At 71.7% G+C, this 113,563-nt stretch carries 103 protein-coding genes (2 of these 103 only partly in view); 60 read left to right on the top strand and 43 right to left on the bottom strand.

The annotated features are described in order from the left end of the window. The 6 genes in view from AA0Z99_RS11270 to AA0Z99_RS11245 are tightly spaced (at most 41 nt apart) and all read left to right on the top strand, a layout consistent with a single transcriptional unit that may run on beyond the window. A protein-coding gene (locus tag AA0Z99_RS11270) for a hypothetical protein (protein ID WP_413317399.1) crosses the window boundary here: on the top strand, positions 1 to 332 show its 3' portion. The gene continues 268 nt to the left of window position 1, outside the view; the window shows 332 of its 600 coding nt (coding positions 269-600); the start codon falls outside the window, past its left edge; the stop codon is at positions 330 to 332. Between the two features lies 1 nt (position 333). Then, positions 334 to 1,689: an RICIN domain-containing protein gene (locus tag AA0Z99_RS11265; protein WP_413317397.1), complete on the top strand. Its 1,356-nt coding sequence runs from the start codon at positions 334 to 336 to the stop codon at positions 1,687 to 1,689. Further along, on the top strand, positions 1,686 to 2,432 hold the full coding sequence (locus tag AA0Z99_RS11260) for an LPXTG cell wall anchor domain-containing protein (protein ID WP_413317395.1): 747 nt from the start codon (positions 1,686 to 1,688) through the stop codon (positions 2,430 to 2,432). The genes AA0Z99_RS11265 and AA0Z99_RS11260 overlap by 4 nt, the downstream gene beginning before the upstream one ends. Further along, a complete protein-coding gene (locus tag AA0Z99_RS11255; protein WP_413317393.1) occupies positions 2,429 to 3,064 on the top strand; it encodes a signal peptidase I in 636 nt (211 codons plus the stop codon). The genes AA0Z99_RS11260 and AA0Z99_RS11255 overlap by 4 nt, the downstream gene beginning before the upstream one ends. Next, positions 3,061 to 3,624 (top strand): hypothetical protein, encoded by a 564-nt coding sequence (locus tag AA0Z99_RS11250; protein ID WP_413317391.1) that lies wholly within the window; start codon positions 3,061 to 3,063, stop codon positions 3,622 to 3,624. The genes AA0Z99_RS11255 and AA0Z99_RS11250 overlap by 4 nt, the downstream gene beginning before the upstream one ends. 41 nt (positions 3,625 to 3,665) lie before the next feature. After that, a complete protein-coding gene (locus AA0Z99_RS11245) occupies positions 3,666 to 4,505 on the top strand; it encodes a hypothetical protein (protein WP_413317389.1) in 840 nt (279 codons plus the stop codon). Here AA0Z99_RS11245 and AA0Z99_RS11240 read toward each other — a convergent pair. Further along, on the bottom strand, positions 4,502 to 5,464 hold the full coding sequence (locus AA0Z99_RS11240; protein ID WP_413317387.1) for a phosphodiesterase: 963 nt from the start codon (positions 5,462 to 5,464) through the stop codon (positions 4,502 to 4,504). The two genes, AA0Z99_RS11245 and AA0Z99_RS11240, sit on opposite strands and share 4 nt — an antisense overlap. A 282-nt stretch (positions 5,465 to 5,746) precedes the next feature. Here AA0Z99_RS11240 and AA0Z99_RS11235 point away from each other — a divergent pair, with 282 nt between their 5' ends. After that, complete coding sequence (locus AA0Z99_RS11235) at positions 5,747 to 7,321, top strand: stealth family protein (protein WP_413320848.1); 1,575 nt, start codon at positions 5,747 to 5,749, stop codon at positions 7,319 to 7,321. Between the two features lie 6 nt (positions 7,322 to 7,327). Here the strand turns inward: AA0Z99_RS11235 and rbsK are convergent, their stop codons facing one another. From rbsK to rhaI, 11 genes are all read right to left on the bottom strand, one after another. Beyond that, a complete protein-coding gene (gene rbsK, locus AA0Z99_RS11230; protein ID WP_413317385.1) occupies positions 7,328 to 8,254 on the bottom strand; it encodes a ribokinase in 927 nt (308 codons plus the stop codon). Positions 8,255 to 8,288: 34 nt separating this feature from the next. Beyond that, positions 8,289 to 9,044 (bottom strand): SDR family NAD(P)-dependent oxidoreductase, encoded by a 756-nt coding sequence (locus tag AA0Z99_RS11225; protein ID WP_413317383.1) that lies wholly within the window; start codon positions 9,042 to 9,044, stop codon positions 8,289 to 8,291. A gap of 67 nt (positions 9,045 to 9,111) precedes the next feature. After that, the gene (locus tag AA0Z99_RS11220; RefSeq protein WP_413317381.1) at positions 9,112 to 10,341 is read right to left on the bottom strand and encodes an alpha-hydroxy-acid oxidizing protein; all 1,230 of its coding nucleotides are present in this window, start codon (positions 10,339 to 10,341) and stop codon (positions 9,112 to 9,114) included. Between the two features lie 42 nt (positions 10,342 to 10,383). Next, a complete protein-coding gene (locus tag AA0Z99_RS11215; RefSeq protein ID WP_413317379.1) occupies positions 10,384 to 11,238 on the bottom strand; it encodes a fumarylacetoacetate hydrolase family protein in 855 nt (284 codons plus the stop codon). 45 nt (positions 11,239 to 11,283) lie between these two features. Further along, positions 11,284 to 12,459 (bottom strand): L-rhamnonate dehydratase, encoded by a 1,176-nt coding sequence (rhmD, locus tag AA0Z99_RS11210; RefSeq protein ID WP_413317377.1) that lies wholly within the window; start codon positions 12,457 to 12,459, stop codon positions 11,284 to 11,286. Next, positions 12,456 to 13,511 carry a zinc-dependent alcohol dehydrogenase gene (locus AA0Z99_RS11205; RefSeq protein ID WP_413317375.1) on the bottom strand — a complete coding sequence of 352 codons (1,056 nt, stop codon included), beginning with the start codon at positions 13,509 to 13,511 and terminating at the stop codon, positions 12,456 to 12,458. The genes rhmD and AA0Z99_RS11205 overlap by 4 nt, the downstream gene beginning before the upstream one ends. Continuing rightward, positions 13,508 to 14,854 carry an MFS transporter gene (locus AA0Z99_RS11200; protein ID WP_413317373.1) on the bottom strand — a complete coding sequence of 449 codons (1,347 nt, stop codon included), beginning with the start codon at positions 14,852 to 14,854 and terminating at the stop codon, positions 13,508 to 13,510. The genes AA0Z99_RS11205 and AA0Z99_RS11200 overlap by 4 nt, the downstream gene beginning before the upstream one ends. 133 nt (positions 14,855 to 14,987) lie before the next feature. Beyond that, positions 14,988 to 15,764: an IclR family transcriptional regulator gene (locus AA0Z99_RS11195; RefSeq protein WP_413317371.1), complete on the bottom strand. Its 777-nt coding sequence runs from the start codon at positions 15,762 to 15,764 to the stop codon at positions 14,988 to 14,990. 45 nt (positions 15,765 to 15,809) lie between these two features. After that, positions 15,810 to 17,231: a rhamnulokinase gene (locus tag AA0Z99_RS11190; protein WP_413317369.1), complete on the bottom strand. Its 1,422-nt coding sequence runs from the start codon at positions 17,229 to 17,231 to the stop codon at positions 15,810 to 15,812. Beyond that, positions 17,228 to 19,261 (bottom strand): bifunctional aldolase/short-chain dehydrogenase, encoded by a 2,034-nt coding sequence (locus AA0Z99_RS11185; RefSeq protein ID WP_413317367.1) that lies wholly within the window; start codon positions 19,259 to 19,261, stop codon positions 17,228 to 17,230. The genes AA0Z99_RS11190 and AA0Z99_RS11185 overlap by 4 nt, the downstream gene beginning before the upstream one ends. 5 nt (positions 19,262 to 19,266) lie before the next feature. Then, positions 19,267 to 20,427, bottom strand: a complete 1,161-nt coding sequence (gene rhaI / locus AA0Z99_RS11180; RefSeq protein ID WP_413317365.1) for an L-rhamnose isomerase — start codon at positions 20,425 to 20,427, stop codon at positions 19,267 to 19,269. Between the two features lie 181 nt (positions 20,428 to 20,608). Between rhaI and AA0Z99_RS11175 the strand changes: the two genes are divergently transcribed. The 9 genes from AA0Z99_RS11175 to AA0Z99_RS11135 all read left to right on the top strand — a co-directional run bounded on the left by AA0Z99_RS11175 (position 20,609) and on the right by AA0Z99_RS11135 (position 30,284). Beyond that, positions 20,609 to 21,451 carry a DeoR/GlpR family DNA-binding transcription regulator gene (locus AA0Z99_RS11175; protein WP_413317363.1) on the top strand — a complete coding sequence of 281 codons (843 nt, stop codon included), beginning with the start codon at positions 20,609 to 20,611 and terminating at the stop codon, positions 21,449 to 21,451. After that, positions 21,448 to 22,497: an autoinducer 2 ABC transporter substrate-binding protein gene (locus tag AA0Z99_RS11170; RefSeq protein ID WP_413317361.1), complete on the top strand. Its 1,050-nt coding sequence runs from the start codon at positions 21,448 to 21,450 to the stop codon at positions 22,495 to 22,497. The genes AA0Z99_RS11175 and AA0Z99_RS11170 overlap by 4 nt, the downstream gene beginning before the upstream one ends. A gap of 105 nt (positions 22,498 to 22,602) precedes the next feature. Next, positions 22,603 to 24,132: a sugar ABC transporter ATP-binding protein gene (locus AA0Z99_RS11165; RefSeq protein WP_413317359.1), complete on the top strand. Its 1,530-nt coding sequence runs from the start codon at positions 22,603 to 22,605 to the stop codon at positions 24,130 to 24,132. Beyond that, positions 24,129 to 25,154 (top strand): ABC transporter permease, encoded by a 1,026-nt coding sequence (locus AA0Z99_RS11160; RefSeq protein WP_413317357.1) that lies wholly within the window; start codon positions 24,129 to 24,131, stop codon positions 25,152 to 25,154. Before AA0Z99_RS11165 ends, AA0Z99_RS11160 begins: the two co-directional genes overlap by 4 nt. Next, on the top strand, positions 25,151 to 26,320 hold the full coding sequence (locus AA0Z99_RS11155; RefSeq protein WP_413317355.1) for an ABC transporter permease: 1,170 nt from the start codon (positions 25,151 to 25,153) through the stop codon (positions 26,318 to 26,320). Before AA0Z99_RS11160 ends, AA0Z99_RS11155 begins: the two co-directional genes overlap by 4 nt. Continuing rightward, positions 26,317 to 27,957, top strand: coding sequence for a ribulokinase (gene araB / locus AA0Z99_RS11150; protein ID WP_413317353.1), 1,641 nt, complete (start codon positions 26,317 to 26,319; stop codon positions 27,955 to 27,957). The genes AA0Z99_RS11155 and araB overlap by 4 nt, the downstream gene beginning before the upstream one ends. Then, positions 27,954 to 28,646 carry an L-ribulose-5-phosphate 4-epimerase gene (locus tag AA0Z99_RS11145; RefSeq protein WP_413317351.1) on the top strand — a complete coding sequence of 231 codons (693 nt, stop codon included), beginning with the start codon at positions 27,954 to 27,956 and terminating at the stop codon, positions 28,644 to 28,646. The genes araB and AA0Z99_RS11145 overlap by 4 nt, the downstream gene beginning before the upstream one ends. After that, positions 28,643 to 29,410 (top strand): class II aldolase/adducin family protein, encoded by a 768-nt coding sequence (locus AA0Z99_RS11140; RefSeq protein WP_413317349.1) that lies wholly within the window; start codon positions 28,643 to 28,645, stop codon positions 29,408 to 29,410. Before AA0Z99_RS11145 ends, AA0Z99_RS11140 begins: the two co-directional genes overlap by 4 nt. 4 nt (positions 29,411 to 29,414) lie before the next feature. After that, complete coding sequence (locus AA0Z99_RS11135) at positions 29,415 to 30,284, top strand: sugar phosphate isomerase/epimerase family protein (RefSeq protein ID WP_413317347.1); 870 nt, start codon at positions 29,415 to 29,417, stop codon at positions 30,282 to 30,284. 21 nt (positions 30,285 to 30,305) lie between these two features. Here AA0Z99_RS11135 and AA0Z99_RS11130 read toward each other — a convergent pair whose 3' ends face one another. Genes AA0Z99_RS11130 through AA0Z99_RS11115 form a run of 4 tightly spaced genes read right to left on the bottom strand, consistent with a single transcriptional unit; the run spans position 30,306 to position 34,105 of the window. Beyond that, complete coding sequence (locus AA0Z99_RS11130; RefSeq protein WP_413317345.1) at positions 30,306 to 30,830, bottom strand: adenine phosphoribosyltransferase; 525 nt, start codon at positions 30,828 to 30,830, stop codon at positions 30,306 to 30,308. Positions 30,831 to 30,864: 34 nt separating this feature from the next. Continuing rightward, complete coding sequence (locus tag AA0Z99_RS11125; protein WP_413317343.1) at positions 30,865 to 32,328, bottom strand: SLC13 family permease; 1,464 nt, start codon at positions 32,326 to 32,328, stop codon at positions 30,865 to 30,867. 2 nt (positions 32,329 to 32,330) lie between these two features. Continuing rightward, entirely contained in the window at positions 32,331 to 33,227 is an 897-nt protein-coding gene (locus tag AA0Z99_RS11120) for a phosphogluconate dehydrogenase C-terminal domain-containing protein (protein WP_413317341.1), read from the bottom strand. Beyond that, a complete protein-coding gene (locus AA0Z99_RS11115) occupies positions 33,224 to 34,105 on the bottom strand; it encodes a sugar phosphate isomerase/epimerase family protein (RefSeq protein WP_413317339.1) in 882 nt (293 codons plus the stop codon). Before AA0Z99_RS11115 ends, AA0Z99_RS11120 begins: the two co-directional genes overlap by 4 nt. A gap of 137 nt (positions 34,106 to 34,242) precedes the next feature. Here AA0Z99_RS11115 and AA0Z99_RS11110 point away from each other — a divergent pair, with 137 nt between their 5' ends. The 4 genes from AA0Z99_RS11110 (at position 34,243) to AA0Z99_RS11095 (ending at position 38,496) form a co-directional block, all read left to right on the top strand. Then, positions 34,243 to 34,965, top strand: a complete 723-nt coding sequence (locus AA0Z99_RS11110) for a FadR/GntR family transcriptional regulator (protein ID WP_413317337.1) — start codon at positions 34,243 to 34,245, stop codon at positions 34,963 to 34,965. Positions 34,966 to 35,069: 104 nt separating this feature from the next. Next, the gene (locus tag AA0Z99_RS11105; protein WP_413317335.1) at positions 35,070 to 36,725 is read left to right on the top strand and encodes a circularly permuted type 2 ATP-grasp protein; all 1,656 of its coding nucleotides are present in this window, start codon (positions 35,070 to 35,072) and stop codon (positions 36,723 to 36,725) included. Then, positions 36,725 to 37,654, top strand: a complete 930-nt coding sequence (locus tag AA0Z99_RS11100) for an alpha-E domain-containing protein (protein WP_413320846.1) — start codon at positions 36,725 to 36,727, stop codon at positions 37,652 to 37,654. Before AA0Z99_RS11105 ends, AA0Z99_RS11100 begins: the two co-directional genes overlap by 1 nt. Beyond that, positions 37,651 to 38,496 carry a transglutaminase family protein gene (locus AA0Z99_RS11095; RefSeq protein ID WP_413317333.1) on the top strand — a complete coding sequence of 282 codons (846 nt, stop codon included), beginning with the start codon at positions 37,651 to 37,653 and terminating at the stop codon, positions 38,494 to 38,496. Before AA0Z99_RS11100 ends, AA0Z99_RS11095 begins: the two co-directional genes overlap by 4 nt. Here the strand turns inward: AA0Z99_RS11095 and AA0Z99_RS11090 are convergent. Next, entirely contained in the window at positions 38,406 to 40,145 is a 1,740-nt protein-coding gene (locus tag AA0Z99_RS11090) for a DUF222 domain-containing protein (protein ID WP_413317331.1), read from the bottom strand. The genes AA0Z99_RS11095 and AA0Z99_RS11090 overlap by 91 nt on opposite strands. A 225-nt stretch (positions 40,146 to 40,370) precedes the next feature. Between AA0Z99_RS11090 and AA0Z99_RS11085 the strand changes: the two genes are divergently transcribed. Further along, positions 40,371 to 40,652 carry a DUF2277 domain-containing protein gene (locus tag AA0Z99_RS11085; RefSeq protein WP_413317329.1) on the top strand — a complete coding sequence of 94 codons (282 nt, stop codon included), beginning with the start codon at positions 40,371 to 40,373 and terminating at the stop codon, positions 40,650 to 40,652. Between the two features lie 64 nt (positions 40,653 to 40,716). Here the strand turns inward: AA0Z99_RS11085 and AA0Z99_RS11080 are convergent, their stop codons facing one another. From AA0Z99_RS11080 to AA0Z99_RS11070, 3 genes are all read right to left on the bottom strand, one after another. Next, complete coding sequence (locus AA0Z99_RS11080) at positions 40,717 to 41,697, bottom strand: Gfo/Idh/MocA family protein (RefSeq protein ID WP_413317327.1); 981 nt, start codon at positions 41,695 to 41,697, stop codon at positions 40,717 to 40,719. Positions 41,698 to 41,791: 94 nt separating this feature from the next. Then, entirely contained in the window at positions 41,792 to 42,277 is a 486-nt protein-coding gene (locus tag AA0Z99_RS11075; protein WP_413317325.1) for a hypothetical protein, read from the bottom strand. A 362-nt stretch (positions 42,278 to 42,639) separates the two neighbouring features. Beyond that, positions 42,640 to 43,134, bottom strand: coding sequence for a hypothetical protein (locus tag AA0Z99_RS11070; RefSeq protein WP_413317323.1), 495 nt, complete (start codon positions 43,132 to 43,134; stop codon positions 42,640 to 42,642). 530 nt (positions 43,135 to 43,664) lie between these two features. On the opposite strand from AA0Z99_RS11070, the gene AA0Z99_RS11065 reads away from it, so the two are divergent. The 8 genes from AA0Z99_RS11065 (at position 43,665) to AA0Z99_RS11030 (ending at position 52,071) form a co-directional block, all read left to right on the top strand. Next, a complete protein-coding gene (locus tag AA0Z99_RS11065; protein WP_413317321.1) occupies positions 43,665 to 43,856 on the top strand; it encodes a hypothetical protein in 192 nt (63 codons plus the stop codon). Between the two features lie 127 nt (positions 43,857 to 43,983). After that, a complete protein-coding gene (locus AA0Z99_RS11060) occupies positions 43,984 to 45,105 on the top strand; it encodes an FUSC family protein (RefSeq protein WP_413317319.1) in 1,122 nt (373 codons plus the stop codon). A 212-nt stretch (positions 45,106 to 45,317) separates the two neighbouring features. Further along, the gene (locus AA0Z99_RS11055) at positions 45,318 to 46,667 is read left to right on the top strand and encodes an NAD(P)H-dependent oxidoreductase (protein WP_413317317.1); all 1,350 of its coding nucleotides are present in this window, start codon (positions 45,318 to 45,320) and stop codon (positions 46,665 to 46,667) included. Positions 46,668 to 46,764: 97 nt separating this feature from the next. Beyond that, the gene (locus AA0Z99_RS11050; protein WP_413317316.1) at positions 46,765 to 47,319 is read left to right on the top strand and encodes a TRAP transporter small permease; all 555 of its coding nucleotides are present in this window, start codon (positions 46,765 to 46,767) and stop codon (positions 47,317 to 47,319) included. Then, positions 47,319 to 48,647, top strand: a complete 1,329-nt coding sequence (locus AA0Z99_RS11045; protein ID WP_413317314.1) for a TRAP transporter large permease — start codon at positions 47,319 to 47,321, stop codon at positions 48,645 to 48,647. Before AA0Z99_RS11050 ends, AA0Z99_RS11045 begins: the two co-directional genes overlap by 1 nt. 32 nt (positions 48,648 to 48,679) lie before the next feature. Beyond that, entirely contained in the window at positions 48,680 to 49,696 is a 1,017-nt protein-coding gene (locus AA0Z99_RS11040) for a DctP family TRAP transporter solute-binding subunit (RefSeq protein WP_413317312.1), read from the top strand. A gap of 156 nt (positions 49,697 to 49,852) precedes the next feature. Continuing rightward, a complete protein-coding gene (locus AA0Z99_RS11035) occupies positions 49,853 to 51,196 on the top strand; it encodes an NAD(P)H-dependent oxidoreductase (protein ID WP_413317310.1) in 1,344 nt (447 codons plus the stop codon). After that, positions 51,193 to 52,071, top strand: coding sequence for an NAD(P)-dependent oxidoreductase (locus tag AA0Z99_RS11030; protein ID WP_413317308.1), 879 nt, complete (start codon positions 51,193 to 51,195; stop codon positions 52,069 to 52,071). Before AA0Z99_RS11035 ends, AA0Z99_RS11030 begins: the two co-directional genes overlap by 4 nt. A gap of 23 nt (positions 52,072 to 52,094) precedes the next feature. Here the strand turns inward: AA0Z99_RS11030 and AA0Z99_RS11025 are convergent, their stop codons facing one another. From AA0Z99_RS11025 to AA0Z99_RS10965, 13 genes are all read right to left on the bottom strand, one after another. Continuing rightward, the gene (locus tag AA0Z99_RS11025) at positions 52,095 to 52,778 is read right to left on the bottom strand and encodes a GntR family transcriptional regulator (RefSeq protein WP_413317306.1); all 684 of its coding nucleotides are present in this window, start codon (positions 52,776 to 52,778) and stop codon (positions 52,095 to 52,097) included. 50 nt (positions 52,779 to 52,828) lie between these two features. Then, the gene (locus AA0Z99_RS11020; protein ID WP_413317304.1) at positions 52,829 to 53,620 is read right to left on the bottom strand and encodes an SDR family NAD(P)-dependent oxidoreductase; all 792 of its coding nucleotides are present in this window, start codon (positions 53,618 to 53,620) and stop codon (positions 52,829 to 52,831) included. A gap of 58 nt (positions 53,621 to 53,678) precedes the next feature. Continuing rightward, the gene (locus AA0Z99_RS11015; protein WP_413317302.1) at positions 53,679 to 54,557 is read right to left on the bottom strand and encodes a sugar phosphate isomerase/epimerase family protein; all 879 of its coding nucleotides are present in this window, start codon (positions 54,555 to 54,557) and stop codon (positions 53,679 to 53,681) included. A gap of 102 nt (positions 54,558 to 54,659) precedes the next feature. Further along, positions 54,660 to 55,013 (bottom strand): putative quinol monooxygenase, encoded by a 354-nt coding sequence (locus AA0Z99_RS11010; RefSeq protein ID WP_413317300.1) that lies wholly within the window; start codon positions 55,011 to 55,013, stop codon positions 54,660 to 54,662. 65 nt (positions 55,014 to 55,078) lie between these two features. Then, positions 55,079 to 56,008: an NAD(P)-dependent oxidoreductase gene (locus AA0Z99_RS11005; protein WP_413320844.1), complete on the bottom strand. Its 930-nt coding sequence runs from the start codon at positions 56,006 to 56,008 to the stop codon at positions 55,079 to 55,081. 147 nt (positions 56,009 to 56,155) lie between these two features. Beyond that, positions 56,156 to 57,361: a YncE family protein gene (locus tag AA0Z99_RS11000; protein ID WP_413317298.1), complete on the bottom strand. Its 1,206-nt coding sequence runs from the start codon at positions 57,359 to 57,361 to the stop codon at positions 56,156 to 56,158. Between the two features lie 144 nt (positions 57,362 to 57,505). Continuing rightward, positions 57,506 to 58,984 (bottom strand): lipase maturation factor family protein, encoded by a 1,479-nt coding sequence (locus AA0Z99_RS10995; RefSeq protein WP_413317296.1) that lies wholly within the window; start codon positions 58,982 to 58,984, stop codon positions 57,506 to 57,508. Between the two features lie 32 nt (positions 58,985 to 59,016). After that, positions 59,017 to 59,226, bottom strand: coding sequence for an antitoxin (locus tag AA0Z99_RS10990; RefSeq protein ID WP_413317294.1), 210 nt, complete (start codon positions 59,224 to 59,226; stop codon positions 59,017 to 59,019). A gap of 113 nt (positions 59,227 to 59,339) precedes the next feature. Next, the gene (locus AA0Z99_RS10985; protein ID WP_413317292.1) at positions 59,340 to 60,758 is read right to left on the bottom strand and encodes a phytoene desaturase family protein; all 1,419 of its coding nucleotides are present in this window, start codon (positions 60,756 to 60,758) and stop codon (positions 59,340 to 59,342) included. 115 nt (positions 60,759 to 60,873) lie between these two features. Continuing rightward, positions 60,874 to 61,683, bottom strand: coding sequence for an SDR family NAD(P)-dependent oxidoreductase (locus AA0Z99_RS10980; protein ID WP_413317290.1), 810 nt, complete (start codon positions 61,681 to 61,683; stop codon positions 60,874 to 60,876). Continuing rightward, on the bottom strand, positions 61,680 to 62,432 hold the full coding sequence (locus AA0Z99_RS10975) for an SDR family NAD(P)-dependent oxidoreductase (RefSeq protein WP_413317288.1): 753 nt from the start codon (positions 62,430 to 62,432) through the stop codon (positions 61,680 to 61,682). Before AA0Z99_RS10975 ends, AA0Z99_RS10980 begins: the two co-directional genes overlap by 4 nt. Then, positions 62,429 to 63,748, bottom strand: a complete 1,320-nt coding sequence (locus AA0Z99_RS10970; protein ID WP_413317286.1) for an MFS transporter — start codon at positions 63,746 to 63,748, stop codon at positions 62,429 to 62,431. Before AA0Z99_RS10970 ends, AA0Z99_RS10975 begins: the two co-directional genes overlap by 4 nt. Before the next feature lie 39 nt (positions 63,749 to 63,787). Continuing rightward, a complete protein-coding gene (locus AA0Z99_RS10965; protein ID WP_413317284.1) occupies positions 63,788 to 64,711 on the bottom strand; it encodes an alpha/beta hydrolase in 924 nt (307 codons plus the stop codon). A 114-nt stretch (positions 64,712 to 64,825) separates the two neighbouring features. On the opposite strand from AA0Z99_RS10965, the gene AA0Z99_RS10960 reads away from it, so the two are divergent. Next, positions 64,826 to 65,755, top strand: coding sequence for a LysR family transcriptional regulator (locus AA0Z99_RS10960; protein WP_413317282.1), 930 nt, complete (start codon positions 64,826 to 64,828; stop codon positions 65,753 to 65,755). Between the two features lie 59 nt (positions 65,756 to 65,814). Beyond that, complete coding sequence (locus AA0Z99_RS10955) at positions 65,815 to 66,339, top strand: hypothetical protein (protein ID WP_413317280.1); 525 nt, start codon at positions 65,815 to 65,817, stop codon at positions 66,337 to 66,339. 7 nt (positions 66,340 to 66,346) lie between these two features. On the opposite strand, the gene AA0Z99_RS10950 is transcribed toward AA0Z99_RS10955, so the two are convergent. Next, positions 66,347 to 66,889: a hypothetical protein gene (locus tag AA0Z99_RS10950; RefSeq protein ID WP_413317279.1), complete on the bottom strand. Its 543-nt coding sequence runs from the start codon at positions 66,887 to 66,889 to the stop codon at positions 66,347 to 66,349. 220 nt (positions 66,890 to 67,109) lie between these two features. On the opposite strand from AA0Z99_RS10950, the gene hisD reads away from it, so the two are divergent. From hisD to AA0Z99_RS10880, 14 genes are all read left to right on the top strand, one after another. Beyond that, entirely contained in the window at positions 67,110 to 68,435 is a 1,326-nt protein-coding gene (gene hisD / locus AA0Z99_RS10945) for a histidinol dehydrogenase (protein ID WP_413317277.1), read from the top strand. 2 nt (positions 68,436 to 68,437) lie between these two features. After that, positions 68,438 to 69,280, top strand: coding sequence for a nitrilase-related carbon-nitrogen hydrolase (locus AA0Z99_RS10940; protein ID WP_413317275.1), 843 nt, complete (start codon positions 68,438 to 68,440; stop codon positions 69,278 to 69,280). Next, the gene (locus tag AA0Z99_RS10935) at positions 69,277 to 70,797 is read left to right on the top strand and encodes a purine-cytosine permease family protein (RefSeq protein ID WP_413317273.1); all 1,521 of its coding nucleotides are present in this window, start codon (positions 69,277 to 69,279) and stop codon (positions 70,795 to 70,797) included. The genes AA0Z99_RS10940 and AA0Z99_RS10935 overlap by 4 nt, the downstream gene beginning before the upstream one ends. A gap of 241 nt (positions 70,798 to 71,038) precedes the next feature. Beyond that, positions 71,039 to 72,082: a galactitol-1-phosphate 5-dehydrogenase gene (locus AA0Z99_RS10930; RefSeq protein ID WP_413317271.1), complete on the top strand. Its 1,044-nt coding sequence runs from the start codon at positions 71,039 to 71,041 to the stop codon at positions 72,080 to 72,082. Between the two features lie 39 nt (positions 72,083 to 72,121). Continuing rightward, the gene (locus tag AA0Z99_RS10925) at positions 72,122 to 73,072 is read left to right on the top strand and encodes a sugar-binding transcriptional regulator (protein WP_413317269.1); all 951 of its coding nucleotides are present in this window, start codon (positions 72,122 to 72,124) and stop codon (positions 73,070 to 73,072) included. Positions 73,073 to 73,204: 132 nt separating this feature from the next. Further along, positions 73,205 to 74,212 carry a deoxyribose-phosphate aldolase gene (gene deoC, locus AA0Z99_RS10920; RefSeq protein WP_413317267.1) on the top strand — a complete coding sequence of 336 codons (1,008 nt, stop codon included), beginning with the start codon at positions 73,205 to 73,207 and terminating at the stop codon, positions 74,210 to 74,212. 11 nt (positions 74,213 to 74,223) lie between these two features. Next, complete coding sequence (locus AA0Z99_RS10915) at positions 74,224 to 75,732, top strand: aldehyde dehydrogenase family protein (protein WP_413317265.1); 1,509 nt, start codon at positions 74,224 to 74,226, stop codon at positions 75,730 to 75,732. Continuing rightward, complete coding sequence (locus tag AA0Z99_RS10910; RefSeq protein WP_413317263.1) at positions 75,729 to 76,589, top strand: aldehyde dehydrogenase family protein; 861 nt, start codon at positions 75,729 to 75,731, stop codon at positions 76,587 to 76,589. The genes AA0Z99_RS10915 and AA0Z99_RS10910 overlap by 4 nt, the downstream gene beginning before the upstream one ends. A 194-nt stretch (positions 76,590 to 76,783) precedes the next feature. Further along, on the top strand, positions 76,784 to 77,827 hold the full coding sequence (locus AA0Z99_RS10905; RefSeq protein ID WP_413317261.1) for a zinc-binding dehydrogenase: 1,044 nt from the start codon (positions 76,784 to 76,786) through the stop codon (positions 77,825 to 77,827). After that, positions 77,824 to 79,362, top strand: coding sequence for a xylulokinase (locus AA0Z99_RS10900; protein ID WP_413317259.1), 1,539 nt, complete (start codon positions 77,824 to 77,826; stop codon positions 79,360 to 79,362). The genes AA0Z99_RS10905 and AA0Z99_RS10900 overlap by 4 nt, the downstream gene beginning before the upstream one ends. Positions 79,363 to 79,398: 36 nt before the next feature. Continuing rightward, positions 79,399 to 80,367, top strand: coding sequence for a substrate-binding domain-containing protein (locus tag AA0Z99_RS10895; RefSeq protein WP_413317257.1), 969 nt, complete (start codon positions 79,399 to 79,401; stop codon positions 80,365 to 80,367). 4 nt (positions 80,368 to 80,371) lie between these two features. Continuing rightward, positions 80,372 to 81,976, top strand: a complete 1,605-nt coding sequence (locus AA0Z99_RS10890; protein WP_413317255.1) for a sugar ABC transporter ATP-binding protein — start codon at positions 80,372 to 80,374, stop codon at positions 81,974 to 81,976. Continuing rightward, on the top strand, positions 81,973 to 82,971 hold the full coding sequence (locus AA0Z99_RS10885) for an ABC transporter permease subunit (RefSeq protein ID WP_413317253.1): 999 nt from the start codon (positions 81,973 to 81,975) through the stop codon (positions 82,969 to 82,971). Before AA0Z99_RS10890 ends, AA0Z99_RS10885 begins: the two co-directional genes overlap by 4 nt. Positions 82,972 to 83,022: 51 nt before the next feature. Next, complete coding sequence (locus tag AA0Z99_RS10880) at positions 83,023 to 83,964, top strand: sugar-binding transcriptional regulator (protein ID WP_413317251.1); 942 nt, start codon at positions 83,023 to 83,025, stop codon at positions 83,962 to 83,964. Between the two features lie 15 nt (positions 83,965 to 83,979). Here the strand turns inward: AA0Z99_RS10880 and AA0Z99_RS10875 are convergent, their stop codons facing one another. From AA0Z99_RS10875 to AA0Z99_RS10850, 6 genes are all read right to left on the bottom strand, one after another. Next, on the bottom strand, positions 83,980 to 84,378 hold the full coding sequence (locus AA0Z99_RS10875) for a GlcG/HbpS family heme-binding protein (protein ID WP_072314886.1): 399 nt from the start codon (positions 84,376 to 84,378) through the stop codon (positions 83,980 to 83,982). Positions 84,379 to 84,828: 450 nt separating this feature from the next. Further along, on the bottom strand, positions 84,829 to 85,881 hold the full coding sequence (locus AA0Z99_RS10870) for an ABC transporter substrate-binding protein (RefSeq protein WP_413317249.1): 1,053 nt from the start codon (positions 85,879 to 85,881) through the stop codon (positions 84,829 to 84,831). Positions 85,882 to 85,931: 50 nt separating this feature from the next. Next, positions 85,932 to 87,026 carry an ABC transporter permease gene (locus AA0Z99_RS10865; RefSeq protein ID WP_413317247.1) on the bottom strand — a complete coding sequence of 365 codons (1,095 nt, stop codon included), beginning with the start codon at positions 87,024 to 87,026 and terminating at the stop codon, positions 85,932 to 85,934. Then, positions 87,023 to 87,805, bottom strand: a complete 783-nt coding sequence (locus AA0Z99_RS10860) for an ATP-binding cassette domain-containing protein (RefSeq protein WP_413317245.1) — start codon at positions 87,803 to 87,805, stop codon at positions 87,023 to 87,025. Before AA0Z99_RS10860 ends, AA0Z99_RS10865 begins: the two co-directional genes overlap by 4 nt. Next, positions 87,802 to 89,304 carry a xylulokinase gene (locus AA0Z99_RS10855; RefSeq protein WP_413317243.1) on the bottom strand — a complete coding sequence of 501 codons (1,503 nt, stop codon included), beginning with the start codon at positions 89,302 to 89,304 and terminating at the stop codon, positions 87,802 to 87,804. Before AA0Z99_RS10855 ends, AA0Z99_RS10860 begins: the two co-directional genes overlap by 4 nt. A gap of 88 nt (positions 89,305 to 89,392) precedes the next feature. Beyond that, positions 89,393 to 90,349 carry a sugar-binding transcriptional regulator gene (locus AA0Z99_RS10850; RefSeq protein ID WP_413317241.1) on the bottom strand — a complete coding sequence of 319 codons (957 nt, stop codon included), beginning with the start codon at positions 90,347 to 90,349 and terminating at the stop codon, positions 89,393 to 89,395. Positions 90,350 to 90,463: 114 nt separating this feature from the next. On the opposite strand from AA0Z99_RS10850, the gene AA0Z99_RS10845 reads away from it, so the two are divergent. Genes AA0Z99_RS10845 through lpdA form a run of 3 tightly spaced genes read left to right on the top strand, consistent with a single transcriptional unit; the run spans position 90,464 to position 95,676 of the window. Further along, complete coding sequence (locus tag AA0Z99_RS10845) at positions 90,464 to 91,792, top strand: dihydrolipoamide acetyltransferase family protein (RefSeq protein ID WP_413317239.1); 1,329 nt, start codon at positions 90,464 to 90,466, stop codon at positions 91,790 to 91,792. A gap of 18 nt (positions 91,793 to 91,810) precedes the next feature. Continuing rightward, complete coding sequence (locus AA0Z99_RS10840; RefSeq protein WP_413317237.1) at positions 91,811 to 94,279, top strand: thiamine pyrophosphate-dependent enzyme; 2,469 nt, start codon at positions 91,811 to 91,813, stop codon at positions 94,277 to 94,279. A 2-nt stretch (positions 94,280 to 94,281) separates the two neighbouring features. Further along, positions 94,282 to 95,676 (top strand): dihydrolipoyl dehydrogenase, encoded by a 1,395-nt coding sequence (lpdA, locus tag AA0Z99_RS10835; RefSeq protein ID WP_413317235.1) that lies wholly within the window; start codon positions 94,282 to 94,284, stop codon positions 95,674 to 95,676. A gap of 98 nt (positions 95,677 to 95,774) precedes the next feature. On the opposite strand, the gene AA0Z99_RS10830 is transcribed toward lpdA, so the two are convergent. Together AA0Z99_RS10830 and AA0Z99_RS10825 are read right to left on the bottom strand one after the other, a co-directional pair. Continuing rightward, complete coding sequence (locus AA0Z99_RS10830) at positions 95,775 to 96,395, bottom strand: hypothetical protein (RefSeq protein ID WP_413317233.1); 621 nt, start codon at positions 96,393 to 96,395, stop codon at positions 95,775 to 95,777. Further along, positions 96,392 to 97,351 carry a sugar-binding transcriptional regulator gene (locus tag AA0Z99_RS10825; protein ID WP_413317231.1) on the bottom strand — a complete coding sequence of 320 codons (960 nt, stop codon included), beginning with the start codon at positions 97,349 to 97,351 and terminating at the stop codon, positions 96,392 to 96,394. Before AA0Z99_RS10825 ends, AA0Z99_RS10830 begins: the two co-directional genes overlap by 4 nt. A gap of 119 nt (positions 97,352 to 97,470) precedes the next feature. Between AA0Z99_RS10825 and AA0Z99_RS10820 the strand changes: the two genes are divergently transcribed. The 5 genes from AA0Z99_RS10820 (at position 97,471) to xylB (ending at position 103,199) form a co-directional block, all read left to right on the top strand. Next, positions 97,471 to 98,481, top strand: a complete 1,011-nt coding sequence (locus AA0Z99_RS10820; RefSeq protein ID WP_413317229.1) for an ABC transporter permease — start codon at positions 97,471 to 97,473, stop codon at positions 98,479 to 98,481. Between the two features lie 35 nt (positions 98,482 to 98,516). Then, the gene (locus AA0Z99_RS10815) at positions 98,517 to 99,509 is read left to right on the top strand and encodes a substrate-binding domain-containing protein (protein ID WP_413317227.1); all 993 of its coding nucleotides are present in this window, start codon (positions 98,517 to 98,519) and stop codon (positions 99,507 to 99,509) included. A 1-nt stretch (position 99,510) separates the two neighbouring features. Continuing rightward, on the top strand, positions 99,511 to 101,031 hold the full coding sequence (locus AA0Z99_RS10810) for a sugar ABC transporter ATP-binding protein (protein ID WP_413317225.1): 1,521 nt from the start codon (positions 99,511 to 99,513) through the stop codon (positions 101,029 to 101,031). A gap of 66 nt (positions 101,032 to 101,097) precedes the next feature. After that, on the top strand, positions 101,098 to 101,721 hold the full coding sequence (locus tag AA0Z99_RS10805; protein ID WP_413317223.1) for an SIS domain-containing protein: 624 nt from the start codon (positions 101,098 to 101,100) through the stop codon (positions 101,719 to 101,721). A gap of 8 nt (positions 101,722 to 101,729) precedes the next feature. Continuing rightward, positions 101,730 to 103,199, top strand: coding sequence for a xylulokinase (gene xylB, locus AA0Z99_RS10800; protein WP_413317221.1), 1,470 nt, complete (start codon positions 101,730 to 101,732; stop codon positions 103,197 to 103,199). 15 nt (positions 103,200 to 103,214) lie between these two features. Here the strand turns inward: xylB and AA0Z99_RS10795 are convergent, their stop codons facing one another. Next, positions 103,215 to 104,474: a PucR family transcriptional regulator gene (locus AA0Z99_RS10795; protein ID WP_413317219.1), complete on the bottom strand. Its 1,260-nt coding sequence runs from the start codon at positions 104,472 to 104,474 to the stop codon at positions 103,215 to 103,217. A gap of 223 nt (positions 104,475 to 104,697) precedes the next feature. Between AA0Z99_RS10795 and AA0Z99_RS10790 the strand changes: the two genes are divergently transcribed. The 7 genes from AA0Z99_RS10790 to AA0Z99_RS10760 form a co-directional block, all read left to right on the top strand. Next, positions 104,698 to 105,906 carry a four-carbon acid sugar kinase family protein gene (locus AA0Z99_RS10790; RefSeq protein ID WP_413317217.1) on the top strand — a complete coding sequence of 403 codons (1,209 nt, stop codon included), beginning with the start codon at positions 104,698 to 104,700 and terminating at the stop codon, positions 105,904 to 105,906. A 73-nt stretch (positions 105,907 to 105,979) separates the two neighbouring features. Then, on the top strand, positions 105,980 to 106,576 hold the full coding sequence (locus tag AA0Z99_RS10785; protein WP_413317215.1) for an isochorismatase family protein: 597 nt from the start codon (positions 105,980 to 105,982) through the stop codon (positions 106,574 to 106,576). Positions 106,577 to 106,603: 27 nt separating this feature from the next. Further along, positions 106,604 to 107,716, top strand: a complete 1,113-nt coding sequence (locus AA0Z99_RS10780; RefSeq protein WP_413317213.1) for an alpha-hydroxy acid oxidase — start codon at positions 106,604 to 106,606, stop codon at positions 107,714 to 107,716. A gap of 28 nt (positions 107,717 to 107,744) precedes the next feature. Continuing rightward, complete coding sequence (locus AA0Z99_RS10775; protein ID WP_413317211.1) at positions 107,745 to 109,478, top strand: ABC transporter family substrate-binding protein; 1,734 nt, start codon at positions 107,745 to 107,747, stop codon at positions 109,476 to 109,478. A 128-nt stretch (positions 109,479 to 109,606) separates the two neighbouring features. After that, complete coding sequence (locus tag AA0Z99_RS10770) at positions 109,607 to 110,569, top strand: ABC transporter permease (protein WP_413317209.1); 963 nt, start codon at positions 109,607 to 109,609, stop codon at positions 110,567 to 110,569. Positions 110,570 to 110,580: 11 nt separating this feature from the next. Next, on the top strand, positions 110,581 to 111,492 hold the full coding sequence (locus AA0Z99_RS10765) for an ABC transporter permease (RefSeq protein WP_413317207.1): 912 nt from the start codon (positions 110,581 to 110,583) through the stop codon (positions 111,490 to 111,492). Further along, a protein-coding gene (locus tag AA0Z99_RS10760) for a dipeptide ABC transporter ATP-binding protein (RefSeq protein WP_413317205.1) crosses the window boundary here: on the top strand, positions 111,489 to 113,563 show its 5' portion. 25 nt of this gene lie beyond the right edge of the window; only the first 2,075 of its 2,100 coding nucleotides appear in the window; the start codon lies at positions 111,489 to 111,491; its stop codon lies beyond the right edge, outside the window. The genes AA0Z99_RS10765 and AA0Z99_RS10760 overlap by 4 nt, the downstream gene beginning before the upstream one ends.

Here is a 113,563-nt window from a genome sequence, read left to right as displayed (position 1 = left end):
CCCCGGTCGCGCGCGCCTTCACGGTGACGAGCATCGGCGACGTCCCGTCGAGGCTCTCGGCGAGCGTCTCGGCGACGACGGCGCAGGAGATCACCGCCAACGCGCAGGTGCGGATCACCCCGGTGACCTCGGCCGCCGCGTGCGCGCCCGGGCTCAGCGGCCCGCTGGCGGCGCTGAACGGCTACGCGGCGCCGAGCCTGGGCCGCATCGAGGCGGGAGCGCAGCGCACGTTCTGCCTGGAGGTGCGGCTGAACCCGGGCACGCCGGTGGCGCAGAGCGGGCAGGGCATCGGGTTCACCATGAACATCACGGCGACGCAGGAGGCGAGCTGACATGCGGCGGACGCGGAAGGGCCTGACGGCGTTCGCCGTCGGCGCGCTCGCGTTCGCCGTGCTCGCCGGCGGCGGAGCCGCGTCGGCCTCCTGGACGGCGGGTGCCCTGGGTTCCGGGCAGGTCACGACACCGGCCGTCCGCGTCGCGCAGGCGAGCTTCCCCTCGCTCGGCGCGACCTTCACGAACACGCACACGAGCCTCACGACCACGGGCTCCTTCACGATCACGAACCCGGGCACGGTCGCGGGCGTCGCCTCCTCGACGATCACCTCCGCCGACGCCCGTGCACCGCAGCTGGCGCTGCGCATCTGGCCCGTCGCGTCGACGGCGGCCTGCACGCCGGCGACCGCCGTGCCGACCACGGCGGCCACCGGCACCTGGGCCGCCACCACCGTCGCGGGCACTGCGCTCGCCGCCGGCGCCTCCCAGGTCCTCTGCGTGCGCACCACCCTCCCCCTCGCGCAGCGCAACGCCCTCGCGTCGACGACCGGGGCGATCTCGGTGCCCGCGATCCTCAGCGTCTCGCTCGTCGGCACGGGGACGGGCTGGACCGCCGCAGCCGCCGGGGTCACCGCGACCCACAGGACGCAGGCGATCTACCCCCTCGACGCGGGGCTCGCGCCGACCGTCGGATCCCGCTGGCACACCATCCGCAGCGCCGCGAGCACCGGCGTGTGCCTCGACGTCAGCGGCGGCGGCGGCGCGGGCTCGCTCGCGATCGGCTGGACCTGCACCCAGGCCAACGGCGCGCCCCAGGGCAACCAGCTCTGGCAGGTCATCCCCGTCAGCGAAGCCGACCGCACCCTCGTCACCCTGCGCCCCCGCCACCAGACCGGCACGCGCCTCGCGGTCGACGGCACCGGCCGCCAGAGCATCGCGGCCGCGGCCGCCGGTGCCGCCCAGCAGTGGCACGTGCAGCGCGTCTCGGCGTCGACAGTGCAGCTCGTCTCCGCCGTCGACGGGCGGTGCCTCTCGCTGCCGACGACGAGCAGCGGCACGGCGCGCACCACGGTCGACTGCACGGACGCCGCGGCGGCGGTGCTCTCGCCCCAGCTGCAGCCCCTCGGCTTCACCTGGAACCCGGGGCTCATCGGGATCGGCTCGAACGCCGCGCTCACGGTGGGAGCGAACCGCGCAGACCTCATCCTCGAGCGCGAATCGGCTCCCGGCACCTGGCAGGGCGTCGCGTTCGCGCAGCCGGCCGCCTACCCGACGATGATCACGATCGCGCCGGCCAACCTCCCCACCGGCACCAGCAGCCTGCGCCTGCGGTACGCCGACGGCACCGTCGCCTACGCGTTCGTCCTCAACCGCTCGAGCAGCAACGTGGTCTCCGCAGTGTCGGGCACGGGATGAGCGCCCGCGGTGTCAGGCGCGTCGCCGTCGCGGCCGCGCTCGGCGCGGGCCTCGCCGTGGTCGGCGTCACACCCGCGAGCGCTGCCCCGGCAGCCCCGGGCGACGCGCCGGCGCTGCTGCTCGTCTCGCACGACGGCGAGCGCTTCGCCCATGGCGGCGACCTCGCGCTCTTCGGCGACGCCGGCCGCGTCGTGCCCGGCGATGCCGTGACCGACCGGGTGTGGCTGCGCAACGACACCGCCGAGCCCGGCGTGCTGCGCATCGACCTCGTCGACGTCAGCGCCGACGACCGCGACCTCGCCATCGCGACCGAGCTCGTCTTCTCGAGCGCCGACGACGGCGAGCTCGGGCGCCTCAGCGTCGGCGATGCGCTCGGCGCCGACCGCTGCTCGACCGTGCGAGGCGACCTCGCGCTCGGCCCCGGCGAGGAGCTGCAGCTCGACGTCGCGATGCTCGTCGACCCGGCGCTCGGCTCGGATCCCAGCGACGACGGCCGCGAGGGCGCCCTCGGCAGCGTCGCCTTCGGGCTGCAGGCGGCGCTCGCCGATGCGCGCGCGGGCCACGACCTGAGCGGCTGCTCCCAGGCCGGCGGTGCGCCGGGCGACGTCGAGCTGCCGCAGACGGGCGGCGCGCCGACGATCGGCGCCGTGCTCCTCGGCGCCGCGCTCGCGGCCGGCGGACTGCTCGGCCTGCTGCTCGCGCGGCGCCGCCCCGAGCCGGCGTCGCGAGCGAGCCAGCGGTGACCGAGCCCGGCGCCCCGCCGGCCCGCCGGGGGCGGCACCGTCGGCGCGGGGGCACGCATCCGCTCCTCGGCGCCATCAGGGCGCTCGGCACCGGCGTCATGGCCGGTGTGCTGGCGGTCGTGATCCTGATCGGCATCGCTGCGATCGCGGTGCCGGCCGTCACCGGGTCGACGGCGCTCACCGTGCAGACGTCGTCGATGGAGCCCGAGCTCCCACCCGGGACGCTCATCGTCGTGCGCCCCACGCCCGTCGAGGAGATCGCACCGGGCAGCATCATGACCTACCAGCTGCGCAGCGGCGAGGCTACGGTCGTCACCCACCGGGTGCTCGAGCAGCATCGCACGGCCGACGGCGGCTACCGCTTCCTCACGAAGGGCGACGCCAACCCGGGCCCGGACCCGGGGTTCGTGCGCGAGGTGCAGGTGCGCGGCACCCTCTGGTACGCCATCCCCTGGGTCGGCTGGGTCACCCAGGTCGTCACGGGCGAGGTGCGCGCGATCGTCATCCCGATCGCGGTCGTCGCGCTCGGCGCCTACGCCGCGTGGATGATCGCGACCGGCATCCTCGAGCGCTCGCGCGAGCGGCGGCAGGCAGGGGCTGCGCGCGACGATGTGCGAGAGTCGTCCCCGTGAGCACCGCTGCCGACCGCTTCCGCGAGGGTCGGCATCGCGCGGATCCGCGTCGCCTCGGCTCATCGATCGCCATCGTCGGCGGGCTGGTGTTCGCGCTCTCGAACGGCGACGGGGCGATCGCGCAGCCCTGGTTGCTGCTCCTGCGCATCCTCGCCGCCGCCCTCGCGGCGCTCTGCGCCTGGCGGCTGTTCGTCAGGCCGCGCCCGCTCGGCGCGCCCCGCGCGCCGCACCGCCTCGCCTGGCCGATCTACCTCGGCTCCGTGGTCGCGATGCTCGCTGCGATCGCGGGCGGCAGAGCGCTGCTCGCCGCGCTCGGCGCCGAGCACGCGGCGCCCGCCTGGATCGCGGTCTGCGTCGGTGCGCACTTCGTGCCCTTCGCGATCGCGTTCCGCGAGCGGATGCTGACGCGGCTCGGCCTGTCGGTGGCCGTCGTCGGCGCGGTCGGGGTGGCGCTCGCGATCGCGCTCGGCTCGCCATGGGGCGACCTCGGCGCGATCGTCGCGGGCATCGTGCAGCTCGCCGTCGTCGCCGCGTGGGCGCTGCGGTCCGGGCGCGCCTGAGCAGGACTGGACACCGAGCGGAATGCGCGTAGGGTCGTGGGGTGGCTGAAAGCATCCTCCTCGGGCACGCGCCCAGGCCGACCTCCGGATCCCAGCTCGAGAAGCGCATCCGCACCCTCGTGATCGCGGCGGAGCCGGCGGGCATCGCCTGCACCTCGCTCATCGACGCAGAGCTCGACGGTCCCGACATCGCGCACCTGCACCTCGACCTCACCGACTTCGAGCTCGCGGGCGAGCACGACCGCGACCGCGCGCGGCTCGAGCCGCAGGGCGCTCCCGTCTCGATCGAGGAGGCCGTGCTGCGCGAGCTGCGCGTCAAGGCCGACCCGATGGTGATCTCCGGCGCCCGCGTGCGGCTCGACGCCCAGCTCACCGACGTGCCCTTCCGCTGGCTCGAGACCGACAACCGCGAGGTCGCCGTCGAGCTCTCGCCGCCCGACGCGCAGCATCCGCTGCACGGCTGGGCGCGCGTCGCGGTGCCGAAGGAACAGCTCGGCAAGGCCGTGCTCGGGCTCGCGGAGTCGGCGCTGCTCGACCGTGGCATCACCGTCTCGCGCTTCGACCTCGACGTCGCGCAGGCGGGGCCGCGCGCGGTGAGCCTCACCTTCGACGCCAAGGTGCGCAAGGGCCTGCTCGGCGCGCACGTGACGGGATCGGCCGACGCCGACATCGACGAGCAGATGGGCGTCACCCTCTCGGGCATCCAGGTGGACAGCGGCAACCCGCTGATCGCGGCGATGCTCGGCGCAGTGCGCGGCAAGATCGCCGCCTACGACGGGCGCCGCATCGACCTCGCCTCCGAGCTGCCCCCCGGCATCCGCATCGCCGATGTGCAGGTGCAGGTCGGGGAGGACGTGACGCTCGAGGCGCGGCTGGCCTAGCCGCGACCCGGGTGCGCGCCCACGAGCTGCTGCTCGTGGGCCCTCGCCTCGGCGGCCTCCTCGGCCAGTCCCGGCGGCACGATGCCCGGCAGCCGCACGCCGGCGGCCGACAGGCGCCGCGCCGACTCGTCGGCGTCGATCCAGTCGAGCGGCGGGGTCTCGCCCAGCGGCACCACCGAGTGCAGCACGGTCGCGGGGTAGACGTGCACGAGGTTGAAGGCGCGCGCGCCGTCGCGGCCGCGCGTGCCGCCGACCGGCACGTTCAGATCCTGCGTGTAGCAGGTGGCGGAGGCGACCGAGACGGGGATGCCGGCGAACGTGGCGGTCGAGGAGTAGTGCAGGTGCCCGGCGAGGATCGAGCGCACGTCGGTGCCCGCCAGCACGTCGGCGAGCGGTGCCTGGTCGCGCAGCTCGACGCTGACCGCGAGGTCGAGCACGCTCGGCACCGGCGGGTGGTGCATCGCGAGGATCGTGCCGTGCGGCGCGGGGGTGGCGAGCACGGCGCGCAGCCAGTCCCGCTGCTCGGCGCTGACGTGGCCGTGGTGCAGCCCCGGCACGGTCGAGTCGAGGGTGATGATGCGCAGGCCGTCGAGCTCCGTCACGGCGTCGATCGGCTCGTCCGAGGCGGGCGCGTCGAGCAGGTGGGTGCGGAACGCGCGCCGCTCGTCGTGGTTGCCCATCACCCAGATGACGCGGGAGCCGAGCTCTGCCGCGACCGGGTCGACGATCGCGCGCAGCCGCCGGTAGGCGTCGGGCTCGCCGCGGTCGGCGAGGTCGCCCGTGAACACGATCGCGTCGGGCCGGGCGCCGGATGCCTCGAACTCGGTGAAGAGGCGGCGCAGGTGCGCCTCGCTCGGCACGCGGTCGTAGAGGCTGCCGCCGCCGGCGAGCAGGTGCGTGTCGGAGATGTGCAGGAGGAAGTGATCCGGCCGGGGATGCTCGGCGTCGAACGTGGTCACGGTGGTGTTCTCCCGATCTCTCGGTGATGCACAGCGGCGGGCACTGCTCGAACCGTAGTCCAGCAGGCGCGCGCGAACGCGGCGTGAACCCGGCGTGTACGCAGGTCGAACGGCGCCGGGGTACGAGCCCAGTAGCATGAGGCAGAGTCAGACACCCAGCGGGCAGGAGCCGATCCAGACGTGAGCGACCTTCGGGAGCACGGCATCGACAGCCGACGCAGCGCCTTCGCGCCGTCGCGCCTGGAGCCTCCGGCGCAGCTGGTCTCGAACGCTCACGAGCCCGTGCTCGTGTCGACGGGAGGCGGCTTCAGCCGCTTCGACCGGCCCGACATCGTCGTGCGCAAGGGGCGCTACGCGCTCGCGAACGGGCACATGACGCCCCACGAGTCGATGGTCGAGGATCTGCTGGCGATCGGCGCCGCCCTCGACGAGGCGGGAATCCCGTGCCTGCTGGTGCGCGACGACCGCGGCAGGCCGATCATCGCCGTCGACCGCGCGCGCCGCGCCGAGCTCGCGGCTGCGCTCGCGAGCGCGTTCGCGGCCGAGCCCTTCTACGCCGAGGCGATCGCGCCGCAGAAGGCCGCTGGCCGAGGTCCGGTGCTGCTCGCCGACGGCGAGCTCGCCGGGCACAGGAAGGCGTCGGCGATGCGCGTCTACCGGCCGCGCGTCGAGCCTGCCGGCCGATTGCGCTACGGGCCCGAGACCGCGCTGCAGCTCGAGCTGTGGCGCTTCGGCGAGGAGACGCTCGTCGCACCGCTGCCGAACGCGGTGATGCGCGCCGCCATGCCGAGGCACGAGGCCGTCGGTGACACGGTCGTGCGCTTCGGCCGCGAGTGGCAGACGATCCAGCACATGTGGGAGCCGCTCGCGAGCGACGTCACGTTCGACATCGACATCGTCTTCTCGTGGGTGGATGGCTCGAGCAGCGAGTTCCAGCGGCAGTACGCAGCGCGGATGCGCGAGCACGTCGTCGGCGAGGGCGACGACTCCGAGGCGCGCTTCCGGCAGATCGACGAGCTGAAGTACGCCCTCCGGTCCATCCACATGTACGCGCCCTGGATCCGCCGCATCTTCATCGCGACCGACTCGCCGGCGCCGGCCTGGCTCGCGGACCACCCGAAGGTGACCCTCGTGCGGGCCGAGGAGATGTTCGCCGACCCCTCGGTGCTCCCGACGCACAACTCGCACGCGGTCGAGGCGCAGCTGCATCACATCGAGGGGCTGAGCGAGCACTTCCTCTACTCCAACGACGACATGTTCTTCGCCCGACCGCTCGAGCCCGACCTCTTCTTCTCGCCCGGCGGGGTGACGAAGTTCGTCGAGGCGACCACGCGCATCGGGCTCGGCGACACCGATCCCGCCCGCTCCGGGCACGACAACGCCGCGCGGTTCAACCGCAGCCTGCTGCGCGAGCGCTTCGGAGCCGTCACGACGCGGCACCTCGAGCACTGCGCCGCGCCGCTGCGCCGCAGCGTGCTGCGCGAGCTCGAGGCCACCTTCCCCGACGACTTCCGCCGCACCGCGGCCGCGCGGTTCCGCTCCGCCACCGACATCTCGGTCACGAACTCGCTCTACCACTACTACGCCCTCATGACGGGGAGGGCGGTGCAGCAGACGGTCGCGAAGGTGCAGTACATCGAGACGACCCTGCGCAAGGCGCTGCCCGCGATGGATCGGCTGCTGCGCAAGCGCGACCAGGACATGTTCTGCCTCAACGACGGCAGCCGACCGGAGATCACGGCCGAGGAGCGCAACCGCGCCGTCACCGAGTTCCTCGAGGCGTACTTCCCGATCCCGGCGCCCTGGGAGCGCGTGCAGCCCTCCGGCGCGGGCGCGGGGTCGCGCTCCGCCGCCTGAGCGCCGTCAGCCGCCGAGCAGCTCGTCGACCTCTGCGGCGCTCGCGATGCTCGCGGAGGCACCGCGGCGCGTGACGGTCACCGCGCCCGCCGCGGTCGCGCGCTGCACGGCCTCCACGAGGCTGCCTCCGGCGGCGATGGATGCGGCGAGGTGCCCGGCGAAGGCGTCGCCCGCGGCGGTCGAGTCGACCGCGTCCACCCGCAGCGGCGGGTGCTCGCTCGCGCCCTCCGCGGTGACGAGCACGCTGCCGGCGCCCGCCATCGTGACGACCGCGGCCCGGGCGCCGCGCTCGAGGAACCAGCGGCCGGCGCGCGCCGCCGACTCGGGGGAGTCGACCGCGATGCCGGTGAGCAGCGCAGCCTCGGTCTCGTTGGGCTTGATGACGTCGACGAAGGGCCACAGGTCGTCCGGCAGCGCGCGCGCCGGCGCCGGGTCGAGGATCACGGCGATGCCGGCCTCGTGCGCGCGCCGGACGGCGCCGACGGTGGTCTCGAGCGGAGTCTCGAGCTGCGTGAGCAGCACGGCCACCCGGTCGCCGAGGGCGGCGAACGCCGCGTCGAGCCGAGCCTCTTCGAGCGCCGCGTTCGCGCCGGCGACGATCACGATGTCGTTCTCGCCGCCGGCGACGCGGATGTGGGCGATGCCGGTGTGCGCGCCCTCGAGCCGCTGCACGTGCCGGAGCCCCACGCCGTGCGCCTCGAGCGCTGACAGCACGAGGGTGCCGAAGGCGTCGTCGCCGACGCATCCGACCATGTGGGCGGGGGCGCCGGCCTTCGCCACCGCGACCGCCTGGTTCGCGCCCTTGCCGCCGAGGCCCAGCTCGAAGGCGTCCCCGGCGAAGGTCTCGCCGGGCTGCGGGAGGCGTCGGGAGTAGGCGGTGACGTCGGCGTTGATCGAGCCGACGACCAGCACGCCATCGCGGTCTGCGGGCATGGCGCGAGCCTACCGACCGAGCGCCCTCCGGCGCTCAGACCGCCGTGTAGCCGCCGTCCACGACCATGTAGCTGCCGGTGACGAACGAGGCGTCGTCCGACAGCAGGAAGGCGACGACGGCCGCGATCTCCTCGGGCGTCCCGAGGCGGCCGAGCGCCTGCTTCGCAGCCATCGCGTCGCGCGCCTCCTGGTCGAGGTTCTGCTCGAGCAGCGGGGTGAGGATGTAGCCGGGGCCGATGGCGTTGATGCGCAGGCCCTCCGGGCCGTACTCGACGGCCGCGTTCTTCGTGAGGCCGACGACGCCGTGCTTGGTGGCCGTGTAGGCGCTGCTGCGCGGGGCCGCGACCATGCCGTGGATGGAGGCGATGTTCACGATCGCCGACTCCCGCGGAGCGTCGAGCATGGCGCTGATCTGCTCGCGCATGCCGTACATGACGCCGTTGAGGTTCACGGCGACCACCGCATCCCACTCGTCGACCGGCACGTCGGCCGTGCGGTGCGGGGCGCCGCCGATGCCGGCGTTGTTCACGGCGTAGTGGAGGGCGCCGTAGGTCTCGCGCGCGAAGGCGACGACCTTCTGGGCGTCGGCGGGCTTCGACGAGTCGGCCTCGACGGGCGCTGCGGTGCCGCCTGCCGCCGCGATCTCATCCACCACGCGCTGCGCGGCCTCGAGCCTGATGTCGGTGACGACCACGCTGGCGCCCTCGGAGGCGAGCCGCTTGGCGATCGCCTCGCCGATGCCGGAACCGCCGCCCGTGACCAGTGCGACCTTGCTGTCGAAACGTGCCATCTCTCACTCCTCCGAAGTCGTCGTGCGTCTAATAGGGGCAACGCGCGGGAACGCGCGGCATTCCTGCTCAGCCCGCGCGCGGCACGAGCCGGTCGAGCTGCGTCACGTGCTGCGGGCCGAGCTCCTCGAGCGAGGAGACGCCGAGCAGGCGCATGGTGCGCTGCACCTCGCCGGTCAGGATGGCGAGCGCGCGGTTGACGCCGGGGCGGCCGCCGGCCATCAGCCCGTAGAGGTAGGCGCGGCCGACCATGGTGGTGCGGGCGCCGAGCGCCACCGCCGCCACGATGTCGGTGCCCGACATGATGCCGGTGTCCAGGTGGATCTCGAGGTCGTCGCCGACCTCGCGCGCCACCTCCGGCAGCAGGCGGAACGGCACGGGAGCGCGGTCGAGCTGGCGACCGCCGTGGTTCGACAGGGTGATCGCGTCGACGCCCAGGTCGGCGAGCGCGCGGGCGTCGGCGACCGACTGCACGCCCTTGACGACGAGCTTCCCCGGCCAGGCGGCGCGCACCTCGGCGAGCGCCTCGTAGTCGACGGAGGGGTCGAACATCGCGTCGAGCAGCTCGCCCACCGTGCCGTCCCACTTGGAGATGGCCGCGAACGTGACCGGCTCGGTGGTGAGGAAGTTCCACCACCACTCGACCTTGGGCGCCGCGTCGACGAGCGTCGAGAGCGTCAGCTGCGGCGGGAACTGCATGCCGTTGCGCGCATCGCGGTGCCGGGCGCCCGCGACGGGCGTGTCGACCGTGATCATGAGCGTGTCGTAGCCGGCCGCCGCGGCGCGCTCGACGAGCTCCAGCGAGCGGTCGCGCTCCTTCATCATGTAGAGCTGCATCCACAGCCGGCCGTCCGGAGAGACCTCTCGCACCCGCTCGATCGACGTCGTGCCGAGCGTCGAGAGCGTGAAGGGGATCCCGTAGGCGGCGGCCGCGCGGGCGCCGGCCGGCTCGCCCTCCGCGTGCATCAGGCGGGTGAAGCCGGTGGGCGCGATCGCGAGCGGGAAGGCGCTCGGCGCCCCCAGCACGTCCCACGACGTCGAGACATCCGTCACGTCCTTGAGCACCGCCGGGTGCAGCTCGACGTCCTCGAAGGCCTGGCGGGCGCGCGCGATGCCGATCTCGCCCTCGGCGGCGCCGTCGGTGTAGTCGAAGGGGCCCTTGGGCGTGCGCGCCTTGGCGATCGCCCGCAGGTCCCAGATCGTCTGCGCGAGCCCGAGCCGGGCGGCCGCCGGGTTGCCGGGCCTGCGGAAGTTCAGGTTCGCTCGCAGGTCGGCGAGGGTGGGGATGCGTCGTTCCACGGTGTCGTGCTCCTCGGTGCTCGGGCAGGTGCGGTTCGCTGGTCAGATCGTGGCGGGGACGAGCCGCTGCTGCTGCTCGCCGAGGCCCTCGATGCCGATCCCCATCACATCACCCGCGACGAGGTAGGGGAAGCGGCCCGACAGCGCCACGCCCTGCGGGGTGCCGGTGTTGATCAGGTCGCCCGGCTCCAGCACCAGGTAGTGCGAGAGGTGCCGCACGATCTCGGCGACGGGGAAGATCATGTCGGCCGTGCTCGAGTCCTGGCGCGGCTCGCCGTTGACCGTCGACCACAGCCGCAGCGACTGCACGTCGACCTCGTCGGGGGTGACGAGCTCGGGGCCGAGCGGGTTGAAGGTCTCGGCGCACTTGCCCTTCGACCACTGCCCGCCGGAGTGCTTCGTCTGGTAGTCGCGCTCCGAGACGTCGTTCGAGACCACGAAGCCGGCGATCGCCGCCAGCGCCTCCTCGTCGGAGCCCAGGTAGCGGGCGCGCGAGCCGATCACGACACCCAGCTCGACCTCCCAGTCGACGGTCTCCGCGCCCGGGGGGATCGCCACGTCGTCCTCGGGGCCGACCACGGTGTTCGGGTGCTTGAAGAACAGGATCGGCACGGCGGGCGGGGCGTCGCCCGACTCGGCGGCGTGGGCCGCGTAGTTCTGGCCGATGCACAGCACCGCCGTGGGCCGCGCGATGGGCGCGCCCACGCGCATCCGCTCGGCGCCGTCGAGCGCGGGCAGCTCACCGGCCTCGAGCGCTGCGCGCGCCCGCTCGATGCCGCCGCCCTCGAGGAACGCGCCGTCGATGTCTGCCGTGATGCCGCGCAGGTCGAGGCGGCGCTCGCCGTCGACGAGCACGGGGATCTCTGCGCCGGGCTCGCCGAGTCGCTGGAATCGCATGGGGTCTCCTCTGTCGGGTCCTGGTGAGTTCGGTGTCGTGGCTGATCAGTGCGTGAAGGGCCGGTCGCGCGGCACCTCGGGGTTGAGCTCGACGCCGAAGCCGGGCGTCTCGGGAACGACGAGGCGGCCGCCGACGGGCACCGGCTCGTTCAGGAGCAGCGGCGAGAACATCGGCACGACCTCCTCGGCGGTCTCGTGCATCATCAGGAACTCGGCGAACGGGCTGTTCGTGCGCGTCACGACGAAGTGGTACGAGTACACCGAGGAGCCGTGCGGCACGACCATGGTGCCGTGGCTGTCGGCGAGCGCCGAGATCTTGATGAGCTCGGTGATGCCGCCGCACCAGCCCACGTCGGGCTGGATGATGTCGACGCCGGTCTCGAGCAGCTGGCGGAAGCCCCAGCGGGTCGCCTCGTGCTCGCCGGTGGTGATGAGCATGCCGGCGGGCGCCTGCTGCTTGAGCTGCCGGTACCCCCAGTAGTCGTCGGGGATCAGCGCCTCCTCGAGCCACTTGAGCCCGTGCTCGCTGGCCGCGTGCGCGAGCCGCGTCGCGTACTCGACGTCGAGCGACATCCAGCAGTCCCACATGAGCCAGAAGTCGTCGCCGACCTTCTCGCGCATGTCGGCGAGCTCGGCGATGTTCTTCCTGAAGCCCTCCTCGCCCTCCGAGGGGCTGAAGTGGAGCGGCATCTTGCCGCCGATGAAGCCGAGCTCCTTGGCGCGGTCGGGCCGGGCGCCCGTGGCGTAGAACTGCAGCTCGTCGCGCACGGGGCCGCCCAGCAGCGCGTACACCGGCTCGCCGCGCAGGCGCCCGAGCAGGTCGTAGAGCGCGAGGTCGACGCCGCTGATGGTGTTCAGCACCACGCCCCGGCGGCCGTAGTAGAGCGTCGAGCGGTACATCTGATCCCAGATGCGCTCGATGTCGGTGACCGCCCGGCCCTCGAGGAAGCGCGCGAGGTGCTTCTCGACGATCCAGGCGCCGATCTCTCCGGCGGTGGTGACGGCGAAGCCGACCGTGCCGTCGTCGGCCTCGATCTCGACCACGAGGGTGCCGAGCACGTTGATGCCGAACGACTGCCGCGACTGCCGGAACTCCGGGTAGGCCGACATCGGCGTCGCGATGTGGTCGTCGATCCAGTGGTAGCCGTCCTGGTCGTGGTAGTCGGCGCCCTTGCCGCGCACGGTGGTGGCGCGGACCTCCTTGATGGTGCGCTGCGTCATCGCTGCTCCTCCTCGTCGGTGTGGCTGGTCTCGGTCAGGCGGATGAGCACCTTGCCGGGGATGTCGGCGTGCGCCGCGAGCTCCGCGAAGGCGTCGTGGCCGGCCTCGAGCGGCACGGTCCTCGTGATCAGCTCGGCGGCCTGCGCGGGCGCCTGCCCGATCCACTCGGCCGCGTCGCGGAAGTCCTGCGCCGAGTACGTGAAGCTGCCGACGATCGCGCGCTCCTCGGTCGAGACGAGGAACGCGTCGAGCGCGAGCTTCGGCGCGCCCATCCCGACCAGGCAGACGGTGCCGCCCATGCGGGTGGCCTGCAGGCTCGCGCGCAGCGTCGGCTCGATGCCGACGGCGTCGATCGCGACGTCGGCCGCGCCGTCGAGCGCCTCGCGGATGCGCTCGACCAGGTCGTCGCCCGCGGCGTCGAGCGCGGTCGCGCCGAGCCGCTCGACGAGCGCCCGGCGCGAGGCGCTCAGCTCGGTGACGACGATGCGGTCGATTCCCGCCATCTGCAGCGCGAGCACGACCGACTGGCCGATCGGCCCGCCGCCGGCGACGACGACGCGGTCGCCCGGCTGGGCGCCGGAGCGACGGACGGCGTGCACCGAGACCGCGAGCGGCTCGACGAGCGCGCCGAGCTCGACCGGCATGGAGGCGGGCAGCGGCACGACGTTGACCGCCGGCACCACGATGCGCTGCGCGAAGGAGGCGACGACCTCGGGCTTGACGCCGATGACGTGCTTGCCGGGCGCCATCTGCTCGCGACCCCGGAACGCATCCGCCTCTGCCGCGGGCACGACGACCGGGTTGAAGGTCGCGATGTCGCCGACGGCCAGGCCCTCGACGCCCGCGCCGAGCGCGTCGATGCGGGCGACGCTCTCGTGGCCCATCACCTGCCCGGGGAAGCGCCGGCCGTTCTCGCCCGTGAAGCCGTGGATGTCGGAGCCGCAGATGCCGGTCGCGATGACCTCCAGCCGCACCTCGCCGGCCGCGGGCTCGGGCTCGGGCAGCTCGACGACCGCGAGGCGGCCGATCTCCTCGAGGCGCAGCGCCCTCATCGGCGGGGCTCCGCGACGGTCGGGTTCGCCTCGGTGCGCTCGCCGACCGTGCGCACGGCGCGGGAGACGAGGTGGCTGCAGGCGATCAGGACGGCGCCGATGGCCGCCACGGCGGCGAGGGCGTAGGAGCCGCCCGCCGGGCCGAAGGCCTCGTCGGCGGCGTTCTTCATGATCGGCGCGAGGAACCCGCCGAGGTTGCCGATCGAGTTGATGAGGGCGATGCCGGATGCGGCGGCGCCGCCGACGAGGAACGAGGTCGGCAGGGTCCAGAACACCGGCTGCACGGCGATGAAGCCCGCCGCGCCGAGCGCGAGCGAGAGCAGCACGAGCACGGGCTGCTCGAACACCACCGAGAGCAGGATGCCGACGGCGGCCAGTGCCAGCGTCACGGCAGCGACGATGCGGCGCTGCCCGGTGCGGTCGGCGACGCGGGTGGCGATGAGCACGCCGATGATCGCGAAGGTCCACACCGCGCCGGTGAGCAGGCCGACGGTGAGCCCGACATCCTGGCCGACGACCTCGGCGACCTGCGTCGGCAGGTAGAAGGTCACGCCGTAGACGGCCATCTGGATGGTGAGGAAGGCGACGCTGAAGTAGAGCACCGCCGGGTTGGCGAGGGCGCGCAGGGCGCTGCGGGGGGAGTGGTCGGCCTTCGACGCGTTCTCGCGGTCGAGGGCAGCGAGCAGCAGGTCCTTCTGCTCCTGCGTCAGCCACTTCGCGTCGCGCGGGCCGTTCGGCAGGTAGCTGATGATGAGCAGGCCGACGAGCACCGTGAGGGCACCCGTGACGAGGAACATGATCTGCCAGCCGTGCAGGCCGCCGAGGCCGTCGAGGTCGAGCAGCAGCCCGGAGAGCGGCCCGCCGAAGATGAAGGCGAGCGGTGCGCCGAAGTAGAACAGGCCGTTGACGCGGGCGCGGTGCTCGACCGGGATCCAGAGCGTCAGGTACCAGATGACACCGGGGAAGAAGCCGGCCTCGGTGATGCCGAGCAGCACCCGCAGCGCGTAGAAGCTCGCCTCGTTCGTCGCGAACATCATGAGCGCCGAGACGATGCCCCAGCTGATCATGATGCGGGCGAGCCAGATCTTGGCGCCGACCCGCTGCATGATCATGTTGCTCGGCACCTCGAAGACGGCGTAGCCGATGAAGAAGAGGCCGGCGCCGAGGGCGTAGGCGGCGTCGGAGATGCCGGTGTCGGCCTGGAACGTCGCCTTCGCGAAGCCGAGGTTCGAGCGATCGAGGAACGCCAGGATGTACATGAGCAGCAGGATCGGGATGAGGCGGGCGGTGACCTTCCGGATCACCGGTGCGAGTGCTGCGGACTGCGCGGATGTGTCGGTCACGGGAATCTCCGTTGATCACCAGGGTCGTTCACATATGTGAATCGAGGTTCACGTGTGTGAAGCCGCCAGATAATGCCACGCGGTCCACGGGCGCGCAAGTGCCGGAGGTGCCGCCCTAGACGCAGCGGTCTCGTCAGGGGGAGAGCGCGCCCCGCAGCCCCATGCCGCCGCGGATCGCCTGCGCCGCATCGCGCAGCGGGCCGTAGAGCGCGTGCTGCCAGCCCTCGGCCGTGCGGCTCTTGGGCATCGTGATGCTCATGGCTGCCGCGATGCCGGTCTCCGCGACCGTCGTCAGCGGCACGGCGACGCAGCGGCAGCCGGCGACGAACTCCTCGTCGTCGGTCGCGAAGCCCAGCTCCCGCGCGCGCGAGACGATCCGCAGGATCTCCGGCACCTCCGTGACCGTGCGCGGGGTGAGCTGGGGCAGCACGACCGACTCGAGCCGCGCCCGCGCCTCGGCCTCGTCGAGCACGCTCAGCAGCGCCTTGCCGATGCCGGTCGCATGCGCGTGCAGCCGCATGCCGACCGTCGAGGCCATGCGCATCGGGTTCGGCGAGAGGCTGATGCCGATGTAGACGTTCTCGATGCCGTCGAGCCGCGCCAGCTGCACGGTCTCGCCCGTCGTCTGCACGAGGCGATCCATGTGCGGCTTCGCGGTCTCGAGCAGCAGCCGGTGGCCGTCGTACTGCTGACCCAGCTGCCAGATGTGCAGGCCCAGCCGGTAGCGACGCTCCGAGAGCTCGAGCCAGCCGGCGTCGACGAGCGTCGCGAGCAGCCCGTGCGCGCTCGAGCGCGGCAGCGCGAGGGCCTCGCCGATCTCGGCGAACGTCGCAGCGCCCCGATCCGCCACCAGGTCGAGCACCGCGAGCGCGCGCTCGGCCGACTTCACGGGGCCGCGTGCCTGGTTCATGCGCTCTCCTGGGTCGTGATCGCGCATCCATCATCTCGTGCCCGCTCAGGATCCCGGCCGCGCGCGCGGCCGGTACTCGACGAGCTCGTGCGTCGCGCGCACCAGCTCCCGCAGCTCCTCGAGCGTCTCCGGCGCGGCGCCGAGCGTGCGCGCCTGCACGAGCACGTTGCCGATCGCGCTCGCCTCGACCGGGCCGGCGAGCACCGGCAGCCCCGATCGGTCGGCCGTCAGCTGGCACAGCAGCGCGTTGCGCGAGCCGCCGCCGACGACGTGCACGCGCTCGATGCGCTGCCCGCTGATGCGCTCGGCGTCGCGCAGCGTCACGGCGTAGCCCTCGGCGAGCGACTCGAGGATGCAGCGCACCACCTCCGCGTGCCCGCGCGGTGGGCGCTGGCCGCGCTCCTCGAACCACGAGGCGATGCGCGCCGGCATGTCCCCGGGCGGGTAGAACGCCTCGTCGGTGGGGTCGAACACGGGCACCCGCCAGTCGACGCGCGACGCCGCGTCGAGCAGCGCCGGCAGGCTGAGCCGCTCGCCGGCCGCCTCCCAGGTGCGCATGGTCTCCGACAGGATCCACAGCCCCATGAGGTTCTTCAGGAACCGGGTGCGGCCGTCGACGCCGCCCTCGTTCGTGAACTTCGCCTCGAGCGCCTCCTCGGTCGCGATCGGCGCGCTCGTCTCGATGCCCACGAGCGACCAGGTGCCGCTCGAGATGTAGGCGCCGCCCGCGCTCATCGGAACGCCGACGACGGCGGATGCGGTGTCGTGCGACCCCACGGCGAGCACGTCGGGCGTGCCCTGGATGCCGAAGTGCGCGCGCGCGACCTCGTCGATGGGGCCGATGCGCGTGCCGGGCTCGACGACCGGCGCCATGAGGGAGACGGGGATGCCGAAGCGCGCCATGAGCTCCGCATCCCACTCGCCGCCGAGGCGCATGAGGCCGGTGGTGGAGGCGTTCGTGGCCTCCATCACCATCTCGCCCGTCATCCAGTAGCCGAAGAGGTCGGGCAGCATCAGCAGCCGGTCGGCCGCCTCGAGCAGCCCGCGCTCCCCGTCGACGGCGAGCTGGTTGATGGTCGTGAACGGCATGCGCTGCAGCCCGCAGCGGCGGTAGAGGTCGGGCTGCGCGATCACCCGGTCGACGAGCTCGAGCCCGCGCGCCGTGCGGTCGTCCCGGTAGGAGTGGGGGATGCCGAGCAGCCGCCCGCGCCGCAGCAGGCCGTAGTCGACCGCCCAGGAGTCGACGGCGACCGAGGCGAGCGGGCCGAGCCTCGAGGCAGCCGCGACGCCCTGCATCGCCTGGTCGTAGAGCGCGAGCACCGACCAGTGCAGGCCGTCGCCGACCCGCACCGGTCGATTCTCGAATCGCGCGATCTCCGTCAGGCGCAGCGAGGTGCGATCGACCTCGGCGCGCACGACGCGACCGCTGGTCGCGCCGAGGTCGATCGCGGCGACGCTCGTCGTCATCGCAGGAACGCCGCCGCGACGCCGGAGTCGACCGGCACGTGGAGCCCCGTGGTGTGGGTGAGCTCCGGCCCCGTCAGCGCCACGACAGCGTTGGCGACGTGGTCGGGCAGCACCTCGCGCCCGAGGAGGGTGCGGCCGGCGTAGTACTTGCCGAGCTCCTCCTCCTTCACGCCGTACACCTTCGCCCGCGACGCGCCCCAGCCGCCGGCGAAGATGCCGGAGCCGCGCACGACGCCGTCGGGGTTGATGCCGTTGACGCGCACGCCGTGCTGGCCGAGCTCGGCGGCCAGCAGCCGCACCTGGTGCGCCTGGTCGGCCTTCGCCGCCGAGTAGGCGATGTTGTTCGGCCCGGCGAACACGGCGTTCTTCGAGGAGATGTAGATGATGTCGCCGCCCATGCCCTGCGCGATCAGCGCCCGTGCTGCGGCGCGCGAGACGAGGAACGAGCCCTTCGCCATCACGTCGTGCTGCAGGTCCCAGTCGGCCTCGGTGGTCTCGAGCAGCGACCGCGAGAGCGAGAGGCCGGCGTTGTTCACGACCAGGTCGAGGCCGCCGAAGGCCAGCAGCGTCGCGTCGACCGCCGCCTGCACCTCCGCCTCCTTCGTCACGTCGCACTGCACGCCGACGGCGACGTCGGTCGAGCCGAGCTCCGCCGCCGCGGCCTGCGCCTTCTCGAGCGAGAGGTCGGCGATCACGACGCAGGCGCCCTCGGCCGCGAGCCTGGTGGCGATCGCCTTGCCGATGCCGGAGGCGGCGCCCGTCACGAGCGCGACGCGGCCCGCGTGCGAGCGCGGCTTCGGCAGCCGCTGCAGCTTGGCCTCCTCGAGCGCCCAGTACTCGATCCTGAACTTCTCGGCGTCGGAGATCGGCGCGTAGGTCGAGACCGACTCGGCCCCGCGCATCACATTGATCGCGTTGATGTAGAACTCGCCGGCGACGCGGGCGGTCTGCGCGTCCTTGCCGAAGGAGAACATGCCCACGCCCGGGATCAGCACGATCGCGGGGTCAGCGCCCCGCATCGCGGGGGAGTCCTCGGTCGCGTGCGCCGCGTAGTAGGCGGCGTAGTCCTCGCGGTACCGCTCGTGCAGCTCCTGCAGGCGCGCGACCGCCTCCTCGACGGGCGCATCGGCGGGCAGGTCGAGCACGAGCGGCTTGACCTTCGTGCGCAGGAAGTGATCCGGGCACGAGGTGCCGAGCTCGGCGAGCCGGCGGTGGCCCTCCCGCTCGAGGAAGTCGGTGACGACCGGATCGTCGGTGAAGTGCCCGACCATCGGCCGGTCGGCGGAGGCGACGGCTCGCACGTGCGCGGCGAGCGCTGCCGCCCGCGCGCGGCGCTGCTTGGCCGGCAGCGCGCCGAAGCCGGGCAGCGCGGGGCCGAAGGGCTCCTGGCTGCCGTGCTCGGCCAGGTAGGCCGCGGCGGTCTCGATGATCCACAGCGAGCTCTGCTCTGCCTCCTCGCTCGTCTCGCCCCACGCCGTGATGCCGTGGCCGCCCAGGATGCAGCCGACCGCATCCGGGTTGGCGCGCTGGATCTCGCGGATGTCGAGGCCGAGCTGGAAGCCGGGGCGGCGCCAGGGCACCCAGACGACCTTGCCGCCGTAGATGCGCTCGGTGAGCTCGGGCCCGTCGGCCGCGGTCGCGATGGCGATGCCGGCGTCGGGGTGCAGGTGGTCGACGTGGGGCTTCTCCACCAGCGCGTGCATCGCGGTGTCGATCGAGGGCGCGGCGCCCCCCTTGCCGTGCAGGCAGTAGTCGAAGGCCGCGACCATCTCGTCCTCGCGCTCGATGCCCGGGTAGACGGCCTCGAGCCCTCGCACGCGATCGAGCCGCAGGGCGGCGAGGCCGGATGCGGTGAGCGTGCCGAGGTCGCCGCCGGAGCCCTTCACCCAGACGAGCTCGACGGGCTCGCCGGAGGCGGGGTCGCGGTCGACGCCCTTCGCGGAGGTGTTGCCGCCGGCGTAGTTGGTGTTGCGCGGGTCGGCCCCGAGGCGGTTGCTGCGACCGATGAGCTGCTCGACTGCTTCGTGCACGACGCTCACGCTCCCCAGCTCGCCTGGGCGCCGCCGACGCGCTCGTCGGCGATGCGCTCGAGGTAGCCGGAGGCCAGGAAGTGCCGCATCGGATCCTCCGGGAGTCCCCTCGACGCGCGGAGCTCGGCCAGCAGCGGGCGCACGTCGGTGCTGAAGGCATCCATCACGATGTCGTTCGCCAGCAGCACGTCGCAGTCGCGGCGGGCGGCGGCGAGCGCCTCCGTGTCGAGGGAGAGCACCTTCGCGACCGCCTCCTGCACGTTCAGCACGCTGCGGATCTGGCCGGGGATCTTGGCCTCGATGTTGTGGCACTGGTCGAGCACGAGCTGCACGTCGGGGTCGCCGAGGCCGCCGCCGGAGACGAGCTCCATCATGATGCGGAAGAGCTGGAACGGGTCGGCGAGGCCGACGATCAGGTCGTCGTCCGCGTAGAAGCGCGAGTTGAGGTCGAAGGCGCCGAGCTTGCCGAGCCGCAGCAGCTGGGCGACGATGAACTCGATGTTCGTGCCGGGCGCGTGGTGGCCGGTGTCGAGCACGACCTTCGCCTGCTCGCCCAGCGCGATCGTGTGCGCGAAGCTCGTCCCCCAGTCGGGCACGTCCGTGTGGTAGAACGCCGGCTCGAAGAACTTGTACTCGAGCAGCAGCCGCTGGTCGGCGTCGAGCTCGGCGTAGATCGCGGCGAGGCCCTCGGCGAGCCGGTCCTGGCGCTCGCGGATGGAGTCCTGGCCGGGGTAGTTCGTGCCGTCCGCGAGCCAGATCTTCAGGTCGCGCACGCCGATCGTCCGCATGATGTCGAGGCACTCGAGGTGGTGGTCGACGGCCTTCCGCCGCACGCGCGCATCGGGGTGGCAGAGCGACCCGAACTTGTAGTCCTCCTCCTGGAAGGTGTTCGAGTTCACCGTGCCGAGCTCGACGCCGAGCGACCGGGCGTGCTCGGCGAGCGCCGAGAAGTCGTCGACGCGATCCCACGGGATGTGGATCGCGACGCGCGGGGCGAGGCCGGTCGCGGCGTGCACCTGCGCGGCATCGCTGACCTTCTCGAAGGCGTCGCGCGGCGTGCCCGGCGTGCCGAAGACGCGGAACCGCGTGCCCGAGTTGCCGTACGCCCACGAGGGCACTTCGATCTGCAGCTGCGCGAGCTGCTCCTGCGAGGGGGCGATGGCCATGGGCGGCTCCTGTCGTCTTCGACATCGTTGGCGCTCGCGATCGGGTCACGAGGTGCGGTGCTTGCCAGCATGCCGCGCCAGGCTTTCGAACGCAACCCGAATTGTTGCGTTTTGGTATCGGTGGCTTGCGAAAGCGGTTTCGGATGCGTACTGTCGCCACCAACACGACGAAGGAGTCACCGTGGTCACTCGCGATTCGCGCATCCTCGATGCGCTGGATCAGCACGGCGCCGTGCAGGTCGCCGACCTGGCGAGGGACCTCGGCGTCTCCGAGGTGACGATCCGCAAGGACCTCGACGCGCTCGCCGAGCGCGACCTCCTGCGCCGCACGCGAGGCGGCGCCCTGCCGCCGGTCCGCGGCGACGAGGGCGCCTTCGCCGACCGCATGCGCACGGATGCCGACGCCAAGCGGGCGATCGCCGTGCGCGCCGCGACGCTCGTCGAGGACGGCGACGTCATCGCGCTCGACACCTCGAGCACCGCGCACTTCCTCGCGCTCGAGCTGCTGCAGCGCACCGGCCTCCTCGTCATCACGCAGTCGCTGCGCACCGGCGTGCTCCTGATGGAGCGCTCCGACGCCCGCGTCATCATCCCCGGCGGCTCGCTGCGCCGCGAGAGCTCCGGCCTCGTGGGGCCGATCGCGGATGCGCTCGTCGGGCGAGGGCGCATCGGCAAGGCCTTCGTCGGCGTGGTCGGGCTCTCGCCCGAGCGCGGGCTCCTCGAGCTCGCCACCGACGAGGCGATGTCGAAGCAGGGCCTCGTCGCGGTCAGCGACCAGGTGCACGCGCTGTTCGACAGCAGCAAGACCACCGGCTTCGCGCTCCACTCGTTCGCGAGCGCCGAGCAGGTGACGAGCCTCATCACCGATGAGCGCGCATCCGACGACTTCGTCGCCGAGTGGGAGGCCCGGGGCGTCAGCGTCACCAGGGTGCCGCTCGACGACGCGCACACGACCGGCACCGAGCCGGCCACGGCACGGGCGGGAAGGGCCTCCCGTCGCCTCATCCAGAAGGAGCATCGATGAAGATCTCACGCAGGATCACGGGCGCACTCGCGCTCACGGCGGCAGCGGCCGTCGTGCTCGCCGGGTGCACCTCGCGGAACGACACGGGCGCGACGCCCGCGCCCGGTGCCACGGAGGGCGGTGGCGGCGACGAGCAGATCACCGTCGCCTTCGTCCCGAAGCTGCAGGGCATCCCCTACTTCGAGGCCATGAACACCGGTGGCCAGCAGGCCGCCGAGGAGCTCGGCTTCGAGTGGCTCTACCAGGGCCCGACGACCGCCGACGCGGCAGCGCAGGCCGACATCGTGCGCTCGTTCATCCAGCAGGGCGTCGACGTGCTGTTCGTGGCGCCCAACGACCCCAACTCGATGGCTCCGCTGCTGCAGGAGGCGCAGGACGCCGGCATCCACGTCGCCACGACGGACACGGATGCGCCCGACTCGGTGCGCGAGGTCTTCGTCAGCCAGGCATCGGTGCAGGGCATCGGCGAGCAGCTGACCGACTCGCTCCTCGAGGCGATGGGCGGCTCCGGCCAGTACGCGATCGTCTCGTGCGGTGAGACGGCGGCGAACCTGAACGCCTGGATCGAGGTGCAGGAGGCCTACACCGCCTCGGAGTACCCCGACGCGGAGATCGTGGACATCGTCTACGCCGGTGAGGACCAGGCCGCGGCGACGCAGATGGCGCTCGACCTCATGAACTCGAACCCCGACCTGACGGGCCTCATCGGCGAGTGCACCTCGAGCGCCCCGGGCGTCGCGCAGGCCGTCGAGGACGCCGGTCGCACGGGCGAGGTCTTCACGGTGGGCCTCGGCACGCCGCAGGCGATGCTGCCCTACCTGGAGTCGGGCTCGTCGAGCGCGTCGATCCTCTGGGATGTCGAGGGCCTCGGCTGGCTCACCGGCTGGGCGGGCGTGCAGCTCGCCAACGACGGCGACCTGGGCGACACCTCGAGCATCTCGAACGAGGCGCTGGCCGACGTGTCGTACGACGAGGCGACGGCAGAGCTGCTGCTCGGCCCGCCGACGGTCTTCACGGCGGAGAACGCCGGCGACTACGACTACTGACGCATCGCCGGGGCGCGGCTCGCGCCGCGCCCCGGCACCGCACTCCGCGTGACCCCACCCCCCCCATCCGTCCACGACACGGCAGCGACGCCGCTCGGGAGCCCCATGACTGACATCGCGACAGAGCGCGCGACCGACCCCGCCCCTCGGCTCGAGATGCGCGACATCTCGAAGCGCTACGGCGGCGTCCGCGCCATCCGCCACGCCGACCTCACCGTCAGGCCCGGCACGGTCCACGCGCTCGTGGGCGAGAACGGCGCCGGCAAGTCGACGCTCATCAAGATCCTCGCCGGCGCAGAGCAGCCGGACACCGGGTCGATCGCGATCGACGGCACCGCCGTGACGATCGGCTCCACCTCCGACGCCATCGCGCTCGGCGTGCAGACGGTCTACCAGGAGCCGCAGATCTTCCCCGAGCTCACGGTCGCCGAGAACTTCTTCGTCGGCCGCGAGATCACCCGCGGCCCGGCCATCGACTGGCGGGCGCAGGCCCCCCGCATGCTCGAGCTGCTCGACACGGTCGGGCTCGACCGCTCGCTCGCCTCGCAGCCGCTCGGCACGCTCTCCATCGCCAAGCAGCAGCAGGTCTCGATCGCGAAGGCGCTGCTCGAGCAGGCGAGCGTCCTGATCCTGGACGAGCCGAGCGCGATCCTCACCGACAGCGAGATCGAGGTGCTCTTCGGCGTCGTGCGCAAGCTCGCGGCCGAGGGCGTCTCCATCATCTACATCAGCCACCGCCTCGACGAGCTCTTCCGCATCGCCGACGAGGTCACGATCATGCGCGACGGCGAGACCGTCTCCTCGCAGCCGATCGGCGAGCTCACCGTGCGCGAGATCGCCGAGCGCATGGTGGGCGGCACGCTCGCCGAGGGCGTGCGCGCTCCCGGCGAGCCCGGCCCGCCCGTCCTCGAGCTCGAGGGGCTCTCGCTCGCGGGGGCCTTCGACGACGTCAGCCTGAGCGTGCGCGAGGGCGAGATCGTCGGCCTCTACGGCCTCGTCGGCTGCGGCGCCGCCGAGGTCGGCGAGGTCGTCTACGGCATGCGCCGCGCGACGGCGGGGCGGATGCGCTCGGTCGGCACCGACGCGCAGGTCACGAGCCCGGGGGCCGCCAAGCGCCGCGGCATCCGCATGCTGCCGGCGAACCGCGCATCGCAGGGCTCCTTCTCCTTCCAGCCCATCGCCTTCAACATCACGATCGGATCGCTCGGCCTGCTCGGCAGGCTCGGCTGGGTCTCGCCGCGCGCCGAGCGCCGCATCTCCGACGACCTCATCCGCCGCCTCTCCGTCAAGACGCCCTCGGGCCGCCAGCCGATCGGCGCCATGTCGGGCGGCAACGCGCAGAAGGTGGTGCTCGCCCGCCAGGTGGTCGAGCAGCCGAAGCTGCTGGTGCTCGCCGAGCCCACGCAGGGCGTCGACGTCGGCGCCAAGGAGGAGATCCACAGCATCGTCGCCGACCTGGCCGACAAGGGCGCCGCCGTGCTCGTCATCACCACCGACCTCGCCGAGGTGCTGCGGGTGTCGGACCGGATCCTGGTCTTCCGCGGCGGCAGGGTCGCCAAGGAGTTCCCGCCGACGGCGAGCCAGGCATCGCTGCTCGCCGCCGCCGCGGGCGCCATCGAGGAGGACGCCGCATGAGCGTGGACACCGCACCCCAGACGCCGGCGCCCGAGCAGCGGTCGGCGCCGAGCCTGCGCCGCATCCTGCCGCCCATCGTCACCGGGCAGGAGATCGTGCTGCTCGCCGTGGTCGTGGTGCTGTGGGTGCTGCTGGGCATCTTCACGCCCGCGTTCCTCTCACCCGGCTCGATCGGGCCGCTGCTGGTGCAGGTGGCGCCCATCGCGCTCGTCGGCGTCGGCATGACCTTCGTCATCATCACCGCCGGCATCGACGTCTCCGTCGCGGCCATGATCATGGTCTCCGCCGTCGTCACCGCGCGCATGATGGTCGGGCTCGACCTCCCGGCGCCGCTGGCGATCCTGGTGGCGATCGCGATCGGCCTCGCACTGGGCGCGATCAACGGGCTCCTGATCGCCTACGGCCGCGTGCATCCGATCATCATCACCTTCGGCACCGCCAACGTCTTCCAGTGGCTGGGCCTGCGGGTGTTCGACTCGTCGACCGTCAACGGCATCCCCGGCACCCTCGACTTCCTGGGCCGCGGCGAGGAGGGCTCCACGCTCGGCGTGCCCCACTCCTTCGCCATCGCGCTCGTCGCCGTGGCCGCAGCCTGGTGGTTCCTGCGCTACGCCAAGGGCGGCCGCAACCTCTACGCCATCGGCGGCAACGCCAACGCCGCGCGCCTGGCGGGCATCAAGGTGCAGCCGCGGCTCGTCTGGGTCTACGGGATCACCGGCGCCCTGGCGGGCCTGGCCGCGTGCATGATGATCGCGACCGGCACCTCGACGCTCGACCAGTCGGTGGGCTCCGGCAAGGAGCTGCAGGTCATCGCGGCCGTCGTCATCGGCGGCACCTCGATCCTCGGCGGCCGCGGCAGCGTCGTCGGCACCCTGCTCGGCGCGATCCTCGTGCAGACGGTCGTCTCGGGCGTCACCCAGCTCGGCTGGCCCACCCAGCTCGGCTTCCTGTTCGTCGGCATCTTCATCGTGATCGCCGTCGGCACCGATCTCATCCGCGAGCGAGCGAGGAGGCGAGCATGACGCACGCCACGCCTGACACCAGGCAGCACACCGGCGCCCCGGCCGCGGGGCAGCAGAGCGCGGGCCCGGTGGCGCGGGTGCGCGACTGGTTCACCGCCGGCGGGCTCAAGGATCGCGCGATCCTGCTCCTCGTGCTCATCATCGTCCTCGTCGTGGTGATGACGATCCTCGACCTCGCGGGTCAGACGAGCGGTGCGTTCAACAGCGACTACCTCGCCTCGACGCTCATCGCCTTCGTGCCGCTCGCGCTGCTCGCGATCGCGCAGCTGTTCGTCATCACCTCCGGTCGCGGCGGCATCGACCTCTCGGTCGGCTCGATGGTGTCGCTCTCGGGCATCGCGTTCGCGATGCTCTTCCAGCAGGTCGGGCTGCCGCTCCCGGTGGCGATGGTGCTGGCCGTGCTCTTCGGTGCCGTGCTGGGCGCGGTCAACGGCGTGCTCTCGGCGTACCTCGGCTTCCCGCCGCTCATCGCCACGCTCGCGACCTTCTACGGCTACCGCTCGATCGCGCTCGTGGTGAGCGAGCAGCGCCCGATCTCCGGTCCCGAGATCTCTGCCTTCTACGACGCCGCGAAGGCCGTCGAGCTGCCGGTCATCGGCGGTTCGCTGCCGCTCGTGCCGCTGGGCGTGTTCACGTTCCTGCTGCCGGTCGCCGTGGTCGCGTGGTTCGTGCTGAACCGCACGGCGTACGGCCGCTCGCTCTACGCGATCGGCACGAACGACCTCGCGGCGCAGTGGGCCGGCATCGACACCCGCCGCACCCGCATGCTGGCGTTCGTCGCCGCCGGTGCGATCTCGGGCCTCGTCGGCGTCTACACGGTGGCCCAGTTCGCCTCCGCGCGGCCCGACGCGGGCACGAGCGGCAGCGGCATGGCGCTGCCGGCGATCACGATCGCCGTGCTCGGCGGCGTCGCCATCACCGGCGGCATCGGCAAGCTGGGCGGCGTGCTGCTGGCGGCGCTGCTGATCGTGTGGCTCAACGCCTCGATCCTGCTCGTGGTGCCCGGCAACGACGGCGCGCAGGCGCAGTCGCTCGCGCTCGGCCTCGTGCTGCTCGGCGCCGCGCTGTTCGGGCAGGTGTCGCTGCGGCGCCGACGGCTCGCGCCGACGCCCTCCGGTGCCGTGCCCTCGGTCACCGGCGCGCTGCCCAAGGCCGACCGCCGATGAGCGTCGTCATCGGCGTCGACTTCGGCACCCTGAGCGGTCGCGCCCTCGTGGTGCGGGTCGCCGACGGGGCAGAGCTCGGCACCGCGGTGCACGAGTACGCCCACGGGGTGATCGACGAGCGCCTCGGCGCCGTGCCGCTGCCGCCCGAGTGGGCGCTGCAGCACCCGGCCGACTGGCTCGACGTGCTGCGCGTCGCGGTGCCGGCGGCGCTCGCCGCTGCCGGGGTCGACGCGCGCGAGGTGGTGGGCATCGGCTGCGACTTCACCGCATCCACCCCGCTACCGGCGCTCGCCGACGGCACGGCGCTCTGCCTCGCCGAGGGCTGGCAGGAGCGGCCGCACGCCTACCCGAAGCTCTGGAAGCACCACGCGGCGCAGCCGCACGCCGACCGCATCAACACGGTCGCCGCCGAGCGCGGCGAGCGTTGGCTCGCGCGCTACGGCGGTGCGATCTCCAGCGAGTGGCAGGTGGCCAAGGCGCTGCAGGTCTTCGAGGAGGATCGTGCGGCCTTCGACGCCGCCGACCTCTGGATCGAGGCGAGCGACTGGATCGTGCAGCAGCTCAGCGGCGTCGCGGTGCGCAACGCCTCGGCGGCCGGCTACAAGGGCATGGTGCAGGATGGCGCGCTGCCGGCGCCGGAGTACTTCGAGGCGCTCGCGCCGGGCTTCGCCGCGGTGATCGAGAAGCTCGAGGGCCCGGTCGGCGAGCTCGGCGCTGTCGCGGGCGGGCTGACGCCGGCCATGGCCTCGCTCACCGGACTGCCGGAGGGCATCGCGGTCGCGGTCGGCAACGTCGACGCGCACGTCACCGCGCCCGCGGTGCAGGCCACCGGCACCGGCGCGCTCGTCGCCATCATGGGCACGAGCACGTGCCACATCGTCAACGCGGATGCGCTGGTCGACGTCGACGGCATGTGCGGCGCGGTCATGGGCGGCATCACCGCCGGCTCGTGGGGCTACGAGGCCGGGCAGTCGGGCGTCGGCGACATCCTCGCCTGGTTCGTCGAGCACCAGGTGCCGGGCGCCGTGCAGGCCGAGGCCGCGCGGCAGGGCGTCAGCGCGCACGCGCTGCTGACCGAGCGCGGCTGGCGCAAGCCCATCGGCGCGCACGGGCTCGTCGCGCTGGACTGGCACGGCGGCAACCGCTCGGTGCTGGTCGACGCGCGGCTCTCGGGCATGGTCGTCGGCATGACGCTCGCGACCCGGTCGGAGGATGTCTACCGGGCGCTCGTCGAGGCGACCGCGTTCGGCGCGCGCCGCATCGTCGAGGCGTTCCGCGACGGCGGCGTGGCGGTCGACCGCTTCGTGGCCGCTGGCGGGCTGCTGCGCAACGAGCACCTCATGCAGACCTACGCCGACGTGCTGGCGATGCCGATCGACGTCGCCGGCAGCGAGCAGGCCCCGGCGCTCGGCTCCGCGATCCACGCGGCGGTCGCGGCCGGCGCCTACGCCGACGTGCCGGCCGCTGCCGCGGCCATGGGCTCCGTCGAGCGCGAGCGCTACGTGCCCGATCCCGACTCGGTCGCGGCCTACGACGCGATCTACCGCGACTACCTCGCGCTCCACGACGCCTTCGGCCGCGGCGACGACCTGCTGATGCACCGCCTCAAGCGACGCCGGGCGGAGGCACTGGCATGAGCGGCACTGGCATGAGCGCCGAGCAGCAGGTCAGGGTCGAGGTCAGCGCGCTCCACGAGCGCCTCACGCGCGCCGGCCTCGTGCAGTGGACGGGCGGCAACGTCTCCGGGCGCGTGCCCGGCGAGGATCGCTTCGTGATCAAGCCGAGCGGCGTCGACTACGACGAGCTCGCGCCCGAGCGCATGATCCTGTGCGACCTCGACGGGGTCGTGGTGCCCGGCTCCGTCGGCTCCGAGCTGCTGCCCTCGAGCGACACCGCGGCGCACGCCTACGTCTACCGGCACCTGCCGGAGGTGGGCGGGGTCGTGCACACCCACTCGCCCTACGCGACCGCCTGGGCGGCGCGGGGCGAGCCCATCCCGTGCCATCTGACCGCGATGGCCGACGAGTTCGGCGGGCCCATCCCCATCGGTCCCTTCGCGCGCATCGGCGACGACTCGATCGGCCGCGGCATCGTGGAGACGCTCCGCGGGCACCGCTCCCGCGCCGTGCTCATGCAGAGCCACGGCCCCTTCACGATCGGCCGCGACGCGCGCGACGCCGTGAAGGCCGCCGTCATGGTCGAGGACGTCGCCCGCACCATGCACCTCGCGCGCCAGCTGGGCCCGACGCTGCCGATCGCCAGCGACGACGTCGACGCGCTCTTCGCCCGCTACCAGGGCGTCTACGGCCAGGAGGCCCAGGGATGACGATGACCGAAGCGCTGCTGGCGCTCTCCCACGCGGTCGGCGAGCCGCAGCGCGAGCTCGCGATCCTCGGCGAGGGCAACGTGAGCGCCGCGATCGGCGCCGGCTCCGGGGTGCCGACGCGGATGCTCGTGAAGGCCTCGGGGTCGACGCTCGCCACCGCGCGCGCCGACGACCTGGTGGAGTGCGAGCTCGCGCCGATCCTCGCGATGCTCGATGCCGCGGACGCCGACGACGACGCGGTGGGCGCCGCGCTGATGGCGAGCCGCGTCGACCAGGGCGCCAAGCGCCCGAGCGTCGAGGCGCTGCTGCACGCCGTCGTGCTCGCGGCCGGTGCCGGCGCCGCGTGCCACACGCATCCGGTCTCCGCCAACGGGATCCTGTCGTCGGATCGCGCCGAGCTGATCGCGGCCGGCGCGCTCTTCCCCGACCACATCGTGGTGCTCGGGCAGCACGCGCTGTTCGTGCCCTACCTGGATCCCGGGCTGGCGCTCGCCCGGCACATGCGCGCGGCGATCGCCGGCTTCGTCGCGGAGCACGGCGCGCTGCCGAAGATCGCCTATCTGCAGAACCACGGGATCTTCGCCATCGGCGCCGACCCGGCCGAGTGCCTGCGGATCACCGAGATGGCCGACAAGCACGCCAGGATCCTGACCGCGGCGCTCGCGGTCGGTCAGCCGAGGTTCCTCGGCGACGACGTGCTGGATCGGATCGAGAACCGCGCGGACGAGCACCACCGCCGCCGCGTCCTGCAAGGAAAGAGGTAACACCATGCGCATCGGCTGCCACGGCTTCGTGTTCTCCGGCTCGTTCGACGAGTCGGGCATCCGCACCGCCATCGAGGGGGTGCAGCGCGCCGGCTTCGACTTCATCGAGATGCCGCTGATGGATCCCTTCTCCTTCGACGAGGAGGTCGCGGCGCAGGTGCTCGCCGACACCGGCATCACCATGACCTCGTCGCTCGGGCTCACGGCCGAGACCGACATCTCGAGCGAGGACCCCGCGGTCGTGCAGCGCGGCGAGGATCTGCTGATGCGAGCGATCGACATCCTCGCGCACGTCGAGGGCACCGACCTCTGCGGCGTCATCTACTCCGCGCTGCAGAAGTACGGCCAGGTCGCCACCGATCGCAACCGCGAGCACAGCGCCGCGGCGCTGCGGCGGCTCGGCGACTACGCGGCGGAGCGCGGCGTGCAGCTGTCGCTCGAGGTCGTGAACCGCTACGAGACCAACATCTGCAACACGGCGCGCGAGGGCCTGCGGTTCCTGGAGCAGATCGGGCACGACAACGTGCACCTGCACCTCGACACGTACCACATGAACATCGAGGAGTCGGGGATGCTCGAGCCCGTGCTCGATGCCGGCGATCGCCTGCGCTACGTGCACATCGGCGAGAGCCACCGCGGTTACCTCGGCTCGGGCTCGGTCGACTTCGACGGGCTCTTCCGCGGCCTCGCGCGCGCCCACTACGACGGCCCGGTGGTCTTCGAGTCGTTCTCGAGCGCCGTCGTCGACGAGCAGCTGACGCGCTCGCTCGGCATCTGGCGCAACCTCTGGGACGACTCGGACGACCTCGCGGCGCACGCGAACCGGTTCATCCGCGACGGTCTGCGCACGGTGGAGACCATCGCGATGCACTGAGGCCGCCGCGGTCGCGAGGCGTCAGGCGCTGAAGACCGCGTGCGCCTCGGGCACGGCGCTGCGCCCGCCGAGGTCGGTCAGCTCGAGGATCACCGCGACGCCCGCGACCGCGCCGCCGAGCCGCTCGACGAGATCGATCGCGGCGCGCAGCGTGCCGCCGGTGGCGAGCACGTCGTCGACGAGCAGCACGCGGCGGCCGGTGAGGTCGCCGGCCGCCTCGATCGTCGCGGTGCCGTACTCCAGGGCGTAGTCGACGGATGCGGTGGGCGCCGGCGTCTTCCCCGCCTTGCGGATGGGGAGGAGGCCGGTGCCGCAGCGCGCCGCGACCGCGCCGGCCAGCAGGAAGCCGCGTGCCTCGACGCCGGCGACGAGGTCGAAGCCCGCCTCGAACGGCGCGGACAGCGCCTCGGTGACGCACCGCAGCGCATCCGCGTCGCTCAGCACCGGCGCGATGTCGCGGAACAGGACCCCGGGCTTCGGGAAGTCGGGCGTCAGGGCGATGAGCGCCTCGGCGCGCGCGAGGTCTGCGGGGCTGGGCTTCGGCACCCGGCAAGCCTATGCCGGGTGCCGAAGCGCCCGGCTAGAAGAGCCCGGCCGTCGCGAACCAGGCGACCGCGATGATCGCCATGCCCAGGAACCCGACGATCGTGCACATCAGGGTCCAGGTCCGCAGGCCGCCGCCGACCGAGAGGCCGAGGAACTTCGTGGCGATCCAGAAGCCCGAGTCGTTGATGTGCGACAGCGAGACCGAGCCCATGGCGATCGCCAGGATGATGAGGGCGACCTGGAAGTCGGCGTAGCCGCCCGAGGCGACGGTCGACTGCACGAGGCCCGCAGCGGTGAGCGTCGCGACCGTGCCGGAGCCCTGCGCCACCTTGAAGATGAGCGCCAGCAGGAAGGCGAGCAGCACGATCGGCACGCCGGCCGAGACGAGCATGCCCGAGACGGCGTCGCCGATGCCCGACTCGGTGAGCACGCGGGCGAAGACGCCGCCGGCACCCGTGACGAACACGACGATCGCGGCGGGAGCGAGCGCGGAGTCCATGAGGTCGCTCATGTCCTGCTTCCCCCAGCCGTGCCGCACGCCGAGGATGTACATCGCGAGGATGCACGCCACGAGCAGCGCGAAGCCCGGCGCGCCGATGAAGGCGAGCACGTTGGCGACCGGCGTCTCCGGCTCGACGATCAGCTTGCCGACGGTGCCGATCGCGATCATCACGATGGGCAGCAGGATGAGCGCGATGACCATGCCCGCGCTCGGCGTCGTGATGCGGCGCTGCGCCGTCGCGGTCTCGGTCGAGGTGCCGGTCGCGGTCGCCGTGCCGGTCGCGACGGCGCCCGAGCCGCCGGGCGCGCCCGGGGTGCTGAAGTCGGCGGCGCCCGCGGTCGCGTACTTCTCGGCGATCTGCGGCGACATCTGCCAGCCGCCGGCCGGGGCGATCCGCTTGTTGACGAACCAGATGACGAACGCCATCGGCACGGCGAGCGCGAGGCCGAGGATCGTGACGAGGCCCATCACGTCCGGGTTGAGCAGCGTCGTCGAGCCGACGATGCCGGGGTGCGGCGGCACCGCGTTGTGGATGAAGACCATCAGCACGGCGACGGGCGCGCCGAGGTAGATCGGGCTCTTGTGGCCCGCGGCCTTCGCGAAGCTGAAGATGATCGGCACGAGGATGATGAAGGCGACGTCGAAGAAGATCGGGATCGCGACGATCGCGGAGGCGATCAGCAGCGCCGGTCCGAGGCGTTCCTTGCCGAGCAGCTTCGCCGCCCTGGTGGCGATCAGCTCGGCGCCGCCGGTCTTCTCGACGATGCCGCCGAGCATGGCGCCGAGCCCGACCAGCAGGGCGACGCTGCCGAGCGTGCTGCCCATGCCCTCGATGACGGTCGGGATGACCTCCTGCACGGGGATGCCGCTGACGAGCGCGGTGAGCACGGCGACCGCCAGCAGCGCGAGGTATGCCGGCCACTTGAGCTGCATGACGAGGAACAGCAGGACGGCGATCGAGGCGACCGCGACGATGATCAGGAAGACGGGATCCATGGTCAGCGCTCGATCGAGTCGAGCTTCAGCATCTTGGCGAGCACGATGTCGAGGTCCTCGTCATCCCAGATGCGCTTCCAGTCGTCCTTGATGATGGCGTCGCGCCCGTAGTCCATCGCCTCGAGGCAGGCCTCGGAGAACGGGTTCGAGCCGCGCAGCGCGTTGGTGAGCGCGATGCCGATGTGGCCGTAGAAGAGCGCCTTGACGGCCTTCTCGGGGATCCCGACCTCGGTGATGGCGTGATCCATCGAGTCCTTCAGGAACTGCCCGATCATGCAGGCCGTGGTCTCCACGAGCGTGGGCTCGAGCTGCGCGAGCTGCTTCACGGTCACCCAGTGCACGTCGATCACGGGAGCGTAGATCGCGCGCACGACCGCTTCGGTGCGCGCCTTCGCCGCCTCGTCGTCGCCCTCGAACGCCGCGACGACCTCCTGGTCGGCCGCGATGCCGCCGAAGGTGTCGGCGTACTCCTCGACCGTGGTGCGCTCGAGGAAGATCGAGGGGTGCGCGGGGTGCGCGCACGCCTGGTGCACGTCGTCGCGGGACGCCAGCAGGCCCGCGTACGCGGCGGCCGGGTCGAGCGTGAGCAGCACGGCGCCGGAGCGCATCAGCGGCACGACCTGCTCCGAGACCTTGCCGAGCACCACATCCGGCACCGCCAGGATCACGACGTCCGCGTCGGGGACGGCCTCGTCCACGCTCGACGCGACGCGGCCGAGCTCCTGGAGCCGGGCCCGACCGGCCTCGGAGGCCTCGGTGTAGTGGATGGTCGCGTCGGTCAGGTCCAGGTTGTTCGACACGCGCATGCCCATCTTGCCGGCGGCGCCGATGACGGCGACCGTCAGGTTCGGGTCGAGCTCGACCTGCTTGCCGAACAGCGGGTTCAGTTCCTTGCTCACTGGGGGTCTCCTTGCTTGCGGTTGGGGGTCTGATCGGGGTGGTGGGTCTGCTCGTCGGCGTCGGCGTCGGCGACGGCGACGGCGACGGCGGATGCGCGCAGCGCTGCGAGGGTCGCGTCGGTCCAGTCGCGCTCCATGGCGACCGTGGTCGCGCTGTCGCCCTGCCACGGGAGCCAGTGCTCGACGATGGCGGCGGGGGAGCGGCCGTCGGCGTAGACGGCGGCGAGCTCGCGCGCCAGGTCGAGCTGGCCCTCGCCCATGCGCGCGCCGGAGTAGGTGAAGCCGACCCAGCCCTCCTGGCGGGCGAACGCGAAGTCCTTCACGTGGAGGTCGACGGTGCGCGATGCGGCGGCGTCGATCACGTCGTTCGGCAGCTCGAGCGCCGCCACGACGTTGGCCGGGTCGAGGCAGATGCCGATGCGGTCGGAGTCGACGGCCTCGATCGCCGCGAGGAGCAGCGGGGTCGGGATCTGCTCGTAGGTCTCGAGCGCGAGCGTGACGTCGGCGGCCTCGAGCGCCGCGGTGCTCTGCGCGAGCAGGTCGACGATGTGGGCGGCTCCGCGCTCGGCGTCGCCCTGCTGCACCATCGAGCGCAGCACGCGGGCGCCGAGCGCCCGCGCGATGTCGAGGTGTGCGGCGAGGTGGGCGGGCGCGATGCCGCGGGTGCCGAGCTGCAGCGCGATGCCGGCGGCCTCTGCGCGGTCGCGGAGCGCTGCGAGGGCGTCGGCGTCGTACGCCTCGATCCGAGGGTCGTCGCAGATCTCGAAGACGTCGCAGCCGAGGTCGCGGGCCCGATCCACCATCGCCTCGATGCTCAGCGGTCTCGGGTGGTCGTGCCACTCCCAGAACAGCGCGTAGGAGCCGATTCCGATCTTCACTGCTGCACCTCGTCAACGCCTTCGTCGTGGTGGCGGGCGCGCACGTCGTCGGCCGCCGTCTGCGAAACGCTAGTACTCCGCGCGCGATTGCGCAACCGGTTGACCAATTTTGACGGCGCGCGGGCTACAGTCATCCCGTGAACCACGAATCGATGCTGGAGACGCTGCGCAGCGCCGACGTCGTGCCATCGGTGAGCGGCTCGGTCGCGCAGCAGCTGCTGAGCATGCTGCTGGGCGACCACATGGCGGCGGGGGATCGCCTGCCGCCGGAGCGCAAGCTCTCGGAGGCGCTCGGCGTGGGGCGCTCCGCGGTGCGCGAGGCGCTCGCGGCGCTCGAGGTGCTCGGCATCGTCGTCACGAGGGCCGGCAGCGGCACGTACCTGCGCGCCTCGTCGTCCGAGCTGCTGCCCCAGACGCTCTCGTGGTCGCTGCTGCTCGATCAGGACCAGATGGAGGAGCTCGCCTTCGTGCGGTCCGCGCTCGAGCTCGCCGCCGCCGAGCGCGCCGCCCAGGTGGTGACGCCGCAGGACGCCGAGCGGCTGCGCGCGCTCATCCAGGCCCAGCGCGACCACATCGGCAAGCGCGCCTACGTCGACGCAGACGTCGCCTTCCACCAGCACATCGCCGCCATGGCCAAGAACCCGATCCTCGACGACCTGCTGTCGACCGCCCGCTCGCTGCTGCGGGTGTGGTTCGAGCACGCCGTCGATCGCGAGGAGGACATGCAGCAGGCGATCCGCGAGCACATCGCGGTCGCCGACGCGATCATCGCCGGCGATGCCGCCGCTGCGGGGCTCGCGATGCGGCGCCACATGGAGACCGCGACCGAGCGCATCCTGCGCTCGGCGCGCACGCGCTGACGCGCTCGCGCGCGACGACCACTGCGGCGAGCTGCACATCGACGTCGAGCCGGGGCACGTGCGCGAGCACTGCGCTCAGGCGGCCCCCCACTAGGCTCGCGGGCATGGGCGATCTGTTCGAGGACTACGACAAGCCCTTCGAGAATCCGCGCAAGCGCCAGGGTGAGCCCTGGGACGAGATGTTCGAGGGGCACGGGGCGCCGCGCGCCTCCTACAAGCCGCTCCACGACGCGCTGTCGGAGATGACGAAGGCCGATCTGCGAGCCCGCGCCGACGCGCTCGCCTCCTCCTACCTCGCGCAGGGCGTCACCTTCGACTTCGCCGGCGAGGAGCGGCCGTTCCCGCTCGACGCGATCCCCCGCATCATCACCGCGCAGGACTGGAAGCACGTCGAGTCGGGCGTGCAGCAGCGCGTGCGAGCGCTCGAGGCGTTCCTCGCCGACATGTACGGCCCGCAGCGCGCCGTGGAGGACGGCATCATCCCCGCGAAGCTGATCTCCAGCTCGACCCACTTCCACCGGCAGGCCGCGGGGGTCGTGGGTGCGAACGGCGTGCGCATCCACGTCTCGGGCATCGACCTGATCCGCGATCAGGATGGCGAGTGGCGCGTGCTCGAGGACAACGTGCGCGTGCCCTCCGGCGTCTCCTACGTGATGTCGAACCGACGCGTGATCGCCCAGACGCTGCCCGAGATGTTCTCGTCGATGCGCGTGCGCCCCGTCGGCGACTACTGCGACAAGCTGCTGCACGCGCTCCGGAACGCCGCGCCCGCGGGCGTCGACGATCCGCGCGTGGTGGTGCTGACGCCCGGTGTCTACAACTCCGCCTACTTCGAGCACACGCTCATCGCGCGCCTGATGGGCGTCGAGCTGGTCGAGGGGCGCGACCTGTTCACCTCGGGCGGCCGCGTCTACATGCGCACGACGGAGGGGCCGGCGCGCGTCGACGTCATCTACCGCCGCGTCGACGACGACTACCTCGACCCGCTGCAGTTCCGCGCCGACTCGATGCTCGGCAGCCCCGGGCTCATGCTCGCGGCCAGGCTCGGCAACGTCACGATCGCGAACGCGGTCGGCAACGGCATCGCCGACGACAAGCTCGTCTACACGTACGTGCCGGAGCTCATCCGCTACTACCTCTCGGAGGAGCCGATCTTGAAGAACGTCGACACGTGGCGGCTCGAGGAGCCCGGCGTGCTCGACGAGGTGCTGCCGCGGCTCAGCGAGCTCGTCGTGAAGCCCGTCGACGGCTCGGGCGGCAAGGGCCTCGTCGTCGGGCCTGACGCCACCGAGGAGGAGCTCGAGCAGCTCAAGGAGCGCCTGCTCGCCGACCCGCGCGGCTGGATCGCGCAGCCGGTCGTGCAGCTCTCGACCATCCCGACGCTCGTCGAGGACGGCGTGCGGCCCCGCCACGTCGACCTGCGCCCCTTCGCCGTCAACGACGGCAAGGACGTGTGGGTGCTGCCGGGCGGGCTCACCCGAGTCGCGCTGCCGGAGGGGCAGCTCGTCGTCAACTCGTCGCAGGGCGGCGGATCGAAGGACACCTGGGTGCTCGCCGGCGCTCGCGAGCAGATCCCGGTGGTCGATCACGACGCCGAGTTCGGCGCGTCGGGCGAGCCGATGACGCGCCCGATCAGCGTCATCACCGGCAGCGACCACCCGCAGGACCAGTCGCCGCAGGATGCCCCGCGCCGCACCGGGCAGTCCGAATCGCAGCAGCAGCAGACGCAGCCGCCGTCGCAGCAGGGAGACCGAGCATGATGCTCAGCCGCATCGCCGAGAGCCTGTTCTGGATCGGCCGCTACATCGAGCGCGCCGACGGCACTGCCCGAATCCTCGACGTCTACCTCCAGCTGCTGCTCGAGGATGTCGCCGTCGACGAGGACACCGCCTGCCGCGCGCTGCTCGGGGTCATGGGCCACGAGGCGCCGCCGGAGCGCAAGCTCTCGCGCGCCGACGTCGTGAACTTCCTCGCCATCGACCGCACGCAGACCGCATCCATCGCCTACTCGGTGAACGCCGCGCGCGAGAACGCCCGGCGTGCGCGGGAGACGATCTCGACCGAGCTGTGGGAGGTGCTGAACGCCACCTACGCCAACATGCCGCGGCGCATCAACAACGAGCAGGTGCACACGATGTTCGGCTGGGTGCGCGAGCGGGCCGCGCTCGCGAGCGGCATGGCCGACGCCACCTCCAGCCGCGACGACGCGTGGAGCTTCTTCACGCTCGGCCGCTACATCGAGCGCGCCGACATGGTCGCGCGACTGCTCGCGACGCGCGCGCTGACCGAGGCCTCCGGGCCGTCGTGGACGACGATCCTGCGCTCGGTGGGCGCCTACGAGGCCTACCTGCGCACCTACCGCGGTGTGCCGTCGAGCACGAACGCCGCAGAGTTCCTGCTGCTGGATCGCCTGTTCCCGCGCTCGATCCTGTTCTCGGTGCGCGGCGCCGAGCAGTGCCTGGAGGACATCGAGCCGCGGCGCGAGCGCGTCGGCTACGTCGGGGCGGCGGAGCGGATGCTCGGGCAGATCCGATCGGAGCTCGAGTTCCGGCCGATCCAGGAGATCATCGACGACCTCCCCACCGTCATGGACAAGGTGCAGACCACCACCACTGCCGTCTCGAACGCGGTGCGGGAGCGCTACTTCCCGACCCACAACATGCCCGCCTGGACGAAGGAGGCATCGTGAGCCGCATCCGCATCCGTCACACCACCGGGTATCGCTACGAGCAGCCCGCGGTCGCGAGCTACAACGAGTCGCGCATGCTGCCGTCGACGAGCGATGGGCAGTTCGTCATCTACTCGAACCTCGACATCCGCCCGAACACGTCGGTCAACACCTACGAGGACTACTGGGGCACGACGGTCGTCTCGTTCGATGTGCTGGCGCCCCACACCGAGCTGCAGCTGACGGCGACGAGCCTCGTCGAGGTGCGGCCGCGCCTCACGGGCGGCCGGGATCTGACGTGGGAGCAGCTGGAGAAGGTCGCGCAGCGCGCGACGCAGTACGTCGAGCAGCTCGGCCAGACGGTGCGCACGCGCCCGACCGCCGACCTCGTGGCGGCAGCGCAGGAGATCAAGGATGCGTCGGAGACGCCGGGCGTCGCCGCCGCCGCGATCGCCCGCATGGTGGGCGAGCAGATGGAGTACATGTCGGGCGTGACGCACGTGCACACCTTGGCGTCTGAGGCGTGGGCGAACCGCAAGGGCGTCTGCCAGGACATCGCGCACATCACGATCGGTGCGCTGCGGTCGGTCGGCATCCCGTCGCGCTACGTCTCCGGCTACCTGCACCCGAAGCCGAACGCGCAGATCGGCGAGACGATCCGCGGCGAGTCGCACGCGTGGGTCGAGTGGTTCACGGGTGAGTGGAACGCGTGGGATCCGACGAACCTGATCGACATCGGCGAGCGGCACGTGAAGGTCGGGCTCGGCCGCGACTACAACGACGTGCCGCCGCTGCGCGGCGTGTACGCGGGTGCGGGGAAGAGCCAGCTGTTCGTCTCGGTGGAGATCACCAAGGAGAGCTGACCCGGCGGTCCGTGGCGCGCTCGCGAGCGCGAGCGTCGCGTGGTCGCTGGGCGGTGCGACCGATCGGCTGATCTGCGAGCAGCTGTTCTTCGCGACCGATCGGCTGGCGGCGACAGGTCGCTGGGCGGCTGGGCCAGGGTCTCCGGTAGGGGCGCGGTGTCTGGTGAAGCCGCGGCATCCGGCAGCCTGACTGCCAGCGGCGCCGAGGCATCGGCAGCGCAGGCCGACGTCACTGGCGCGAGCACCTGCGCCCGCGAGCTGCGCGCGGATCTGCTCGACGGCCGCAGCTGCGACACGACCCGCCAGTGACCGGGGGTGCCGACGACGACGAGTCGACCGGCGTGCACCTCGTGGTGGCAGTGGCTGCACAGCAGGATGCCGTTGTCGACGTCGGTCGGGCCTCCGTCGCGCCACCACCGGACGTGGTGGGCCTCGCTCCAGCTCACGGGCGCCCCGCATGCCGCGTTTCCGCAGCCCCGATACTGCACGCCGAGCGCGCGACGCTGCTTGCTGCTGAAGGTGCGCTGCTCGCGCCCGAGGTGGAGCACATGACCTTCGCTGTCGACGACCGTGCGCTGCACGACGGCGTCGCACAGCAGTCGGCCGACGGTCTCGATGGGCACGATCGCGCCGGTGTGCTCGATCCGGAGCGCCCGGTCGCGGTGAGCGGCGCCCTGGCGGTAGGCATCGAACGCCTCGATGGAGCCGACGAAGACGAGCCGTGGCGGCTCACCGCCAGCGACGGGCGCGTCGCCCGAGGCGGCGAAGGCGTGCACGACGCCGATGAGCGCGTCGTGGCGCTGCTGCGCCAGCGTGCGACCGTCCACAGGCGGCGCGTGCTGCCCGCCGTCGCCCGCCGGCTCGGCTGTGGCGTCGCCTGCGCCGTCCTCGGCACCGACCGGGTCATCGACGAACCGCACGGCCCTCCTCGGCGATGTCATGGCGTCGAGCAGCGCCTGGATCGCTGACCCGTCCTCGGGCGGCGAATCCACCTGCATGCGCCAGCCGCCGTCGCGTCGCCGCCAGAGCCGCAGCGATCGCTGCGCGCGGAGGAGCTCGTCGGTCGGCAGCACGCCGTCGGGATCCAGTACCGCGACGTAGGCGCGGCCCTGCGCGATCAGCAGCTCAGGCACGAGCGGCGCATCGGCGTCGATCGCCGCATCGACCAGGCAGCCCTCGGCCCACGCCAGCTCGTCGAGGTCGGCACGCGACGCCGCAGGTTCGAGGGTGGCGACGATGGCGCGCGCTTGCGCGAGCGAGATGGTGCCCCCGTCGAGCGCTTCGCCGACCCGGGGGTAGCGGGCAGGGATGTCGCTGCCGCTCAGGCTCGTCGCCGGCGCGGTGGCCGCTGCCATCGTGAGCAGCTCGCTCGCGTCGCGGCTGCGGATGCCGAAGGCTGCCGCGATCGCCGCGCGGGGCGTCGTGGCGCCCAGCAGGCGGCAGATCGACTCGTCATCGGGGCCAGTCGAGCGCTGAGCGATCTCGCCTGCGAGGCGCACGCTCTGCGCTTCGACGAGCCGCAGGAGCTGCGCGTGCAGCGCCAGCAGATCCGCGACCTCCTGGCGCGATGCGCTCGCGAGCTCGGCCGCACCGGCGAAGGCCGCGCGCGCCGCCTCGACGGCCACCGCTGCCTCCCGGACCTTCGCCATGCTCGCCTCCTCGTGCTCACGCCGCGCACCACACCCGCTTGTAGCAGTTCGAATCTATGTTCGAAGAGTACCGCGTGCTACCGACACGGGGCGGGTCGTGGGAGGAGGCTGTGGAGAGCATCCGGGCTCGCCGATCGCACGCAGGTTCGGCGCCACCACTGACCTGGCGCATCGGGCACGACGAGGCCCTGGCGCTCGCGCGCGCACGCGCCTAGCGTGGTCGCCATGTGCAGGAACATCACCACGCTCCGCGGGCTCGAGCCGGCTGCCGACGACTCCGAGGTAGAGGCGGCCGCGCGGCAATACGTGCGCAAGGTGTCTGGCATCACGCATCCGTCCGAGCGCACGCGCGAGGCCTTCGAGCGGGCCGTCGCCGAGATCGCGCACGTCACCCACCACCTGCTCGACGAGCTGCCCGAGCGCAAGCAGCCACCGAAGACGGTGCCGCCGCTGCGTCGCCCCGAGGTGCAAGAGCGCATCGCGGCGCGGGAGGCGGCAGCGAGCTAGCAGCGGCGGCGGCGAGCGCGCAGCGGAGCCGCCGCTCGCAGCGCGCCCACGGCTCGCGCTCGCGTCAGCGGGCCGCGCGCATCTGCGCCGTGACCTCGTCCATCACGCGCATGATCGCGACGGTCTCGTCGAGCGGCATCGTCGGGCTCTCGAGCCGGCCTGCCGTGATGCAGCGCTCCACCTCGGCAGCCTGGAACTGCATGCCGCGGCCCTCGAGCTGCGGCTCGAAGGCTTCGGCGACCGTGTCGCGGTCGGAGGCGTGGCGTCGCGCGTAGGCGGTCCAGGCGTAGAACGACGGATCGAGCTCGATCACCCCCTCGGTGCCCGCGATGGTGGCGCGGTTCGAGCCGAGCGTCTCCATGGAGAACGTCAGCGAGGAGATCCCGCCGCGCGCGTGCTCGAGGATCGCCGCGCCGCGGTGGTCGACGCCGGCGTCATCGACGACGCCGGCGGCTCGGATGCGCGCGACCGGCCCGAGGAACGCGTGCGCGAGCGAGACGCAGTACACGCCGAGGTCGAGCAGGGCCCCGCCGCCGAGCGATGGCTCGATCAACCGGCTGCCGGGGGAGAGGTCGAGCATCTGCGAGTGATCGGCGACGACGCTCACGACCTCGCCGAGATCGCCCGCGGCGACGCGCTCGCGCGCGGCGACCATCGTCGGGAGGAAGCGCGTCCACATCGCCTCCATCACGAACACGCCCTTGGCGCGAGCGGCATCCACCAGGCGCTGGGCGTCGTCACCGGTGGTGGTGAAGGCCTTCTCGATGAGCAGGTGCTTGCCGGCCTCGATCGCGAGGAGCGCGTGCTCGAGGTGGTGCGAATGCGGCGTCGCGACATAGATGATGTCGACGCTCGGGTCGGCGACGAGCGCCTCGTAGCCCTCGTGCGCCGCCGGGATGCCGTGCTTCGCGGCGAACGCGCGTGCTCGCTCGCCGTTGCGGCTGCCGACCGCCGCTGCTCGGTGGCCGCCGGTGGCCAGGTCCTGTGCGAAGGCGCCGGCGATGCCGCCGGCGCCGAGGATTCCCCATCCCAGACTCGTGCTCATGCCGCGACTCTACGGGGCCAGGGTGGATGCGGCGGAGGCCGCCTCGCGCTGCAGGCTCGGCAAGCCGCCGCTCGTCGCCCGCGGTCGGCTGCGGTCAGCCGCAGCCGGGTGCTGCTGGATTCGCGCGGCAGTCGCCGTCGGTCAGCACGGTGTCGACCTGGAAGACCTTGACGCTGACGGGCGGCGCGTCCACCGGCAACGACCCTGGCACGCTGAACCAGCCACCGCCGGCGTCGACCTCCGCGGTGAAGATGACGGTGACGGATGCGGTCACATCCTCCGTCGTCGCATACGCGTGGCTGGTGGTCGTCTCGGTCCACGCCTCCTCCGCGCCTCGCCAGGCAGCGCCAGCGGCTGTGGTCTCCTCGACCGTCCCGTCGCCGTAGTCGAAGCGGTAGGAGGTCGGTGTCCAGCGCACTCTGAGGGGCGCGTCGAACAGCGTGCCATCCATCGTGTGCGTCTCGGCGGTCGCGTAGAAGTTCGTCGGCGTACCGACGACGCCCCAGCCGTCGGGCTCGACGATCAGCTCGCCGACGAGCGGGGTGAAGGAGGCCAGGTCGCTGATCGTGATCGGTCGCACCGCGGTGTCGACCGGCCCGGCGGGCTCGGCAGGGTCATCATCGGATCCGCCCGGCGGTGGCAGCGTGATCGAATGCAGGAAGCAGAGTCCTGGAACGTCTGTCCACCGCTGGCAGGGCGCGCTGAGGTTGGGCCGATCCGCGCCCACCGGAGCGGCGGCCCCGACACCGCCGCTGCCGCCACCAGCCCCGTCGGCATCGGGCGGCGGAGCCGGGCGGACGATCGATCCGCCGATGACGAGCTGGCCGCTCGAGGGGTCGATGACGCAGGTACCGAACTGAACATCCATCGCGGAGCAGCCACTAGAACTGGTCGCAAGAAGGTCCGGGCTTAGGAGGCCTAGTAACAAGATCAGGTTTGCGACTACCTGACGCATACTTCGTCCTCGGCGATCGGCTCAAGTGAAGCGAGCAGGTATCGATCGCCTCCTTCGGTGAGGGCAAACTCAGCGTCCCAAGCGACGAGCTCAGCAGGCGCGATGGTGTTGCCTTCAGCGTCTATCGTCTCGATCGCGGAGCCGTCCGTGCAGAGTTGCGTCGTCAGCACTCCAGAAGACTCGCCCAAGACCACGACATTGGTGAGCGTCGGCCGTCCAGAACTGGTGTACCCCGACTCGAGCAGTCGCTGCAGGTCGGAGGACCATGTTTGGGCAACTTCCGGGGTGGCGTACTCCTCGAGCCCCGAAGCGTCGATCTGTCGGGTCGAGAGCTGTTCGGCGACGAGTTCTTGGAAGCCGTCGAAAGCCTCTTCGACTTGTGGTCTGACCTCCTCGGTCGTCGGCTCCTCCGGCGCGCAGCCCGCGAGCAGCAGCATCGCGATCGAAGCGAGTGCGAGACCAGATCCAAGCCGTCCGAGCATGCGGGCAGGTTACGCGAGGCGAACCGGCGCGCCTCCGAGTTCTCCACAGCGCCGAAACGGGGGACAGGGGAGCAGTTTTCGATCGAATCTGTGCATCCGCTTGCAATTCGCGCCGCGCACGCCCTATATTCGTCAATGCGAACTTCCACGCCACGAGAAAGGAGGAGCTCGCGATGTTTGACACGATCATCCTGACCGCTGGAGCCCTTCTTCCGGGTGGGGTCTCCTAGCGGGAGAGCGCAGCGGCTGAACGTCACCGGAGCCACCTCGGCTCTGTGACTGCCGGGCCATCACTGGCCTGCTCCCCCTGCGTCGACCTCCTGACAGACCGCTGACGCGCCGCCGTGCTCGCGTGACCCTCCACGGGTCGCCCGCGACCCGATTCGGGTCGTGATCGACACGCGCGTCGCAATTCGCGCATCCGCGCCCATTCGCCGGGTCGCTGGCCGCGCGCTCAATTCGCATTTCATCCTGCGATATTGCACGCCCATGAACAGGGGCGATATCGCCATGCCAGAAAGCAGACAACCATGTCATCGATGACACTCGTGCTGCCGGCTCCGCGCCGGCTCGCACTGCGCGCATCGCGCCTGCTCGAGCGCTGGGCCATGCAGGCCCACATCGACGAGCAGCGCAACCGCGAGGCTCGCGCCCACCAGGCGGCCGTCGAGGCTCGCGAGCAGCGCAGCCTCGATGCGCTCGCGCGCCAGATGCTGCCGTGACGGGGCAGCCCACCCCCAGCGGCAGTGCATGCAGGGCCGTCCCTCGTCGGGGCGGCCCTGCGTCGCGACCCGGGTCCGCGCGACGACTTGGGGGACAAATGTGCGGCGTGAGGGCTAGCGTGGCTCTGTGACAGCTCCCCGCGTGCACTCGCTCGACCCGCAGGACGCCGCTGGCGCGGCCCGCACCGTGCGGATGCGAGCCTTCTTCGCAGCCTGGTTCCCGCCCGGCCGCGTCGTCAACGCGCTGCGCGCCGCAGCTGCGGCGATGGGCGCGTTCCTGGTCGGCACGCTGCTGCCCGGCCCCATCGCCGAGTACGCCTACGCTGCAGCCCTCGGCGCCTTCGTGGCGATCGGCACCAACCTCTTCAGCATCGCGCGCGCCGCGCTGCAGCAGACGGTGGCGCTGGCGATCGGCGCGGCGATCGGGCTCGCGCTGTTCAACCTCGACATGCCGGCCCTCGTCAAGATCGGCATCATCGCGGCGATCGCGGTGCTGCTCCCCGGCGCGGGCGCGCTCGGCGCCGGTGCGAGCTACGTACCCGTGGCGGCACTGCTCGTGCTCATGTTCGGCCGCATCGATCCCGACGGCTACGCCGTCGCGTACGTCGGCCAGTTCACGCTCGGGCTGGTGGTCGGCGTGCTCGTCAACGCGATCGCTCGCCCGCCCCTCTATGACCGGCAGGCGCGCGAGCGCCTGCGCATCGCGACGCGCTCCCTCGCCGATCGGGCCGACGCGCTGACCGACCTGCTGCGGGGCGACTGGCCGCCCGAGCAGCGCCACTGGCTCGAGTGGGGCCACGAGCTCGAGGTCTGGATCGCGGATCTCGAGGATGAGATGGTGCAGGCGCGCGAGAGCCAGCGCCTGAACCCGCGCACCCTGTGGCGCGCGCACGACCTCAGCCGGGACCGCGACGAGCTGGCGGCGCTGCGCGCCATCGTGCACCGCATGATCGACGTGCTCGACACGATCTCGAGCGCAGCCTGGGGCACGCCGATCGAGGTGCACATCGACGAGGCGGAGCGTGCGCTGACGGCGGATGCGCTGGCCGCCCTGAGCGCGCACCTGCGGTCGTGGGTCCAGGAGGAGGGCGTCGCGGACGCCTCCTTCGCCGCGGGCGAGGCGATCGACGCGCTCTACGCCCACGCGATCGCGAAGCCGCAGCCGGATTCCGGCGCCGCCGGTCTCGTGTTCTCGCTGCGCGCGATGCGCGAGCGGATCGATCGCGTGGCGTCGACCACCGCGCTCTGACGCCGTTCGGGGCTGCTCGCGCAGGCGCCGGCTCGGCCGCCCGGGCTGTGGCTCGGTCGCGCGCGGAGCGGTGATCGCCCGCGCCGCTGCCACGCCAGGACCTGCGGCGGACGGAGCCGGCGAAGCCACGAGCGGTTGACAGCGCGCGGCTTACGTTCTACTGTCAACAATCAAACACCCGCCTCGGGTCACGCCACTGCAAAGGAGCAGTCATGAACCTGCACACGCTGCTGCAGCGCCGCGCCGCGGACGCCGGCCCGATCCGCGTCGGGGTGATCGGGGCAGGCAAGTTCGCATCGATGTTCCTGACGCAGGCCTCGGTGACCCCCGAGCTGCACGTGGTCGGCGTCGCCGACATCGACGTGCCGAAGGCGAAGGCTGCGCTCGAGCGCACCGGCTGGAGCGCCGAGCGCTTCGCGGCGACGAGCCTCGACGAGGCGGCCCGCACCGGCCTGACGGCAGTCGTCGACGACTCGATGGCCCTCATCGCGCACCCCGCGGTCGAGGTGATCCTCGAGATCACCGGCAACCCGCTCGTGGGCACCGACCACGCGATCGCGGCGATCGACAACGGCAAGCACGTGATCATGGTCAACGTCGAGGCCGACTGCATGGTCGGCCCGCTGCTGCAGCGCCGGGCCGCCGCGGCCGGCGTCGTCTACTCCATGGCCTACGGCGATCAGCCGGCCCTCATCTCCGAGCTCGTCGACTGGTGCCGCACCGTCGGCTTCGAGGTCATCGCCGCGGGCAAGGGCACGAAGTACCTGCCCGAGTACCACGACTCCACGCCCGACACGGTGTGGGACTTCTACGGCTTCACCGACGAGCAGCTCGCCTCCGGCGACTTCAACCCCAAGATGTTCAACTCCTTCCTCGACGGCACGAAGTCGGCGATCGAGATGGCAGCGGTCGCCAACGGCACCGGGCTCATGCCGCAGCTCGACGGGCTCGCCTTCCCGCCCGCGGGCGTCGACGACCTGCCGCACGTCTTCCGGCCGCGCTCGCTGGGCGGCTCGCTCGACCACGCGGGCACCGTCGAGATCGCCTCCAGCCTCCACCGCGACGGCAGCGAGGTCGAGCGCGACCTCCGCTGGGGCGTCTACGTGACCTTCGAGGCGAAGACCGACTACGCCGTGCAGTGCTTCGCCGAGTACGGCGTCAAGACCGACTCCACCGGCCGCATCGGCTCCCTCTACCGGCCGTACCACATGATCGGCCTCGAGCTCGGGGTCTCGATCGCCAGCGCCGTGCTGCGCGGCGAGGCGACGGGAGCCCCGACCGGCTTCCGCGGCGATGTCGCCACGACCGCGAAGCGCGACCTCGCGGCGGGGGAGACGCTCGACGGCGAGGGCGGCTTCACGGTGTACGGCACGCTGCGGCCCGCCAGCTTCTCGCTCGAGCACGAGGCGCTGCCGCTCGGCCTCGCGCACAGCGCCAGGCTCGTGCGCGACGTGCCGAAGGGCGGCACGGTCAGCTGGGCCGACGTCGACGTGGATGCGTCGCTGTCGGCCGTCAAGGTGCGGCGCGAGCTCGAGGCCGAGTTCCGCGCCGAGCAGCCGTAACGATCCCGTAACTGATGACAGTCCGACTGTTGACAGCGGCGCATCCGCCTTGCTTCACTCATCACGGCCTAGCCGACCATTTCGCAAAGGAGCGAACATGCCAGCACTGCTCGAGCGCAGCCTGACCCTGCTCGACCGCGTCGTCCAGTGGGCGTGCGTCATCGCACTGGCCGTCATCACGCTCGCCGTGAGCTGGCAGGTGCTCACGCGCTACATCACCCGCGACTCCGCCTCGTGGACGGTCGAGGTCGCCTCGCTCGCCTTCGTCTGGCTCTCGATGCTCGCCATCTCGCTCGGCGTGCGCCAGGGCCGCCACATGGTGCTCGACATCTGGGAGTACGTGCCGGAGCGGCGCTGGCTGCGGATCACGATCACGACGATCGCCAGCGCACTCGTGCTCGGGACGCTCGTGGCGCTCGTGATCTTCGGCATGGAGGCGCTGCCGAGCGCGATGCGCCGCACCATGCCCGGCATCGACCTGCCCTTCGGCCTCATCTCGCTCGCCGTGCCCGTCGGCTGCACCATCTCGGCGATCTTCGCGCTCGAGGCCTGGTGGCGGCTCGTGCGAGAGCCGGACCCCGACGTCGACCCGCTGCCCTCCGCAGTGCTGTTCCAATCCGAAGACGACACGATGGTGAAGGGAGAGCTCTGATGGGTCCTCTGCTGCTCGGCAACTTCGGCGCGGCGATGCTGCTGCGCGTGCCCATCGGCTTCGCGCTCGCGATCGCCTCGCTCCTGACGCTCTGGCTCGTCACCGACACCCCGCTCGCGATCGGCGCCCAGCGCATCGTCGCCGGCATCACGCCCTTCGCGCTGCTCGCGATCCCGCTGTTCATCCTGGCCGGCGGCATCATGAACGCCGGCGGCATCACGAAGCGACTGCTGAACCTGGCCGACTCCATCGTCGGCGGGATGCGCGGCGGGCTCGCGCAGACCAACGTGCTCTCCGCGCTCTTCTTCGGCGGCATCTCGGGCTCCGCGGTCGCCGACATCTCGAGCCTCGGCCGCATCCTGATCCCGGCGATGAAGGCCCGCGACTACAAGGCCGCGTACTCCGCCGCCGTCACCGCCGCCGCGCCCATCGTCGCGCCGATCATGCCGCCCTCGATCACGATGATCGTCTACGGCGTCGTCTCGGGCACCTCGATCGGCCAGCTCTTCTTCGCCGGCATCGTGCCCGCCATCCTCTACATCGCCATGGTGATGGTGACGGTGCACCTGACGGTGCGCAAGCAGGGCTTCACCGACGAGCTGCAGGCGAACACGGCCAACCTCGACCTGATCGGCAAGACGCCGCCGGCCGAGCGCCCGCCGTTCTGGAAGTCGCTCTGGGGCGCGACGCCGGCGCTGCTGCTGCCGCTGCTGATCCTCGGCGGCATCCGCTTCGGCTGGTTCACCGCCACCGAGGCCTCGGCCGTGGCCGTCGTCTACGCGCTGCTCGTGGGCATCTTCATCTACCGCGAGCTGACGCTCAAGAAGCTGATCTCCTCGCTCGCCGAGTCGTCGCTGATGGTCGGCCTCATCATGCTGGTGCTCGCCGCCGCGCAGCTCTACTCGTGGGCGCTGACCTCCGGCGGCGTGCCGCAGGCGGCCGCCGACGCGATCTTCGCCTTCAGCGACAACCTCATCGTGCTGCTGATCCTCGTGAACATCCTGCTGCTGATCGCCGGCATGTTCATCGAGGCGAACGCAGCGCTCATCATCATCACGCCGATCCTCTACCCCGTGCTCACCGAGCTCGGCGTCGACCCCGTGCACCTGGGCATCATCATCGTCGTCAACCTGGGCATCGGCCTCATCACGCCGCCGGTGGGCATCGCGCTGATGCTCTCCTCCGAGATCGCGAAGGTGAAGTTCGTCTCCGCCATCCGCGCCTCGTGGCCGTTCCTGCTGTGCGGCCTCATCTACATGATCCTCATCACCTACATCCCGCAGATCTCGCTCTGGCTGCCGTCGCTGCTGTCGGTCAGCGCCGAGTGATGCTCCTGCAAGCCCCTAGGAAGGAACACGCCATGCGCAACTCCATCAAGACCCTCGCGGGTGTGGGCATCGTCGCCCTCGCCCTCACCGGTTGCTCGGCCTCTGGCGGCGACCCCGCTGCCAGCGGCGGAGCCGGGACCGGGGACGAGACCTACAACCTCGTGCTCGGCCACGCCGGATCCACCACGGACCCTCGCCAGTGGGCTGCCGAGCAGTTCGCCGAGCGGATCGAGGAGGCCACCGACGGCCGCGTCACCGTCGAGGTGCACTCCGACTCCACCCTCGGCACCTGGGAGGAGATGATCGACGGCCTCCAGATCGGCAGCACGCACATCGTCATCGAGTCGCTCCTCTCGCTCGAGGCATACACCGACCTCGCCTCCGTCGAGACCGCCCCGTTCCTCTACGACAGCGACGAGCAGTTCTTCGAGGTGTGGGAGGGCGAGCTCGGCTCCGAGATCCAGACGGCCGTCACCGAGGCCTCCGGCTACGCGACGCTCGGCAACATGTTCCGCGGCTCGCGCGAGCTCACCACCAAGGAGCCGGTGACGTCGCTCGAGGACCTCCAGGGCCTCACCATCCGCACGCCCAGCGCGCAGACGATGATGGACAGCTGGAACGCCCTGGGCGCTCGCGCCGAGGCGCTGCCGTTCAACGAGGTCTACTCGGCGCTCGAGTCGGGCGTGCTCGACGGGCAGGAGAACCCGCTCGACGCGATCCTGTTCAACTCGATCCACGAGGTCGCCCCGCACATCGCGATGACCGACCACATGTTCGCCAACTACCACTTCCTGATGTGGGACGAGGCGCTGCAGGCGTACCCGGAGGACATCCGCACGGCCATCCAGGAGGTCGCCGCCGAGGTGGGCCAGGAGTACACCGAGAACACGGTCACGAACCTCGAGGACTACCGCACGCAGCTCGAGGAGGGCGGCGCCGAGTTCCACGAGGTCGAGGACCGCGACGCCTGGATCGAGGCGACGCAGCCCGTCGTCGACGGCCTGCCCGACCAGGTGCAGACCTGGGTGGAGCAGATCCGCGGCATGTGACGCGACGGCGGGGGCCCGTCCCCTCGGGCCCCCGCCGCCCGCTCCATCCCCCCGGAGCACCCGCGCTGCGCCGAGCACCCAGGCGGCGCTGCACCATCCGTCGTGCTCCGGCACGCACCGACCACCACGCGCATCCCACACCACAGGAGTGACACCATGAATCTGCACGAGCTGCTCAAGGAGCGCGAGGCACAAGGCCGGCCGATCACCGTCGGCCTCATCGGCTCCGGCCGCTTCGGCACCATGTACCTCTCGCAGGCCCGCAACATCCCCGGCGTGCGCGTGCGCGCGATCGCCGACATCAACACGGCGCGAGCCCGCGAGTCGCTCGCCCGCGTCGGCTGGCCGGCGGAGGACGTCGTCGACTCGGTCGACGAGCTGAGCGAGGGCAAGACCGCGGTCATCGCCGACGCGATGGACCTCTTCGCCACCGACATCGACGTGATCGTCGAGGCGACCGGCAACCCGATCGTCGGCATCAAGCACGCGCTCGCCGCGATCGACTCCGGCAAGCACGTCATGATGGTGACGGTCGAGGCGGATGCGCTGGCCGGGCCCGCGCTCGCGAAGCGCGCCGCCGACGCCGGCGTCGTCTACTCGATGGCCTTCGGCGACCAGCCGGCGCTCATCTGGGAGCTCGTGGACTGGGCCCGCACCTCCGGCTTCGACGTCGTGTGCGCCGGCAAGGGCGCGAAGTACCTGCCCGGCTACAACCAGATGAACCCCGACAACGTCTGGGAGCACTGGGAGTTCTCGGAGGAGCTGAAGCAGTCGGGGCAGCTGAACCCCTACATGCACACCTCCTTCCGCGACGGCACGAAGGCCGCGATCGAGATGGCAGCCGTCGCCAATGCCGCAGCGCTCGTGCCGAGCGACGCCGGCCTGAGCTTCACCCCCGGCAACCTGGAGGAGATCGCGACGGTCTGCCGCCCGGAGTCCGTCGGGGGCGTGCTCTCGCACGAGGGCACCGTCGACGTCATGTCGAGCTACACGCGCGAGGGCGACTGGATCCCCCACAACACCCAGGAGGGCGTCTTCGTCGTCGTGAAGGCCACGAACGACTACGTCGCCGAGTGCTTCCAGGAGTACCCCTGGCACCCGGACCCCACCGGGCAGTACGCCGCGCTCTACCGCCCGTACCACTACGTCGGCCTCGAGCTGAACGTCTCGATCGCCAACGCCGTGCTGCGCGGCGTCGCGACCGGCACGGCCGTCGGGTTCACCGCGGATGTCGTGGCCACGGCGAAGAAGGATCTGGCAGCCGGCGACACGCTCGACGGCGAGGGCGGCTTCGCGGTCTACGGCAAGCTCGTCTCGGCCCGCACGTCGGTCGCCGAGGGCTACCTGCCGGTCGCGCTCGCGCACCACGTGCCGCTCAAGCGCGACATCAAGCAGGGCGAGAGCGTGCGCTGGGCAGACGTCGAGGTCGACGCCTCGCTCGACCAGGCGATCGAGCTGCGGCGCGAGACCGAGGCCCTCGCGGCGGCCGCAGCGGCATGACGCGCTCGCTCAGCCTCATCGGGCTGGGAGCGATGGGCCTGCCGATGGCTCGCCTGCTCGCGGCGCGCGGCGCGCTCACGGTGCACAACCGGAGCGCGCCGCGCGCGCACGCGCTCGCGGCCGAGGCGCCGTCGGTCAGCGTCGCGGCGACGCCCGCCGAGGCCGCGGCCGAGGTGGTGCTGACCGTGCTGCCCGACCTGCCGGAGGTGCGGGCGCTGCTGGACGGCCCCGACGGCCTGCTCGCGGGGTGGCGCCGCGCATCCGTCGACCGACCCATGCTCGTCGTCATGGGCACCGTCTCGGCGGTGGCGCTGCGCGAGCTCGCGATCCGGCTCACGCCGCACGGGGTCGAGGTGGTGGATGCGCCCATGTCGGGCGGCGTGCTGGGCGCTGCCGAGGGGCGGCTCAGCATCTTCGTCGGCGGCTCGGCCGCGCAGACCGCCGAGCTCGCCGAGGTGCTGGAGCCCTGCGCGAGCCTCGTCTCGCACATGGGGCCGACCGGCGCCGGCGCGGTCACGAAGCTCTGCAACCAGCTGGTGGTCGCCGAGACCATCGCGGCGCTCTCGGAAGCCTTCGCGCTCGCGCGCGCGAGCGGCATCGACCCTGCGGTGCTGGCCGATGCGCTCGGCTCCGGCCTCGCCGGCAGCGAGGCGCTGCGGCAGAAGCGGCACCACTGGATCACCGAGGGGTTCGCGCCCGGCGGCACGATCGACTACCAGGTGAAGGATCTGCGCTACGCGCAGCAGGCTGCGGCTGCGGCCGGGATCCGGCTGCGGGCGGCCGAGACCGCGCTCGCGCTGTTCGCGGACGCATCGGCGGCCGGCGACGGCGGCCTCGACCACACGGGCGTCTACCGCCAGGTGCTGCGCGACTGAGCCCGCGGCTTCGGCGGGCTGCCTCAGGCCGCGGCGTCGAGCCGCGCCATGATCGTCTCGCGCGCGCTGTCGTTGTGCTCGCGCAGCACCGCCCGCACCGCGACGGCGTCGCCGGACGCGATGGCGTCCACGATCGGCTCGTGGCGGCGGGCCGCCATGTTCGCGATCGCGGTGTCGCGCCCTGCCGCGGTGATGACCGCGCGAGCGAGGCCGCTGACGCGCCGCCAGGACTCCACGAGCGTCTGGTTGCCGCTCGCGACGCAGATGCGCTCGTGGAAGGCGAGGTCGGCGGCGACCTGGTCGGCGATCGGGCCCTCCTCGCTCTTGGCGAGCCGCTCGAGCGCCACCCGCAGCTCGGCGACGATCACGTCGAGGTCGTCGCGCACGCAGACCGCCTCGGCCGCGAGCGACTCGAGGGCGAAGCGCACCTCGAAGATGTCGCGGACCTCCGCCGGCGTGACGACGCGCACCGACAGGCGACCGCGGGCATCCTTCGACAGCAGCCCCTCCTCCTCGAGGTGGCGCAGCGCCTCGCGCAGCGTGCCGCGCGAGACGCCGAGCGATGCGCTCAGCTCGGTCTCGGCCAGGTGGGTGCCCTGCGGCAGCTCGCCGGTCGTCACCGCCTCGCGCAGGCGGTCGAGGATCAGCTCGCGCCTCGTGACGCGCTCGATCGCGCCGAGCGTGCTGAACTGTGCATCGAGGGCCATGCGGTCACCGTACCTGAGTCGTCGAACGTGGTCGCTGCGCCGGGTCCGGCTCAGTGGAGGTGGCTCGCGCCGTTGATGTCGATGTTCGTGCCCTGCAGGTAGGAGGCGTCGGGGCTCGAGAGGAAGGCGAAGACCGCGGCGATCTCATCGGTCGACGCGACGCGGCCGATGGGGATGTCGGCGGCGAGCCTCGCCTCCGACTCGGCGGTCGCGCCGACGCGGATGTTCGTGTCCACCGCGCCGGGGGTGACCGAGTTGACGGTGACGCCGGAGTCGGCGATCTCGCGCGCGAGCGCCTTGGTGAAGCCCAGCACCGCAGCCTTCGCGGCCGAGTAGGGCACCTTGCCGAAGACGCCGCCGCCGCGCTGCGCCGAGACGGACGACATGGTGACGATGCGGCCCCAGCCGGCCTCGAGCATGCCGGGCAGGAACGCCTTCGTCACGAGGTAGGTCCCGGTCGCGTTGACCGCCATGACCGTGTTCCAGAGCTCGAGCGTCGTCTCCAGGAACGGCACGGGCGAGGTGATGCCGGCGACGTTGGCGAGCGCCCCGACCACGGGCAGGCGGCCCGCCTCCACCTCGGCTTCGACGGCGGCCTGCGCGGCGGCGACCGCGGCCTCGTCGGCCACGTCGATCGCGGTGCCGAAGGCGGGCACGCCGTGGCGCTCGCCGATCTCGCGCGCGACCTGCGCGGAGCGCTCGGCGTCGAGGTCGAGGATCACGACGGCCCAGCCCTCTCGGGCGTAGCGGTCGGCGACGGCCATGCCGATGCCGCGCTCGCTCGTGGCGCCGGTGATGACGGCGGTGCGCTGCGGGGTGGATGCGCTGGTGGTGTCGGTCATGGGGGCTCCTCGGGTGTGCGGGGTGAGTGGGGAAGCGGTGGTGGGCGCAGCAGGGTGCTCAGCGCGCCGCGGATGCGGCCATGGCGTCGCGCAGGCGGGTGAGGGATCGCTCGGCGATGCCGGCGAGCTCGGCGCGGCGGTCGCCCTCGACGGCGCTCGTCGCGTCGTCGACGTAAGCGCGCGAGGGCTGCTCGAGGATGCGCGCTCCCGAGTAGCCGATCTCGTCGAGCGCCCGGAAGGCGGCGGCGAAGTCGACGTCGCCCTCGCCGATCCGGCGGCTGAAGTCGCCCCGCACCGCGTCGCGCAGGTGCACGTGGGCGATGCGGCCCTGCCAGTCGGCGATCGTGCCGGGCAGGTCGTCGCCCGCGGCCGTCACGTGCGCGACGTCGAGCACGATGCCGACGCGTGCGCCGGCGGCGTCGAGCCGGCCGTGCAGCGCTTCGGCGCGCTCGCGGCCCCAGCTGAAGCGCAGGTAGTGCAGCGACTCGATCCACAGCTCGACGCCGTGGGTGCGTGCAGCGTCTGCGGCGGTGGCGAGGGCGTAGGCGATGCGGTCGAGGTCGGCGGACTCGCTCTCGACGGGCTCGTGCCCGAGCGCACCGCAGGGCAGCACGAGCGCTCGCGCACCGATCGCCGCGGTGAGCCGCAGCAGCCGATCGAGGTGCCGGTCGCGTGCTGCCTCGTCGGCGCTCGGGTCGTTCAGATCGCCGATGTCGCCGTTGACGCTGCGCACGGTGAGCCCGGATGCGGCGATGTCGGCCACGACGCGGTCGATGGCGTCGTCGTCGAGGTCGAAGGGCACGTGGTCGCAGACGCCGGGGAGCGCGCCGAGGTCGATCTCGGTGACGCCGAGCGCGGCGATGTCGGCCAGCGCATCCGCGAGCGGCAGGTGCTGGAACGTGATCGTCGAGCAGCCGAGCCCTGTGGGCAGCGACATCGTCGTCTCCTCCCGCGCCGTCGATCGTCGTCGGCGTCACCCGCAGTGTATGACGTCCAACTGTTGACAATCAACAGTGACGTGCGGCGAGCGCCGTCCGCATCAGGGGAGGATGCGCCCCTTGCGATCGCCGATCGGGATCGGCCGGTAGCGCGTCACCTCGACGGGCGTGCGCAGCAGGCCCTCGAGCTCGGCGTTGAAGTCGGCGACGGGCGCCCCTGCGCCGTGCGCGTCGAGCAGGGCAGCGGAATCCCAGTGCTCGATCATGATGATCGTGCCGTCCTCGGCCTCCTGGATGGCGTAGAGGTTGCATCCCTCCTCCTCGTGCACGCGCGGGATCACGCGCTCCATCGCGGCGAGCACGCGCTCGCGCGCGCCCTCGGCGGGCCGGAACGTGGCGGTCACGACCAGCGGCTGGTCGGTCGTCTCGGGGGTCTGCGCGGTCTGGGTGCTCATGGTGCTCCTGCTCTGTCAGCGGTCGGTCGGGGTCGGTGCTCGGTGGTCGGTGCCGGCGCGGCCGGTCAGCGCGCTGCGGACGGATAGGTCTCGATCACGCTGCTGTCGTCGCGGCGCTCGAGACCCGCATCCGCTGCGCGCAGGAGGCGCTCGCGCGCTGCGGCCAGCACGGGCACCTCGGCGCCGCTGGCCTCGGCGGCGTCGGCCACGAGGCCGGAGTCCTTCACGAAGATGCCGATGGTGCTGAGCACCGGCGCCGCCTCGCCCTGCAGCATCCGGGGAGCGCGGTCGCTGAGCATCCAGGAGCCGGCCGCGCCACCGGCGACGAGCTCCAGCACCGTCGCGCGGTCGAGGCCGAGCGACGCGCCGAGCGCGAGCGCCTCTGCCGCGGCCACCAGGTGCACCGAGCAGAGGTGCTGGTTGACGACCTTCACCGATTGGCCCCTGCCCGGCTCGGCGCCGACGACCCTGATGTCGCCCATCGCGGCGAGCAGCTCTGCCACCTCTGCCAGCGCCCCGTCGGGCCCGGCGGCGAAGATCACGAGCTCGCCCACGGACGCTCGGGCGACGCCGCCGGTCACCGGCGCGTCGACCACCCGGGCACCCGCGGCCTCGAGGTGCGCGGCCGCGCGGGCGAGCGCATCCGGACCGACCGTCGACATGATCACCCAGGTGCGGCCAGCGGCGACGGATGCGGTGATCGCATCGTCGACCAGGGCATCGAGCTGGTCGGGGGTGGCGACCATGACGATGACGGTGCCCGCTGCGGGCGCGTCGACGATGGAGGCCACCGCCGGGATGTCCAGGGATGCGGCGCGATCCCTCGCCGCCGCGAACGGGTCGACGCCGGTGACCGGGTGGCCGGCCGCGGCGACGCGCTGCGCCATGGGCGTGCCGATCGCGCCGAGGCCGACGAAGGTGATGGGGGAGTCGGTCATGCGGTGTCCTCCTCGGCGGCGCCACCGTTGGCGCTGCGGGGTCTCGGGGCGACAGATCGTGTCGAACTGTCAACATTGGGAAGCCTAGCGAAGCGGCGCGTGCTGCTCCAGAGCGATCTCGGCCGTGAGCCGCGAGCCGTGAGCCGCGAGCCGTGAGCCGCGAGCCGTGAGCCGCGAGCCGTGAGCCGTCGGCCCGGGCCGCGGCTACGGCAGGCTCGGCCCGAGTGACGCGACGACGACGTGCTGCGGCCGCCCCTGCAGCGGGATCTCACGCGCGGCGCCGCTGACCGGGTCGACCACGGTGAGGCCGTCCCACCAGCCGTCGCGCGTGAAGCCGCCCGCGAGCACGGCGGCCCACGCCGGATCGCCCGCCGGCCCGGCTGCGCCCGTCGCGGCGGCATCGCCCGAGCCGGGCCAGATCGCCACCGCCTCGTGCGGATGCGCGAGCGGGATCACCCGCTCGTCGCCCGTCGAGGGGTCGAGGAACGACACGTTCGGCGCGCCGGTTGCCGTGCCGAACGGGCCCGTGCCTGCGGCGACGAGCGTGCCGTCCGGCGCCGTCGCGATGCCGTGCTGGTGCGAGTTCGCGGTGGTCTCGAGGCGCTCGGTCTCACCGGTGGCGGGGTCGAGGAGCACCGTGACGAGGCCCTGGTAGGGCAGCGCGATGCGGCCGTCGGCGGTGATCGAGCCGTAGTGCGGCTTCTCCCAGCCGGCGAAGCCGAGGTTGCCGAAGGGCGCGATCTCGACCGAGCGCACCTCGAGCGACCCCGGATCGACCAGCGAGACCGAGTAGCTGTCGTGGTCGACGGTCGCGACCCACTCGCCGGCGGGGTCGGCGAGCACGTCGAACGGCCGCACGCCCACCTCGACGCTGCCGACGAAGGCGCCCTCCGAGACGTCGAAGACCTCGAGCCAGGCCGGGTTCGGCCACTCGTGCACGGCGACGAAGACCCGATCGCCATCGGGCGAGACGGCGAGGCCGAGGCCACCGTCGCGGTACTCGCCGAACTCGGCCGCGGCCGGCTGGTGCTCGTAGGGCACGAGCGCGGTGCGCTCACCCGCTGCCAGGTCGACGATCGCGAGACCCTCCGCGGTCGAGACGTAGGCGGTGCCGTCGTGCGCGGCGACGCCCCAGGGCGCGGCGCCGACCTCGATCAGGTCGGGCAGCGGTTCTGCGGCATCGGGGTCGACGACGGCGAGGGCGTCGGATGCGGCGAGGGTCGCCAGGAGCACAGGCTGCGGCTCGGATGCGGTCGCCTGCGGGGGCGCCGGCGTCGCGCTCGGGGTCGGATCGCCCGTCGCTGCGGACGGGGACGCCGATTGCGCAGGCGCGAGCGCGCCGGGCGCGCAGCCGACGAGCAGCGCCGCCGTCAGCGCCGCGACGACGCCGGCCCTGATCCTCGCCCGCATGCGTCCATCGTGGCAGGCGCCGGTTGAGTCCGTTCTCACTGCAGTGCGAGGTCGACGTGCTCCGTTGGTGCCTTGCTCAGCGCACTTCGTCCTATCGCTGCATCGCGACCAGCGGGGTGGACCGGCGGGCGCTGACGTTGCGCCTCAACCGGGCAGGCGCGTCGGCGCGATCAGCAGGCCGCGAGCCTCGCGCATCCACACCTGACCGGTGGCGCGGCGCTCTGCGCGCGTCGCGAAGCGGTAGCGGTAGACGCGGGCGCGCACCCACTGCGGCCGCTCGCCGCGGAAGGGATCGCGGCCGAGCAGTCGCAGCGTCGCCGGGTCGGCCTCCAGCAGCCGCTCCAGCAGCACCTCGAACCAGCGGCCGGAGGAGCCGAGCGCCAAGAACCACATCAGCCAGTCGAGCCGCAGGTGGTAGGGCGCGAACCAGCCGGGCACCCGGCGCACGTCGCCCGGCTTGCCCTTGAAGCCGTACTCGACCCACGCGTCGTCAGCCGGCGCATCCGCCCCTCGCGCCTCGTCGAACGCGGCGCCCTCGATGACGATCTCGTCGCGCGCCCTCGTCACCGTGCCGAAGGCGCCGTAGGCGTTCGCGAGGCGCAGGCGGTTGAACGACGCGTTCATGAGCTGGCGGCGCGAGGCGAGGTTGCGCACCGCCGGGATCGACAGCCAGGCGTAGGCGAGGAAGACGAGGGCGACGAGGATGCTCCACCACAGCGGCGTCGGGGCGTAGGCGTGCGCGGAGGGCAGCGCGGGCACGAGCCAGGCGACGGCGCGATCGTCGACGGCGGCGAAGGCGAGCACGATCGTGAGCCAGTTGAGCCAGGCGAAGTTGCCGGTCAGCACGAGCCACAGCTGCGTCACGATCACCGCGGCGGCAGCGGCGCTCGCGATGGCGGCGGCGACCGGATGCGGCACCACGATCGCGAAGAGCAGCCACGGGATCGCGAGCTGCGCCACGTGGTTGCCGAGCACCTCACCCTTATGGAGCCATCGCGGCAGCAGGTGCGCCCAGCGGCTGAGGGGGCCCGGCATCGGCTGCGTCTCGTGGTGATAGGTCAGCGCCGTGAGGTCGCGCCACTCGTGCCCGCCGCGCATCTTGATCATGCCGGCGCCGAACTCGACCCGGAAGACGAGCCAGACGACGAGCAGCAGCGCGAGCGTCGGGGGAGCCGTCGCGTTCGAGCCGAGGAATGCGACCAGGAACCCGGCCTCGCACAGCAGCAGCTCCCAGCCGAAGCCGTAGAAGACCTGGCCGACGGGCAGGATCGAGAGGTAGCCGATCCAGAGCGCGAGGAAGGCGAGCATCGGCACCCACGGCGGGCCGAGCTGCGGCAGGCCGGCGACGAGCGAGACGGCGATGGCGATGCCCGCGATGCAGAGGGTGCGCAGGCGCCGGTCGGAGTAGCCCCAGCGGAACAGCGACGGCTGGGTGCGCAGCGCCCCGGAGTCGACCACGCGAGTGGCCGGCATCAGGCCGCGCTCGCCGAGCAGCGCGGGGAACTGCAGCAGCGTCGAGAGGAGCGCGACGGCGAAGACGGCGGCGACGCCGCGCTGCAGCACTTGGCGCGCCAGCTCGGCGTGCGGGGCGTCGAGCCAGGCGGCGATGCTCGCCCACTCCATGGCTCAACGCCCCGATGCTGAGCGGCGAGGGCCTACTGGTTGCCGATCTTGCCGTCGATGTTCGCCCGCACATCCTCGATCTTGTCGGCGTGCTCGCCGCCCGTGACCTGGTTGGCCTTCTCCGCGACGGCGCGCAGCACGTTGTCGCTGATGTCCTCGGCCTGCTCGCTCTTGAGGGCCTCGTCGATCTGCTCCTTGTTCGCCTCGACGAACTCCTTGGCCTTGTTGGTCAGGTCGTCCATTGCGCCCATGCGTCCACCTCCGGTGTCAGGCTCGAGCGCACCCGGATGGCGTGCCGCCGCCGTGCCTGCACGGTAGCGGCAGCGGCTGACTCGGCGCTACAGGTCGCGCGTCGTCAGAGCGCGCGCAGCGCCGCGTGCGCCGCGTGCCAGCCGCTCATGCCGTGCGCGCCGCCGCCAGGTGGGGCCGACGACGAGCACAGGTAGACCCGCCCGCCGCGGCCGGTGACGGGCACGCGGTAGGGGTTCGTGAGCCGGGGCCGCGCGAGCTGCTGCGTGCCCGCGAGCGTGCCGCCGCCGATCGAGCCGCCGACGAGGTTCGGGTTCCACAGCTCCAGCGCCGCGGGCGTCGCCGGCCGCCGGTCGAGGATCCGCTCGCGGAACCCCGGCGCGAAGCGCTCGATCTGCGTCTCGATGGCCGCCGACGCGTCGCCCGGCCAGCCGAACGGGACGTGCGCGTACGCCCACACCAGGTGCTTGCCGGCGGGAGCACGCTCCGGCTCGGCCACGGTGGGCTGCGTGAGCAGCACGAACGGCTCCTCGGGCATGCGCCCGACGGCGACGTCGTGCTCGGCGGAGGCGATCTCGCGCATCGTGCCGCCCAGGTGCACGGTGCCGGCACGGGCGACGCGCTCGTCCTCCCAGGGGATGGGGCCCTCCAGCAGCAGGTCGAGCTTCGACACCGCCGGACCGTACCTCCAGCGCCGCAGGCGCGTGGCGTAGGGCGCGTCGAGCTGTTCGCCCGCGATCCGCGCCAGCTGGTGCGGGGTGACGTCGAGCAGCACCACGTCGCCGGGCACGTCGCGCAGGTCGCGCACCTCCACGCCGGTCTGGATGCGGGCGCCGGCTGCCTCCGCGACGCGCGCGAGCGCATCGGCGATCGACTGCGAGCCGCCCTTCGCGAACGGCCACCCGGCCGAGTGGCCGACGCCGCCGAACGCGACGCCGAAGGCGCTCGTGAGCGGGTGGCCCAGCGGCAGGGTCGCGTGCGTGACGCTGCCCGAGAACAGCGCCTGCGCGGCGCCGGAGCGGAAGGCGGTGCGCGCGAGCAGCGTCGACGGCCACGCCCCGCGCGCACCGAAGCGGGCGAGCAGCAGCGGGTCGTCGGGCCAGCGCAGCAGCGGGCCCATGATCGCCTTCGCGGTGCCGAGCGGGTCGTCGGTGGCGGGCGCGTGCACGCGCAGCCAGGCGTCGCGGTCGACGCCGAGCTCGCGAGCGGTCTGCTCGGCGTCGCGGTGCAGGATGGCCGCGCGGCCACCGGGCAGCGGGTGCGCCAGCGGGTAGTCGGCGTGCACCCACTCGAGGCCGTGCTGCTCGAGGCCCAGCTCGCGGAACGCGTGGCTCGTCACGCCGAACGGATGCGCGGCGGCGCCGAGGTCGATGAGCGCCTGGTCGCCGAACGCGGGGGCGGATGCGACCGCGCCGCCGATCGTGTCGAGCCGCTCGAGCACGGTGACGTCGAGGCCGGCGCGGGCGAGCACCGCGGCGGCGGTGAGCCCGTTGGGGCCGGCGCCGACGATCGTCGCGGTGGTCATCGCCCCAGCCTCTCGCGGTGCTCTGGGGCGTGCAAGCGGGCGCCTCCCAGTCGCGTGCGGCATGCTCCCGACCTGCCGCACAGTCGGGCGCGCTGCCCGGCAGCGGAACCCTGGGCTATGCGTGCTGGGGCGCGCTGAGCTTGCCCGCGCGCCGCCCGATCACGGAGTAGATGCCGGCGCCCAGCATGCCGCCATCGACCGCCAGATCTGCGCCGGTGATGAACGAGGCGGCCGGGCTCAGCAGGAAGAGGACCGATCGCGCGATCTCACGCGGATCCGCTCCCCGGCCGAGTGGCGTGAGCTCGCGGTTGCCCTCGTAGAAGCCGCGCGCGTCCGCGTCATCCAGCCCGCTGTGCTGGGTCAGCGCCATCGGGGTGTCGACCAGCCCGGGAAGCACCGCGTTCACGCGAACGCCGAGCGGCGCGAACTCGATCGCCGCCGCCTTGGTCAAGCCGCGCAGACCCCACTTGCTGGCCGTGTAGGCCGCGCTGAAGTAACCGGTCGCTCCGGCGGTCGAGCTCACGTTGACGATCGATCCGCCCGGGGGCATCAGCGGCCCGAGGGACTTCGTGCCGAGGAACGCGCCCGAGAGGTTGATGCCGAGCAGGCGGTCCCACTCCGGCAGGCTCGTCTCGGTCACCGTCTTCCGCAGCGTGATGCCGGCGTTGTTCACGAGGCCTCGCAGCGGCCGCCCCTCGATCGCGGCGGCCACACGCTCCCACGTCCGTTCGTCGCTGACGTCACCCTCGATGATCGAGGCGTCGGCCGCCCACTCCGCGGCGATCGGGTCGCGATCCACGGCGATCACCGCTGCGCCGGCCTCGAGCAGCAAGGCGACCTCCGCCGCGCCCTGGCCGCGACCCGCACCGGTCACCACGAAGGTGCCGCCGGTGAAGAACATCCGGTCCTCGGCCTCGGCGCTCATGCCCGCGACTTCCCGCCGTCGACGAAGAGGGTGTGGCCCGTGACGTAGCTCGCCTGGTCGCTCACGAGGTACGCGACCGCATCCGCCACCTCCCTGGTGGAGCCGAGGCGGGGCAGCGGCGTGCCGCTCAGCAGCGCGTCGCGCTCGGCCGGATCGTCATGCATCCAGGCGCTCATCGGCGTGAGGATGTAGCCGGGCGCCACGGCGTTCACGCGCAAGCCCGCGCTGCCCCATTCCGTCGCGAGGCAGGCGGTGAGGTGGGCCACCCCTGCCTTCGCGGCGGCGTAGTCAGGGCATTGCGGGCGAGCGGTGAAGCCCGCGTAGCTCGACAGGTTCACGATCGCCCCAGCGCCCTGGCGCACCATGTGGCGCGCGGCGGCCTGCGCGCCGAAGAAGGTCGCGGTCAGGTTGACGTCGATGGTGCGTCGCCACGCCTCGGGCTCGAGCTCGAGCGCAGGCGTGCGCTGCAGGTAGCCCGCGTTGTTGACCCAGATGTCGATCGACCCGTGCTGCTCCACGACGGCGTCGGCGAGCGCGCGCACCGCCGCGACATCGGTGACGTCGAGCTGTCGCAGCTCCGCTCCCGCGGGCGCACTGCGGCCCGCGGCCTCCCGGTCGGTGCCGATGACCGTCGCGCCGCGTGCGGCGAGGCCCTCCACGATCGCCGTGCCGATGGCGCCAGCAGCGCCGGACACGACGGCGATCTTGCCGCTCAGATCACCGGCGCTCGCGTCGCTCGGCGCCGTCATCGCGCAGCCTCGATCTCGGTGAGCTCGACGCCGCGGGTCTCGCGGATGATGATCGCCGCCACGACGGCGAGCAGGCCGAGGAACATGACCCATACGGAGAACAGCCAGCTCATGCCGATCGAGGTGAGCCAGGTGTTCAGGTAGGGGGCCGTGCCTCCGAAGATCGCGACCGACAGCGAGCTGAGCAGGCCGACGCCGAGCGCGCGCTGCTTCGTTGGCATCTGCTCCGCGATCAGCGTCGGGTAGATCGAGGCGACGATCGCCCACACCGCGAGTCCGATGCCCTGGGAGACGAACAACGTCCACGGCTCGCTGCCGAGGATCCAGTGGACGGGGAAGGCCACGACCACCACGCCGATGCCGTAGACCGCGAGCATCGGCTTGCGGCCGAAGCGGTCGGCGAGGTGCCCGAACAGGGGCAGCAGCAGCAGCACGACGCACTGCGCGAGCAGGCTGGCCACGAACGCGCCGTTCGGCTCCATGCCGTGGTTCGCGATCGCGAAGCTCGGCGCGAAGGTGACCCACGTGTAGTACGCGACGTTCGAGGCAGCCGAGAACAGCACCACCTTGGCGACGATCAGCGCCACGGCGCGCGGTGACGCCTTCGGTGCGTCCGGCTCCTGGATCTCCTGCTCCTGCTCGCCGTGTTCGAAGACCGGGCTCTCGGAGGCCGCTCGACGGAGGTACAGCGCATACAGCCCCAACAGCGCGCCGATCGCGAAGCCGATGCGCCAGCCGAACGATCCCATGTCGGACTCGGAGAAGATGGCGGTCAGCACCACGCCGGTCAGCGTCGCGAGCATGACACCGATGGTGACGCTGACGAAGACCGAGCTCGACCAGAGCCCGCGATGCTTCGCCGGAGAGATCTCGGCGACGTAGGTGTACGAGACACCCGACTCACCGCCGTGCGCGAGGCCCTGCAGCAGCCGAGCGGCGGTGAGCAGCACCGACGCCCACACGCCGATCTGCTCGAACGACGGGATCAGCGCGATGGCGAGGCTCGCGAGCGCCATCGTCATCATCGTCATGATGAGCGCTCGCTTGCGACCGATGCGGTCGCCCAGGCGGCCGAAGAGCAGGCCGCCAAGAGGGCGGGCGATGAAGCCGGCTGCGAAGACCGCGAGCGTCGCCAGCAGGGCGGAGGTGGGGTCGGTGGACTCGAAGAAGCTCGCGCCGAGGTAGACGGCGAAGGTCGCGTACAGGGTCCAGTCGAACCACTCGAGGACATTGCCGGCAACGGCGGCGCGCAATGAGCGCAGCCGGGAGCGGAGGTCGAGCTCGACAGTCGAGCTCGCGGTGGTGGGGGTGGTCATGGTCGTCAACTCCATTGTTGAGGGTGGGAGGGGTGAGGGTCAGAGGTGCTCGGCGAACCACTCGGCCGCTGCGGTTGAGGTGCGCTCGAACTCCTCGGTGTAGGCGCGGTAGTGGCCGCCGTCGAGGAGCTCGAGCCGCTTCGGCTCGAGCGCCCGGTTGAACGCGGCGAGCTGGAGGTCGGTCGGCGTCTGCTTGTCGGCTGAGGCGACGATCATGAGCAGTGCCTTCGGCCCGATGCGGTCGATCCATGCGCCGGGCTCGTAGGTGCGCGCCAGCTCCAGGGACTTCAGCGTCGTCTCGTTGCGCCACTCCGGACACCGCTCCGACTGGCCGATCATGTAGCCGTGCGAGTCCGGACCGGGGTAGGCGACGGGCGCATCCGGGTCGGAGCTGACCGAGGTGATCATCGTCGGTGCATCGCCGCGCAGGCGTGCCGCGCGATCCTCGTGGAACCGCTCGTGGAGGGCTGCGAGCCGATCGGGTGCCGTCTTCCGCAGCCCCGCGGCGTAGCCGCTGATGGTCGGCACCTGCGACACCACCGCGCGCACCCGGCTATCCGTGGCTCCGACCACGAGCACGTGCCCGCCGCTGTAGCTGGATCCCCAGATCCCGATCCGACCGGCGGCGACGCCGTCCTGACCGTCGAGGAAGGTGATGGCGTTGCGGTAGTCCTCGATCTGGTCGAAGGGGTCAAGCTCCTGGCGAGGCTCGCCACCGCTCTTGCCCAGTCGCCGGAAGTCGAAGGTGAGTGCGGCGATGCCTCGGGCGGCGATCACCTTCGCGTAGTCCTCGAGGTCGCCGCCGGCCACCATGCCCCAGCCGTGCCCGAGCACGACTGCGGGCGCGTCCGCTGCACCGAGGGGCATGTACAGGGTCCCTCGGAGCGGTGTGTCTGGATCGCCGAAGGTGACCGGTGTCACATCGAAGCGGGCGGGCGGCGCGACTGCGTGCGTGGAATGCATCGTTGGCTCTTCCTTGAGTCATCGAGAAGGTGTGGAGCCAGCGTCGCTCGGCTGTGTCGAATGATCAACGACGAAGGAGCCTAGGATCAATCGGAGAAGCCGATAGGAGTCGCCATGGACACGCGCAAGCTCGAGTGCTTCCTCGCGCTCGCGGAGGAGCTGCACTTCGGCCGCGTGGCCGAGCGGCTGCACCTGGGGCAGGCGACGGTGTCCGAGGCCATCCGCGCACTCGAGCGCGACGTCGGCGAGCCGCTCTTCGAGCGCACCAGCCGCCGGGTCGCCCTGACGCCCGGCGGCGAACGACTCCGGGATGAGCTGGAGACGCCCCTCGCTGCGGTGCTGGAAGCGCTCGCCGGCGCGCAGCGGCGCGCGAGGGGCGTACCGGACGTGCTGCGGATCGGGTATCTGGGCGGCGGGCTCTACGAGTATCAGCGCCCCGTCGTGGCCGACTTCGAGCGCCGAGTGCCCGGCGTCGACCTGCAGTTCGTGGAGCTCACGTACTCCAACCAGATCAGCGCGATCCGCGCGGCCGAGGTCGATGCCTCGATCGTTCGCGCCCCGATCGGCGCCGGCGACTTGCTCCGCGGCGCGATCCTCATGCGCGATCACCGCATGCTGGTCGTGCCGAGCGGTCATCGACTGGCACATCGCAAGCTGGTGGATCCCGAGGAGCTCGAGGGCGAGAGCATGATCCAGCTGCCGCCAGGCACGATGACGGAGGATTGGCTCGCCTTCCATCTGCCTCTCGTCACGCCAGGGGGGCGTCAGCTCGCGCCGGGGCCGGTCGTCGCGACCATCCGGGAGGGACTTGGGGCGGTCGCCCGCGGGCAGGCGGTGATGACGATCAGCCAGCGCGCGCAGCAGTACTTCTCGCACCCGGGGACCGCATTCGTCGAGATCGACCTCCCCCCGACGGAGACCGCGCTCGTCAAGCGGCGGGGCGACCAGCGCCGCGTGCTCGACGAGCTCGAGCGCGCCGCGCGCAAGACCGCGGCGCGCTACGGCTCGCTCGTCGAGCAGCGGGAGCTCTGGGTGCCCGCCTGAGCGCGGCACGCATAGCGTGCAAGCGGGCGCCTCCCAGTCGCGTGCGGCATGCTCCCGCCATGTCGGTCACGCATCCTCCCGCGCCAACCGCTGCCGGCAGATCGATGGCGCTCACCGCCTGGGTGACGATCCTCGCGCCCCTGGTGGCGGTCGCGATCAAGCTCGCGTCGGCCGGCTGGCTGGTCGTCTTCCTCGTGCTCTCGAGCCCGCTGTGGCTCGCCGGGTACGCACTGCTCGTCGTCTGCGTGTCGCGCGGCATGCTGCGCACGCAGGGCGTCCTGCGCGAGCGTCGGCGGCGCGTTCGCGCGCGGATCTGGGCGTGGATGACCTCGATCGGCGTCGTGCTCGCGGGGCTCACGGTCATCGACGGCGGTGATTCGCCCGGATCCGTCCAATCGACCCTCACGCTGCTGCTGGGCGCTCCCGCGTCGTCCTCATCCCTGCACGACCTGTCGGAGCTGATCGCGCTCATCGCCGTGCTGGCGTGGGCCGTCGGCTGGGTCGCGCTCCTGGTGGAGTGGGCGGTCGGCGCGCAGTCCCGTCGCCGAGCGGTCCCGCGAGTCGCCCCGCCCGTCGTGGAGTAGTCCGGCCTCAGCGCCCGCGCGGCAGGAAGCGCTCGTGCGCGGTCGCGAGCGAGATGCGCTGCAGCTCGGCGATCTGCTGCTCGGCGCGCAGCTTGAGCGCCTCGAGCATCCGCACGTCGAATCGCCGATCGTCCGCTGCCAGCTCGAGCAGCGCGTCCCACATGGACAGCTTCGCGCGCACCATGCCGGTCAGCACATCCAGCTCCAGCTGCGCCATCGAACCGCGCCGGAGGCGGAAGGCGTTGATCGGGTTCGCCTGGCCGACGGCCCGGAAGGCGAGCGTGAGCAGGCGCTTCCAGCCAGCGGGGCGGAAGCCGAGCCGCTGGATGAGCGCCGCGAGGTCGCGCCGATCGCGATCGATCTCCTCCTGGAGCGCCAGCAGCGGCGCCTCGTGCGCGGTGCCCGCCCAGGTGCGCGCGGCGGCGCCGAAGGCGCTCAGGCCGCCCTCCGAGCCGAGCAGGTGCTCGTTGAGGTAGCGGGAGAGGTTGTCGTCGGCCTCGGATGCGTCGTGTCGCGGTCGGTCGCGATCGCCGCGTCGGTCGTCGTCCATCAGCACTCCTCGCATCGTCCGCGCACTCAGGGCATCGGCGGCCAGGGCATCGTCGGCGCCCTCAGCGCGAACCCACGCTAAGCCGCGCATCTGGCTGTCGCCTGCGAGCAGCGCGCGTGGGGGCCGCATGCTCTTCGGGAAAGAACCATAGGGTTGCCCTCAGTAATCGTTCGCTTCATGCCCCCTTGTCCGATGGCTCACGCGGATCTAGGCTCGCCGCATGCGCCTCACCTCTCACACCGCCACCCAGCTCGACGGCCGCTTCCGCTTCCTGAAGCAGGGCATCGACGTGCCCGCAGCGCAGCGCGATCCTGCGGTCGTCGACACCGTCGCGACCATGCTCGCCGACATCGAGCGCGAGGGCCTCGACGCCGTGCGCCGCTACGCCGAGCAGCTCGACGGCACGACCGGCGAGCTGGCCGTGGATCCCGAGGTCGTCGCCACCAGCGGTGACCGCCTCGACCCCGCCCTCCGCGCCGCGATCGAGCTCGGCGCCGAGCGCACCCGCGCCTTCGCGCGCGAGACCCGCAGCCACCTCCAGGACTTCGAGGTCGAGCCCGTCCCGGGCCTCGTCACGGGCGTGCGCTACGTGCCCGTCGGCAGCGTCGGCGCCTACCTGCCCGCCGGGCGGTTCCCGCTCACGGCATCCGCCTTCATGACCCTCGGCGTCGCGGCCGAGGCGGGCGTGCCCCGCCGCATCGCCTGCACGCCCCCGCAGCCGAACGGCAAGCCGAACGACGCCGTGCTCTACGCGGCGCACCTCTCGGGCGTCGACCGCGTGTGGATGCTCGGCGGCGTGCAGGCGCTCGCCGCCATGGCCTTCGGCCTCCTCGACGAGCAGCCCGTCGACATGCTCGTCGGCGCCGGCAACGCCTACGTCGCCGAGGCCAAGCGCGCGCTCTTCGGCCGCGTCGCGATCGACCTGCCCGCGGGCCCCTCCGAGGTCGCCGTGCTCGCCGACGCGAGCGCCGACGCCGACTGGGTGGCCGCCGACCTGCTGGGGCAGGCCGAGCACGGCACCAACTCGCCCGCAGCGCTCGTCACCACCTCGGCCGAGCTCGGCGAGGCCGTGCTGGCCGCGGTCGATCGCCGCCTCGAGACGCTCGAGACCGAGTGGGTCGCAGGGCCCGCGTGGCGCGACCACGGCTTCGTGATCGTCGCCGACGACATGGAGACCGCGATCGCGGTCATGGACGACCTCGCGCCCGAGCATCTCGAGCTCATGACCGAGGACGACGACGCGGTGCACGCGAAACTCACGAACTACGGCTCCGTCTTCCTCGGCCGCTGGAGCACCGTCGCCTACTCCGACAAGGGCATGGCCGGCACGAACCACGTGCTGCCGACCGCAGGCGGGGCGAAGCACACGGCCGGCATGTCGGTCTCGCGCTACCTGAAGGCGCTCACCTACCAGCGCATCGCGCCCGAGGCGACGCCCGCGCTCGCGGAGGCGGTCGCGACGATCTCGCAGTCGGAGGGCATGGCCGCGCACCGCGACACGGCGACGCTGCGACTCGAGGCACTGGCGCGCGAGGCGCAGGACTGACCATGAGCCGCCAGGTGACCGTCGCGGTGCGCAGCCCGCGCATCCGTGCGGGGGCGCTCGCCGACAACCTGGCGGCATGCCGATCGGCGATCGACGAGGCGGCTCTCGAGGGCGCCGAGCTGATCGTGCTGCCAGAGCTCGCGACGAGCGGCTACGCGCTCGTCGACGCCGCCCAGGTGGCGAGCTGCGCGATGGCGGCCGACGACGAGCGGCTCCTCGCGCTCGGTGAGGGGCTCCCGGAGCGCACGGTGCTCGTCGTCGGCTTCGCCGAGCGCCACGACGCCGGCGTCGCCAACAGCGCAGCGGTGCTCGCGGGCGGCAGGCTGCTCGCCGTCTACCGCAAGACGCACCTGTGGGGAGGGGAGTCGCGGCTCTTCACCGCGGGCGAGGAGCCGGCTCCGGTCGTGGCGACGCCGATCGGCCGGCTGGGCATCGCCATCTGCTACGACATCGAGTTCCCCGAGCTGCCGCGCGCGCTCAAGCTGCAGGGCGCCGAGCTGCTCGTCGCGCCGGTCGCGTGGCCCATCGTGCCGCGGCCCGCGGGGGAGCGCCCGCCGGAGCTCGTGCAGGCGATGGGCACCGCCCGCTCGTCGCGGCTCCCCATCGTGATCGCCGACCACCGCGGCGCCGACGGCGGCATCGCCTGGACGGGCGGCACCGCCATCGTCGACGGCGAGGGCTGGATCGCCGGCGCTGACGCCGCCGGCACCACCGCGACCGTCGAGATCCGCGCTGACACCCGTGCCGGCGACCACAACGACCTGATCGGCGACCGGCGCCCCGAGCTCTACGGCGAGCTCGGGCACCGCCGCGCTGCCCCCACCGAAGGAGAGGGTCAGCGATGACCACCCAGCCACCGACCCCCGGCAGCGCGCCCGCGGGCGCCAGCACCGCATCCGCATCCGCATCCCGCCGCGCCGAGAGCCCCCGGGCCGAGAGCATCGAGTCGAAGTCGATCGACTTCGTGCCGCTCGACGAGCGCAAGGGCTCGGTCGCCTCGCTGTTCCCGCTGTGGTTCATGTCGAACGCGAACCTCACGACGCTCGCGACCGGCATGCTCGGCGTCGCGATGGGCGCCACCTTCGGCGCCTCGGTGCTCGCGATCCTGCTCGGCGTCGCGGTCGGCACGGTGTTCACCGCGTTCCACTCGGCGCAGGGGCCGCAGCTGGGGCTGCCGCAGATGCTGCAGTCGCGCGCGCAGTTCGGCTACCGCGGCGTCGCGGTCGTCTGCCTCGTCACGATCCTGTCGATCGTGGGCTTCAACGTCTTCAACCAGATCCTCGCCGGCGAGGTCCTCACCGCCACCACCGGCGTCGACGTGCCGCAGCTCTGGTACGTCGTGATCACCGCGCTGGCCCTGGCGCTCGCGGTCGTCGGCTACCACTGGATCCACCGCACGCAGCAGTGGCTGACGCTGCTGTTCCTAGCCACCTTCGGCGTCTTCTCGGTCGCGGCGATCTTCGTGCTGCCGCTGCCGATCGAGCAGCTGGGCCTCGGCGACTTCGCGTGGCCGGCGTTCCTGGTGCAGTTCGCCGGTGCCGCCGGGTACGGCCTCGGCTGGGCGCCCTACGTCTCCGACTACTCGCGCTACCTCGCGCCGCGCACGAGCCCGATCGCCGCCACCTTCTACACCTACGCCGGCGTCTTCGTCGGGGCATCGTGGCTCATGGTGCTCGGCGCGTTCGTCGCCGCGACCTTCGCGGCCGACGCATCCCCCATCGCCGCCGTCGCGGCGGTCGCCGAGAGCGTGCTGCCAGGATCGAGCCCCTGGCTGCTCATCGCCGCGCTGCCCGGCCTCGTCAGCGTCATCACCGTCAACATCTACGCGGCGTCGATCGAGGGCATCACCGTCGTCGACTCGTTCCGCCCGCTCGCGGCGACGCGGCGCGTGCGCGTCATCGCCTGCTCGATCGTGGCGCTCGTGGGCATGTCGGGGGCGCTGTTCAGCACCGGCGACTTCCTCGACAACTTCGGCAGCTTCCTCGTGATCCTGCTCTACGTGCTCGTGCCGTGGACGAGCATCAACCTCGTCGACTACTACGTCGTGCGCAAGGGCCGCTACGCCATCCTCGAGATGTTCAAGGCCGACGGCGTCTACGGCGCCTGGGGCTGGCGCGGGCTCACCGCCTATGCGATCGGCATCGTCGCGATGGTGCCCTTCGCGGTGACGACCTGGTTCGTCGGGCCTGTCGCCGAGGCGATCGGCGGCATCGACGTCGCGCTGTTCGTCGGGCTCGTCGTCGGGGCGGTCGCCTACCTGCTGCTCTGCGTCGGGCTCGACCGGCGCGAGGAGGAGCGGGTGATCCAGGAGGCGCTCGAGGCGGGCGGGCCCGCGTCGGTGAGCTTCCACGGGGAGCGGTAGCCGGCGCAGGCGACAGCGCTGGCGTCGGCGACCGCGGGATCGCGATCGGCGCTCTCGGCGCTGGAGCCGCCGGCCCGGGCCTCCGCGGCTGCTCAGATGTTGGCGGCCCGCAACACCTGCTGCTCATATGAGCAAGAGGCGCAACATCTGCTGACGAAGGGCTTCCGTCGGCCTAGCGTGGAGCACGACGCACCGACCTCCTGAGGGCCGGTGCCCCGCACGCACGGGCAGGAGCCGACGCATGACCGAGAAGATGACCGCCGTCCAGATGTACGCGCCCGGCGACCTCCGGGTCGAGGAGGCCGACATCCCGACGCCCGGCGCCGGAGAGATGCTCGTCGCCGTGGCGGCGTGCGGCGTTTGCGGCTCCGACATCCCGCGCATGAACGTGAACGGCGCTTACCGCGCACCGATCATCTGCGGGCACGAGTTCTCGGGGCACGTGGTCAGCGTCGCCGACGACGTCACCGCGTTCGCCGAGGGCGACCTCGTCTCCGTGCCGCCGCTGCTGCCCTGCCGCACCTGCGAGAGCTGCGAGGCCGGGCACTTCAGCCTCTGCGAGGACTACGACTACTTCGGCAGCCGTCGCGACGGCGCCTACGCCCAGTACGTGACGGTGCCGGAGGACAACGCCCTGAAGATGCCGGAGGGCCTCGATCCCCGAGCCGCGGCGATGATCGACCCGAGCGCGATCGCGCTCCACGCGCTGCTGCGCACCAGCGTCGGCGAGGGCTCACGCGTCGCGGTCATCGGAGCCGGGCCGATCGGGCTGTTCGCGGTGCAGTGGGCGCGGATCATGGGCGCGACCGAGGTGCTCGCGGTCGACCTCAACGAGCAGAAGACCGCCATGGCCGTCGAGGCGGGCGCCACGCACACCGCGATCGACGCCGATGAGGCGCGCGAGCACGCGGGCAAGGGCTACGACGTCGTGATCGAGTCCGCAGGCGTGCCGCCCACCATCGCGCTCGCGGTGTCGCTCGTCGCTCGCCGCGGACACGCGGCCTTCATCGGCATCCCGAATGCCACGGTGGAGCTGGAGAAGAAGGTGTTCAGCCACTTCCTGCGCAACGAGGTCACGCTGCACGGCAGCTGGAACTCCTTCTCCGCGCCGTTCCCGGGCCGGGAGTGGACGGAGTCCGCCGAGCGCCTCGCGAGCGGCGAGCTGCGCTGGGAGTTCATGATCACGCACGAGCTCGGCCTCGACGAGCTGCCCGACATGATGCGTCAGCTGTTCGACCGCTCGGTCTTCAGCTCGAAGGTGCTCTTCCTCCCCAACGGGTCCTGAGCGCGTGACGACGCGATCCGAGCGAACCCGGGCATCCGCATGAACGAGGAGACCGAGCTGCTCGCCGTCAGGGCCGCCGAGCTCTACTACGAGGACGGCAAGACGCAGGACGAGATCGGCGCCATCCTGCGCCTCACGCGCTGGAAGGTCGGGCGCCTGCTGACGCAGGCGAAGGAGGCCGGCTTCATCCGCATCGAGATCGTGCATCCGCGTGCCAGGCGCCTGCCGCTCGAGCGATCGCTGAAGCAGCGCTTCGGGCTCCACGACGCGGTCGTGGTGCCGAGCACCGGTGCGGCGAGCGAACCGGAGCTGCGGCGCAGGGTCGCGGCGGGCGCGGCCGAGTACCTGACGGGGCTCCGGCCCGTGCCGCGCACGCTCGGGCTCAGCTGGGGGCGCACGATGCACGACATCGCCGATCAGTTCGCCGAGGGCTGGGCGAACGGCGTCAACGTCGTGCAGGTCAACGGCGGCGTCAGCCTCAACCGGCGCGCGTCGAACGCCGCGAGCACCGCGGTCAGCATCGCGCAGAAGGCCGGCGGCAGCGCCACGCTGCTGCCGAGCCCGGCGATCCTCGAGGAGCGCACGACGCGCGAGGCGATCGAGTCGGATCGCACCGTCGCGGGCGTGCTCGAGACGGCCCGCGGCGCCAACGCCTACCTGTTCAGCGCTGGCGCGGTCGACGAGCGCTCGGTGCTGGTCGAGAGCGGCTACCTGTCGTCGGATGACGTCGGAGCGCTGGTGCGCAAGGGCGCGGTGGCCGACGTGCTCGGCCGCTTCATCGACGCCGATGGCAACATCATCGATCCCGCGCTCGACGCGCGCACCCTCGGCATCTCGATCGAGACCATCCGCCAGGCCGAGGTCGCGATCGCCGTCATCGCCGGCGAGGCGAAGCACGACATCTGCCGCGTCATCGTCGCGAGCGGGCTCTGCTCCGTGCTCGTCACCGACGACGCGACCGCCATGCACCTGCTGGATGCTCAGCCCTGAGGCAGGCACCGCCACCCCGTGCCCGGATGCGGCGATCCGCACCCGCGCACACCCTCCCCACGCAGCACCCTCCCCACGCAGCACCCCACCCCGACCGGCGCTGGATCGCCGGATCTGAGAGGACCGACCCACATGAGCATCGAGAGAGCAATGGCACCGGCGCAGCGCGCGATCGACATGCTCGGGCAGGACGTGAGCGAGTCTGCGCTGCGCGGGTTCCTGGACGGGCTGCCGGGCGTCGACGCCGTCGGCCTCGAGCAGCGGGCCGCGGGGCTGGGCACGCGGTCGATCAAGACCACCTCCAAGCGCTGGGCGCTCGACAGGATCATCGAGCTGATCGACCTGACCACGCTCGAGGGCGCAGACACGCCCGGCAAGGTGCGCTCGCTCGTCAGCAAGGCGCTGACGCCGGATGCGTCGGACGCCTCGGTGCCGCGCGTCGCGGCCGTGTGCGTCTACGGCGACCTGGTGCCGACCGCCGTCCAGGCCCTCGGCGCCTCCCACGGGGATCCCGATGAGGGGAGGATCGCCGTCGCCGCGGTGGCGACCGCGTTCCCGAGCGGTCGAGCCTCGCGCAGCGTCAAGCTGGCCGACACGGCTGAGGCCGTCGCCGCCGGTGCTGACGAGATCGACATGGTGATCGACCGCGGCGCCTTCCTCTCGGGGCGCTACGGCCTCGTGTTCGAGGAGATCGTGGCGGTGAAGGAGGCCTGCCGTCGCGCCGACGGCAGCTCCGCCTCGCTGAAGGTGATCCTCGAGACCGGCGAGCTCACCACCTACGACAACGTCCGCAAGGCCTCGTGGCTCTCCATCCTCGCCGGCGGCGACTTCATCAAGACGTCGACCGGCAAGGTGAGCCCCGCGGCGACGCTGCCGGTCACCCTGCTGATGCTCGAGGTCGTGCGCGACTGGCACCGCATCACCGGCGAGCGCATCGGCGTGAAGCCGGCCGGCGGCATCCGCACCTCGAAGGACGCCATCACGTACCTCGTCACCGTCGCCGAGACGGTCGGCGAGGAGTGGCTCCAGCCGCACCTGTTCCGCTTCGGCGCATCCTCGCTGCTGAACGACGTGCTGCTGCAGCGGCAGAAGCTGACGAGCGGCCAGTACTCCGGCCCCGACTACGTGACGATCGACTAAGGAGCACCGCCATGAGTTTCCTCGAGTACGCCCCGGCCCCGGAGTCGACGTCCATCCTGCAGCTGCGTGAGGAGTACGGCCTCTTCATCGACGGCGACTTCGTCGAGGGCGGCGGCACGCCGTTCGAGACGATCGCCCCGGCGACCGGCAAGCGCCTGGCGACCGTGTCGTGCGCGGACAGCGGCGACGTCGAGCGCGCGGTCGCCGCAGCGCGCCGCGCCTACGACGGGGTGTGGTCGAGGCTCTCGGGCCGGGATCGCGGCAAGTACCTCTTCCGCATCGCTCGGCTCGTGCAGGAGCGCAGCCGCGAGCTCGCGGTCGCGGAGAGCCTCGACAACGGCAAGCCGATCAAGGAGACGCGCGACTTCGACATCCCGACGGTCGCCGCCTGGTTCTTCTCCTACGCCGGATGGGCCGACAAGCTCGAGCACGCCGGCCTCGGCCCGAACCCGAGGTCGCTGGGCGTCGCAGCGCAGGTCATCCCCTGGAACTTCCCGCTCATGATGCTCGCGTGGAAGATCGCGCCGGCGCTCGCGGCAGGCAACACGGTCGTGCTGAAGCCGGCGTCGACGACGCCGCTCACCGCGATCCTCTTCGCCGAGATCCTGCAGCAGGCCGAGCTCCCGGCCGGCGTGGTGAACATCCTCACCGGCCCCGGCTCGATGGGCGGCGAGCTGGTGGCGCATCCCGATGTGTCGAAGGTCGCCTTCACGGGCTCCACGGCCGTCGGCCAGGCCATCGCGCGCTCGATCGCCGGCCAGCGCAAGCGCCTCACGCTCGAGCTGGGCGGCAAGGGCGCCAACATCGTCTTCGACGACGCGCCGATCGACCAGGCGATCGAGGGCATCGTGAAGGGCATCTTCTTCAACCAGGGCCAGGTGTGCTGCGCCGGCAGCCGCCTGCTGGTGCAGGAGAACCTGCACGACGAGCTCGTGGAGCGGCTCAAGCAGCGCATGCAGACGCTGCGCGTCGGCGACCCGCTCGACAAGAACACCGATGTGGGCGCCATCAACTCGGCCGCGCAGCTCAGCACGATCGCCGAGCTCGCGGATGCGGGGGAGGCCGAGGGCGCACAGCGGTGGAGCCCGGACTGCGCACTGCCGAGCGAAGGCTTCTGGTACGCGCCGACGATCTTCACGAACGTGCAGACGAGCCACCGGATCGCTCGCGAGGAGGTCTTCGGGCCGGTGCTCTCGATCCTGACCTTCCGCACGCCGCCCGAGGCGATCGCGAAGGCGAACAACTCGCCGTACGGCCTCTCCGCAGGCATCTGGAGCGACAAGGGCTCCCGCGTGCTCGCGGTCGCCGACCAGCTGCGCGCCGGCGTGGTGTGGGCGAACACGTTCAACACGTTCGACCCGACGTCGCCGTTCGGCGGGTACAAGGAGTCGGGCTACGGCCGCGAGGGCGGTCGCCAGGGCATCGGCGCCTACCTGCAGCCCGCGGAGGCGACCTCAGCTCCAGCCGGATCGCGCGACGCGCGACCGGGCACCGCCACTACCCGGAAGGCCTCGAAGTGACCCGTCTCGCCGTGCCGAAGACCTACAAGCTCGCCATCGGCGGGTCGTTCCCGCGCTCCGAGTCGGGGCGCACCTACGTCGTCGAGTCGTCGAAGGGCAGGTTCCTCGCGAACGCCGCGCAGGCGTCGCGGAAGGACGCGCGCGATGCGGTGCGCGCTGCGCGCAGCGCGTTCCCGGGCTGGGCTGGCGCGAGCGCCTCCAACCGGGGCCAGGTGCTCTACCGGGTGGCCGAGGTGCTCGAGGGGCGTCGCAGCCAGTTCATCGACGAGATCGCCGCGCAGGAGGGCGCGTCGCGCGCGAGCGCGACGGCCCAGGTCGACGAGGCGATCGACCAGTGGATCTGGTACGCCGGGTGGGCCGACAAGTTCGCCCAGGTCGCGGGCAACGCGAACCCCGTCGCCGGGCCCTACTTCAACATCTCGGTGCCCGAGCCGACCGGCGTCGTCGCGATCGTCGCGCCGCAGGACTCGTCGCTGCTGGGGCTCGTCAGCGCGGTCGCGCCGGCGCTCGTGACCGGCAACACCGTGGTCGTGCTCGCGAGCGAGCGGTTCCCGCTGTCGTCGATCAGCTTCGCCGAGGTGGCCGCCACCAGCGACCTGCCCGGCGGCGTGCTCAACGTGCTCACCGGCTCGCCCGCCGAGGTCGCTCCGTGGCTCGCCGCGCACGCGGACGTCAACGCGATCGACCTCGTCGGCGCGGGCGAGCTCGACTGGGTGGCGCTGGAGACGGCCGCCGTCGAGACGGTGAAGCGCGTGCGCTGGCCCGAGTCCGGGGCTGCGGCATCCGCGCCCTCACTCGAGCGCATCCGCGACTTCACCGAGACCAAGACCGTCTGGCACACGAAGAGCATGCGCTGAGGCATGCGAAGCGCACGCTCTCGGGTGCCGAGAAGGCCGGCAGGACTGCTCATATGAGCAGCGCGAGCCAGCGGATGTGCGAATCCGTTGCCTCCGTTGACACCGCCTGAGCCCGCGCGACACGCTCGACCCAGTGCACTTGTGACAGCCGAGTGCGCAGATGAACACCGACATCCAATGAGGTATGACCGGCCATGCTTGCCTACGAGTTCTCCCACGGCGCGACGATGACGCTCGTCGAGCGCCCGCTGCCGCAGGCCGAGCCGGGCGGCGTGCTGCTCGACGTCGTGGTGGCCGGCATCTGCGGCACGGACCTGAAGATCGCGCGCGGCGAGCACCGACTGTTCCCTGAGGGCACGGTGCGCGTGCCCGGCCACGAGTTCGTCGGCGTCGTGCGCGAGAACCGCTCGGCCCGAGCAGAGCTCGCGCCGGGCACCGTCGTCGCGATCGCGCCGAACGTCGGCTGCGGCACCTGCGTCGCCTGCACCGGGGGGCGCAGCAACCTCTGCACGGCGTACGAGTCCGTGGGCCTCACCTTCGACGGCGCCTTCGCCGAGGCGGTCGCGATGCCGGCGCGTGCCGTCGAGCAGGGCAACCTGCTGCCGCTGCCGGCCGGCACCGACCCGGTCGTCGGGGCCCTGGTCGAGCCTGTCGCGGCCGTGCTCCGCGGCGTGCGCTCGCTCGGCCTCACCGCCTCCGACTCGCTGCTGATCTGCGGTGCCGGACCGATCGGCTTGATCGCCATCCTGGTCGCTCGCCAGCTCGGCGTCGAGCAGATCATCGTGAGCCAGACCTCCGAGCTGCGGCGGCAGCTCGCCCGCGAGTTCGGCGCGACGAGCACGATCGACCCGCGCGCGGAGTCGCTGCCGGAGCGCGTGCACGAGATGACGGAGGCTCGGGGCGCCGACTGCGTGCTCGTCTGCACGCCCGCGCCCAGCGCCTTCCGCGAGGCCCTGCACGCGGCAGCCCTCGGCGGGCGCATCAACTTCTTCGCCGGGCTGCCCAGCGGCCGGGGCGAGATCCCGCTCGACGCGAACCTGGTGCACTACCGGGAGCTCGTCGTCACCGGGTCGACGGCCAACACGACGCAGGACTGCGTGGATGCGCTCGAGCTGCTCCTCGCCGACCCGGAGCCCTATGCGCGGATCGTCTCGCACACCTCGCCGCTGCGCGACATCGCTGCTGCGATGGCGTCGATGGCCGCGGGCGAATCCCTGAAAGCGATGGTGCAGCCATGACCTCATCACCCGTGTTCGTCGGCTGCGACGCCGGCACGACGCTCGTCAAGGCGGCCGTCGTCGACCTCGAGGGCCGGATCCTCGGCGCCGCGTCGGTGCCGTCCCGGCTGCGCACGCCGCGGCCCGGCGTCGTCGACCAGGATCTGCTCGAGGTCGAGCAGCAGGCGCATCGGGCGATCGCGGAGGCGGTGGCGGCCTCCGGCCGCGCGAGCGACATCCGCGGGGTCTCGTTCTCGAGCCAGATGGCGGGCATCGGGGCCGTCGGCGCCGACTTCGATCCCGTCTTCCCCTTCGACTCCTGGCTCGACTCGCGCTGCAGCACCGACATCCGCGAGCTCGCGCACGCCGCCGAGCAGGTCACCCGCATCTCCGGCGGGCCGCCGACCTACTCGCACGGCACGAAGCAGCGCTGGCTCAAGCGCACGCAGCCCGAGGCCTACCGCGCGACGGCGAAGTTCCAGGTGCCCGGCTCCTTCCTCGGCGCCCGGCTCGCGGGCCTCGGCGTCGAAGACGCCTACATCGACTCCTCCTACCTCGGCTTCTCGACCCTCGCCGACACCGAGGCGCGCGCGTGGTCGCCCGAGCTCGTCGAGCTGTTCGGGCTCGACATCGAGAAGCAGCCGCGCATCGTCGAGCCGACCGACGTCATCGGCGCCGTCACCGAGGCGGCGAGCCGCGCGACGGGGATCCCGGTCGGCACGCCCGTGCTGGCCGGCGGCGGCGACCAGCCCGTCGGCGGCCTCGGCGCCGGCATCGTCGAGCCGGGGCAGGCATCGGATTCCGCGGGCACGGCGAGCCTGCTGCTCATGGCGCTCGACCGGTGGGCGCCCGACACCGAGCGGATGTCGCTCATCACCGGCCCATCGATCGTCCCCGGCCAGTACGTGAGCGCCGCATTCGTCAACGGCGGCGGCCTCGCCAACGAGTGGTTGCGCCGCGACGTGCTCGAGCACCCCGGCACGCCGGACGAGGCGTTCGCCGAGCTCGAGGCGCTCGCCGACGCCGTGCCGGTCGGATCCGGGGGCCTGCTGTGGCTGCCGCACATCCAGGGCGGGGTCACGCCGGCGAAGCCCCACCTGCGCAGCGGGTGGATCGGGATCACGGCGAGCCACGGGCGCGGGCACCTGTACCGCTCGATCCTGGAAGGCATCGCCTTCCAGTACGCGGAGTGGGCCGAGCGCGCACCGGTCGTGACGGGCAAGCCGCTCACAGAGGTCAGGGCGCTCGGCGGCGGCTCGAAGTCCGACCTGTGGGTGGGCATCAAGGCAGACGTGCTCGGCGTCCCGATCGTGCGGATGCCGAAGGCCGAGTGCGCGCTGCTCGGCAACGCGCTCATCGCCGCGACCGGCACCGGCTTCATCACCGACATCGCCGCGACCGCGTCGACGTGGCACGAGCTGCCCGCGGCCCGGCAGCCGGATCCCGCCCGCCACGCGCGCTACCGCGAGATGCGCGCCATCTTCGACGAGCTCACCGAGCGCGTCGACCCCGTCTTCCAGCGGCTCGAGCAGTTCTCCGCCGGCGACGACGACTGAACCCCTTCCCCAGCAACCCACCGAATCGAGAGCACCATGGCCAACGAAGTCCAGTCCACCGCACTCCGCGCTCGCAGGCGCTCCCTGCTCGCCCCCGTGCTCATCGCGGGCGCCGCCGTCGCGCTCAGCGGCTGCGCCGCCGGCGGTGGAGGCGGCGGTGACGACGAGATCGTCGTCGGCATCACCGTCTCGAACAGCACGAACCCCTTCTACGTCGCAGAGTCGCGCACGGCAGAGGCGACCGCAGAGGAGATGGGCGCCCGCGTCATCTCGCAGGAGGCGGGGGAGGACGTGCAGGAGCAGTCGAACCAGATCGACCAGTTCGTGATCTCCGGCGCCGACTTCATCGTGATCGACCCCGTCGACTCCGACGGCGTCGGCCCGGCCGTGCAGCGCGCGCAGGATGCCGGCGTGCACGTCATCGGCATCGACTCGGTCGTCACCAACGCCACCGCCTCCGTCACCACGAACAACACGCAGGCCGGCATGATCTCGTGCGAGTCGCTCGCGGAGCAGCTCGGCGGCTCCGGCACGATCGCCATCCTGGACGGCACGCCCATCTCGGCGGTCGCCGACCGCGTCGTGGGCTGCAAGGAGGCGCTCGCCGAGTACCCCGACATCGAGATCGTGGCTGAGCAGCGCGGCGACAACAGTCGCGACGGCGCACTGCCGGTCGCGACCGACATCCTGACGGCCAACCCCGACATCGACGGCATCTTCGCCATCAACGACCCCTCGGCGGCGGGCGTCATGCTCGCGGCGCAGCAGACGAACCGAGACATCATCATCACCTCGGTCGACGGCGCGCAGGCTGCCGTGGACGTCATCCTCGACGGCGGCATGATCACGGCGACGGCGGCTCAGGATCCTGCAGCGCTCGCGCGCCAGGGCGTCGAGATCGGCTTCGCGCTGCTCGACGGCCAGGAGCCCGAGAGCGAGGTCATCGAGCTGCCCACCGAGCTCATCGACGCCGATTCGGCGCCCGACTACGAGCCGTGGGGCTGATCGCATGAGCCCCGAGGCCGACCCTCGCCCCGTCGTGCGCATGCGGGGCATCGTCAAGAGCTTCGCAGGCACCACGGTGGTCGACGGCGTCGACCTCGACCTGCTCGCCGGCCAGGTGCACGTCCTGGCCGGCGAGAACGGGGCCGGCAAGTCGACCCTGATGAAGGTGCTCGCCGGCATCCACGCCGCCGACGCCGGCACGATCGAGCTCGAGGGAGAGCACGTGGAGCACTCCGTGCGCGACGCGCAGGAGGCCGGGATCGCCCTCGTGCACCAGGAGCTGCTGATGGCGCCGAACCTCTCGGTCGCCGACAACCTCGCGCTCGGGCGCGAGCACCGCACGGCGCTGCGCCTGCTCGACCGCCGCACCACGAGGCTGCGCGCTCGCGAGCACCTCGACCGGGTGAAGGCGTCGTTCTCGGAGCTCGAGCGGGTCGAGCACCTGAGCACCGGGCAGCAGCAGCTCGTCGAGATCGCCCGCGCGCTCTCGATGCAGCCCAAGGTGATCGTCTTCGACGAGCCCACGGCATCCCTCTCGCAGCGCGAGACCGCCAACCTCTTCAGGATCATCAAGGAGCTGCGCGCCGACGGCATCGCCATCGTCTACATCACGCACCGCATGGAGGAGATCGCCGAGCTGGCCGACACCGTCACCGTGCTGCGCGACGGCAAGCTGGTCGAGACCCTGGATGCGGCGGAGGCGACGCCCGACGCGATCGTCACGCGCATGGTCGGCCGCTCGATCGAGAGCCTCTTCAGCGACGAGCGCGGCGCGCCCGGCGATGTGGTGCTCGAGGTGCAGGGGCTCGGGGACGGCGCCGGGATCGGCCCCATCGACCTCATCGCGCGAGCGGGCGAGGTGGTCGGCATCGCCGGGCTCGTCGGCTCCGGCCGCTCCGAGTTCGCCCGCCTGCTGTTCGGCGCCGACAAGGCAGCGACCGGCACGGTGCTGGTCCACGGCGAGGACGCCCGCGCGACATCGCCGAGCGCCGCCATGCGCAGCGGCATCGCTCTCGTGCCCGAGAGCCGCAAGGAGCAGGGCCTCGTGCTCGGGCGCAGCATCGCCGACAACGTGGTGCTCTCCAGCCTCCGCCGAGTCTCGAGGGGCGGGGTGATGCGCCGACGCAAGGTCTCCGCGGCCGCGGCGCACGCGCGCTCGTCCCTCGGCATCCGCGGCGCCGAGCAGCTGCAGGTGCGCGAGCTCTCGGGCGGCAACCAGCAGAAGGTGCTGCTCGCGAAGTGGCTCGCGACCGACCCGGCCGTGCTGGTGCTCGACGAGCCGACCCGAGGCGTCGACGTCGGCGCGAAGGCCGACATCTACCGCATCATCGACGAGTGCGCCGCACGAGGCGTGGCGATCGTCGTCATCTCCTCCGAGCTGCCGGAGCTGCTCGGCCTCGCGGACCGCATCGTCGTCATGCGCGAGGGCCAGCTCGTCATCGACCTGCCGAACGAGGGGCTCGAGGAGGAGCTCGTCATGGCGCACGCCTTCGGCCTCGGCGACGAGTCGGCCCTGACCGGCTCGATGCCGCGCACCGCATCCCCGTCCACTGCCACTGCGAACCCCGCCGCGACCGCGCGCGACACCGCGACAGGAGCATCCTCATGACCACCACGGCCCCCGCCCCCGACACCGAGCGCGCACCGAGCCAGCACCCGACCTTCGTGCGCTCGCTCGTGCGCAGCGACCAGCTGGGCGTGGGCGTCGCCCTCGTCGTGCTCATCGCGCTCATGGCCTTCATCGCGCCTTACTTCTGGACGCCGGGCAACCTCATCGAGGTCACGCGGCAGGTCTCCGCCATCGCGATCCTCGCGGCGGGCGGCACCTTCGTGATCCTCACCGCCGGCATCGACCTCTCGGTCGGATCGGCGCTCGGCGTCACCGCCATGGTCGCGATCGTGACGGCGAACGCGGGCCTGCCCGCCATCGTGTCGATCGTGCTCGCGCTCGCCGCCGGCGCGGTGATCGGCATGATCAACGGCGTCTTCGTGGCACGCTTCGCGCTCCCGGCGTTCATCGTGACCCTCGCGGCGCTCACCTACCTGCGCGGCGTCGTCTACGTCGGCACGGATGGCACCACGGTCGTCCCCGAGGAGGTCGGCTTCTCCTGGATCGGCCAGGGCAGCGTGCTCGGCATCCCCTTCGCCGTCATCCTGATGGCCATCGTCTACATCGCCGGCTGGTTCCTGCTGAACCGCACGGTGTTCGGCACGCAGCTCTATGCCATCGGAGGCAACGCCGAGGCGGCGAGGCTGAGCGGCATCCCCGTGCGCCGGGTGATCATGACGACCTACGTCATCTCCGGCCTCTGCGCCGGCATCGCCGGCCTCATCATCGGCGCGCGGCTCGAGAGCGCGGTGCCCGACCTCGGCACCGGCTACGAGCTCGACGCCATCGCCGCCATCGTGCTCGGCGGCACGTCGCTCATGGGCGGCAGGGGATCGCTCGTCGGCACCCTGATCGGCGCCCTGTTCATCGCGGTGCTCTCGAACGGCATGACCCTCATGAACGTCGCGTCCTTCTACCAGGACATCATCATGGGCGTCGTGATCCTGGCGGCCGTGCTCATCGACCGCCTCCGCCGCCGCGGGGCACCTGCCTGAGCGCTCACCGCAGACGCATCGGCGCGAGCGCCGCTGAGCACGGACGGGATCATGGACGATCGATTGACGCTGCGCGCCGCCTACCTCTACTACCGCTCGGATCGCACGCAGGCGCAGGTCGCCGAGAAGCTCGGCATCAGCCGGGTCAAGGTGGGCCGGCTGCTCGCGGCCGCTGAGCGGCGAGGCATCGTGAGCATCGACATCCGGCACCCCCTGAGCAGGTCGACGGCCACCGAGCTGGCGCTCGAGCAGCAGCTCGGGCTGCGCGAGGCGGTCGTGGTCGAGTCGGCTGCCGACGGCGGCGACGAGGAGGAGCTCAGCACCTTCGCGGTCGCCGCGGCAGCCGCATCGCACCTGGCGTCGCTGGAGCTGACCGGCGGCTCGATCGCGGTCGGGTGGGGCATGACCATGCACGCCGTCAGCGAGGCGCTCGCGGACGGCTGGGCGCGCGACGTGCGGGTCTTCCAGCTGAACGGAGCGCTGCCGGTGAGCGGGTACGCGAACAGCGCCGGCGAGATCATGGCGCGCTTCGCGCAGCGCGGTCACGGCACCGCCTACGTGCTGCAGGTGCCTGCGATCGTGGACAGCGCGGCGGTGCGGGCGGCGCTCGAGACCGATCGCACCGTGCGCGCTGCCCTGCAGGGAGCCGAGAGCGCGCCCGTCGCGATCTTCTCCTTCGGCAGGCTCACGCAGGAGTCGGTGCTCGTCTCCTCCGGCTACCTGGCGCCCGCCGAGATCGATGCGCTCGCAGCGCGGGGCGCCGTGGGGGATGTGATCTCGCGCTTCATCGGGCCGGACGGCGCGATCGTCGACACCCGGCTCGACGCGCGCACGATGGGCGTCGACCTGGCCGGGATGCGAGAGCGCGAGCGCTCGATCGGCATCGGCGCCGGCGCGGCGAAGGCTGGGATCGCGCGGGCAGCGATCGCGGGGGGCTTCGTCGACACGATCGTCGTCGACGACGCGCTGGCGGGGGCGCTCCTGCACGGCTGAGCGCCCCCGCGAGGCTCAGAAGGCTGCGGCGCCCGCCTCGGCGACGGCGTGGTCCTGGTCGCCGCCGCCTCCGCTGACGCCGATCGCGCCGACGACCGCGCCGTCGCGCGAGAGCGGGATGCCGCCGGCGAAGATCGCGACCTTGCCGCCGTTGGTGGTGTGGATGCCGAAGAACTGCTGCTCGGGCTGCGCGTTGTCGCCGAGGTCCTTCGTCGAGATGTCGAAGGCGCGCGAGGTCCACGCCTTGCTGATCGAGATGTCGACGCTGCCGATCCAGGCGCCGTCCTGCCGCACGTGCGCGACCAGGTTGCCGCCGGCATCCACGACGGCGATGTTCATGGGCTGGCCGATCTCGTCGGCCTTCGCCTCTGCGGCGGCGATGATGCGGCGGGCGTCTTCGAGCTTCACGGTCATGGTGATCCTCTCGTCGGCGGCGCGTGTGCGCCGCGTGGGCGACGTGCCTGAAGGGCATCGTCGCACGAGTGAGTCTCACAGAGGCGCGGATGGATGACCAGGGAGCGCGCTGGCCGCAAGCACGGAGAGTACGAGAGTGGTGGCTGCTTGTAGACGGGACGAGGAGCTTCGAAGCACGTCTGCATCCCAGCACGACATCGCCGTCGCCACCCGCCGCCGAACTCGAGTCCTTCGAGCCGGTGGCCGCGCCGCTGCCTGCGGTCGCCGCCGAGAGCGGCCAGGAGCCGGGCGACGTCTGGTTCTCGATCGAGTGCGTGTCGGTCAGGCCTCAGCTGCCGTCACGGGTGGTATCTCTGCACGAGGGACCGCGCGCAGTGACCCGACTACGGCGCCCGTGACGGAGACGGGAGGAAGTGTGCACCGCACCTCCCGTCTCCGCCGAGCAGATCGTCAGACCTGGCACTCCGAGATGTAGAAGTACTGCGAGATCTCCGGGTCGTCGGCATTTTCCGTTGTGGCGATGATGTTCTCGAGCACGCGAGGCGTCTCGATCGACCCTTCGTCGCCCGTCAGCGCGGCGTAGGCGTACTCCACGGCGAGCTGACCCTCCTGGATGAAGTCCTGCACCACCAGAATGTTGATGTTGCCCGAGCGCAGCTGCTCCACAGTGCCGGGCTCCGCGTCATAGCCGGCCACAACGATCTCGGCCCCAGCGTTGGCGACCGCGTTCGCGGCACCGGTCGCCGAGTTGCCGTTCACGCCGAACACGCCGGCGAGATCACCATGGGCGAGCATGAGCGACTGCACCTGGCTCTCAGCAGTCGCGACCACGGAGCGCGAGTACTCCGGCTCGAGCAGCGTGACGTTCGGGAACTGCTCCTCCATCACCTGCGTGAAGCCGTCGACGCGCGCGATGTCCGTCGTCGCGCCCGGCACGCCGGAGATGATCGCCACTGTGCCCTCGCCGCCGATGGCCTCGCCGAGCGCCTCGGCAGCTGCGCCGCCGCCCTGCTCGTTGTCCGACATGATCTCGGCGCTGAGGCCGCTCGTGTCCTCGAGCCCGGTGTCGACCGTGATGACCGGGATGTCCGCTGCGAGGAACTGATCGACCGCAGGGCGCAGCGCCGACGAATCCGATGGCACCAGGAGGAGCGCATCGGGCGACGTCGCGAGCAGCGATTGCACGACCGGCAGCTGCTGCGCCGGATCCCATGCGTTCGCGCCCTGGAAGTCGACGGTGACGCCGAGCTCCTCCGCGGCCTGCAGCGCGCCGCAGTACATCGTCTGGTATGCCGGATGCGTCGTCATGCCGGGCACGAGGGCGATGGTGTAGTCCTCACCGGGGCCAGGCGCGGCGCCATCGCCGCTGGCGTCGGGCGCGGGGGTGTCGCCGCTCGCACCGGGCGCTGGATCCGCCGTCCCCGAACAGGCCACGGTTGCGAGCAGCACGAGCGCCGAGGCCGCGAGGCCGATGGATGTTCTTGCTTGATGCTTCTTCAGCATGGTTGTTCCCTTCCTTCGGAGCGCCGTCGCTCCGCAGCTGTGAGCGCGGTCTACGACCGCTCGCCTGAGTACCGGATTCGGATCTGATCCCCGTAGACCGCGAGGACGGTGATGATGCCGATCGCGATCGTCTGCCAGAACGAGGCGATCCCCGCGATGATGAGCCCGATCTGCAGGGTCGACATGATGAGTGCGCCGACCATCGTGCCGAGGACGGACCCCCTGCCGCCCATGAGGCTCGCGCCGCCGATCACGGCGGCCGCGATGGAGGAGAGCTCCATGCCGGTGCCCGCCATCGTGCTGGCGCTGACGAATCGAGACGTGAGCAGGAAGCCGGCGACGGCAGCGAGGGAGCCCGCGAGCACGTACACACGGATGATGTGCCAGTCCACGCCGATGCCCACGCGCCGAGCGGCGCCCTGGTTGCTGCCGATCGCGAAGGTGCGGAGCCCGAAACGGGTCTGCCCGAGGGCGATGGCGGCGATCACGGCGATCACGATGGTGACGATCACCGGGAGGGTGAACCAGCCGCCGAGCGGGGTGTTGCCGATCGCGCCGAGCTGGGGCGGCAGGCCGACGATCTCGGCTCCTCCCGAGATCAGGTTCATCGTGCCCGTCGCGACGCTGAGCATGCCGAGCGTGACGATGAAGGGCGTGATGCGCAGCTTGGTGATGACGAGCCCGTTGATGAAGCCCGCCAGGACGCCGACGCCGAGCGTGGTGGCGAGGCCGAGCAGGATCGCGACACTCGGATCTGCACCGCTTGCGGAGGTCTCGCGCATGACGACCGCGCCGATCACCGCAGAGCACGCCATGACGGCGCCCACCGATAGGTCGATGCCGCCCGTGATGATCACGAAGGTCTGCCCGATCGCGAGGAGCGCAACGACGGTCGCCGTCTGCGAGAGCGCGAGCCAGCTGGCCTTGGAGATGAAGTTCGGTGCGACGAGCCCGACGATGACGACGATCAGCAGTAGCACGAGCACTCGGGCGACATCGCCGTCCCCCCTGCCCAGAAATCCACCGAACCGCTGGAGCGGTGTCCGCGGACCGCGCGCGAGGTCGGGGTCGCCATCGTCGAAGGTGCTGAGCATCGTGGTCTCGACCGGCTCTCGTCGTCCGAGCCGCATCCGCCTGGCGTTCATCGCTCGTCCTCCAGCGCTGCTCCCGTGATCCAGCGGATCATCGACTCGATGCTCTCCACCTTCGGGTCGAGGTCGGCGACGATGCGCCCGCGGTACATCACGAGCACGCGATCGCAGAGCTCGCGCACCTGCGGCAGGTTGTGGCTGATGAGCACCACGGGAACGTCACGCTCGGCGACGGTGCGCACGAGCTCACCCACGCGGTGTTGCTGCTCGACGCCGAGCGCGGCGGTCGGCTCGTCCATGAGCACGAGCTTCGAGCCGCGCGCAGTCGCGCGGGCGACTGCGATCGCCTGCCGCTGCCCGCCGGAGAGCGCGCTCGTGCGCGCGTCGACCGTGCCGATGCGAATGCGCGTGGTTCGCAGCTCCTCCTCCGCGCTGGCGATCATGGCCCGCTTGTCGAGAAAGCCCAGTGCGCCGAGCAGACCGCCGCGCCGCTGCTCCCTGCCCAGGTGCAGGTTCGCCCAGATGGGCAGCTCGAGCGCGAGCGCGAGATCCTGGTACACGGTCTCGATGCCGAGATCACGAGCATGCGAGGGGCTCGCCAGCGCGACCGGCGTCCCCTCGAACTCGACCGTGCCCTCCGTGGGGGCGATCGCGCCCGACAGCACGCCGACGAGCGTAGACTTCCCCGCACCGTTGTCGCCGACGAGCCCGACGACCTCGCCGGCGCGCACCTCCATGTCGACACCTCGCAGCGCCTGCACGTGGCCGTAGTGCTTCGTGACGCCGCGCACGCGGAGCACGGCGGTGCTGGTGGTGGAATCGGCTGCGGTCATGTGGGCATCGCCTCCGCGATCGTGGTGGGGGGTGTGGCCGCTGCGCTCAGCAGGCCGCGCTCGACCGCGCGCTCGCGAGCTGCGCGGAACGCTGCCGCGCGGACGGGGTCTGGCTCCACTCGTCCCGAGATGCGGGCCTCACCGTCGAACGCCACGTCGTCGCCCGCAGCGAGGGCGCCCGCGAGCGCTGCACCGATCGGTGAGTGGTCGAGATCCGAGGAGTGCACGACGGGCAGGCCCGAGGCGTCGGCGATGGCGCGGTGCCAGGTCGTGAAGCGCGCTCCGCCACCCGACAACACGATCTCGCGCACGGGCCGGCGAGCATCCTGGATCGATCGCACCGAGTCGGTGAGCGAGATGGCGACGCCGTCGACGATGGCGCGCATCAGATGGGCGGGGGTGTGCGGGAAGCCGAGGCCGACGAAGGCGCCGCGGGCGCTGCTGTCGACCACTGGTGTGCGCGTCCCGCCGAGGTGCGGGTTGGCGCTCAGGCCGGCTGCGCCGGGGAGCATGGCGTCGGCGGCCTCGAGCAGCTGCGCCTCGGTGGTGGCCCCGAGCAGCAGCTCGTCGGCCAGCCAGCGGGTGGCGAGGCCGGCCGCCAGTACGACGCCCATGGCCATGCGAGCCCCAGGTTGTGCGGCGGCGATCACGTGGTGGGAGTGGCTCTGCTGCTCGACGGATCGCGTGCCGGTCGCGATGGGCACGATCGCCGTGCCGCTCGAGCTGATCGCGATCGCTGCGCGATCGGGGCCCTCGAGTCCGAGTGCGAGTGCCGCCATCGCCTGGTCGCCTCCGCCGGCAGCCACGGGCACGCCGGTCGGGAGCCCGGTCTCGGCCGCGGCGGCGGCGGTGACGAATCCCGCGATCGACAGGGAGGGCACGAGCGGCGGCAACTGCTGCTCTTGGACCCCGGCGAGGCGCAGCAGCTCGGGCACCGGCTGCTCATCGATCACCGAGAACAGCAGCGAGGCGCACGCATCGGTGGGTTCGAGCGCGAGCTCACCCGTCAGGCAGAAGCGAATCCAATCCTTCGGCTGGAGGATGCTGGCGGTGCGGGCGAGCGCGTCAGGCTCGTCGTTCGCGAGCCAGCTCAGGCTCACCCCTGCGAGGCCGGTGGCGATCGGCATCCCGCAGGTCGAGGTCACGAAGCGCTCGCCGACGGCGGCGCGCCATGCCTCGGCCTCGCGACCGCTGCGCGCGTCCGGCCAGATGATCGCGGGCCGCACGGGGCGCCCACCGAGATCGAGCAGCACCACGCCGTGCATCTGGCCGCTCAGGCCGATGCTTCGCGGCGCGACGCTCGGCTGCTGGCGCAGTGCGGCTCGCAGCGCTTGCACCGTCGCGGACCACCACTCCTCGGGATCCTGTTCGGCCCAGCCCGGGTGGGCTCGCTCGACGGCGTAGGCGACCTGTGACGAGGCGATCGTCTCGCCGGTGGAGGAGAGGAGTACGCACTTCACGCTCGACGTGCCCAGGTCGATGCCGAGGTGCACGGACACGGGTCACCTCCATTGGTGCCGATGGTCGACGGCGCGATTCGCCGTGAGCACAGCATGCACGGAGAGCGCTCAGAATGCAATCAAGCGCTCATGTGAGCAGTTGCTCTGCCGTGGCCGCGTCGGTCACGAGGGTGGAGATGACGCCTGCGCGCAAGCATGCGCGGATCGCCTCTGCCTTGAGCTCGCCCCCAGCGACCGCCACCGTCTCGGGCACTCGCCGCAGCTCGTCGATCGTGACGCCCACGACGCGCTGCGCCAGCTCTTGATCGGCGATCTCGCCGTCGGCGTCGAGCGGGATCCCGCACAGGTCGGCCACGATGCCCGCGCCCCGCAGGCGGGCCCGATCGTGGTGCGGCAGGTCGTTGAACAGCGATGACTGCGGCGGCTCCCACGCTCCGACGCCGAACACGGCGATCGTGAGCCGCTGGAACCGCTCGGTCGCCTCCGCGAGCGACGCCTCCTGCCGCAGGTCGCTCGCCAGCTCGGCGTTGCCCACGACGAACGGCGCGTGCAGCGGGAAGGCGTGCCCTCCGGTGCGCAGCGCGAGCCTGCGGACGATCTCGACGCCGCTGAGGGTGTGGCCCACCGAGCGCACGCCGCCGACGATCTGCACGACGTCGGCCCCCGACGCCTGCGCACGGAACGCATCCGCCATCGCCGTCAGGCTCGCGCCCCACGCCATGCCGAGCACGTCCTCCGGCCCGAGTATTGCTGCGAGGTACTCGGCGGCCGCGTGCCCGATGGCAGCGGCGACCGACTCCGGATCCGGATAGTCGCCGCGCACGACGACCGCCCGTCGAAGCCCGTGCCGCTCGGCGAGGCGATCGGCCAGCTCGAGGTCGTCGGTCGTTGGCAGCTGGATGGAGATCTGCACGATGCCCTCGCTTCGCGCGAGCTCAAGCAGGCGCGCCACCTTGAAGCGGGAGAGGCCGAGCTCGTCGGCGATCTCGCTCTTCTGCTTGTTGTCGAGGTAGTAGCGCCGGGCGACCCGGGCGGCTTCGACGAGCGAGCCCTGTCGACGCAGTGACATGCCGTTGTCGGCCATGGGCCCTCCGCTCTGTACCGCCCGATGGCGCAAGTGTATGCTCTGGTTGGCGCTCATCAGTGCGAGTGCCGCTCATACGAGCGCAAGCAGAGCGGGCGACGCGAGGAGAAGCAGATGGCGACAGAGGTGCGGATCCCGACGACGGGCAACGCGGGTGAGGACGCCGTCCTCGTCGAGTGGCTCGTCGATGTGGGGCAGCGCGTGGATGCGGGCACGACCCTGCTCACGATCGAGACCGCGAAGTCGACCGTCGACGTCGAAGCGCCGACGGAGGGCATCCTGCTCGCGCAGCGCGCCGCGCCCGGCGACGAGGTGGCCGAGTTCTCTGTGGTTGGCGTGATCGGCGCAGAGGGCGAGCGCGACACGGTGGAGGAGCCCACCATGGGCGGTGAGCAGCCGGCCGAGCCTGCGCCCGAGACCCCCGAGCCGGAGGCCCAGGTCGTGGCGACCAGCGAGTCGTCCGACGGCGAGTCCGCCGAGGGCGGCGCCCCCCAGGCCGAGGGCGCGACGACGAGGGAGCCGATCGACCGCGCGGAGTCCGCCGGGGCCCACCGAGTCTCGGCCTCGCCCAGAGCCCGACGGCTCGCGGCCGAGCACGGTGTCGACGTGGCGCAGGCATCCGGCAGCGGCCCGCTCGGTCGAGTCATCGCCGCAGACGTCGAGCGGCTCGCGACCGAGTCCGCGCAGCAGCCCTCAGCACAGGACTCTTCGGCGCAGGAGCCCTCGGCGCCGCAGACATCCCAGGCCCGATCGACCACCGCGCTCGAGCCAGCGCGCGTCGTCCCCGTCCGCGGTGCCCGCAAGGTGACGGCGCAGCGCATGCACGCCTCGCTGGCCGATTCGGCCCAGGTGACGCTCACGCGCTACGCAGAGGCGGATCGAATGCTCGAGTGGGTCGACCGCCTCAGGGCCGTCGCCGCGGCCGACGACGCGAAGCCTCGCATCGGCGTGAACGATGCGCTCCTCTACGTCGTCGCACGGGTCGCCGCCAAGCACCCGGCCGCGAACTCCTGGTTCGACTGGGGCGGGATCCAGCAGTTCGACCGCGTCGACCTGGGCTTCGCCGTCGATACCGAGCACGGCCTTTTGGTGCCCGTCATCCGCGATGCGCACCTGCTGCCGATCGGCTCGCTCGCCTCCCAGGCGCGCGATGCGATCAGCAGTGCGCGCTCTGGCGCGCTGCAACCGGCTGACATGGAGGGCGGCACGTTCACCGTCTCGAACTTGGGCGGGCTCGGCGTGCACTGGTTCACGCCCGTGCTCAACACGCCGCAGAGCTGCATCCTGGGCGTCGGGGCCGCGCACCGTAGCGGCGATGGGCCCACGCTGCTGCCGCTCTCGCTCACCTTCGACCACCGAGCGCTCGACGGGGGCTCTGCGGCAGCGCTGCTCGCCGACCTGGCCGACGCGATCGCGCACATCGACGTGCTCGACGCCTTCTGATCTGGAACGAGGACACCAATGGTCAAGGAACTGCTGATCGATCCCGCCGACATCCGTCGGCCCGGCGAGCTCCAGTTGGGCTCGATACCGGTGAACGCCTACGCGACGCCGCTGGCCGTCGAACGCGAGCGTTACGGCGATGAAGCGCTCGAGCGCATCGGCCGAGACATGCTGCTCGTCCGCGAGTTCGAGCTCATGCTCAACGCCGTCAAGCGCGAAGGCGGCTACCTCGGCGTCGACTACACGCACCTGGGTCCCGCGCACCTCTCGATCGGCCAGGAGGCGCAGGCGGTGGGCCAGGCGTTCACGCTGGATGCGAGCGACAAGGTATTCGGCAGCCACCGCAGCCACGGCGAGGTCGTCGCCAAGGGGCTCTCGGCGATCGCGAAGGCCGACTCGGCTCGGCTCGAGGCCGACTTCTCGGCCTGGTCGGGTGGCGACGCGTGGAGCGTCGTGCGCGCACGGCTCGACTCCGAGGATGCCGAGCAGCTCGCCATCAACTACCTCATGTACGGCATGACCGCCGAGACCTTCGGGCGCAGCACGGGCTTCAACCGCGGCCTGGGTGGCAGCATGCACGCCTTCTTCCCGCCGCTCGGCATCTATCCGAACAACGCGATCGTCGGCGGCTCGGCGCCGCTCGCGACCGGCGCCGCGCTGTACAACCGGCTGCGGCGCGAGGATGGGATCGTCGTGGCCAGCATCGGCGATGCCTCCACGGGCACCGGGCCCGTCTGGGAGTCGTTCAACTTCGCGTCGATGGCGCAGCTCACCGGGCTCATGGATGAGGCGCACCGCGGCGGCTTGCCGGTGGTCTTCTTCGTCGTGAACAACTTCTACGGCATGGGCGGCCAGCCCATCGGCGAGACCATGGCGTTCGAGCGCCTGTCGCGCATCGGCGCCGGTGTCAACCCGCAGCGCATGCACGCGCAGTCGGTCGACGGCAACGACCCCTTCGCCGTCATCGATGCGATGCGCACAGCGCGCACCCACCTCGAGGACGGCACGGGGCCAGTGCTGATCGACTGCCAGACCTATCGGCTCTCAGGCCACTCGCCGAGCGACTCGAGCTCGTACCGCAGCAAGGAGGAGATCGACGCGTGGTCGAAGGGCGACCCCATCGATCGCTACTTCTCCCGTCTCCTTGACGAGGGCGTGGTCGACCGGGAGCGTCAGCAGCAGCTGAAGTCGTGGGCCGAGCAGACGGTGCGCGCAGCGCTCGAGGTCGCCATCGACGCGGAGGTTTCCCCTCGCCTGCAGCTGCGCGACGATCCCCGGGTGATGGCAGGCATCACCTTCAACGACACGAGCGTCGACCTCGACGAGACGCCCGCCGGCGAGACGAGCGTGCCGCTCGACGAGCTGCCGTACCTGCAGACGATCGCGAAGAAGTCGCGCTCGGGCATCGTCGACGGCACCGCGCTGACCGGCGCGAAGGCCGTCACCTTCCGCGATGCGATCTTCGAGGCCATCGTGCACTCGACGGCGGCGGATGACCGCATCACCCTGTGGGGCGAGGAGAACCGCGACTGGGGCGGCTCGTTCGGCGTGTATCGCGGGCTCACCGAGTTCCTGCCGCGCCATCGCCTCTTCAACAGCCCCATCTCGGAGGCGGCGATCATCGGCACGGGCGTCGGCTTCGCGCTCTCGGGCGGTCGGCCGCTGGTCGAGCTGATGTACGCCGACTTCATCGGCCGCGCCGGCGACGAGCTCTTCAACCAGATGGCCAAGTGGCAGCCGATGTCGGGAGGCCTTGCGCAGCTGCCGATGGTCGTGCGCATCTCGGTGGGCGCCAAGTACGGCGCGCAGCATTCGCAGGACTGGTCGTCGATGGCGGCGACCGTGCCCGGGCTGAAGATCCTCTTCCCCGCCACCGCCGCCGACGCGAAGGGCATGCTCATCGCGGCGCTCCGCGGCAACGACCCGGTGCTGTTCTTCGAGAGCCAGCGGCTCTACGACCAGACCGAGATCGTGCACGCTGACGGCGTGCCCTCCGGCGCCGTGCCCACGCCGCTTGGCCTGCCGAACATCGTGCGGCAGGGCGGCGACCTGACGATACTCACCGTCGGTGCGACGCTGTACCGGGCGCTCGATGCCGCCAAGCGGCTCAGCGACGAGCACGGCATCGAGGCCGAGGTCATCGACGCGCGCTCGATGGTGCCGTTCGAGTACGACCTGCTGCTCGAGTCGGTGCGCAAGACCGGGCGGCTCGTGTGCGCATCGGATGCCAACCTCCGCGGATCGTGGCTGCACACGGTCGCATCGACGGTCACCGCAGAGGCCTTCGACGACCTCGATGCTCCCGTCACGGTGCTCGGCGCTCGCAACTGGATCGCACCGCCCGCAGAGCTCGAGTGGGAGTACTTCGTGACGCCCGACGACATCATCGACGCGGTGCACGAGCGCATCCTGCCGATCGAGGGGCACAGCGCACAGTCGGGGCGCGGCGCATGGGCCGTGCCGCAAGACTCGGCGGTCGGCATCTAGTGGTGGAGCGCTTCGACGTCGTCGTGCTCGGCGCGGGCCCCGGCGGCTACACCGCCGCGGTGCGCGCCGCGCAGCTGGGCAAGCGGGTCGCGGTCGTCGAGCCGTCGATGTGGGGAGGGGTCTGCCTCACGGTCGGATGTGTGCCCGCGAAGACGCTGCTGCGGCATGCAGAGATCGCCGAGCTCGTCACGCGCGAGAAGGCCCGCTTCGGCCTGCGCGGCGAGATGACCGCCGACTACGGCGTCGCGTTCGCGCGCAGCCGCGAGGTCTCCGAGGGCCGCACCAAGGGCGTGCACTACCTGATGCGCAAGCACGGCATCGAGCAGGTGCGCGGCACAGGCCGCTTCCGGGATCCGCGGACGATCGACGTGACGGATGCGGATGGTCAACGACGCACCCTGCGGTTCGGCGACGCGATCATCGCGTCGGGCGCGCGGCCGATGCTGCTGCCCGGCGTCGAGCGCTCCGCGCACGTGGTGACCTACGAGCAGCTCATCATGCGCGAAGAGGTGCCGCGATCGATCGCGATCATCGGCGGCGGTGCGATCGGCGTCGAGTTCGCGGCCCTGCTCTCCGCCTTCGGCACCGAGGTGACGATCGTGGAGGCGCTCGACCGCGTGCTGCCGAACGAGGACGACGAGGTCTCGGCGGCGCTGCAGAAGCAGCTGCGCGGGCGCGGCATCCGGGTGCTCACCGGTGCCCGCGTCACGTCGATCGACGAGGCGAGCGCAGGGGCCAGCGTCGCCGTGCAGCACGGCGACGAGCAGCTGGAGCTGAAGCCCGAGGTCGTGCTGGTCGCGATCGGGTTCGCTCCCAACAGCGCCGGGCTCGGCCTCGAGGCCGCCGGCGTGCGAACAACAGATCGCGGTGCCATCGAGATCGATGCGCGGATGCGCACGAGCGCGGCGCGCATCTTCGCGATCGGCGATGTGACGGCCAAGCTGCAGCTCGCGCACGTCGCCGAGGCGCAGGGGATGGTCGCAGCGGAGTCGATCGCAGGTGCCGACACGGTGCCCATCCTCGACTACCGGATGATGCCCAGGGCAGTCTTCGGTCGCCCGCAGGTGGCGAGCTTCGGCCTGACCGAGCGCGAGGCCCGCGCTGAGGGACGCGAGATCGCCGTCTCCACCTTCCCGTTCATGGCGAACGCGCGAGCGCACGCGCTTGGCGACGCCGATGGCTTCGTGAAGATCGTGGCCGAGCCGGAGCACGGCATGCTGCTCGGCGCGCACCTCATCGGCGCAGATGTCTCAGAGCTGCTGCCAGAGCTGACGCTCGCGCAGCAGTTCGAGCTGTCGTCGGCCGAGCTCGCGCGCAACGTGCACACGCATCCGACGCTCAGCGAGGCCATCCTCGAGGCTGCGCACGGCATCCACGGGGCGCCGATCAACCTCTGACCGGATCGACCACTGACCGGGTCGAGCCGTGTCGCGGTCGGAGCCGCCCGAGTGCTGCGGGAGTGGTGTGCGGGGGCGAGCTCGCGGTGCCGCGGCGCTCAGCGAGCCAAACGATCGAGCCACTCGGCGGGGCTCGCGGCGCCCGTCAGCGATCCGCCGCTCACGAGCCAGTCGGCTCCGGCGTCGACGAGCGCCCAGCCGAGCTCGGGCGTCACGCTGCCGTCGACGCCAATGCTGCGATGGCCGGCGTTCGCCGCGGCCCGCACCCGATCGAGGGCGGCGAGGTCGAAGCCCGAGCCGGCGTGACCGGGCCGCACCGACATGACAAGCACGCCGAGCGAGCGGTCGAGCCCCTCAAGGTCGCGGTCGTGCTCGACGGCGACGGCCGCGCGGCGTCCGGCCGCTTCGATCCGCTCGACAGCCTCGAGCCATCCTGGCGCGGTGCGGTGCACCACGATCGTGTCGCAGCACTCCAGCCACGCGTCGAGATCGCGCTCCGGCTCGAGCGTCATCAGGTGGGCCTCCCCGGTCGTGCCGGTGTGCGCGTGGATGCGCCGCGCATCGCTCGGGGCGAAGCCGCCGGCGGGACCCAGCTGGCCGTCGGAGGCATCCCAGTGGAAGCGCTGCACGCCGCCGAGCGCGAGCCTGCGCGCCTCCTGATCGACGAGCGACGCATGCGTCGACCACAGGGATGCGGCCACCCGCACCGCGCTCGTCACCCGCCGCCTCGCTGCAGCACGGCATCGGCCAACGCCTCGTCGACGACCGCCTCGGTCAGCCAGCCGCCAGCGCTCAGCGCGCTGAGCGCAACCACTTTGGCCGCACCCGTCGCGACACCGATCACTCGGGGCACCGCCTTGATCTGCGCGGCTGAGATGGCGATGCAGCGGTCGCTGAAGTCGGGCGCGAGCTCAGCCCCGTCTCGGTCGACGAGCGTGACGCCGATCTCGGCGACCACGCCTCGCTCAAGCAGACCGGCACGCAGGCTCGGCTCGATGGAATCGAAGAGTTGCGAGATCGGCGGCGCCCAACTTCCCACCGCCATGACCGCGGTCGTCACGCGATCGAACCGCTCGAGCGCCGCGGCGATCGCCGACTGGCGCCGAAAGGCCGCGGCCGTCTCGGCATCCTCGGCCAGAAGCGGAGCGAAGATCGGCATGACGTCGCCGCCGGCGCGCAGGCTCATCGCGCGCACGATCTCGACGGGGGAGAGGTGGCGGGTCATCTCGGTCGCACCGGTGAGCTGCACGACCGAGACCTCGGGCAACCGGCCGAGCTCCTGGGCGGTCGCGCTGAGCGTGCGCCCCCACCCCATGCCGAGCATCTCGCCGTCGGTGAGCGTCTCCGAGAGCAGGGCGGCTGCGGCCCTGCCGACGGTGTGGCGCACCTCGTCGTCGTCGCCGTGCGCGGCGACGACGGTGGCGCGCTCCAGCCCGAGACGGTCGCGCAGGGCCGCCGAGCGCTCCTCGTCGACGAAGCCGGCGTCGTCGATCTCGATGCGAACGATCCCGGTGGCTCGCGCGTGCTCGAGGAGGCGCGCCACCTTGAAGCGCGAGACGTCGAGCTCGCGCGCGATCTCGACCTTGCTGCGGTCGTCGAGGAAGAAGGCGCGAGCCGCGCGCACGGCGAGCGAGCGGTCGAGGCTCTCGTCGGCACCGACGTCAGGGCTCTGCATGCTCACTCCGCGAGTTCGGGTTGCGCTGGATCGACGATCAGCATAGTGTCTGACGATAACAGATGAGCAGCTAAGATGCTCAAATGAGCGAGCGCCAAGATCCTGCGAGGAGGCAGCGAATGAAGCGGCGGATTCCCAACGAGGTCGGCATCGCGGTGGTGATCCTGCTGGTGGCAGGAGTGTTCGCTCTCCTCTCCCCGAATTTCGCGACGCTCTCCAACATGCAGGTGCTGTTGCTGAACGGCGCGGTGATCGCCTTCCTCGCGCTCGGCCAAGCCTTCGTGCTGCTCACCGGCGGCATCGACTTATCGACCGGCTCCAACATCGCGCTCACCGGCGTCGTCGCCGCGCTCTGCATGCAGAGCGGGCTGCCCTGGTGGATCGCCGCCCTGCTCGCGCTCACGCTGGGCCTCCTCGTCGGCGCCTGGAACGGCTTCGCCGTGCACTACCTCGGCCTGCCGCCCTTCATCGTGACCTTCGCCACCTTCGGCGCCGCCGCATCCGTGCCCCTGATCCTCACGGGAGCGAGCTCGGTCAACGTCGCCGATCAGATGTTCGCGATCATCGGCCGAGGCTCGGTGCTCGGGATCCCGATGCCGGTCGTCCTGGTCGCACTCGCCGCCGCCATCTTCGCGATCGTGCTCACGCTCACCCCGACCGGCGTGCACATCTACGCGATCGGCGGCAACAAGGAGACCAGCCGTCTCGCGGGCGTGCAGACCGGCCGCGTCGTGATGTTCGCCTACGCCATGAGCGGCCTGTGCGCCGCGATGGGCGGCCTCATCGTCACGAGCCGCCTCATGGTGGGCTACCCCAGCGCCGGCTCGGGCAACGAGCTCTTCTACTCGATCGCCGCCGCCGTCGTCGGCGGGGTGAGCCTGTTCGGCGGCATCGGGTCGATCGGCGGTGCGCTGCTGGGCGCGATCCTCATCGCGACGGTCTCGAACGGCATGAACGTCGTCGGGGTCGAGAGCTACTGGCAGCCGCTCGTCATCGGAGCGATCATCCTCATCGGCGTCATCCTCGACACCCACCGGCGCAACATCTCGCTCCGCTCGCTGCTCGGCCGCTTCCGAGGCAGCAGCGGCCCCCGAGAACCGCATATCGCGACGACGCCGACCACCACCTGACCCCACCCATCCACGCGTCTTCAAAGGAGAGACCCATGCGAACCAAGACACTCATCGCGACCGCGGGGGCTGCAGCCGTGCTGCTGCTCGCCGGTTGCGGCGCCATCGACACCGGCACAGGTGCCGGCACCGATCCCGACGCGGATGCGACGCTGCCCGAGTCGTGCAGCGAGGAGCAGCCCTTCATCGCCGTCGCGCTGCCCAACCTGACGAACCCGTACTACGTCGCGATGCAGCGCGGCTTCGAGGAGGCGGGCGAGGAGGCCGGCTTCGAGGTGCAGGTGCAGATCGCGAACGACGACGACGCCCAGCAGCTCGCGCAGGTGCAGGCCATGCTCGAGCAGCAGCCGTGCGCGCTCGCGCTCAACGGCGTGAAGTCCGAGCCGGCAGCGGCCATCGTCGCTGCGGCGAACCAGGCCGGCGTGCCGGTGTTCACCGTCAACGTCGGCGTCGACCCCGAGTCGCTGGAGTCGCAGGGGGCGAGCATCATGCAGTACCTCGGCGCCGACAACTACGCCGGCGGCCAGCAGATGGCCGAGATGGTGCTCGAGGACTTCGGCGAGGAGGAGCTGAACATCGGCTTCGTGACGGAGCCCGACGAGACGCCGACGGTCACGCGTGACCAGGGCTTCGAGGACACCATCACCGAGGGCAACCCCAACGCGCAGATCGTCGCGAGCGTCGATGGCAACGTGCAGCCGGATGCCTCGCTGCAGGCCACCACGGAGATGCTCTCGGGCAACCCCGACATCAACGTCATCTTCGCCAGCACCGGCCCCGCCACCTACGGGGCGCTGCAGGCGCTCGGCGACCGCACCGATGTCGCGCTCTACGGGTTCTGCGCCTCCGAGCTCACGATCGAGGCGCCGTACGCCGGCTGCGTCGCGCAGGAGCCGGAGTCCTACGGCCGCCAGGTGATCGAGCAGATCTCGGGTTACCTCGAGGGCGGCACGCCTGAGGCAGAGGTGCTCCTGCCCCTCAAGGTCTTCGGCGTCGGCGAGACCCCGGCACCCGGCGAGGTGGGCTGAGATGACCGCAGCGGCCGAGACCGCCGAGCAGGGCCTGCGGGTCGAAGGCGTCCACAAGAGCTATTCGGGCACGCCGGTGCTGCGAGGCGTCTCGGTCGCCGTGCGACCCGGCGAGGTCGTCGGCCTCGTCGGCCACAACGGCGCGGGCAAGTCGACGCTGCTGAAGACGATCTCCGGGGCGATCGCGCCGGATTCGGGCACGGTGACGGTCGATGGCGTCGGCTTCCGGCTGGGCGACCCGATCGCGGCGATCGACGCCGGTGTCGCGACCGTCTACCAGGAGCTCTCGCTCGTGCCGAACCTCACGGTGATGCAGAGCGCCTTCCTCGGTCGCGAGACTCGGGCCGCGGGCGTGCTTCGACGAGAGCGGATGCGTGCAGAGACGCAGGCGCTCCTCGACGAGTTCGGCCTCGGGATGGATCCCGACGATCGCATCGGCTCGATCCCCGTGGCGCTGCGCCAGCTGCTCGAGGTGGCGATCGCCACGCATCGCGATGCCCGCTACCTGCTGCTCGACGAGCCCACCACGTCGCTCGAGGGCAAGCAGGTCGACAGGTTCCTCGAGACGGTGCGCGCATTGGCGCAGCAGGGCTTCGGCATCGTGCTCGTCAATCACAAGCTCGATGAGCTCTACGCCGTGTGCTCGCGCATCGTCGCGCTCGTCGATGGCGAAGTACGCATCGACGGCGCCGTCGACGAGGTCAGCCGTGCTGACGTCGTGCACGCGATCGCGGGCGAGGATGCCGAGGTCTCGGCCGCACCGAAGGCTGCCCAAGATTCACTCGAATCCGACGCGCCCGTCACGCTCGAGGCGCGCTCGATCGCGACCGGCGTTCTACGCGACGTCTCGATCAAGGCTCGAGCGGGTCGCGTGCTCGGCATCTACGGCCTCATGGGCGCGGGCCGCACCGAGCTGTTGCGGGCGCTCGTGGGCCTCGACCACGTCACGAGCGGCGATCTGCTGGTCGAGGGCGAGCGGTACTCGCCTCGCAGCCCGCGCGAGGCGATGCGTCACGGCATCGCCTACGTCACCGAGGAGCGCAAGCAGGATGGCATCGTGCCTCAGCTCGACGCGACGCAGAACCTGATGCTGCCGGTGCTCCGCCAGGAGACTGCCGGACCCTTCCTTCGGCACCGTCGGCTCGAGGCGAGGGCTGAGCAGCTCATGGATGCCCTGCGGGTGCGGGGGAATCGCAAGGCGCCCATCGAACGCCTCTCCGGTGGCAACCAGCAGAAGGTCGTCCTGGCGAAGGCGCTCGCCCAGCGGCCGCGCATCCTGCTGCTCGACGAGCCAACCAAGGGCGTCGACCTCGGCGTCAAGAGCGAGATCCATCGACTCGTTCGCAGCCTCGCCCACGAAGACGGCATCACGGTCGTGGTCGTCTCGAGCGAGGAGGACGAGATCGCTGAGATCTCCGACGACGTGATCGTCATGCACGGCGGCTACGCCGACGGCGAGCTCGTGCCGGTCGAGGAGCGCAACCCCCAGGCGCTGCGTCGCATCGCCTGGGACGCGGCCTGAGTTGCCGCCTGAACTGCAGGCGCCACCCCGCCTGCCTCACGCATCCCTCTGTTGAACAGGAGAACCATGGACACCCGCTCCCGCCTACTCGAAGCGGCCAGGCAGGTCATCACCGACGAGGCCGCCGCGGTCGCCGCGGTCGCCGACCAGCTCGACGACGCCTTCCTCGACGTGCTCGACCAGCTGCTCGCCTGCACCGGCAAGGTCTTCATCACCGGTTCGGGCACCTCGGGCACGATCGCCCGCCGCATGGCGCACCTCTTCAGCGTCTGCGGCACGCCTGCCGCGTTCCTGCACCCCATGGATGCGCTGCACGGCACCATGGGTGTCCTCGCCGAGGGCGATCTCCTCGTCACGCTCTCGAAGGGCGGCGAGTCGAGCGAGATCAACGACCTCATCGAGCTCGCACACCGCCGAGGCGTGCGCGTCATCGCGATCACGTCGAATCCCGCGTCGACCATGGCGCAGCGCGCGGATACCGTGGTGACGCTCCACAACCGAGACGGTGCCGACCCCGGCAATGTCATCGCGATGGGCTCGACGCTCGTCACGGCAGTGTGGGGCGATGCGCTCGCGGTGCTGCTCATGCGGCAGCGCGGGTACACCTGGGAGCAGATGCTCGAGACGCACCCTGGCGGCGCCGTGGGTAAGCAGCGGCACACGCCCGAGGCGCTCGAGCCGATCGAGTAGGAGGCAGCATGCCGATCGTGGCTGGCATCGACGTCTCGACCACGTCGAGCACCGTCGAACTGCGGGACGCCGACTCCGGTGCGCTGCTGGGGAGCGGGCGTGCTCCGCACGCTCCGACCTTCCCTCCAGTGAGCGAGCAAGCTCCCAGCTCTTGGTGGTCAGCGGTCAAGGCGGCGCTCGCTGCAGCCATCGCCGATGCGCGAACCACGGCGGCGGACATTCGCGCTCTCAGCGTCGGCGCTCAGTGCCACGGATTGGTCATGCTCGACGAGCGCGGGCGGGTGCTTCGTCCGGCGAAGCTCTGGAACGACACCACGAGTGCCGCGCAGGCGGCGCGCATGGTGCAGGCACTCGGGACGGAAGAGTGGGTGCGCGCTGTAGGCAGCGTGCCTCCCGCAGCCTTCACGATCTCGAAGTTGGCTTGGATCGCTGAACACGAGCCGCGACACCTCGACGCGGTCAGCCGAGTGCTGCTCCCGCATGACTACGTCACATGGCGGTTGACCGGAAACGCAGTGACCGACCGCTCGGATGCATCAGGCACCGGATACTACGCGGCCCACGAAGGACGCTGGCGCCCTGACCTGCTGGAGCGCTTCGTGCGAGAGGACCTCGACTGGGAGTCCCTGCTGCCTATCGTGCTCGGGCCTGACGAGGCTGCCGGTCACGTGCTGCCGGCGGTCGCCGAGGAGCTCGGTCTCCGCCCCGGTGTGCTGGTCGCCGCTGGGGGAGGCGACCAGCACGTCGGCGCGGTCGGCCTGGGCATGCGCCCCGGCGACGTCACCTTCAGCATCGGCACTTCGGGTGTCGTGCTCGTGTCATCGGAGAGTCCAGTGCTGGATCCGACGGGAACCATCGACGGCGTGGCGGACGCGATGGGCGGGTATCTGCCCCTCGCCTGTACGCTGAATGCCACCAAGGTCACGGATTGGGTCGCAGAGATGCTTGGCGTCGGTGTCGAGCTGCTCGGCGAGATGGCTCTCGACGCGACGCAGCCGCAGCGCCCAGTCTTCGCGGCGTTCCTCGACGGTGAGCGTACTCCGAACCGGCCGAACGCGCGCGGACTGCTCGCAGGACTTTCCACGTCGACGAGCCGCGATGACCTTGCGCGGGCGGCGTTTGAAGGCGTGCTGCTGGGCATGTGCGGTGGTCTCGACCGCTTGAGCGCGGTCGGAGCCCGCATCGACGGTGCATACGTCTTGACGGGCGGTGGCGCGCGCTCGGTGGCCTATCGGCAGATCCTCGCCGACCTCCTCCAGCGTGAGGTAGTAGTGCGCGATGCTCTTGAGGCGACCGCGCGGGGCGCGGCGATTCAGGCGATCGCGGTGCTGCAGCAGGAGAAGGTCTCGACCGTCTCAGAGTCGCTGCGACCCGGTACGCTCGCGACCGCCGAACCGCATCAGTCGCGCGACGCGGGACTTCGGTCCCGCTATGGGGATCTCGCGAGCTGGACCGGAGCAGATCTCCCGGCCAGCTGAAGGCGCGCGCTGCACCTACGAGCTGAGCGCGCCCGCCGTGCGCTCGTGCGCCTCGCTCGTGAGCGCGCTGCCGCCGCGCATCCGCCACGCGATCAGCGCCATGTGCAGCGCGAGCCGATCGTGGCCCCTGCCGAGGTCCACCGCCAGCGCCGTCTCGATGCGGCGCAGGCGGTGGTAGACGTTGGTGCGGTGCACGAAGCGCTCCGCCGCGACCGCCTGCACGTTGCCGGCGTGCTCGAGGAAGCTCTCGAGGGTCGCGGTGAGGTCGTCGTTCTCGGGGTCGTCGAAGAACGCCAGCAGCTCCGGCGTCAGGTAGTGGTCGTCGATGAAGCGCTGGGGCAGCTGCGGCAGCCCGTGGTACTGCTCGGCGCGCTGCCACTCGACCACCTGCCCGCTCATCCCGATGCGGAGCCCCGTGCGCGCGGCGTTCCGCGCCTGCCAGATGGCGCGCGCGGGGCCGTCCGGGTGCCGGACCACCGCGCTCGTGCCGATCGTCCAGCGGCCGTAGAGCCCGGCATCCTGGCTGCGGTAGAGCAGATCCTGCACGATCGCGATGGCGCGCTCGAGCGCCTCTGCGGGCGAGTCCTGCGGGAAGGGCGCGAGCAGCACGATCGCCTCGTGCTCGTGCTGCGCCGCGAGCACGCGACGGGCCGGCAGCACCTTCGCGCCGCGCTGCGCCGTGCGGCCGAGGGTCGCCGCGAGGTCGTGGGCGGTGGCGAAGTGGGCGCTGGCCGGCTCGACGAGCACGGCCAGGGCGACGCTCACCGAGTCGTACTGGAAGTCGCCCTCGCTCGCGGCGCCGGCGACCGCCCGCTCGACCTCGCCGATGCGGTCGTCGAAGGGCGCGGCGCCGAGGCCCGACTCGCGCGAGGCGGCATCGAAGGCGTGCGCGGCGTCGAGGCCGTGCACGGTGGCGTGCGCGGCGGTGGCCGCGAACTCGACGGCGCTGCGATCCGCGTCGCCGTCCAAGACCCACAGCAGCACCCGCAGGCGGTCGATGCCGAAGATCGGCACGACCCAGAAGCCCTGCAGGCCGATCGCCTCGACCGGAGGCACGTGGATGGGCTCGCGGTGCCCGGAGGGGATGCGCACGCGGGGCGAGAGGTCGGGCCGCAGGCTGCGCGCGTGGCCCTCGACGGGCACCAGCTCGCTGCGCGCGAGCGACCGCAGCCGCGCATCCGTGATCTCGACCGGAACCTCGAGCGAGGTGCCGATCGCGTCGGCGAGCTCGTGCAGCAGCGTGCGGTGCGCAGCCTCGAGTCGGAGTGCCCCCATGGCAGCACCTCCGCTCTCGCTGGACCCTGTCGACAGAGACAGTGTGCTGTCAGACTACGCAACTTTCGGAGTCGAGCACGTTGCGATCAGATAACGCGGACCCGGCGCGATGCGGGCCCCGTCGACGTCGCTACAGATGTCGCGTGACTGCCTCGCCCCACCTGCTTAGCGTGACGACAACGCATCGAACCCACGGTGCGGCAGGTGACGCGAGGAGGCGGCGATGCTCGGAAGCTCGTCATCCCGTGCCCGGCTCGAGGCCGGCACAGCCTCCGTCGCGCTCGGGGTCATCACGGAGGATCTGCAGGCCGCCGTGAGCGTCGCCGGCCGCCTGCAGCAGCGCGGCCTGCGCGTCGAGGTGGTCGACGACCCCTCGGCCGTCCCGAAGCCCGGCCTGCACGCGATCGTCGTCGACCTGCAGGCGCAGGACCGGCTCGAGGACGCGACGGACCTCGCCGAGCAGTGGACCAGGTGGCTGCGCGACCGCGGCTGCCTGCGCGTCGAGCAGCGCGTCGACTCCGCGTTCCGCGGCACGCCCGCCGATGTGCACCGCGGCGTGCTGCGGGGTGCCGGCGCTCGCGACCCGATCGTCACCGTCATCACCGGCTACCCGACCGCCGGCCGCATCTGCGTCGACGGCGAGCAGCGCGTGCACCGCCACGGCCAGGGCGTCGAGGTGATCCCGGTGGCCGAGCGGCTCGAGCTCGAGGGGCGTCCCTTCGTCGTCTCGGTGGATGCGCTCACGCTCGGCAGCGACGCCGCCGTGCTCGAGGTCGAGCGGGCGATCGAGGCGGGCCACCGCACGCTCATCTTCGACGCCGCGAACGAGGGGCACCTCGAGGCCGCGGCGGGCGTCGTGCACCGGCTCGAGGCGCGCCACGAGGTCGTCGCCGTCTCGAGCGGCGGCTGGCTGCGCTGCCACCCCGCGCTCGACGCCGACGGCTTCGTCGTGGTGGCCGCCACCGGCGCCGCCACGCTCGACCGCCAGCAGCTGGCGCGCGTCGCCGACGTCTACGGGCCCGCCGCTCGCGTGACCACCGCGGCAGCGCTGCTGCGGGAGACGGATGCGATGCTGCTGGAGACGGTCGCGCAGCACCGCGTCGTGGTCATCCAGGCGCCGGAGCGCACCGGCGACGACCCGCTGCTCGCGGCCGACGACATCGCCGCAGCCGTGCGGCGGCTGCTCGACGTCAGCACGCGCGGCGACCACCCGGCGCTGGGCGTGGTGGTGAGCGGCGGCGTGAGCTCCGGGCGCACCATCAGGGCGCTCGACGCCGTCGCCCTCAAGCCCGGCAACGAGCTCGAGCCGCTCTGCCCCGTCGTCCGCCTGGCGGGCGGGCCCTTCGCGAACCTCGCCGTCATCACCAAGGCCTCGAGCATCGGCGCCCCCGACACGCTCGTGCGACTCGTGCGACGCCTCACCGGCTCCTGAGCCGCATCGGCGCGCTCGCCGAGCCAGCCCATCCGACTCCCTGCACCCCATCCGACCGATCGAGAAGGAAACCATGACCCTGTTCGACCCCGCCTCCACCGCCCTCGTCATCATCGACATGCAGGGCGCCGTGCGGCGCCACGCGGCAGCACCGCACGACGCCGACACGGTGATCGGCCGCGTCGCCGGCCTCGTCGACGCCGCTCGCGAGGGCGGTGCGCTCGTCGTCTACGTGCGCACGAGCTTCCTCCCCGACGAGTCCGACTCGCTCACGATGGTCAAGCGCGTCGACGCCGAGCGCAACGCCCCGAAGCGGTGGGACGGTTGGGACCAGCTCGTCGAGGAGATGCAGCCGCTGCCCACCGAGCCCGTCATCATCAAGCGCTCCTGGAACGCCTTCTACGGCTCCGACCTCGATCTGCAGCTGCGCCGCCACGGCATCGGGACGGTCGTGATGTGCGGCATCTCGACGAGCTTCGGCGTCGAGGGCACCGCTCGCTCGGCCTACGACCACGGCTACGAGCTCGTCTTCGTCGAGGACGCGATGGCGTCGCAGACGACCGAGCAGCACGACTTCGCCGTGCGCGAGGTCTTCCCGCAGATCGGGCGCGTGCGCGACGTCGCGACCGTCACCGACAGCCTCCGCGCCGCCGCGACGACCGCGGCCTGAGCGCAGCAGAACAGGACAGGACAGATCATGACCGAGACAGCCACCACCCGCGCGATCTTCGACGACCGCTTCGGCTCGAACGAGCGCTTCACGACCATCACGGGCATCACCAAGGCCGCCCGCCACCACCTCTCCGAATCGGCCTGGGACTACCTCTGGACGGGCACGGGCTCCGAGACCTCCGTCGCCCGCAACCAGTCGAAGTTCGACGAGCTGCTGTGGGAGGTGCCGCTCTTCGCCGGCGTCAGCAACCCCGACACCTCGACGAGCCTGTTCGGCTACGACCTCTCGATGCCGCTGTTCACGGCGCCGTTCGGCCAGGAGGCGACGTTCCACTCCGACGGGCACCCGGGCATCGGGCGCGCGTGCGAGCGCGCCGGCATCCAGCAGATGGTGCCCGTCGCCGCCTCCTACCGCCTGGAGGACGTCGCCGCCGCGTCGAACGCCGCGCACTTCTACCAGATGACCCTCGTCGGCGACGACGAGCTCGTGCTGGCGATGATGCAGCGGGCGAAGGATGCCGGCTACACCCACATCATCGCCACCTACTCGCCGATCCGGCAGTGGCGCGAGCGGCTGATCGAGAACCGCTTCTCCTCGCGCACGACCGGAGACAACATCAACTTCGGCCCCGAGGGCTCCGACCCGGCCGGCCTCCAGGAGCTGGTCGCGTTCACGAAGCCGCGCTACACCTGGGCCGACGCGGCCCGCATCATCGAGCAGGCGCCGCTGCCCGTGATCATCAAGGGCATCCACAGCGCAGCCGACGCGGTCGCCGCGCGCGACGCGGGCGCCGTCGGCCTCTACGTCTCGAACTACGGCGGGCGCACCATCGACCGCACGCCGTCGACCATCGAGGTGCTGCCCGAGATCCGCGCCGCGGTGCCGGAGCTGCCGATCGTGCTCGACTCCGGCATCCGCCGCGGCAGCGACATCGCCGCGGCCGTCGCGCTCGGCGCCGACGCCGTCGCGATCGGGCGCCTCACCGCGCTCGGCCTGGCCGCCGACGGCGAGGAGGGCGTGCTGCGCGTCATCGAGATCCTCAAGCAGGAGCTGTGGATGACGCTCGGGCACCTCGGCTGCTCGTCGATCGCGGATCTCGGCCCGCACGTCTTCCACCACAACCCCTTCGCCGCCTGATCCCCCACCCCACGAAAGCGAGCACATCATGAAGATGCGAACCACGGGAGTCGCGGTGGCGGCTGCCGCCGCGCTGCTCCTCGCCGCCTGTGCGCCGCAAGGCGCAGGCACCCCGAGCGACGGCCCCGCCGACGGCTCGGCCACTCCCGTCCCGGGCCAGGTCACGGGTGATCTCAACACGGTCAACACCGCCGAGGTCGAGCCGGGAGGCGAGATCACCATGGCGATCGAGAAGACCATCCAGAACTGGAACACCCTCTCGGCCGCCGGCGACATCTCGGAGGCCGTGTGGGTGACGGGCCTGCTCTACCCGAGCGCGTTCGTGATCCAGCCCGACGGGTCGACGCTCGCGATGAACGAGGCGCTGCTCGAGAGCGCCGAGGTCGTCAGCCAGGATCCGACGGTCGTCGAGTACGTGATCAACGAGGATGCGGTGTGGTCGGACGGCGTGCCGATCACCGGTGACGACTTCATCCTCCAGTGGCAGATGCTCAACGGGCGCGACTGCCCCGAGTGCGCAGCCGGCCGCAGCGACGGGCTCGACAAGGTCGAGTCGATCGAGCAGTCGGAGGACGGCCGCACGGTGACCGCGACCTTCTCCGCCACCTTCTCCGAGTGGCAGCGCGGCTTCAACCGCCTGCTGCCCGCGCACCTCGCCGAGGCCAACGGCGGGCTCTACGAGTCGTTCAGCGACTACTTCGTGAACACCGTGCCGGAGTTCTCGGGAGGGCCGTACATCATCACCGACTTCCAGCCGGGGATCCAGATCGTGCTCGAGCAGAACCCCGAGTGGTACGGCGAGGCACCGAACCTGGAGAGGGTGACGTTCGCCATGATCACCGACTCGCAGCAGACGCCGATCGCCATGCAGAACGGCGAGGTCGACGTGATGTACCCGCAGCCGCAGGTCGACCTGCTGCAGCAGGTGCAGGGGATGACGCAGCAGGGCGTCAGCTTCCAGATGAACCAGTCGCTCGTGATGGAGGCGCTCGTGTTCAACCACTCGAACTCCTTCCTCGCCGACCTGCCGCTGCGCCAGGCGATCGCCACCGCGATTGACAAGCAGAGCGTCATCGACCGCACCGTCGGGCAGTTCGACGAGTCGGTCACGCCGCTCGGCAACGGCATGATCATGCAGCAGCAGACGGGCTACGAGAACCACAGCGATGCGCTGAACTACGGGCTCGGCGACACCGCCGCGGCCGAGGCGATCCTCACGGATGCCGGCTACACGATCACCGACGGGCAGCTCTTCACGCCCGACGGAGAGGCGGTGCCGGCGCTGCGCGCGGTCTACTCGGTGGGCAACGCGGTGCGCGAGTCGGCCATGCAGGTGATCCAGACCGCCGTGCAGCCGCTCGGCATCTCGCTCGCGCTGGAGACCACCGACTCGCTCGGCGACACGATGTCCAACATCGAGCCCTACGGCCACGACATCGTGCTCGTCGGCTACACGGGCTCGCCGTTCATCGCGTCGAACGCGCACGACCGCTACACGACGGGCACGGGCGACAACCCGCACTACTCGAGCGCGGAGGTCGACGAGCTCGTCGACCAGGCGCTCGCCGCGGAGTCGCAGGAGGAGGCGATCGACTTCATCAACCAGGCGGACGAGGTCTTCGTGCACGACCTGCTGCTGCTGCCGATGTACCAGAAGTCGACGCTGATCGCCTACCCGAGCGACCTCGGCAACATCCGCGACAACCCGACCCTGAGCGGCCCGCTCTACAACCTGCACGAGTGGGGCTTCACCGGCGAGTGAAGCGCGCCGGATGCGGCGGGCGGCGAGCCCGACCGCCGCATCCGGCACCCGCACTGCCGCCCGGTGCGGGGAGCGATCCCCGCACCGGGCACCCCGGTCGCTGACCCGGGACGAGAGGAAGGAGAGCCATGCTGCGATACACGATCAAGCGCATCGCGATCGCCGTGCCGATGATCATCATCGCGTCGTTCGCGATGTTCATGATGGTCGCGCTGTCCGGTGACCCGATGTCGCGGTTCCGCTCCATGGATCCGCCGCCGCCGCAGGAGGCGCTCGACCAGCTCGAGCGCGAGCTGGGCCTCGACCAGCCCGTGCTGGTGCGCTACGGGAACTGGATCAGCGGCATCGTCCAGGGCGACTTCGGCGCCTCGGTGCAGAACGTGGACATCGGCGCAGAGCTCGGTGCCCGCATGGTCGTCAGCTTCCGGCTCATCGTCATCGCGGTGCTCGTCGCCGCGGTCGTCGCCGTCATCGTCGGCGTGATCAGCGCCATGCGGCAGAACGGCGGCCTCGACGTCACGCTCAGCGTCATCGTCTTCGTCGCCCTCGCCATCCCCGTCTTCTGGATCGGCGTGCTGCTGAAGTACGCCGCGATCGAGGTGAACAACGCCGCCGGGTCGACCATCTTCTTCACCGTCGGCGACGGCGCCTCCACCGGCGCGCAAGGGTTGCAGCTCGTCGGCTTCCTGGCGCTGCCGACCGTCGTGCTCGTCATCAACCAGTTCGCCTCCTGGAGCCGCTACGTGCGCTCCTCGATGATCGAGGTCCTGAGCGCCGACTACATGCGGCTGGCGCGGGCCAAGGGGCTGACGAAGGGCCGAGCCGTCGTCCGCCACGGCCTGCGCAACGCGCTCATGCCGTTCGTGACGGTGATCGCCCTCGACTTCAGCGCGCTGGTGGGCGGCGCCATCGTGACCGAGAGCATCTTCCAGTGGCGGGGCATGGGCGACCTGCTCCTCAACGGCATCCGCAACCTCGACGTGAACGTCGTCATGGCGTGGCTGCTCGTGTTCGCGACCGCGACGATCCTGCTCAACCTGCTCGCCGACCTGCTCTACGGCGTGCTCGACCCCCGCATCCGGACCGCCTGAGGAGGCCGCGCATGATCCCCTCATCTCCCGTCGCGCGCGATGCCGTGGCAGCGCCTCGGCCCTCCAGCCGACGCCGGTTCCCCGCCCTCCGCCGGTTCCTCCGCAACCCCACGAGCGTCATCGCGCTCGCGGTCTTCGTGCTCGTGCTGCTGTTCGCGTTCGTCGGCCCGCTGGTGTGGCCCTACCGCTACGACGTCTACACCGACGACATCTCGCAGGCCCCCTCGCTCGCGCACCCCTTCGGCACCGACAGCACCGGCTACGACACCATGTCGCAGATCATGCGCGGCACGCAGCGCTCGGTGCTCATCGCGCTCGTCGTCGCCATCTCCGCGACGATCGTCGGCTCCATCGTCGGCGCGATCGCCGGCTACTTCCGCGGCTTCACCGACGGAGCGATCATGCGCGTGATCGACGTGATCCTGGTGTTCCCGTCGATCGCCGTCGCGGCGGTGCTGGCGTACCTCTCCACCGGCTCCGAGACCAGCTGGGTGACGATCGCGGCGGTGCTCGCGTTCCTCGCCTGGCCGGTCGTCGCCCGCATCGTGCGCGCGACCGTCATGTCCCTCGCGACCTCGGAGTACGTGCTCGCGGCCCGCGGCCTCGGTGTCAGCCACTTCGGCATCATCGTGCGCCACCTGATCCCGAACGCCATGGGCACGATCACGGTCGCCGTGACGGTGCTGACCGCGACGGCGATCCTCTCGGAGACGGCGCTGTCCTACCTCGGCTTCGGCGTGCAGGCCCCCGACACCTCGCTCGGCCTGCTCGTCTCCACCTCGCAGAGCGCGGTCATGACGCGGCCCTGGCTGTTCTACTTCCCCGGGCTCTTCATCGTGATCATCGCGCTCTGCGCATCCTTCATCGGGGACGGCATCCGCCACGCGCTGGATCCCCGCCAGTCGACGAGGAGGTCGGCATGACGATCACCGCCCACGAGCAGGCGACGCCGCTCACCACCGCACCGCTGCTGGAGGTGCGCGACCTGCACGTGCGCTTCGGCGCGATCCACGCCGTGCGCGGCGTCTCCTTCGACCTGCAGCGCGGCGAGGTGCTCGGCATCGTCGGCGAGTCGGGATCCGGCAAGTCGGTGACCTCGAACGCGATCATGGGGCTGCACCCCGACCACACCACCATCGAGGGCTCGATCAGGTTCGAGGGGCAGGAGCTCATCGGCCTGCACGACCGGGCGATGTCGCAGCTGCGCGGCGCGCGCATCTCGATGGTCTTCCAAGACCCGATGAGCTCGCTCAACCCCGTGCTCACCGTCGGCGCGCAGCTGATCGAGGCGATCCGCATCCACCGCGCGATGCCGAAGGCGGAGGCGCGGCGCGAGGCCGTCGAGCTGCTGGGCGTCGTCGGCATCCCCGATGCCGAGCACCGCATCGACCACTACCCGCACGAGTTCTCCGGCGGCATGCGCCAGCGCGCGGTCATCGCGATCGCGATGGCGAACCGCCCCGACGTGATCATCGCCGACGAGCCGACGACCGCGCTCGACGTAACGGTGCAGGCGCAGGTGCTGGAGGCGCTCGACCAGGCGCGCAAGCACGTCAACGCCGCGCTCATCCTCGTGACGCACGACATGGGCGTCATCGCCGGGCACGCCGACCGCGTGCTCGTCATGTACGGCGGGCGGATCGTGGAGCGCGGCGGCGTCGACCAGGTCTTCGAGCACTCCCGCATGCCCTACACGCGGGGCCTGCTCGCGTCGATCCCGCGCATCGACCAGCGCGACGCCCCGCTCATCCCGATCCCGGGCGCGCCCCCGAGCCCGGCGAGCCTGACGGGCCGGGCCTGCCCGTTCGCCGACCGCTGCGCCTTCGCCCGCGACACCTGCCGCGAGTCGGAGCCCGAGCTGCTCGTGATCGACGAGGCGGCTGCCGAGCCGGCCGGCGCGCGCGAGCTCGGCACGCACGCCGCCGCCTGCCACTTCGCCCGCGAACCCGAGATCGTGCGGGCGCCGCTGCCGAGCGTGCCAGAGGAGGGCGCGACGGTCGAGCGCGATGCGCAGGTGCTGCTCGACGTCGACGACCTCGTGCAGCGCTACGACCGCAAGGATCGCGCCGGCAAGCGCACGAGCGTGCTCGCCGTCGACGGCGTCTCCTTCACGATCAAGGAGGGTGAGACACTCGGGCTCGTCGGCGAGTCGGGCTGCGGCAAGTCGTCGGCGGCCCGCGCGATCACGCGGCTGCAGACGATGACCTCCGGCACCGTGAGCGTGCGGGGCAGCGACCTCGCCTCGGCGCGCGGCAAGGCGCTCACCGCGATGCGGCGCCAGATCCAGATGGTCTTCCAGGATCCGTTCTCGTCGCTCGACCCGCGCATGTCGGTCGCCGACCTGATCGGGGAGGCCCTCGCGCTCGCCAGGGTCGACCGCAAGGATCGCCCCGAGCGGGTCGCGCAGCTGCTGCGCGACGTGGGCCTCGCCGAGTCGATGGCCGAGCGGTACCCGCACGAGTTCTCGGGCGGCCAGCGGCAGCGCATCGGCATCGCCCGTGCGCTCGCGACCGACCCCGACGTGGTCGTGCTCGACGAGCCGGTCTCGGCGCTCGACGTCTCGGTGCAGGCCGGCATCGTCAACCTGCTCTCGCGCATCCAGGCCGAGCGCGGCCTCGGCTACCTCTTCGTCGCCCACGACCTCGCGGTCGTCGCGCACATCTCCGACCGCATCGCCGTCATGTACCTCGGCCGCATCGTCGAGATCGGCACGCGCGACGAGGTCTTCGACGACCCCGCGCATCCGTACACGAAGGCGCTGCTGTCGGCCATCCCGATCCCCGACCCCAAGGTCGAGCGGGAGCGCCAGGCGATCACGCTCACGGGCGACATGCCCTCGCCGAGCGACCGGCCGGCGGGCTGCGCGTTCCGGGCGCGGTGCCCGATCTTCGCGACGCTGCTCGACGACGAGCGCCGCGAGCGCTGCATCGGCGACGACCCGGCGCTCCAGCCGCGGTCGGCGACGCGCGACGCGGCCTGCCACTACCCCGAGCT

This window comes from Agrococcus phoenicis (assembly GCF_047302415.1).
In the GTDB taxonomy this organism is placed as follows: Bacteria; Actinomycetota; Actinomycetes; order Actinomycetales; family Microbacteriaceae; genus Agrococcus.
Note: the sequence above shows the minus strand (reverse complement) of the source record. Positions and strands in the feature narration are given on the sequence as shown.

Coding starts and splice junctions, on each gene's coding strand:
- AA0Z99_RS11265 (WP_413317397.1), top strand. CDS start 334: ATGCGGCGGACGCGGAAGGGCCTGACGGCGTTCGCCGTCGGCGCGCTC.
- AA0Z99_RS11260 (WP_413317395.1), top strand. CDS start 1,686: ATGAGCGCCCGCGGTGTCAGGCGCGTCGCCGTCGCGGCCGCGCTCGGC.
- rbsK (WP_413317385.1), bottom strand. CDS start 8,254: ATGCCCGCAGACCGCGATGGCGTGCTGGTCGTCGGCTCGATCAACGCC.
- AA0Z99_RS11225 (WP_413317383.1), bottom strand. CDS start 9,044: ATGGCACGTTTCGACAGCAAGGTCGCACTGGTCACGGGCGGCGGTTCC.
- AA0Z99_RS11215 (WP_413317379.1), bottom strand. CDS start 11,238: ATGCGATTCCAGCGACTCGGCGAGCCCGGCGCAGAGATCCCCGTGCTC.
- rhmD (WP_413317377.1), bottom strand. CDS start 12,459: ATGACGCAGCGCACCATCAAGGAGGTCCGCGCCACCACCGTGCGCGGC.
- AA0Z99_RS11205 (WP_413317375.1), bottom strand. CDS start 13,511: ATGAGGGCGCTGCGCCTCGAGGAGATCGGCCGCCTCGCGGTCGTCGAG.
- AA0Z99_RS11195 (WP_413317371.1), bottom strand. CDS start 15,764: ATGAACCAGGCACGCGGCCCCGTGAAGTCGGCCGAGCGCGCGCTCGCG.
- AA0Z99_RS11190 (WP_413317369.1), bottom strand. CDS start 17,231: ATGACGACGAGCGTCGCCGCGATCGACCTCGGCGCGACCAGCGGTCGC.
- rhaI (WP_413317365.1), bottom strand. CDS start 20,427: ATGGCCATCGCCCCCTCGCAGGAGCAGCTCGCGCAGCTGCAGATCGAA.
- AA0Z99_RS11170 (WP_413317361.1), top strand. CDS start 21,448: ATGAAGATCTCACGCAGGATCACGGGCGCACTCGCGCTCACGGCGGCA.
- AA0Z99_RS11165 (WP_413317359.1), top strand. CDS start 22,603: ATGACTGACATCGCGACAGAGCGCGCGACCGACCCCGCCCCTCGGCTC.
- AA0Z99_RS11160 (WP_413317357.1), top strand. CDS start 24,129: ATGAGCGTGGACACCGCACCCCAGACGCCGGCGCCCGAGCAGCGGTCG.
- AA0Z99_RS11155 (WP_413317355.1), top strand. CDS start 25,151: ATGACGCACGCCACGCCTGACACCAGGCAGCACACCGGCGCCCCGGCC.
- araB (WP_413317353.1), top strand. CDS start 26,317: ATGAGCGTCGTCATCGGCGTCGACTTCGGCACCCTGAGCGGTCGCGCC.
- AA0Z99_RS11145 (WP_413317351.1), top strand. CDS start 27,954: ATGAGCGGCACTGGCATGAGCGCCGAGCAGCAGGTCAGGGTCGAGGTC.
- AA0Z99_RS11140 (WP_413317349.1), top strand. CDS start 28,643: ATGACGATGACCGAAGCGCTGCTGGCGCTCTCCCACGCGGTCGGCGAG.
- AA0Z99_RS11135 (WP_413317347.1), top strand. CDS start 29,415: ATGCGCATCGGCTGCCACGGCTTCGTGTTCTCCGGCTCGTTCGACGAG.
- AA0Z99_RS11125 (WP_413317343.1), bottom strand. CDS start 32,328: ATGGATCCCGTCTTCCTGATCATCGTCGCGGTCGCCTCGATCGCCGTC.
- AA0Z99_RS11105 (WP_413317335.1), top strand. CDS start 35,070: ATGGGCGATCTGTTCGAGGACTACGACAAGCCCTTCGAGAATCCGCGC.
- AA0Z99_RS11100 (WP_413320846.1), top strand. CDS start 36,725: ATGCTCAGCCGCATCGCCGAGAGCCTGTTCTGGATCGGCCGCTACATC.
- AA0Z99_RS11090 (WP_413317331.1), bottom strand. CDS start 40,145: ATGGCGAAGGTCCGGGAGGCAGCGGTGGCCGTCGAGGCGGCGCGCGCG.
- AA0Z99_RS11085 (WP_413317329.1), top strand. CDS start 40,371: ATGTGCAGGAACATCACCACGCTCCGCGGGCTCGAGCCGGCTGCCGAC.
- AA0Z99_RS11080 (WP_413317327.1), bottom strand. CDS start 41,697: ATGAGCACGAGTCTGGGATGGGGAATCCTCGGCGCCGGCGGCATCGCC.
- AA0Z99_RS11070 (WP_413317323.1), bottom strand. CDS start 43,134: ATGCTCGGACGGCTTGGATCTGGTCTCGCACTCGCTTCGATCGCGATG.
- AA0Z99_RS11065 (WP_413317321.1), top strand. CDS start 43,665: ATGTCATCGATGACACTCGTGCTGCCGGCTCCGCGCCGGCTCGCACTG.
- AA0Z99_RS11055 (WP_413317317.1), top strand. CDS start 45,318: ATGAACCTGCACACGCTGCTGCAGCGCCGCGCCGCGGACGCCGGCCCG.
- AA0Z99_RS11050 (WP_413317316.1), top strand. CDS start 46,765: ATGCCAGCACTGCTCGAGCGCAGCCTGACCCTGCTCGACCGCGTCGTC.
- AA0Z99_RS11045 (WP_413317314.1), top strand. CDS start 47,319: ATGGGTCCTCTGCTGCTCGGCAACTTCGGCGCGGCGATGCTGCTGCGC.
- AA0Z99_RS11040 (WP_413317312.1), top strand. CDS start 48,680: ATGCGCAACTCCATCAAGACCCTCGCGGGTGTGGGCATCGTCGCCCTC.
- AA0Z99_RS11035 (WP_413317310.1), top strand. CDS start 49,853: ATGAATCTGCACGAGCTGCTCAAGGAGCGCGAGGCACAAGGCCGGCCG.
- AA0Z99_RS11030 (WP_413317308.1), top strand. CDS start 51,193: ATGACGCGCTCGCTCAGCCTCATCGGGCTGGGAGCGATGGGCCTGCCG.
- AA0Z99_RS11025 (WP_413317306.1), bottom strand. CDS start 52,778: ATGGCCCTCGATGCACAGTTCAGCACGCTCGGCGCGATCGAGCGCGTC.
- AA0Z99_RS11020 (WP_413317304.1), bottom strand. CDS start 53,620: ATGACCGACACCACCAGCGCATCCACCCCGCAGCGCACCGCCGTCATC.
- AA0Z99_RS11015 (WP_413317302.1), bottom strand. CDS start 54,557: ATGTCGCTGCCCACAGGGCTCGGCTGCTCGACGATCACGTTCCAGCAC.
- AA0Z99_RS11010 (WP_413317300.1), bottom strand. CDS start 55,013: ATGAGCACCCAGACCGCGCAGACCCCCGAGACGACCGACCAGCCGCTG.
- AA0Z99_RS11000 (WP_413317298.1), bottom strand. CDS start 57,361: ATGCGGGCGAGGATCAGGGCCGGCGTCGTCGCGGCGCTGACGGCGGCG.
- AA0Z99_RS10995 (WP_413317296.1), bottom strand. CDS start 58,984: ATGGAGTGGGCGAGCATCGCCGCCTGGCTCGACGCCCCGCACGCCGAG.
- AA0Z99_RS10990 (WP_413317294.1), bottom strand. CDS start 59,226: ATGGACGACCTGACCAACAAGGCCAAGGAGTTCGTCGAGGCGAACAAG.
- AA0Z99_RS10985 (WP_413317292.1), bottom strand. CDS start 60,758: ATGACCACCGCGACGATCGTCGGCGCCGGCCCCAACGGGCTCACCGCC.
- AA0Z99_RS10980 (WP_413317290.1), bottom strand. CDS start 61,683: ATGAGCGCCGAGGCCGAGGACCGGATGTTCTTCACCGGCGGCACCTTC.
- AA0Z99_RS10975 (WP_413317288.1), bottom strand. CDS start 62,432: ATGACGGCGCCGAGCGACGCGAGCGCCGGTGATCTGAGCGGCAAGATC.
- AA0Z99_RS10970 (WP_413317286.1), bottom strand. CDS start 63,748: ATGACCACCCCCACCACCGCGAGCTCGACTGTCGAGCTCGACCTCCGC.
- AA0Z99_RS10965 (WP_413317284.1), bottom strand. CDS start 64,711: ATGCATTCCACGCACGCAGTCGCGCCGCCCGCCCGCTTCGATGTGACA.
- AA0Z99_RS10960 (WP_413317282.1), top strand. CDS start 64,826: ATGGACACGCGCAAGCTCGAGTGCTTCCTCGCGCTCGCGGAGGAGCTG.
- AA0Z99_RS10955 (WP_413317280.1), top strand. CDS start 65,815: ATGTCGGTCACGCATCCTCCCGCGCCAACCGCTGCCGGCAGATCGATG.
- AA0Z99_RS10950 (WP_413317279.1), bottom strand. CDS start 66,889: ATGGACGACGACCGACGCGGCGATCGCGACCGACCGCGACACGACGCA.
- hisD (WP_413317277.1), top strand. CDS start 67,110: ATGCGCCTCACCTCTCACACCGCCACCCAGCTCGACGGCCGCTTCCGC.
- AA0Z99_RS10940 (WP_413317275.1), top strand. CDS start 68,438: ATGAGCCGCCAGGTGACCGTCGCGGTGCGCAGCCCGCGCATCCGTGCG.
- AA0Z99_RS10935 (WP_413317273.1), top strand. CDS start 69,277: ATGACCACCCAGCCACCGACCCCCGGCAGCGCGCCCGCGGGCGCCAGC.
- AA0Z99_RS10930 (WP_413317271.1), top strand. CDS start 71,039: ATGACCGAGAAGATGACCGCCGTCCAGATGTACGCGCCCGGCGACCTC.
- AA0Z99_RS10925 (WP_413317269.1), top strand. CDS start 72,122: ATGAACGAGGAGACCGAGCTGCTCGCCGTCAGGGCCGCCGAGCTCTAC.
- deoC (WP_413317267.1), top strand. CDS start 73,205: ATGAGCATCGAGAGAGCAATGGCACCGGCGCAGCGCGCGATCGACATG.
- AA0Z99_RS10915 (WP_413317265.1), top strand. CDS start 74,224: ATGAGTTTCCTCGAGTACGCCCCGGCCCCGGAGTCGACGTCCATCCTG.
- AA0Z99_RS10905 (WP_413317261.1), top strand. CDS start 76,784: ATGCTTGCCTACGAGTTCTCCCACGGCGCGACGATGACGCTCGTCGAG.
- AA0Z99_RS10900 (WP_413317259.1), top strand. CDS start 77,824: ATGACCTCATCACCCGTGTTCGTCGGCTGCGACGCCGGCACGACGCTC.
- AA0Z99_RS10895 (WP_413317257.1), top strand. CDS start 79,399: ATGGCCAACGAAGTCCAGTCCACCGCACTCCGCGCTCGCAGGCGCTCC.
- AA0Z99_RS10890 (WP_413317255.1), top strand. CDS start 80,372: ATGAGCCCCGAGGCCGACCCTCGCCCCGTCGTGCGCATGCGGGGCATC.
- AA0Z99_RS10885 (WP_413317253.1), top strand. CDS start 81,973: ATGACCACCACGGCCCCCGCCCCCGACACCGAGCGCGCACCGAGCCAG.
- AA0Z99_RS10880 (WP_413317251.1), top strand. CDS start 83,023: ATGGACGATCGATTGACGCTGCGCGCCGCCTACCTCTACTACCGCTCG.
- AA0Z99_RS10875 (WP_072314886.1), bottom strand. CDS start 84,378: ATGACCGTGAAGCTCGAAGACGCCCGCCGCATCATCGCCGCCGCAGAG.
- AA0Z99_RS10870 (WP_413317249.1), bottom strand. CDS start 85,881: ATGCTGAAGAAGCATCAAGCAAGAACATCCATCGGCCTCGCGGCCTCG.
- AA0Z99_RS10865 (WP_413317247.1), bottom strand. CDS start 87,026: ATGAACGCCAGGCGGATGCGGCTCGGACGACGAGAGCCGGTCGAGACC.
- AA0Z99_RS10860 (WP_413317245.1), bottom strand. CDS start 87,805: ATGACCGCAGCCGATTCCACCACCAGCACCGCCGTGCTCCGCGTGCGC.
- AA0Z99_RS10850 (WP_413317241.1), bottom strand. CDS start 90,349: ATGGCCGACAACGGCATGTCACTGCGTCGACAGGGCTCGCTCGTCGAA.
- AA0Z99_RS10845 (WP_413317239.1), top strand. CDS start 90,464: ATGGCGACAGAGGTGCGGATCCCGACGACGGGCAACGCGGGTGAGGAC.
- AA0Z99_RS10840 (WP_413317237.1), top strand. CDS start 91,811: ATGGTCAAGGAACTGCTGATCGATCCCGCCGACATCCGTCGGCCCGGC.
- AA0Z99_RS10825 (WP_413317231.1), bottom strand. CDS start 97,351: ATGCAGAGCCCTGACGTCGGTGCCGACGAGAGCCTCGACCGCTCGCTC.
- AA0Z99_RS10820 (WP_413317229.1), top strand. CDS start 97,471: ATGAAGCGGCGGATTCCCAACGAGGTCGGCATCGCGGTGGTGATCCTG.
- AA0Z99_RS10815 (WP_413317227.1), top strand. CDS start 98,517: ATGCGAACCAAGACACTCATCGCGACCGCGGGGGCTGCAGCCGTGCTG.
- AA0Z99_RS10810 (WP_413317225.1), top strand. CDS start 99,511: ATGACCGCAGCGGCCGAGACCGCCGAGCAGGGCCTGCGGGTCGAAGGC.
- AA0Z99_RS10805 (WP_413317223.1), top strand. CDS start 101,098: ATGGACACCCGCTCCCGCCTACTCGAAGCGGCCAGGCAGGTCATCACC.
- xylB (WP_413317221.1), top strand. CDS start 101,730: ATGCCGATCGTGGCTGGCATCGACGTCTCGACCACGTCGAGCACCGTC.
- AA0Z99_RS10795 (WP_413317219.1), bottom strand. CDS start 104,474: ATGGGGGCACTCCGACTCGAGGCTGCGCACCGCACGCTGCTGCACGAG.
- AA0Z99_RS10790 (WP_413317217.1), top strand. CDS start 104,698: ATGCTCGGAAGCTCGTCATCCCGTGCCCGGCTCGAGGCCGGCACAGCC.
- AA0Z99_RS10785 (WP_413317215.1), top strand. CDS start 105,980: ATGACCCTGTTCGACCCCGCCTCCACCGCCCTCGTCATCATCGACATG.
- AA0Z99_RS10780 (WP_413317213.1), top strand. CDS start 106,604: ATGACCGAGACAGCCACCACCCGCGCGATCTTCGACGACCGCTTCGGC.
- AA0Z99_RS10775 (WP_413317211.1), top strand. CDS start 107,745: ATGAAGATGCGAACCACGGGAGTCGCGGTGGCGGCTGCCGCCGCGCTG.
- AA0Z99_RS10770 (WP_413317209.1), top strand. CDS start 109,607: ATGCTGCGATACACGATCAAGCGCATCGCGATCGCCGTGCCGATGATC.
- AA0Z99_RS10765 (WP_413317207.1), top strand. CDS start 110,581: ATGATCCCCTCATCTCCCGTCGCGCGCGATGCCGTGGCAGCGCCTCGG.